Annotated in this window: 112 protein-coding genes (1 of these 112 cut by a window edge); 53 read left to right on the top strand and 59 right to left on the bottom strand. The window is 64.8% G+C overall.

Annotated elements, in window-relative coordinates:
* The 6 genes from O0879_RS08030 to fghA all read left to right on the top strand — a co-directional run.
* A protein-coding gene (locus O0879_RS08030; RefSeq protein WP_289905532.1) for a hypothetical protein crosses the window boundary here: on the top strand, nucleotides 1-205 show its 3' portion. It extends 47 nt beyond the left edge of the window; only the last 205 of its 252 coding nucleotides appear in the window; its start codon lies beyond the left edge, outside the window; it ends in the stop codon at nucleotides 203-205.
* Complete coding sequence (locus O0879_RS08035) at nucleotides 202-447, top strand: hypothetical protein (RefSeq protein ID WP_289911611.1); 246 nt, start codon at nucleotides 202-204, stop codon at nucleotides 445-447. The genes O0879_RS08030 and O0879_RS08035 overlap by 4 nt, the downstream gene beginning before the upstream one ends.
* Nucleotides 448-603: 156 nt before the next feature.
* Nucleotides 604-1,275, top strand: coding sequence for a signal peptidase I (gene lepB, locus O0879_RS08040; protein ID WP_289915813.1), 672 nt, complete (start codon nucleotides 604-606; stop codon nucleotides 1,273-1,275).
* A 48-nt stretch (nucleotides 1,276-1,323) separates the two neighbouring features.
* Nucleotides 1,324-2,187, top strand: a complete 864-nt coding sequence (locus O0879_RS08045; RefSeq protein WP_289915816.1) for an NAD-dependent protein deacetylase — start codon at nucleotides 1,324-1,326, stop codon at nucleotides 2,185-2,187.
* Entirely contained in the window at nucleotides 2,187-2,732 is a 546-nt protein-coding gene (locus O0879_RS08050) for a hypothetical protein (protein WP_289915818.1), read from the top strand. The genes O0879_RS08045 and O0879_RS08050 overlap by 1 nt, the downstream gene beginning before the upstream one ends.
* A gap of 72 nt (nucleotides 2,733-2,804) precedes the next feature.
* The gene (gene fghA, locus O0879_RS08055; RefSeq protein WP_289915819.1) at nucleotides 2,805-3,671 is read left to right on the top strand and encodes an S-formylglutathione hydrolase; all 867 of its coding nucleotides are present in this window, start codon (nucleotides 2,805-2,807) and stop codon (nucleotides 3,669-3,671) included.
* A gap of 9 nt (nucleotides 3,672-3,680) precedes the next feature.
* Here fghA and O0879_RS08060 read toward each other — a convergent pair whose 3' ends face one another.
* The 4 genes from O0879_RS08060 to O0879_RS08075 all read right to left on the bottom strand — a co-directional run bounded on the left by O0879_RS08060 (nucleotide 3,681) and on the right by O0879_RS08075 (nucleotide 8,617).
* A complete protein-coding gene (locus O0879_RS08060) occupies nucleotides 3,681-4,346 on the bottom strand; it encodes a hypothetical protein (protein WP_077402643.1) in 666 nt (221 codons plus the stop codon).
* Nucleotides 4,347-4,523: 177 nt separating this feature from the next.
* Complete coding sequence (locus O0879_RS08065) at nucleotides 4,524-6,842, bottom strand: molybdopterin cofactor-binding domain-containing protein (protein WP_289915822.1); 2,319 nt, start codon at nucleotides 6,840-6,842, stop codon at nucleotides 4,524-4,526.
* Entirely contained in the window at nucleotides 6,835-7,302 is a 468-nt protein-coding gene (locus tag O0879_RS08070) for a (2Fe-2S)-binding protein (RefSeq protein WP_034782880.1), read from the bottom strand. The genes O0879_RS08065 and O0879_RS08070 overlap by 8 nt, the downstream gene beginning before the upstream one ends.
* 16 nt (nucleotides 7,303-7,318) lie before the next feature.
* Entirely contained in the window at nucleotides 7,319-8,617 is a 1,299-nt protein-coding gene (locus tag O0879_RS08075; protein ID WP_289915823.1) for a cytochrome c, read from the bottom strand.
* A gap of 194 nt (nucleotides 8,618-8,811) precedes the next feature.
* Between O0879_RS08075 and O0879_RS08080 the strand changes: the two genes are divergently transcribed.
* From O0879_RS08080 to O0879_RS08120, 9 genes are all read left to right on the top strand, one after another.
* Nucleotides 8,812-10,464 carry a Na+/H+ antiporter gene (locus O0879_RS08080; protein WP_289905539.1) on the top strand — a complete coding sequence of 551 codons (1,653 nt, stop codon included), beginning with the start codon at nucleotides 8,812-8,814 and terminating at the stop codon, nucleotides 10,462-10,464.
* 195 nt (nucleotides 10,465-10,659) lie between these two features.
* Nucleotides 10,660-11,241: a YfiR family protein gene (locus tag O0879_RS08085; RefSeq protein ID WP_289898996.1), complete on the top strand. Its 582-nt coding sequence runs from the start codon at nucleotides 10,660-10,662 to the stop codon at nucleotides 11,239-11,241.
* Between the two features lie 8 nt (nucleotides 11,242-11,249).
* On the top strand, nucleotides 11,250-12,509 hold the full coding sequence (locus O0879_RS08090; protein WP_289915825.1) for a diguanylate cyclase: 1,260 nt from the start codon (nucleotides 11,250-11,252) through the stop codon (nucleotides 12,507-12,509).
* A gap of 16 nt (nucleotides 12,510-12,525) precedes the next feature.
* Complete coding sequence (locus O0879_RS08095) at nucleotides 12,526-13,029, top strand: OmpA family protein (protein ID WP_099664550.1); 504 nt, start codon at nucleotides 12,526-12,528, stop codon at nucleotides 13,027-13,029.
* A gap of 38 nt (nucleotides 13,030-13,067) precedes the next feature.
* Nucleotides 13,068-13,538, top strand: a complete 471-nt coding sequence (locus tag O0879_RS08100) for a gluconokinase (RefSeq protein ID WP_289916164.1) — start codon at nucleotides 13,068-13,070, stop codon at nucleotides 13,536-13,538.
* A 71-nt stretch (nucleotides 13,539-13,609) separates the two neighbouring features.
* Entirely contained in the window at nucleotides 13,610-13,927 is a 318-nt protein-coding gene (locus tag O0879_RS08105; protein WP_092712778.1) for a DUF3144 domain-containing protein, read from the top strand.
* Entirely contained in the window at nucleotides 13,927-14,847 is a 921-nt protein-coding gene (locus O0879_RS08110) for a fatty acid desaturase (RefSeq protein ID WP_289915828.1), read from the top strand. The genes O0879_RS08105 and O0879_RS08110 overlap by 1 nt, the downstream gene beginning before the upstream one ends.
* A 75-nt stretch (nucleotides 14,848-14,922) precedes the next feature.
* Entirely contained in the window at nucleotides 14,923-15,318 is a 396-nt protein-coding gene (locus O0879_RS08115) for a helix-turn-helix domain-containing protein (RefSeq protein WP_289905543.1), read from the top strand.
* Nucleotides 15,300-15,659, top strand: a complete 360-nt coding sequence (locus tag O0879_RS08120; protein ID WP_289915829.1) for a hypothetical protein — start codon at nucleotides 15,300-15,302, stop codon at nucleotides 15,657-15,659. The genes O0879_RS08115 and O0879_RS08120 overlap by 19 nt, the downstream gene beginning before the upstream one ends.
* Nucleotides 15,660-15,663: 4 nt before the next feature.
* Here the strand turns inward: O0879_RS08120 and O0879_RS08125 are convergent, their stop codons facing one another.
* From O0879_RS08125 to O0879_RS08145, 5 genes are all read right to left on the bottom strand, one after another.
* A complete protein-coding gene (locus O0879_RS08125; RefSeq protein ID WP_289915831.1) occupies nucleotides 15,664-16,203 on the bottom strand; it encodes a gamma carbonic anhydrase family protein in 540 nt (179 codons plus the stop codon).
* Between the two features lie 35 nt (nucleotides 16,204-16,238).
* On the bottom strand, nucleotides 16,239-16,970 hold the full coding sequence (locus O0879_RS08130; protein ID WP_289915832.1) for a CPBP family intramembrane glutamic endopeptidase: 732 nt from the start codon (nucleotides 16,968-16,970) through the stop codon (nucleotides 16,239-16,241).
* Nucleotides 16,971-17,069: 99 nt separating this feature from the next.
* Nucleotides 17,070-18,206, bottom strand: coding sequence for a benzoate/H(+) symporter BenE family transporter (locus O0879_RS08135; protein WP_289916166.1), 1,137 nt, complete (start codon nucleotides 18,204-18,206; stop codon nucleotides 17,070-17,072).
* Nucleotides 18,207-18,383: 177 nt separating this feature from the next.
* Nucleotides 18,384-19,853, bottom strand: coding sequence for a PLP-dependent aminotransferase family protein (locus tag O0879_RS08140; RefSeq protein ID WP_289915834.1), 1,470 nt, complete (start codon nucleotides 19,851-19,853; stop codon nucleotides 18,384-18,386).
* Entirely contained in the window at nucleotides 19,850-20,800 is a 951-nt protein-coding gene (locus O0879_RS08145) for a hypothetical protein (protein WP_289915836.1), read from the bottom strand. The genes O0879_RS08140 and O0879_RS08145 overlap by 4 nt, the downstream gene beginning before the upstream one ends.
* A gap of 149 nt (nucleotides 20,801-20,949) precedes the next feature.
* Between O0879_RS08145 and O0879_RS08150 the strand changes: the two genes are divergently transcribed.
* Nucleotides 20,950-21,405: an META domain-containing protein gene (locus O0879_RS08150; RefSeq protein WP_289915838.1), complete on the top strand. Its 456-nt coding sequence runs from the start codon at nucleotides 20,950-20,952 to the stop codon at nucleotides 21,403-21,405.
* 55 nt (nucleotides 21,406-21,460) lie between these two features.
* The gene (locus tag O0879_RS08155) at nucleotides 21,461-22,183 is read left to right on the top strand and encodes an HAD-IA family hydrolase (protein WP_289899006.1); all 723 of its coding nucleotides are present in this window, start codon (nucleotides 21,461-21,463) and stop codon (nucleotides 22,181-22,183) included.
* Here the strand turns inward: O0879_RS08155 and O0879_RS08160 are convergent.
* The 5 genes from O0879_RS08160 to ssuE are packed head-to-tail and all read right to left on the bottom strand — an operon-like array spanning nucleotide 22,128 to nucleotide 26,613.
* Nucleotides 22,128-22,967 carry an ATP-binding cassette domain-containing protein gene (locus O0879_RS08160; RefSeq protein ID WP_289915840.1) on the bottom strand — a complete coding sequence of 280 codons (840 nt, stop codon included), beginning with the start codon at nucleotides 22,965-22,967 and terminating at the stop codon, nucleotides 22,128-22,130. The two genes, O0879_RS08155 and O0879_RS08160, sit on opposite strands and share 56 nt — an antisense overlap.
* 23 nt (nucleotides 22,968-22,990) lie before the next feature.
* Nucleotides 22,991-23,791: an aliphatic sulfonate ABC transporter permease SsuC gene (ssuC, locus tag O0879_RS08165; RefSeq protein WP_289905550.1), complete on the bottom strand. Its 801-nt coding sequence runs from the start codon at nucleotides 23,789-23,791 to the stop codon at nucleotides 22,991-22,993.
* Between the two features lies 1 nt (nucleotide 23,792).
* Nucleotides 23,793-24,953: an FMNH2-dependent alkanesulfonate monooxygenase gene (ssuD, locus tag O0879_RS08170; RefSeq protein ID WP_289915843.1), complete on the bottom strand. Its 1,161-nt coding sequence runs from the start codon at nucleotides 24,951-24,953 to the stop codon at nucleotides 23,793-23,795.
* A gap of 16 nt (nucleotides 24,954-24,969) precedes the next feature.
* Entirely contained in the window at nucleotides 24,970-25,968 is a 999-nt protein-coding gene (locus O0879_RS08175; protein ID WP_289915844.1) for a sulfonate ABC transporter substrate-binding protein, read from the bottom strand.
* Nucleotides 25,969-25,992: 24 nt separating this feature from the next.
* Nucleotides 25,993-26,613 (bottom strand): NADPH-dependent FMN reductase, encoded by a 621-nt coding sequence (gene ssuE / locus O0879_RS08180; RefSeq protein WP_099664566.1) that lies wholly within the window; start codon nucleotides 26,611-26,613, stop codon nucleotides 25,993-25,995.
* Nucleotides 26,614-26,867: 254 nt separating this feature from the next.
* Here ssuE and O0879_RS08185 point away from each other — a divergent pair, with 254 nt between their 5' ends.
* The 6 genes from O0879_RS08185 to O0879_RS08210 all read left to right on the top strand — a co-directional run bounded on the left by O0879_RS08185 (nucleotide 26,868) and on the right by O0879_RS08210 (nucleotide 32,722).
* Entirely contained in the window at nucleotides 26,868-28,082 is a 1,215-nt protein-coding gene (locus tag O0879_RS08185; RefSeq protein WP_289915846.1) for an acyl-CoA dehydrogenase family protein, read from the top strand.
* A 21-nt stretch (nucleotides 28,083-28,103) separates the two neighbouring features.
* Nucleotides 28,104-28,931: a MetQ/NlpA family ABC transporter substrate-binding protein gene (locus O0879_RS08190; protein ID WP_251351163.1), complete on the top strand. Its 828-nt coding sequence runs from the start codon at nucleotides 28,104-28,106 to the stop codon at nucleotides 28,929-28,931.
* Nucleotides 28,932-28,934: 3 nt separating this feature from the next.
* Nucleotides 28,935-30,326, top strand: a complete 1,392-nt coding sequence (locus O0879_RS08195; RefSeq protein WP_289915851.1) for an LLM class flavin-dependent oxidoreductase — start codon at nucleotides 28,935-28,937, stop codon at nucleotides 30,324-30,326.
* 51 nt (nucleotides 30,327-30,377) lie between these two features.
* Nucleotides 30,378-31,187, top strand: a complete 810-nt coding sequence (locus tag O0879_RS08200; RefSeq protein WP_289915853.1) for a hypothetical protein — start codon at nucleotides 30,378-30,380, stop codon at nucleotides 31,185-31,187.
* 64 nt (nucleotides 31,188-31,251) lie between these two features.
* Nucleotides 31,252-32,157: a subclass B3 metallo-beta-lactamase gene (gene bla, locus O0879_RS08205; RefSeq protein WP_289915856.1), complete on the top strand. Its 906-nt coding sequence runs from the start codon at nucleotides 31,252-31,254 to the stop codon at nucleotides 32,155-32,157.
* Between the two features lie 85 nt (nucleotides 32,158-32,242).
* Nucleotides 32,243-32,722: an META domain-containing protein gene (locus tag O0879_RS08210; RefSeq protein WP_289915858.1), complete on the top strand. Its 480-nt coding sequence runs from the start codon at nucleotides 32,243-32,245 to the stop codon at nucleotides 32,720-32,722.
* Nucleotides 32,723-32,822: 100 nt separating this feature from the next.
* Here O0879_RS08210 and epsC read toward each other — a convergent pair whose 3' ends face one another.
* The gene (epsC, locus tag O0879_RS08215) at nucleotides 32,823-33,761 is read right to left on the bottom strand and encodes a serine O-acetyltransferase EpsC (RefSeq protein ID WP_077402556.1); all 939 of its coding nucleotides are present in this window, start codon (nucleotides 33,759-33,761) and stop codon (nucleotides 32,823-32,825) included.
* A 188-nt stretch (nucleotides 33,762-33,949) separates the two neighbouring features.
* Between epsC and O0879_RS08220 the strand changes: the two genes are divergently transcribed.
* Nucleotides 33,950-35,137 carry a multidrug effflux MFS transporter gene (locus O0879_RS08220; RefSeq protein WP_289915861.1) on the top strand — a complete coding sequence of 396 codons (1,188 nt, stop codon included), beginning with the start codon at nucleotides 33,950-33,952 and terminating at the stop codon, nucleotides 35,135-35,137.
* Nucleotides 35,138-35,264: 127 nt separating this feature from the next.
* On the opposite strand, the gene O0879_RS08225 is transcribed toward O0879_RS08220, so the two are convergent.
* Nucleotides 35,265-35,561 (bottom strand): hypothetical protein, encoded by a 297-nt coding sequence (locus O0879_RS08225; protein WP_289899018.1) that lies wholly within the window; start codon nucleotides 35,559-35,561, stop codon nucleotides 35,265-35,267.
* 80 nt (nucleotides 35,562-35,641) lie between these two features.
* The gene (locus O0879_RS08230) at nucleotides 35,642-36,082 is read right to left on the bottom strand and encodes a carboxymuconolactone decarboxylase family protein (RefSeq protein ID WP_035817618.1); all 441 of its coding nucleotides are present in this window, start codon (nucleotides 36,080-36,082) and stop codon (nucleotides 35,642-35,644) included.
* Between the two features lie 104 nt (nucleotides 36,083-36,186).
* Here O0879_RS08230 and O0879_RS08235 point away from each other — a divergent pair, with 104 nt between their 5' ends.
* Nucleotides 36,187-37,659: a PLP-dependent aminotransferase family protein gene (locus tag O0879_RS08235; RefSeq protein WP_099664577.1), complete on the top strand. Its 1,473-nt coding sequence runs from the start codon at nucleotides 36,187-36,189 to the stop codon at nucleotides 37,657-37,659.
* On the opposite strand, the gene O0879_RS08240 is transcribed toward O0879_RS08235, so the two are convergent.
* The 5 genes from O0879_RS08240 to trxC all read right to left on the bottom strand — a co-directional run bounded on the left by O0879_RS08240 (nucleotide 37,628) and on the right by trxC (nucleotide 40,408).
* On the bottom strand, nucleotides 37,628-38,218 hold the full coding sequence (locus tag O0879_RS08240) for a DUF1287 domain-containing protein (protein ID WP_289911648.1): 591 nt from the start codon (nucleotides 38,216-38,218) through the stop codon (nucleotides 37,628-37,630). The genes O0879_RS08235 and O0879_RS08240 overlap by 32 nt on opposite strands.
* A gap of 62 nt (nucleotides 38,219-38,280) precedes the next feature.
* Nucleotides 38,281-38,616 (bottom strand): DUF6616 family protein, encoded by a 336-nt coding sequence (locus O0879_RS08245; RefSeq protein WP_289911649.1) that lies wholly within the window; start codon nucleotides 38,614-38,616, stop codon nucleotides 38,281-38,283.
* A gap of 16 nt (nucleotides 38,617-38,632) precedes the next feature.
* Nucleotides 38,633-39,379, bottom strand: coding sequence for a HEAT repeat domain-containing protein (locus tag O0879_RS08250; RefSeq protein ID WP_289915863.1), 747 nt, complete (start codon nucleotides 39,377-39,379; stop codon nucleotides 38,633-38,635).
* Nucleotides 39,376-39,885 (bottom strand): MarR family transcriptional regulator, encoded by a 510-nt coding sequence (locus O0879_RS08255; RefSeq protein WP_289916168.1) that lies wholly within the window; start codon nucleotides 39,883-39,885, stop codon nucleotides 39,376-39,378. The genes O0879_RS08250 and O0879_RS08255 overlap by 4 nt, the downstream gene beginning before the upstream one ends.
* A 70-nt stretch (nucleotides 39,886-39,955) precedes the next feature.
* Nucleotides 39,956-40,408, bottom strand: coding sequence for a thioredoxin TrxC (trxC, locus tag O0879_RS08260; RefSeq protein ID WP_099379667.1), 453 nt, complete (start codon nucleotides 40,406-40,408; stop codon nucleotides 39,956-39,958).
* 159 nt (nucleotides 40,409-40,567) lie between these two features.
* Between trxC and O0879_RS08265 the strand changes: the two genes are divergently transcribed.
* Entirely contained in the window at nucleotides 40,568-41,995 is a 1,428-nt protein-coding gene (locus O0879_RS08265; RefSeq protein ID WP_289915869.1) for a coniferyl aldehyde dehydrogenase, read from the top strand.
* Here the strand turns inward: O0879_RS08265 and O0879_RS08270 are convergent, their stop codons facing one another.
* Nucleotides 41,996-42,601 carry a LysE/ArgO family amino acid transporter gene (locus O0879_RS08270; protein WP_034785705.1) on the bottom strand — a complete coding sequence of 202 codons (606 nt, stop codon included), beginning with the start codon at nucleotides 42,599-42,601 and terminating at the stop codon, nucleotides 41,996-41,998.
* A 202-nt stretch (nucleotides 42,602-42,803) separates the two neighbouring features.
* Here O0879_RS08270 and O0879_RS08275 point away from each other — a divergent pair, with 202 nt between their 5' ends.
* Both O0879_RS08275 and O0879_RS08280 read left to right on the top strand, forming a co-directional pair.
* Nucleotides 42,804-43,694: a LysR family transcriptional regulator ArgP gene (locus tag O0879_RS08275; RefSeq protein ID WP_034785706.1), complete on the top strand. Its 891-nt coding sequence runs from the start codon at nucleotides 42,804-42,806 to the stop codon at nucleotides 43,692-43,694.
* Nucleotides 43,695-43,799: 105 nt separating this feature from the next.
* The gene (locus O0879_RS08280; RefSeq protein ID WP_289915871.1) at nucleotides 43,800-44,810 is read left to right on the top strand and encodes an alpha/beta hydrolase; all 1,011 of its coding nucleotides are present in this window, start codon (nucleotides 43,800-43,802) and stop codon (nucleotides 44,808-44,810) included.
* Between the two features lie 106 nt (nucleotides 44,811-44,916).
* On the opposite strand, the gene O0879_RS08285 is transcribed toward O0879_RS08280, so the two are convergent.
* The 6 genes from O0879_RS08285 to O0879_RS08310 form a co-directional block, all read right to left on the bottom strand.
* On the bottom strand, nucleotides 44,917-45,555 hold the full coding sequence (locus O0879_RS08285) for a phasin family protein (protein ID WP_099664585.1): 639 nt from the start codon (nucleotides 45,553-45,555) through the stop codon (nucleotides 44,917-44,919).
* Between the two features lie 280 nt (nucleotides 45,556-45,835).
* Complete coding sequence (locus O0879_RS08290) at nucleotides 45,836-46,156, bottom strand: hypothetical protein (RefSeq protein WP_289911655.1); 321 nt, start codon at nucleotides 46,154-46,156, stop codon at nucleotides 45,836-45,838.
* 27 nt (nucleotides 46,157-46,183) lie between these two features.
* Nucleotides 46,184-46,555, bottom strand: coding sequence for a VOC family protein (locus O0879_RS08295; RefSeq protein ID WP_289905571.1), 372 nt, complete (start codon nucleotides 46,553-46,555; stop codon nucleotides 46,184-46,186).
* A gap of 116 nt (nucleotides 46,556-46,671) precedes the next feature.
* The gene (locus O0879_RS08300; RefSeq protein ID WP_289915873.1) at nucleotides 46,672-47,943 is read right to left on the bottom strand and encodes a YncE family protein; all 1,272 of its coding nucleotides are present in this window, start codon (nucleotides 47,941-47,943) and stop codon (nucleotides 46,672-46,674) included.
* A gap of 54 nt (nucleotides 47,944-47,997) precedes the next feature.
* Entirely contained in the window at nucleotides 47,998-48,768 is a 771-nt protein-coding gene (locus tag O0879_RS08305; protein ID WP_289915876.1) for a creatininase family protein, read from the bottom strand.
* 276 nt (nucleotides 48,769-49,044) lie between these two features.
* Nucleotides 49,045-49,509, bottom strand: a complete 465-nt coding sequence (locus O0879_RS08310; protein ID WP_289915878.1) for an SRPBCC family protein — start codon at nucleotides 49,507-49,509, stop codon at nucleotides 49,045-49,047.
* Nucleotides 49,510-49,877: 368 nt separating this feature from the next.
* Here O0879_RS08310 and O0879_RS08315 point away from each other — a divergent pair, with 368 nt between their 5' ends.
* Nucleotides 49,878-50,297 carry a hypothetical protein gene (locus tag O0879_RS08315; protein ID WP_289915880.1) on the top strand — a complete coding sequence of 140 codons (420 nt, stop codon included), beginning with the start codon at nucleotides 49,878-49,880 and terminating at the stop codon, nucleotides 50,295-50,297.
* Nucleotides 50,260-50,841 carry a lysozyme inhibitor LprI family protein gene (locus tag O0879_RS08320; RefSeq protein ID WP_289911660.1) on the top strand — a complete coding sequence of 194 codons (582 nt, stop codon included), beginning with the start codon at nucleotides 50,260-50,262 and terminating at the stop codon, nucleotides 50,839-50,841. Before O0879_RS08315 ends, O0879_RS08320 begins: the two co-directional genes overlap by 38 nt.
* A gap of 255 nt (nucleotides 50,842-51,096) precedes the next feature.
* Here O0879_RS08320 and O0879_RS08325 read toward each other — a convergent pair whose 3' ends face one another.
* The 3 genes from O0879_RS08325 to O0879_RS08335 form a co-directional block, all read right to left on the bottom strand.
* Nucleotides 51,097-52,743, bottom strand: coding sequence for a methyl-accepting chemotaxis protein (locus O0879_RS08325; protein ID WP_099664592.1), 1,647 nt, complete (start codon nucleotides 52,741-52,743; stop codon nucleotides 51,097-51,099).
* Nucleotides 52,744-52,823: 80 nt separating this feature from the next.
* Complete coding sequence (locus O0879_RS08330; RefSeq protein WP_289911661.1) at nucleotides 52,824-53,945, bottom strand: patatin-like phospholipase family protein; 1,122 nt, start codon at nucleotides 53,943-53,945, stop codon at nucleotides 52,824-52,826.
* A gap of 314 nt (nucleotides 53,946-54,259) precedes the next feature.
* Entirely contained in the window at nucleotides 54,260-55,186 is a 927-nt protein-coding gene (locus O0879_RS08335; protein ID WP_289915881.1) for a LysR family transcriptional regulator, read from the bottom strand.
* Between the two features lie 115 nt (nucleotides 55,187-55,301).
* On the opposite strand from O0879_RS08335, the gene O0879_RS08340 reads away from it, so the two are divergent.
* The 12 genes from O0879_RS08340 (at nucleotide 55,302) to O0879_RS08395 (ending at nucleotide 71,689) form a co-directional block, all read left to right on the top strand.
* The gene (locus O0879_RS08340; protein WP_289915884.1) at nucleotides 55,302-56,870 is read left to right on the top strand and encodes an MFS transporter; all 1,569 of its coding nucleotides are present in this window, start codon (nucleotides 55,302-55,304) and stop codon (nucleotides 56,868-56,870) included.
* Between the two features lie 238 nt (nucleotides 56,871-57,108).
* On the top strand, nucleotides 57,109-58,329 hold the full coding sequence (locus tag O0879_RS08345) for a carbohydrate porin (protein ID WP_099664596.1): 1,221 nt from the start codon (nucleotides 57,109-57,111) through the stop codon (nucleotides 58,327-58,329).
* A gap of 312 nt (nucleotides 58,330-58,641) precedes the next feature.
* Nucleotides 58,642-59,652, top strand: a complete 1,011-nt coding sequence (locus tag O0879_RS08350; protein ID WP_251351137.1) for a substrate-binding domain-containing protein — start codon at nucleotides 58,642-58,644, stop codon at nucleotides 59,650-59,652.
* Between the two features lie 273 nt (nucleotides 59,653-59,925).
* On the top strand, nucleotides 59,926-61,563 hold the full coding sequence (locus tag O0879_RS08355) for an alpha-amylase family glycosyl hydrolase (RefSeq protein ID WP_289915887.1): 1,638 nt from the start codon (nucleotides 59,926-59,928) through the stop codon (nucleotides 61,561-61,563).
* Nucleotides 61,564-61,784: 221 nt separating this feature from the next.
* Nucleotides 61,785-62,870, top strand: coding sequence for a sn-glycerol-3-phosphate ABC transporter ATP-binding protein UgpC (gene ugpC / locus O0879_RS08360; protein ID WP_289915889.1), 1,086 nt, complete (start codon nucleotides 61,785-61,787; stop codon nucleotides 62,868-62,870).
* Between the two features lie 108 nt (nucleotides 62,871-62,978).
* The gene (gene malE / locus O0879_RS08365) at nucleotides 62,979-64,199 is read left to right on the top strand and encodes a maltose/maltodextrin ABC transporter substrate-binding protein MalE (protein WP_077402478.1); all 1,221 of its coding nucleotides are present in this window, start codon (nucleotides 62,979-62,981) and stop codon (nucleotides 64,197-64,199) included.
* A gap of 97 nt (nucleotides 64,200-64,296) precedes the next feature.
* On the top strand, nucleotides 64,297-65,808 hold the full coding sequence (gene malF, locus O0879_RS08370) for a maltose ABC transporter permease MalF (RefSeq protein ID WP_099664600.1): 1,512 nt from the start codon (nucleotides 64,297-64,299) through the stop codon (nucleotides 65,806-65,808).
* Between the two features lie 10 nt (nucleotides 65,809-65,818).
* The gene (malG, locus tag O0879_RS08375) at nucleotides 65,819-66,709 is read left to right on the top strand and encodes a maltose ABC transporter permease MalG (RefSeq protein ID WP_289915892.1); all 891 of its coding nucleotides are present in this window, start codon (nucleotides 65,819-65,821) and stop codon (nucleotides 66,707-66,709) included.
* Between the two features lie 2 nt (nucleotides 66,710-66,711).
* Entirely contained in the window at nucleotides 66,712-68,358 is a 1,647-nt protein-coding gene (locus tag O0879_RS08380; protein ID WP_289915895.1) for an alpha-amylase family glycosyl hydrolase, read from the top strand.
* Entirely contained in the window at nucleotides 68,355-69,266 is a 912-nt protein-coding gene (locus tag O0879_RS08385) for a PfkB family carbohydrate kinase (RefSeq protein WP_289915897.1), read from the top strand. Before O0879_RS08380 ends, O0879_RS08385 begins: the two co-directional genes overlap by 4 nt.
* 94 nt (nucleotides 69,267-69,360) lie before the next feature.
* Nucleotides 69,361-70,647 carry an aminotransferase class I/II-fold pyridoxal phosphate-dependent enzyme gene (locus tag O0879_RS08390; protein WP_289915898.1) on the top strand — a complete coding sequence of 429 codons (1,287 nt, stop codon included), beginning with the start codon at nucleotides 69,361-69,363 and terminating at the stop codon, nucleotides 70,645-70,647.
* Between the two features lie 49 nt (nucleotides 70,648-70,696).
* On the top strand, nucleotides 70,697-71,689 hold the full coding sequence (locus O0879_RS08395) for a GyrI-like domain-containing protein (RefSeq protein ID WP_289915899.1): 993 nt from the start codon (nucleotides 70,697-70,699) through the stop codon (nucleotides 71,687-71,689).
* An 18-nt stretch (nucleotides 71,690-71,707) separates the two neighbouring features.
* Here O0879_RS08395 and O0879_RS08400 read toward each other — a convergent pair whose 3' ends face one another.
* Nucleotides 71,708-72,511 carry an SDR family oxidoreductase gene (locus O0879_RS08400; protein ID WP_289915901.1) on the bottom strand — a complete coding sequence of 268 codons (804 nt, stop codon included), beginning with the start codon at nucleotides 72,509-72,511 and terminating at the stop codon, nucleotides 71,708-71,710.
* A 179-nt stretch (nucleotides 72,512-72,690) separates the two neighbouring features.
* On the opposite strand from O0879_RS08400, the gene O0879_RS08405 reads away from it, so the two are divergent.
* Nucleotides 72,691-73,269: a TetR/AcrR family transcriptional regulator gene (locus O0879_RS08405; RefSeq protein ID WP_077402457.1), complete on the top strand. Its 579-nt coding sequence runs from the start codon at nucleotides 72,691-72,693 to the stop codon at nucleotides 73,267-73,269.
* Here the strand turns inward: O0879_RS08405 and O0879_RS08410 are convergent.
* From O0879_RS08410 to O0879_RS08480, 15 genes are all read right to left on the bottom strand, one after another.
* Nucleotides 73,226-74,269 carry an AAA family ATPase gene (locus O0879_RS08410; protein ID WP_289915904.1) on the bottom strand — a complete coding sequence of 348 codons (1,044 nt, stop codon included), beginning with the start codon at nucleotides 74,267-74,269 and terminating at the stop codon, nucleotides 73,226-73,228. The genes O0879_RS08405 and O0879_RS08410 overlap by 44 nt on opposite strands.
* Nucleotides 74,266-75,627: a capsule biosynthesis protein CapK gene (locus O0879_RS08415; RefSeq protein WP_289915905.1), complete on the bottom strand. Its 1,362-nt coding sequence runs from the start codon at nucleotides 75,625-75,627 to the stop codon at nucleotides 74,266-74,268. The genes O0879_RS08410 and O0879_RS08415 overlap by 4 nt, the downstream gene beginning before the upstream one ends.
* Before the next feature lie 2 nt (nucleotides 75,628-75,629).
* Nucleotides 75,630-76,223 (bottom strand): hypothetical protein, encoded by a 594-nt coding sequence (locus tag O0879_RS08420; RefSeq protein WP_289915907.1) that lies wholly within the window; start codon nucleotides 76,221-76,223, stop codon nucleotides 75,630-75,632.
* Between the two features lies 1 nt (nucleotide 76,224).
* Complete coding sequence (locus O0879_RS08425) at nucleotides 76,225-78,003, bottom strand: VWA domain-containing protein (RefSeq protein ID WP_289915909.1); 1,779 nt, start codon at nucleotides 78,001-78,003, stop codon at nucleotides 76,225-76,227.
* Entirely contained in the window at nucleotides 78,000-78,977 is a 978-nt protein-coding gene (locus O0879_RS08430) for a hypothetical protein (protein ID WP_289915910.1), read from the bottom strand. Before O0879_RS08430 ends, O0879_RS08425 begins: the two co-directional genes overlap by 4 nt.
* Nucleotides 78,978-78,986: 9 nt before the next feature.
* Complete coding sequence (locus tag O0879_RS08435) at nucleotides 78,987-79,469, bottom strand: hypothetical protein (protein ID WP_289915912.1); 483 nt, start codon at nucleotides 79,467-79,469, stop codon at nucleotides 78,987-78,989.
* The gene (locus tag O0879_RS08440) at nucleotides 79,466-81,046 is read right to left on the bottom strand and encodes an AAA family ATPase (protein ID WP_289915914.1); all 1,581 of its coding nucleotides are present in this window, start codon (nucleotides 81,044-81,046) and stop codon (nucleotides 79,466-79,468) included. The genes O0879_RS08435 and O0879_RS08440 overlap by 4 nt, the downstream gene beginning before the upstream one ends.
* Nucleotides 81,047-81,216: 170 nt before the next feature.
* The gene (locus O0879_RS08445; protein WP_289915915.1) at nucleotides 81,217-82,368 is read right to left on the bottom strand and encodes an ABC transporter permease; all 1,152 of its coding nucleotides are present in this window, start codon (nucleotides 82,366-82,368) and stop codon (nucleotides 81,217-81,219) included.
* Entirely contained in the window at nucleotides 82,365-83,546 is a 1,182-nt protein-coding gene (locus tag O0879_RS08450; RefSeq protein ID WP_289915917.1) for an ABC transporter permease, read from the bottom strand. Before O0879_RS08450 ends, O0879_RS08445 begins: the two co-directional genes overlap by 4 nt.
* A 6-nt stretch (nucleotides 83,547-83,552) precedes the next feature.
* Complete coding sequence (locus tag O0879_RS08455) at nucleotides 83,553-84,527, bottom strand: HlyD family secretion protein (protein ID WP_251351118.1); 975 nt, start codon at nucleotides 84,525-84,527, stop codon at nucleotides 83,553-83,555.
* Between the two features lie 2 nt (nucleotides 84,528-84,529).
* Nucleotides 84,530-85,954, bottom strand: coding sequence for a TolC family protein (locus O0879_RS08460; RefSeq protein ID WP_289899050.1), 1,425 nt, complete (start codon nucleotides 85,952-85,954; stop codon nucleotides 84,530-84,532).
* 177 nt (nucleotides 85,955-86,131) lie between these two features.
* Nucleotides 86,132-87,742, bottom strand: coding sequence for a bifunctional aspartate transaminase/aspartate 4-decarboxylase (locus O0879_RS08465; protein WP_099664621.1), 1,611 nt, complete (start codon nucleotides 87,740-87,742; stop codon nucleotides 86,132-86,134).
* Between the two features lie 76 nt (nucleotides 87,743-87,818).
* Nucleotides 87,819-89,507: an aspartate-alanine antiporter gene (gene aspT, locus O0879_RS08470; RefSeq protein ID WP_099664622.1), complete on the bottom strand. Its 1,689-nt coding sequence runs from the start codon at nucleotides 89,505-89,507 to the stop codon at nucleotides 87,819-87,821.
* Nucleotides 89,508-89,563: 56 nt separating this feature from the next.
* Nucleotides 89,564-91,246 carry an aspartate-alanine antiporter gene (aspT, locus tag O0879_RS08475; RefSeq protein ID WP_289915919.1) on the bottom strand — a complete coding sequence of 561 codons (1,683 nt, stop codon included), beginning with the start codon at nucleotides 91,244-91,246 and terminating at the stop codon, nucleotides 89,564-89,566.
* A 261-nt stretch (nucleotides 91,247-91,507) separates the two neighbouring features.
* Nucleotides 91,508-92,371 (bottom strand): transporter substrate-binding domain-containing protein, encoded by an 864-nt coding sequence (locus O0879_RS08480; RefSeq protein ID WP_289915920.1) that lies wholly within the window; start codon nucleotides 92,369-92,371, stop codon nucleotides 91,508-91,510.
* A 248-nt stretch (nucleotides 92,372-92,619) separates the two neighbouring features.
* Between O0879_RS08480 and O0879_RS08485 the strand changes: the two genes are divergently transcribed.
* Nucleotides 92,620-92,883, top strand: coding sequence for a heavy-metal-associated domain-containing protein (locus O0879_RS08485; RefSeq protein WP_077402408.1), 264 nt, complete (start codon nucleotides 92,620-92,622; stop codon nucleotides 92,881-92,883).
* A gap of 33 nt (nucleotides 92,884-92,916) precedes the next feature.
* Here O0879_RS08485 and O0879_RS08490 read toward each other — a convergent pair whose 3' ends face one another.
* The 3 genes from O0879_RS08490 to O0879_RS08500 are packed head-to-tail and all read right to left on the bottom strand — an operon-like array spanning nucleotide 92,917 to nucleotide 95,417.
* On the bottom strand, nucleotides 92,917-93,456 hold the full coding sequence (locus O0879_RS08490) for an SCP2 sterol-binding domain-containing protein (RefSeq protein ID WP_289899053.1): 540 nt from the start codon (nucleotides 93,454-93,456) through the stop codon (nucleotides 92,917-92,919).
* 20 nt (nucleotides 93,457-93,476) lie between these two features.
* Entirely contained in the window at nucleotides 93,477-94,373 is an 897-nt protein-coding gene (locus O0879_RS08495; protein WP_034783050.1) for a U32 family peptidase, read from the bottom strand.
* Between the two features lie 9 nt (nucleotides 94,374-94,382).
* The gene (locus O0879_RS08500) at nucleotides 94,383-95,417 is read right to left on the bottom strand and encodes a peptidase U32 family protein (RefSeq protein WP_289916171.1); all 1,035 of its coding nucleotides are present in this window, start codon (nucleotides 95,415-95,417) and stop codon (nucleotides 94,383-94,385) included.
* A gap of 164 nt (nucleotides 95,418-95,581) precedes the next feature.
* On the opposite strand from O0879_RS08500, the gene O0879_RS08505 reads away from it, so the two are divergent.
* The 7 genes from O0879_RS08505 to O0879_RS08535 all read left to right on the top strand — a co-directional run bounded on the left by O0879_RS08505 (nucleotide 95,582) and on the right by O0879_RS08535 (nucleotide 104,603).
* Nucleotides 95,582-95,992 (top strand): hypothetical protein, encoded by a 411-nt coding sequence (locus tag O0879_RS08505; RefSeq protein WP_289906700.1) that lies wholly within the window; start codon nucleotides 95,582-95,584, stop codon nucleotides 95,990-95,992.
* Nucleotides 95,993-96,115: 123 nt separating this feature from the next.
* Nucleotides 96,116-97,864, top strand: coding sequence for a ribonucleoside triphosphate reductase (locus O0879_RS08510; protein WP_289915923.1), 1,749 nt, complete (start codon nucleotides 96,116-96,118; stop codon nucleotides 97,862-97,864).
* Nucleotides 97,861-98,061, top strand: coding sequence for an anaerobic ribonucleoside-triphosphate reductase (gene nrdD, locus O0879_RS08515; RefSeq protein WP_092712624.1), 201 nt, complete (start codon nucleotides 97,861-97,863; stop codon nucleotides 98,059-98,061). The genes O0879_RS08510 and nrdD overlap by 4 nt, the downstream gene beginning before the upstream one ends.
* Nucleotides 98,051-98,758, top strand: coding sequence for an anaerobic ribonucleoside-triphosphate reductase activating protein (locus O0879_RS08520; RefSeq protein WP_289915925.1), 708 nt, complete (start codon nucleotides 98,051-98,053; stop codon nucleotides 98,756-98,758). Before nrdD ends, O0879_RS08520 begins: the two co-directional genes overlap by 11 nt.
* Before the next feature lie 148 nt (nucleotides 98,759-98,906).
* Nucleotides 98,907-102,962 (top strand): Pls/PosA family non-ribosomal peptide synthetase, encoded by a 4,056-nt coding sequence (locus tag O0879_RS08525; RefSeq protein ID WP_289915928.1) that lies wholly within the window; start codon nucleotides 98,907-98,909, stop codon nucleotides 102,960-102,962.
* A 21-nt stretch (nucleotides 102,963-102,983) separates the two neighbouring features.
* Nucleotides 102,984-103,499 carry a 4'-phosphopantetheinyl transferase superfamily protein gene (locus O0879_RS08530; RefSeq protein ID WP_289915930.1) on the top strand — a complete coding sequence of 172 codons (516 nt, stop codon included), beginning with the start codon at nucleotides 102,984-102,986 and terminating at the stop codon, nucleotides 103,497-103,499.
* Between the two features lie 198 nt (nucleotides 103,500-103,697).
* Nucleotides 103,698-104,603: a LysR family transcriptional regulator gene (locus O0879_RS08535; protein ID WP_289915933.1), complete on the top strand. Its 906-nt coding sequence runs from the start codon at nucleotides 103,698-103,700 to the stop codon at nucleotides 104,601-104,603.
* Here O0879_RS08535 and O0879_RS08540 read toward each other — a convergent pair.
* Complete coding sequence (locus tag O0879_RS08540) at nucleotides 104,600-105,277, bottom strand: phosphoribosylanthranilate isomerase (protein WP_289915935.1); 678 nt, start codon at nucleotides 105,275-105,277, stop codon at nucleotides 104,600-104,602. The genes O0879_RS08535 and O0879_RS08540 overlap by 4 nt on opposite strands.
* A 125-nt stretch (nucleotides 105,278-105,402) precedes the next feature.
* Here O0879_RS08540 and O0879_RS08545 point away from each other — a divergent pair, with 125 nt between their 5' ends.
* Both O0879_RS08545 and O0879_RS08550 read left to right on the top strand, forming a co-directional pair.
* The gene (locus O0879_RS08545) at nucleotides 105,403-105,630 is read left to right on the top strand and encodes a protein L (protein WP_099664633.1); all 228 of its coding nucleotides are present in this window, start codon (nucleotides 105,403-105,405) and stop codon (nucleotides 105,628-105,630) included.
* 62 nt (nucleotides 105,631-105,692) lie between these two features.
* Nucleotides 105,693-106,097, top strand: a complete 405-nt coding sequence (locus tag O0879_RS08550) for a hypothetical protein (RefSeq protein ID WP_289915937.1) — start codon at nucleotides 105,693-105,695, stop codon at nucleotides 106,095-106,097.
* Here the strand turns inward: O0879_RS08550 and O0879_RS08555 are convergent.
* The 7 genes from O0879_RS08555 to O0879_RS08585 form a co-directional block, all read right to left on the bottom strand.
* Nucleotides 106,094-107,122: an RNA methyltransferase gene (locus O0879_RS08555; protein ID WP_289906691.1), complete on the bottom strand. Its 1,029-nt coding sequence runs from the start codon at nucleotides 107,120-107,122 to the stop codon at nucleotides 106,094-106,096. The two genes, O0879_RS08550 and O0879_RS08555, sit on opposite strands and share 4 nt — an antisense overlap.
* A gap of 67 nt (nucleotides 107,123-107,189) precedes the next feature.
* Complete coding sequence (locus tag O0879_RS08560; protein WP_077402365.1) at nucleotides 107,190-107,531, bottom strand: zinc ribbon domain-containing protein YjdM; 342 nt, start codon at nucleotides 107,529-107,531, stop codon at nucleotides 107,190-107,192.
* A gap of 91 nt (nucleotides 107,532-107,622) precedes the next feature.
* Nucleotides 107,623-108,597 (bottom strand): CDF family Co(II)/Ni(II) efflux transporter DmeF, encoded by a 975-nt coding sequence (dmeF, locus tag O0879_RS08565; protein ID WP_289915939.1) that lies wholly within the window; start codon nucleotides 108,595-108,597, stop codon nucleotides 107,623-107,625.
* A 10-nt stretch (nucleotides 108,598-108,607) separates the two neighbouring features.
* Nucleotides 108,608-108,883, bottom strand: coding sequence for a metal/formaldehyde-sensitive transcriptional repressor (locus tag O0879_RS08570; protein ID WP_099664637.1), 276 nt, complete (start codon nucleotides 108,881-108,883; stop codon nucleotides 108,608-108,610).
* 121 nt (nucleotides 108,884-109,004) lie between these two features.
* Entirely contained in the window at nucleotides 109,005-109,841 is an 837-nt protein-coding gene (locus O0879_RS08575; protein ID WP_289915941.1) for a TlpA disulfide reductase family protein, read from the bottom strand.
* Nucleotides 109,842-109,900: 59 nt separating this feature from the next.
* Entirely contained in the window at nucleotides 109,901-110,602 is a 702-nt protein-coding gene (locus O0879_RS08580; protein WP_289911720.1) for a DUF2325 domain-containing protein, read from the bottom strand.
* Nucleotides 110,603-110,732: 130 nt separating this feature from the next.
* Complete coding sequence (locus tag O0879_RS08585; protein ID WP_289915942.1) at nucleotides 110,733-111,338, bottom strand: hypothetical protein; 606 nt, start codon at nucleotides 111,336-111,338, stop codon at nucleotides 110,733-110,735.
* Nucleotides 111,339-111,349: the final 11 nt, after the last annotated feature.

A 111,349-nucleotide genomic window follows, 5' to 3' on the forward strand; every position in this document is an offset into this window, starting at 1 on the left:
ATTGGCCGTCGTCATCTTTGCCGCCGCTATCGTGCTGGCACGCATGACGCAGTGGGCGGAAGCGCAGGAATTGCCCGTCTATCTCGTGCAGGGCATGCACCTGGTGGGCAAGGTGCTGTTTTTCCTGGACGGCTGCATCGTCATCGCCGTCAGCAGCATTCTGGCCGCCCGGCTGTTCCGCCTGCTCACCAAGGAGGATTTATGAACGACCTTCACTACCTGTTCACGCTCCGGCATCCGCGCCGCTTCTGGTGCAGCGCCATCGCCATCGCCGTGGCCTCGGCCATCCTGCTGGGTCCATGGCTCGACAGTATTCCCTGGCTGGTGGCGATTCCCTTCGTGGCTGGCGGCTTGCTGGTAGCGCTCGGCGAGCTGTGGGACGAGATGCACGGCAAGCGCCGGCGCAACGGCGACGACGATGCGCATGCGCCGTGCCGGCATCCCTGAGACAGGGTGATGCGTGCACGCAACAATACTCACGCCATCGGTCGCGCCTGCGTTGATTTAAGACTGGCTTCAGCCTTGCCGTGCATCGTGATATGGCGTCAGCAGCAATGGCGCTTCCCTTCACCCTCACGGGCACTGCCCAGCGAAAGAGCCGACATGAGCACATGGATGCGCGCCAACAAAGGTTTTTTGATGTTCCTTCTGCTGTTCGGCGTGTTCCGCACGGCCGTGGCGGACTGGAATCCCATCCCGTCGGCGTCGATGCGCCCCAACCTGCTCGAAGGCGACGTGGTCTTCGTCAACCGCCTCGCCTTCAACCTGAAAGTGCCGCTCACCGATATCGTGCTGCAGCGCCTGGGCGAACCGCAGCGGGGCGACATCGTCACCTTTTCCTCGCCGAAAGACGGCACGCGCCTGATCAAGCGCATCATCGCCCTGCCCGGCGACACGGTGGAAATGCGCGATGAGCAGCTGGTCATCAATGGCCAGCCCGCCCAGTACACGGCGCTCGACACGGCCCCGGAAACCATCGCCCACGTGGGCCAGCTGACGGCGCAGCGCATCCGCGAACGCAACCAGACCGAGCAGCACCGCATCCAGGTCTTGCCGCAAATCGCGGGCGCGGCGCGCAGCTTTGCCCCCGTGACGGTGCCAACCGACCATTTCCTCATGCTGGGCGATAACCGCGACAACAGCGCCGATTCGCGCTACTTCGGCTTCGTGCCGCGTGCGTTGCTGATCGGCAAGGCCGAGCGCATCCTCGTGTCGGCCAATATCCAGGAGCATTGGCAGCCGCGGCTGCAGCGCTTCGGCATGAAACTGGAATAAACATCCCTCCTGCAACGGCGCCATGCTTTTCGGTTAGCATGGCGCATCATGCAAAATTTTTCCTCAGCCAGCCTGTGGTCCGCCAACGACGATCTTGCCCTCGATCAGCTGGCGCAGTTCCTGCGGCGCCATCCCGACGTGCTGCTGCTGACGGGCGCCGGTATCAGCACGGCGTCCGGCATACCCGATTACCGCGACACGCAAGGTGTGCGGCGCGGCAATGCGCCCGTGCAAGGTCCCGATTTTCGCCGCCAGGAAGCCGTGCGCCGCCGCTACTGGGCGCGCAGCATGGTAGGCTGGCCAACCCTGGCGCGCGCTACGCCGAATCCCGGCCACCTGGCCATCGCGCAACTGGCCCGGCGCGGGAAAATAGGCGGCCTGGTCACGCAAAACGTGGATGGACTGCATCAGCAAGCGGGCAATACCGCCGTCACGGAGTTGCACGGCAGCATACATGGCGTGGTCTGCCTCGATTGCCGGGCTCGCCACACGCGCCGCCTGATCCAGGATCAGCTCGAACACGACAATCCGCAGCTGCTGGGCGCCACGGCCACGCCGGCGCCCGACGGCGACGCCTTGCTGGAGCCGTCGCAGCTGGCCACCTTCCACCTGCCTGTCTGTCCCCGCTGCGGCGGTACCCTGCAGCCGGACGTGGTGTTTTTCGGCGATGGCGTACCCGCCGCCTGTGCGGCCGAAGCCGAAAGCAAGATGCACACGGCCAGCGCCCTGCTGGTGGTGGGCTCGTCCGTCATGGTGTATTCCAGTTTTCGTCTGTGCCGCATGGCGGCCGAAACGGGCAAGCCCGTGGCCGCCATCAACTTGGGCAAGACGCGCGCCGACCATTTGCTGGCCTTCAAGACGGAAGCGCCGGCGCAAGATACCCTGCCGCTCCTCGCGGCCATGCTGGATTGATGCGGTCCCTGCCGCTGCCACGCGGATCGGCACGCATGCTGGCCGGTGCGGGCATCGCCGTGCTGCTGCATGTGCTGCTGTGGCAAGTACTGCGTTCAAACAAGCTGCCGGTCCCCCCTTTGCTGCCGCAGCGCAGCACGCAAATGCTGTTTTTGGCCCCCGTAGCGCGGCCCGCGCGCCCCCTGCCGCCAGCCGTCTCAAAAAGCCAGGCGCGACCCCGGCATGTCGTGGCCATCACGCCCGCGCCAGCGCCAGCAGCAATGCCCGCGCCCGCTGCCGACGCCGCCGCATTGCCGCCGCCCGCTGCGCTCGATCTTGACGCCTTGAAACACCAGGCCAGGGAAGCGGCGCGCCAGGAGGGGCCATCCCTCGCCGGGCCAGCATTGACAACCAGCAACAAGACGGCGCAAGCCATCACCAGCGCCGCGCGGCCCAGGTGCGACAACGATTACAAGCCACGGCTGGGCAATGTGGAATTCACCGGCCTGGCCAAGCTGCCCTTCCTGCTGAAAGGCGCGACGGGCGACAGCGGCTGCAAGTGGTGACGCGCCGCCGGCGCCCGCCCATGACAGCGCTCCCCCACTCTGGCTATACTGTGAGATTAACGAGGAGAATTCATGCTGGAACTGTTGAGTGAACACGCCTGTTTTGGCGGGGTACAACGCTTTTATCGCCACGACGCGCAAGCCATCGGCTTGCCCATGCGTTTCTCGGCCTTCATTCCCGATACGGCGCCAGGCAGCGTGGCCGCCACCAAACGCCCCGCCCTGTTTTACCTGGCTGGTCTGACTTGCACGGAAGAAACGTTCATGATCAAGGGCGGCGCGCAGCGCGTGGCGGCCGAGGAAGGCTTGATCCTGATCGCCCCCGACACCAGCCCCCGTGGCGCGAACATCGCGGGCGAGAGCGACTCCTGGGATTTCGGCGTGGGCGCCGGCTTTTACGTGGACGCCACCGAGGCGCCATGGAGCAGCCACTACCGCATGTACAGCTACATCCTGGAATTGCGTGCCCTGCTGGAGCAGGAACTGGCGATCGATGCGCAGCGCACGGGCATTTTCGGCCACTCGATGGGCGGCCACGGCGCGCTGGTGCTGGCCTTGCGCAACCCGGCACTGTTCCGCTCCGTTTCCGCCTTCGCCCCCATCGCCGCACCGAGCCAATGTCCGTGGGGCAAGAAAGCGTTCACGGGCTACCTGGGCAGCGACGAGGCCAGCTGGCAGCAATACGACGCCAGCGCGCTGATGCGCGGCCTGCAGGGACTGCCGATATCATTTCCCGAAGGCATCTTGATCGACCAGGGCCTGGCCGACAAGTTCCTGCCCGAGCAACTGTTCCCCGACGTCTTCGAAGCGGCATGCCGCGACGCTGGCCAGCCCCTGCAGCTGCGCCGCCATGCCGGCTACGACCACGGCTATTACTTCATCGCCAGCTTCATGGAAGAGCACCTGCGCTTCCATGCGAAGAACTTGCGCGCCGCCTAAGCTGCTGCGCTACTGCGCCGTGCTGGTATGCCCGTTGAAATGGCGCGTGTACCAGTCCGTGGCCAGCAAGGCGGCCTGATGGCGCGTGTCGGGGCCACCAGGGGCGGCGATCTGTTCCAGTTGTTTGTCGCAGCGCAAGGTGGCGAACGCCATGCGGTTCAGGCCGGCCACGTCGGGGTCGCGCCCGCCCACGATCAGCAGGGACGGCACGCGCACGTTTTCCAGCGCCGCCTTGCCAGCCATTTCCACCTGGCCATCGCACACGGCCAGCGCGGCGATTTCCGCGCTGCGCCAGGCCGCCAGCTGCATCACGACGGCCGCGCTGGTGCCATAGCCATACAGGCCGCAGGGCAAGCGCCGCGTGGACGGGTCGAGCTGCAGCCAGCCCAGGGCTTTTTCCAGCTGGCGCGCCAGCAGCACGATATCGCTGCGCACGAAATACGCGTGGCCATTGCTGCCGCCGCCAGGCTCGACGCCGCCCTGGTCGAAGCGCAGGGTGGCGATGCCCGCCCGCAAAAAATCCTGGGAAGTGGCGTGACTGGAAGCGCCCAGATAGTCACTGTCGGCGCCTGCACCGTGGGCAAACAGGACGATGCCCACCGGCCGTTCGGGCATTTCAAGCACGCCATCCATTTGAAGTTCATCGGCCGTAATGCTGACAAATTGTTCTTGCATGGTTGCCTCCGCAATCGAGCTGGGATCAAGCTAAAGCTGAAGTCAAGCTGTACGCTGATTTTACGCTGATCTCGCCGGGCCGGGGACAGCCTGGGTGCCCCGGGCGGCTAACTTCAGTGTAGCAGCCCGCGGCCATTCCTGCGCAGCCGTTCGCGCATCGTCACCGGCAAGGCAGGACTATACGGCGCCGTGCCGGTCCAGCCCCTTCAGCACGGCTTCCGGGCGGATTGGCAAATGCCGCACGCGCGACGCCACGGCGGCGAAGATGGCGTTGCCGATAGCCGGCGCCACGGCCGTCGTGGGCGGTTCGCCCATGCCCGTCGCCGTGTGCGTGCTGGCGACGAATTCGATGTCGAGCTCGGGCACGTCGGCCATGCGCAGGGGCGTGTAGGTATTCAGGTTGGTATCCTTCACTTCGCCGTTCAGGAAAGCCGTGCCTTCATGCAAGGCCATGCTCACGCCCCACAGGGCGCCCCCTTCCGCCTGCGCCAGCGCGCCATCGGGGTCGACGATGCTGCCCGCATCGATCACCATGAACAATTTTTCGACTTTCACCATGCAAGTGCTGCGGTCCACCTTGACCCGGGCGACGCACGCCGTCCAGGTGGGCATGTCGCGTTCCTGGCCGAACGTGGCGGCGATGCCCAGGCCCGTGTCGGGCGGCATGGCCTTGCCCCAGCCCGCCTTGTCCGCCACGCGCTGCAGCACGTGGGCCAGGCGCGCGGCGCCACCGACGGCGTTCGGCGCGCTGCCCGCATTGCGGCCCGACGCCTGCAGCAAGGACAGGCGGAACGCCAGCGGATCGACCTTGGCCGCCTGCGCCGCCTCATCCATGAAACTTTCCACAGCCCAATTTGTCCAGCCGGGCCCCACGGAACGCAGCCAGCCGGGACGGAAACTGCTGTTGGCCAGGTCGTTCGACACGGCCCGCACGCGCTGCGCGCCCACCGCATACCAGTGGTCGGCGCCGGCGATGGCGAACGGATCATACGGATGGCCCTGCTTATCCTTGGCCAGGAAGGCGGGGATCATCGCTTGCGTGGGCCAGCCGGCGCTGGCCTCGTGCACCATCGCCGACACCTTGCCCGCATCGTCGAACGCCATGCGCACATGCTGCACGGACGGCGAACGGGGCGAATCGAAGCGGGCATCGTCGGCCCGCGTGCAGATCATCTTGACGGGGCGCCCCACGGCTTGCGCGGCCAGGGCGGCCGGCACGCAGTAATCGCCATTCAGGCGCCGCCCGAAGCCACCACCGAGCAGATAGGTGTGCAGCATGACATTGCTCTCGGGCACCTTCAACGCTTGCGCCAGCACGGGCAGGATCAGCGATTGCCACTGGTTGCCCGCATGAATGTGCCAGACGCCGTCGATTTCCTGCGCCAGGGCATTCACGGGTTCCAGCTGGAAATGCAGCACGGTGCTGGTCGTGTAGTGGCGCTCCAGTTGCAGGCTGGCATCCTTGAACGCTTGCTCCACGCCATCATCATCGACCACGCGCGCGCCCAGGCTGGCATCGGCCAGCTGCTTGGTGGCGTAGTTGAGGATATCCTGCTCCGCCACGTGGGCCGCCGCGCCAGCCCGCCATTTCACTTGCACCAGCTCGGCCGCGCGCATGGCGGCCGCATACGTTTCGGCCACCACCATGACCCAGCCGGGTACCGTGCCGCTGGGGTCTTGCAAGGCAAACGAACGCAGGTAGCCCTTGACCTTTTTCGCGGCCGCATCGTCGATGGACACCACTTTCGAACCGTAGCGCGTGGGCGGAATCTTCGGGCGCGCATACAGCATGCCCTCGACGTGCGCATCAATGCCATACACGGCCGCGCCATTGATTTTCGCGGGAATGTCGAGCGCCTGCACGTGCTGGCCGATCAGGCTGCGCTGCTGCGGCGTTTTCAGCACGATGGCCTTCAATTGTTCCAGCGTGTACTGGCGCGCCAGCTTGCCACGGCGCACAATGTCGCCATAGCTGATCGACCTTCCCCGGCCATGCACGATGCCCAACCTGGCGTGGCAGGCGGACACGGGCACGCGCAGCAGGCGCGCGCCCTCCTCGACCAGCGCCAGGCGCCCGGCCGCGCCAGCACGGCTGAGCGGGTCGAAATTCTGCCAGACGGACCAGCTGCCGCCCGTCACCATCAAACCCCATTTCGGGTCCGTGTCCACATAATGCAGGCGTACCTTGCTCCAGTCCGCTTCCAGCTCTTCGGCAACGATGCGCGCCAGGGCCGTACCGATATGCTGGCCCATTTCCGCCTTGGCGATATTGACAGTGATCATGCCATCGCGGCCGATCTGGAACCAGATGCTGGGGTCGAACACGGGCGCGGCCGGCTTGGCGGGCGGCACGCGTGCCACCTTGCTGTCGGCCAGGGAACTGTCGGCGCGCAGGAAGGCCAAAGTAAACCCCGTGCCGGCGGCGGCGATCAGGAAACCGCGCCGGCCCAGCGAGCTGGGACGGGCGGCAGAATTTTCTTTCGGCAACTTAAACACCGGGCGCCTCCTGCATGCCGGCCGCCAGCTTGATGGCCTTGCGGATGCGCACATACGCCATGCAGCGGCACAGGTTGCCGCTCATGACGGCATCGATATTCGCATCCGTCGGTTGCGGATAATCTTTCAACAAGGTGGCCGCCTGCATGATCTGGCCCGACTGGCAATAGCCGCACTGGGGCGCCTGCGTGGCCAGCCAGGCCCGCTGCAAAGGATGCGTGCCATCGGGCGAGAGGCCTTCGATGGTGGTGATGGCGCAGCCGGCCACGGCGGCAATCGGCGTGATGCACGAACGCATGGCGCGGCCATCCACGTGCACGGTGCAGGCGCCGCACATGCCGATGCCGCAGCCAAACTTCGTGCCCTTCAAGTTGACTTCATCGCGCAGCACCCACAGCAGGGGCGTCTCGGCGTCGGTCTCGGTGCCGAAGGGCTGGCCATTGACGGTAATGTTATACATAAGAAACTTTCAAGAGTTACTTGCCGGCGCGCGTGCGCGCCACGGCCGCTTCCAGGTTCGTCCAGGCCGGCTGGTGGCTGCGGCTGCGGCGCAGATAGGCGGCCAGCTGGGCCACGTCATTGTCCGTCAGCGAGGAGGCAAAGCCGGGCATCAGCACGCCGGGCATGGCCGCATCCTTGCTGATGCCGTGCAATATCACCTGGATCAGGTTGGCGGGATCGGGCGCGCTGACGGCGCTGTTCAGGCTCAGTTCCGGGCGCAGGGCCACGGGCCGGCCATCGCTGTTCGAGTGGCACGACGCGCAGGCAGCCACGTACAGGCTGGCGCCACGGTCGTTGTCGACCAGACTGACCCTCTGCGAGCGGGCGATGCCGGCCTTCACCACGGCATCCGTATCGACCTGGCGTTGTTCAGCGCCGGCCACGCCGGCAAAATATACGGACAGCGCGCGGATATCGCTATCGGGCGAGGCGCCCATGCCTTCGTGCACGACGGCCGACATGGGTCCTGCCGCCACGCCGTGCAGGGCCGTCGCGCCCGTGCGCAGGAAGGCGTACAGCTCGTCCTGCGTCCATGGCAAGGGGGCCGTGTTGGCGCTGGTCAAGGCCGGCGCATACCAGTGGTCGATGGCCGCGCCCAGATAGGGCGAACCGGCCAGTTCGGCGCCCAGCGCATTGCGCGGCGTGTGGCAGGCGGCGCAATGGGCCAGGCCTTCGGCCAGGTAACGGCCCCGGTTCCAGTCCAGGCCTTGCGCAGGATCAAGCTGGAAAGGCGTTGGCTTGAAAAACAGCAACTTCCATCCCGCCTGTAGCGGCCGCAAGTTCAGGGGAAACGGCACGGTATTGGCGGGCGCCACCGCATACACGGGCGGGCGCGTCATGAAATACGCGTACAGGGCCGTCAAGTCCGTATCCGAGACGAGGTTGAAATGCGTGTACGGGAAGACGGGATACAAATGGGCGCCATCGCGGCCCACGCCTTCGCGCATGGCCCGCTGGAAGGCGGCCAGCGACCAGCGGCCGATGCCCGTTTGCCGGTCGGGCGTGATATTCGTCGCGTAGATCGTGCCGAACGGCGTGGCCAGGCCGTGCCCGCCCGCGTAATCGGCGCCGTCCCTGGCCGTATGGCAGGCGGCGCAATTGCCCATGCCCGCCAGGATGCGGCCCCGCTCCACCACTTGCTGGGAAAATGCCGTGGCGGCAGGCGGATCGATGGGCGCCAGCGCGGGGCGCCAGTAATACAGATACGCGGCCAGGGCCGCCACGATGAGCAATGCCAGCGACAACAGCAGGCCTGTGAAGATTTTCTTGAGCAAAACAGGAACCAGTGAAAAGTAAAGGCCAGGGTGTAAGCAAGGCGCACGGGCCGCCGGCCAACGGCGGCGGCAACAGGGCCACGGTGACAATCTTACCGCGATTGTGACTTGTTGTATGTACGCAATGACACGCAGGCAACGCCGCAGGCGGGCTGCGCCTTATAATCAGCGTTTCAGCACGCCGCCGCTCCTTCATGCATACCGTTACCATCATCCTCATCCTCGTCCTGACCGTCGTCCTGTGCGGCTTTCTCGCCCGCTCGCGCTGGGTCAAGCTGCCGCTGCCCCTGATCCAGATCGCCGGCGGCACGGGTTTGGCCTTGTTTGGCGTGCAAGTGCCGCTCGATCCCGACATTTTCTTCCTGCTCTTCATCCCGCCGCTGCTGTTTCTCGACGGCTGGCGCATCCCCAAGGGCGCCTTCTTTTCCGACGCGCGCTCGATCCTGATGCTGGCCATCGGCCTGGTGCTGTTTACCGTGCTGGGCATGGGCTTTTTCATCGACTGGCTCATCCCCAGCGTGCCGCTGGCCGTCGCCTTCGCGCTGGGCGCCATCCTCTCGCCGACGGACCCCGTGGCCGTCTCGGCGATCGCCGCCGGCAACCCCATCCCGCCGCGCCTGATGCACATCCTCGAAGGCGAATCGCTGCTGAACGACGCTTCGGGCCTGGTCTGCTTCACGTTTGCCGTAGGCGCCATGATGACGGGCGGCTTTTCCATCGGCGCCGCCTCGCTGAGTTTCCTGCAGGAAGCGGGCGGCGGCATCGTCATCGGCCTGGCCATCTCGTGGGGCGTGGGCCTGGCGAATAAATGGCTGGTGAGCAAGGTGGGCGAAGAGCCGGGCCTGCAAATCCTCATCAGCATACTGATCCCGTTCGCCGCCTACCTGGGCGCCGAGCAAATCCACGGTTCCGGCATCCTGGCCGCCGCCACGGCGGGCGTGTCCATGCATTACGCCGACCTGATCGGCCGCCCGCTGGCCGCCACGCGCACCCAGCGCAAGGCCGTGTGGGATACCGTGCAACTGGTCTTGAACGGCGTGATCTTCGTCATGCTGGGCGCGCAACTGCCCGCCACCGTGGCCGGCTTGCCGGCCGCCTCCGCCGAAATCGGCGCCGGCAGCGCCTGGAAGCTGCCCCTGTTCGTCATCGCCATCACGGTGGGGCTGACCTTCATGCGTTTCCTCTGGGTCTTCATTTCCATGAAACTGACCCTGTTCAAGCACCACAAGAAAATCGCGGGCGAACCGAAGGACGCGGCGCTGCTGGCGCGCCCCAGCCTGCGCCTGCTGCTGGTGGCGTCGTTCGCGGGCGTGCGCGGCGCGCTGACCCTGGCCGGCATCCTGACCCTGCCCCTGTTCTTGCCCGATGGCAATCGTTTCCCGGCGCGTGACCTCGTCATCTTCCTGGCCATGGGCGTGATCCTGCTGTCGCTGCTGCTGGCCAGCGTCACCCTGCCCCTGCTGACCAAGGGCCTGGTGTTCGCGCCGCCCGCGCGCCGTTCGACGGAAGAGCGCAATGCCCGCGCCGCAGCCGCCGAAGCGGCCATCGCGCGGCTGGAAAAAGTGTGCGAAGGCATCGACAAGAATGACAAGCAGCAAGTCGTCACGGAAGCGGCCAACCGCCTGATCGAAGCCTACCGGCGCCGCCTCGCGTATGGCGAAAGCAGCAACGACGAGGCGATGCGCTTGCAGGAACTGGCCAAGGCCGAGCGCGCGCTGCGCCTGGAAGCGCTGAATGCGGAGCGCGATGAACTGTTCCGCCGCCGCATTTCGGGCGAACTGGACGACACCATCCATTTGCGCCTGCTGCGCGAAATCGACTTGCTGGAAGCGACACTGGAAGAATAGCAACACTCTGGCGTGCCACGGCAGTGTTGACAAGTAATTCTCATGGTAAAGAATGCAAGTTTTCACATTCGTGTTTATAATGCAAGGTTGTATGGCGTAGCGCCGTGATTTACTTTCAACCGGGACTTCCGTAGAGTCTGTGTTGCTGAGTAACAGTATAAGTAGCCACCCGACCCGAATAAAGACACCGACGCCGTGCCCTCCTCCCCCCGCCACCGGCAGCGCTCCGCGCCGCCAGCCCTGTTCGCTGTCGTGCTGCTGGCTTCGCTGCTCGCCGGCACCGCGCTGGCGCCGTGCGCGGCGTGGGCGCAAGCGGGCGCGGCGGCCGACGCCAGGCGTCCCGCCGAGGTGGCCCAGGTCCTATTTGGCATCGTCAGCTATGTGCGCTGGCCCGTGGCGCGCCAGGAAGTGCGCGTCTGCATGGTCGGTGCGCCCCGTTACGGCGCGGCCATCGTCGACACGCCCGCCTCCAGCCTGGGCCAGCGCATCCGCGTGAAAATCCCGGCGCTGGCAAGCGCGGCCAGCGAATGCGACGTCGTCTACCTGGGCAGCCTGCCCGAGGGCGAACGCGAGCACTTGCTGGCGCAGCTCATCGGCAAGCCGATTTTATCGGTCGCCGAACCCGGCACGTCGTGCACCGTGGGCACCATGTTCTGCCTGCGCCTGAACGAGGCGCAGATCGGCTTTGACGTCAACCTCGACGCCATCGCCCGCAGCGGCCTGCGCGTGCATCCGAACGCCTTGCAAATTGCACGTCGCAAGGGACCGCCGCCATGAGCGCCCGCATGAGCACCAAGCCTGCCCGCGCGCCCCGCCCCACGCTCGACAGCGTGCTGCGGCGCGCCCACCTGAGCGTGTCGCTGATCGCCGTGCTGGCGGCCGGCCTGACCCTGACGGCCGTGGCGCTGCTGGCCCTGCGCGTGTATTCGGACCAGAACCTGCGCCTGGTGGCCCGCTCGATGAGCTACACGGTGGAAGGGGCCGTCGTCTTTGGCGATTCCCAGGCCGCCAGGGAAGCGCTGGCCTTGATCGGCGTCAATGAAGATATTGACCAGGCGCAGGTGAGCGACACGGCCGGCAAGGTGCTGGCCCGCTGGGAACGGGGGCAACATGGCACGCGCTACTACATCGAACGCGCGCTGACGGGCTGGATGCTGCCCGATTCGCTGACTTTCCCCATCACGCGCAATGACCAGGCCATCGGCAACATCACCCTGGTGCCGCACAGCCGCAGCCTGCTGCCCTTCCTGCTCAGCGGCCTGGCCTGCCTGCTCGCCTGCCTGGTGCTCAGCCTGGCCGTCGCCGTGCGCCTGTCGCGCCGCATGGAAACGGAAATCACGTCGCCCCTGCGCCACCTGGCGGAAACGGCCCACCGCGTGCGGCGCGACCGCTCGTTCGAATTGCGCGTGCCGCCAGCCAATATTGCCGAGTTGAACCAGATCAATGACGACTTCAACGCCCTGCTCGACGAACTGGAAGCATGGCAAAGCCATCTGCAAAAGGAAAACGCCTCGCTGTCGCACCGCGCCAACCACGACAGCCTGACGGGCCTGTCGAACCGCGCCTTCATGGAAGCGGAGCTGGAACACGCCATCCTCGAAGCGCGGGTCGGCAATGGCAAGGTGGCCGTGCTGTTCCTCGACAGCGACCGCTTCAAATACATCAACGACACCTTCGGCCATGCCTCGGGCGACCGGGTGCTGGTGACGATCGCCGCGCGCATCAAGCAGCAATTGCGCGAGGGCGACCTGGTGGCGCGCCTGGGCGGCGACGAATTCGCCATCCTGCTCAAGCCGCTGCGCAACAGCAGCGACGCCATGCACATCGCCGACAACATCATCGCTGCCATGGCGCAAGCCATTGAATTGCCCACTGGCAACAGTATCGTCAGCTCGCTGACCATCGGCGTGGCCGTCTTCCCCGACCACGCCATCGACGCCGTCTCGCTGGTGGGCGCGGCGGACGAAGCCATGTACCGCGCCAAGCAGGCCCAGCGCGGCACGCGCCAGGTGGCGCGCCTGCCGCAACCCCATATTCCCCCCTGAACCAAGGAGCAACACCATGCAATTTCTCTACAAACAATTACGCCGCGGCGTCCTCGGTCTGTTCATGCTGGGCCTGCTGGCCGCCTGCCAGAGTACGCCAGAAATCAAACCGCTGTTCAACGCCGAGCAAGTCGCCACATTGAAGGAGCAAGGCTTCAACCAGACCGACGAAGGCTGGGAACTGAGCTTTACCGACAAGCTGCTGTTCGAATTCGACGCCGCCAAGCTGACGGCACCGAGCCGCAACGCCATCCAGAAAATCAGCGCCGCCCTGCTGAAAGTGGGCATTACCCACATGCGCGTGGAAGGCCATACGGATAACGAAGGCACGGAAGCATACAACAACAAGCTGTCGCTGGCGCGCGCCAACGTGGTGGCCGACGCCATGAGCGCATCGGGCATTCCGCGCGACAACATCACCGTCAAGGGCCTGGGCATGAGCAAACCGGTCGCCTCGAACGCCAGCAAGACGGGCAAGGCGGAAAACCGCCGCGTCACCGTCATCGTTTCGGCGCCTTGACCTTGCACCTGGACGTGCCCGCCGTGCGCTGGGTCGTGATGGGCGTGTCCGGCTGCGGCAAGAGCGCCGTCGGCAGCCTGCTGGCCGAGGCCCTGCACGTGCCCTACGTGGAAGGCGACGACGTGCATTCGCCGCAAAACGTGGCCAAGATGGCGGCCGGCATCCCGCTCGACGATGCCGACCGGGCCGGCTGGCTGGCCGCCCTGCGCGAACGCATCGCCACGGCGCGCGCACAAGGCAGCGGCCTCGTCGTCTCTTGCTCGGCCCTGAAGCGGGCCTACCGCGACGTGCTGCGCGCAGGCGACCCGGCCCTGCGCTTTGTCCACCTGGACGGCCCGCGCGCCGTGCTGGAAAGCCGCTTGCAGCGCCCGGGCCACTTCATGCCCGCCAGCCTGCTCGACAGCCAGCTGGCCACCCTGCAACCGCTGCAGGCGGACGAGGCCGGCATCGTGCTCGATATCCGCCAGCCGCTGGCCGTGCTGCTCGAACAGATCCTGCAAACGCCCTGACTGGCGGCCATGCGGCTGGACAGCCCGCGGCCCCCTGTGTAGACTGGCGCGCACTTTCATGAGGGATTTCTATGAGCACACCAACGACAAAACCAGCACCGGGCCCGGAATTCTGGGAACGCGCCGACCAGGTCATCGCCCTGGCCAATGAGCAATGCATGCACAGCGGCGGCAATGAAGTGGCCACCTCGCTGCTGTACGCGGCCGCCCGCTTCAACGCCTTCCTCGTCGCCAGCAAGAGCAACGACGTGGCCAAGATGCAGGCAGAGAAGGAAGGCGCCGTGGCCTTCTTCACGGAACAGTACAAACGCATGCTGACCGACAACTTCAACGATTACATCACCAACTTCGACAAGTACACGCAACCGTCGTCGGCCCCCAAGGGCTGATGCCAACGGCCAGCCTGGACAGTCACCGCGTCCACGCCAGCCACGCTGGCGAAGTGCTGGACGGCGTGGTGCGCTACGCGCCGCTGCCATCGCTGTGGCTGGCGGCCATGCTGGCCGGCGCCGTGACTGGCGCCCTGTTTTTCTTTAGCTGGACGGGCGTGGCGCTGTTTATCGTCAGCACGGCCATCGTCCTGCTGTTCGGCCACTCGCTGGGCAGCCACCGCAAACTGATCCACGACAGCTTCGCATGCCCGCAATGGCTGGAATATGTACTCGTGTACCTGGGCGTGCTGGTGGGCCTGAGCGGCCCGCTGGGCCTGCTGCGCCAGCACGAGCTGCGCGACTATGCCCAGCGCCTGCCCGATTGCCACCCGTATCTGCGCCACGGCGCCGGCTTCTGGCGCGATGCCTGGTGGCAACTCCACTGCCGCCTCGACCTCGACCACCCGCCGCGCATCGCCATCGAGCCGCGCATCGCGCACGACCGTTTTTATCGTTTCCTGGAAAAAACCTGGATGCTGCAGCAATTGCCGTGGGCCATGCTGTTCTACGCCTGGGGCGGCTGGGGCTACGTCTGCTGGGGCGTCTGCGCGCGGGTCAGCGCCGGCGTGCTGGGCCACTGGCTGATCGGCTATTTCGCCCACAACCATGGGCAAATGCACTTCCATGTCGATGGCGCCGCCGTGCAAGGCCGGAATATCCGCCTGACGTCGCTGCTGACCATGGGCGAGTGCTGGCACAACAACCATCACGCGTATCCGGGTTCAGCCAGGCTGGGCCTGCTGCCGGGCGAATGGGACCCGGGCTGGTGGATGCTGCTGCTGTTGCGGCGCCTGGGCCTCGTCTCCGGCCTGCGCCTGCCGCACGACCTGGCGCCACGACCGGAACTGCGCCAACGGCTGCCCGCCGATAGTTATTGACCAATCGTTCACCAATGCATATAGTGTAAGCAGATACGGGACATCCCGCCCCGCCGCACGCATTGCATACGTACCATGGCCAGACCGCGCAACTTCGACGAAACGACCGTCATCGGCCAGGCTGCCGCCGTCTTTGGCAGCCTGGGCTACAACGCCGCATCGATCGATGACCTGGTCAAGGCGACCGGTTTGCTGCGCGGCAGCCTGTACAAGGCATTCGGCTCCAAGCGCCATCTGTTCGAGCGCGTGCTGGCGCAGGCGCTGCAGCCTGGCTGGCCGGCGCGGGAAGAAGCGGTCGATTTGCTGATCATCGCCTTGAAGGAACTGGCGCCCTCCGACGCCGCCATCACGGCGCTGTGCCGCGCCGCCGTGCAGGACACGGGCGCCGGGACGGCCCGCCTGCTGGGCGAACGCCTGTTAAGCCATCTGGATCAACCACCAAAGGAGACACCATGCCTGTCCTCGAATTGAACGACGATGCACTGACCATCCGCCTGGCCCTGTGGGAAAAGCTGGCCTCCTTTCACGGCAACCTGCGTATTCCCCTGCCGCATGTGCGGGGCGCCACCGACGATGACGGTTTCCGCGGCTCGGCCCTGGGCTTGCGCGCCCCGGGCACCAACCTGCCTGGCGTCATTTCGGCGGGCACCTACCACAAGGGTGGCGACCGCCAGTTTGTCTTCATGACGCGCGGCACGCAGCCGCTGGTCATCGAATTGCAGGGCGAAAAGTGGGCGCGCCTGGTACTCGGCGTGCCTGACGCGCGCGCCATGGCGGCGCGCATCAATGCGCTTGCCACGGCGCCAGCCTGATGCATCAGCCCGGCTCGCCGGCCAGGTAATTGTTCTTCACGCGCACATAGTGCTCGGCCGAATAGCGCAGGTAGGCGATCTCGGCCTCGGTCAGCGCGCGCACCTTGGCGGCGGGACGGCCCACGTACAAATGGCCGCTTTCCAGCACCTTGCCCGGCGACACCAGGCTGCCCGCGCCCAGCATCACGTGTTTTTCCACCACCACGTCATCCATGACGATGCTGCCCATGCCGATCAGGCATTCGTCGCCGATAGTGCAGCCATGCAAGATCACGGAATGGCCGATGGTGACGTACTTGCCGATGGTCAACGGTGAACCTTCGGGCTTGGCCGCATTCCTGTGCGACACGTGACCCATGGAAAAGTCCTGGATATTGCTGCCTTCGCCGATGACGATGCGGTTGACGTCGCCGCGCAGCACGCTGTTGCACCAGATGGAACAGTCGTCGCCGATCTGCACGTCGCCAATCACTTGCGCCGTATCATGCAGGTAGACGCGCTCGCCCAGCACGGGACGGGTATTCAGGTAAGAGCTTACAGGCATTGTCTTCTCGTTTCTTTAATATTAAACAACAGGATTCACACCCAGCCGGCGGCCAGCGCAAAAATCGCCAGCCCATGCGCGAGGGATGCGCCCAGCAAGCCGGCACGGCAATATACCAGCCCCGCCACCACGCCTTCGATCACGGTGAACACGAGGATGGGCGCGCCCACCTGCGTGACGGTGGTGGCGAGAAAGGCGTGGCACAGGCCAAACAGCAGACCCGACACCAGCGCCGCGCGCCAGGCCGGCAGCCAGGCGCGCAATTGCTGCTGCAGCAAGCCGCGAAACAGCAATTCCTCATAGCAGTTGGCTGCCAGCGCAAAGCCCAGCAGCAAGGGCAGCGCGGATGGCGCGACGGGCGCCAGGGACGGCAAGCCGGACAAGGCTTTCAAGCCCGTCGCCAGCGCAATGATCAGTATGGCGCCCGCCACGCCCAGCAACACGGACAGGGCTGGCCGCGTGCCCAGCCAGCGGATCTGGCGGCGCGCCTCGCTTTCCAGCCAGCAAGTACTCGCCACCAGGGCCAGCGACATGGCCCCCAGCGCCAGCAAGACCAGCGGCGGCGCCGTGAAACGCAAGCCGCCCGCCACCACTTGCCAATAGCCATGCGCCGTCATCGCGTCGCGCGCCAGCACGAAAAACAGGATGTGCACGAGCACGCGCAACAGCGGCACCGTCCGGGGCACGGCCAGCAGCAAGGCGGCGCAGACGAGGAAGGCGGGCGTGATCGCCAGCAGATACTGCGCCAGGGAAGTGATCTCGGGCATCGTTCAATCGTTCAATCGTTCGATAGTGCCAACGGGCACGGGCGCAGCAATTGTATGCGGCGGCCGGCAACATGGGCAAGCTGCCCGGCTATGCCGCCGTCATGCCGCCTTGCGCCAGCCATGCATCAGCGCATGCGCCGCCAGCCCGGCCGCCAGCCCCCACAGGGCGCCCCCCACGCCCAGCAGGGTCACGTTTGCGGCCGTCGCCAGGAAGGTGATCAGCGCCGTTTCGCGCATGCGCACGTCCGCCATCGCCTGCGCCAGGCTGTTGCCGATGGCGCCCAGCAAGGCCAGGCCCGCCAGCGCCGTGATGAAGGGGCGCGGCAAGACCATGAACAGGCTGGCCAGGGTGACGCCGAAGATGCCCACCAGAATGTACAGCACGCCGCACGCCAGGCCCGCCACATAGCGCTTCGACGGGTCAGCATGCGCATCCTTGCCCGTGCAGATGGCGGCCGTGATGGCGGCCACGTTGAAGGCGTGCGCGCCGAACGGCGCCATGAGCAGCGAACCGAGCCCCGTCACCGTCAAAATGGGATTGGCGCTGACCTGGTAACCGTCATTGCGCAGCACCAGCATGCCGGGCATGTATTGCCCCGTCAGGGTGATCAGGAACAGGGGCAGCGCCACGCCCAGCAGCGACGCCACGGAAAAGCGCGGCATCTCGAACACGGGCGCGGCCAGGGCCAGTGCTATGCCTTGCGTATCGATGCGCCCCTGCGCCAGCAACAGGACCAGGCCGATCAGCATGATGCCCACCACGGCAAAGCGCGCCGTGAAACGGCGCAGCACGGCGTACGACAGCAGCAATACCGCCACCAGCAGCGGATCGGCGCTGGCGCCGCCGAACGCGTTCACGCCGAATTGCAGCAGGATTCCGGCCAGCAAGCCGGCGGCGATGCCGCCCGGTATCAGGCGCACCAGGCGCTCGAAGGCGCCCGACATGCCCAGCAAGATGAAGGCGATGGCGGACACGATATAGGCGCCGATCACCTCGGCATACGGCGTATGCGGCATGACGGTGGCCAAAAAGGCCACGCCGGGCGTGGACCAGGCCGTGATGATGGGTGCGCGGTAGCGGTAGCTGAGCCAGATGCCCGTCACGCCCACGCCGATGCTCAGCGACCAGACCCAGGACGCCGTCTGCGCTGCGCTGAGCTGGGCCAGCTGGGCCGCCTGGAATACCAGCACGAAGGTGCCGCCATAGTTGACGAGGACGGAGATGAAGGCCGCCATGGCGGGGGACGCCAGGTCGCGCCAGCGCGCCCGTGCCGTGTTGTCGATCGACGCCGATGATGTGGAACTGGTCTGCATGCGTGTGCCCTTGCCTGAGGTTCAAAAGGGGCATCTTAACGGCCGCATGGACTGCTCAGGCAGGCCACTTTACGCACGCACAACAGACCACTTGAGCGTTCACCCCAGCGCGCGGGCCAGGCGGACGATGCCGCTGTCGATCTCGTGCGGCGTGAGCGCGGCAAAGCCCAGCAGCCAGCCGCCCCGCTCCGGCGGCCTCGCGTACAGCCGGCTCAGGCCCGGCAGCACGATGCCCGCCTGCGCCGCCAGGCGTATCGTTTCCAGCTCGTCCCTGCCCCCGTGCAGCAGACACGGCATCTGCAAGCCGCCCGGCGGCAGCTGCGCCGCGACCACGTGCGGCAAATGCCGCTGCACGGCCTGCGCCATCGCATCGCGGCGCACGGCGTAGACCTTGCGCATGGCGCGCACATGGGCCGCGAAATGGCCGTCGGCGATGAAACGGGCCAGTGTCAGCTGGTCCAGCTGCGGCGTATGCCCGTCGAGGATGCTGCGCGCATACGTCATCGGCTTGACCAGCGCGGGCGGCAGCACCATGTAGCCGAGGCGTAGCCCCGGATACAGCGACTTGGCAAAGGTGCCCAGGTAAATCGTGCGCTGCTGCGTGTCGAGCCCCTGCACGCAAGCCGTCGGCAAGCCCGCGTAATGAAACTGGCTGTCGTAATCGTCCTCGACGATCCAGCCCTGGCGCGCGGCGGCCCAGGCAGTCAGGGCCAGGCGGCGCTCAAGCGCCAGGGTGGCGCCCGTCGGGTATTGATGCGAGGGCGTGACGTAAATCGTGTTGGCCCCGCTGCGGTCCGCGCGCAGGTGCTCGATGGACAAGCCATGCGCATCGACAGGCACGGGCACGACCCGCAATTGCGCCATCTCGAACGCCTTGCGCGCGCCGAAATAGCCGGGGTCTTCCATCAGGATGGGGCCGTGCGCGTCGGCCAGCACTTGCGCGCACAGGTACAGGGCCTGGCGCGTGCTGCTCAGCACAAGCACCTGGTCCGCCGTGGCCCGCGCACCCCGCTCCAGGTTCACATAGTCGGCGATGGCCTGGCGCAAAGGCCCGGCCCCTTGCGGGTCGCCGTGCAGCAGCACATGGTGTTCGCCGGCGGCCTGGCGCCGCAAGCGCTCCCACACGTCGAGCGGAAAGGCCCGCGTTTCCGGCAAGCCCGTGGCGAATGCCTTCACGCTCTGCTGGTCGGCCACGCCGCCGCTGGCGAGAATCTGCGCGCCGCGCGCGCTGAGGGCCACCGGCTGCGCGGACAAGGGCGGCAACGCAGTCGCTGGCTTGCCCAGCAAGCTCGCGCCTATCGTCGGCGAGACAAAACTGCCCGATCCCGCCTGCCGCCGCACATAACCATCGAGGCGCAGCTGCGCATACGCCATTTCCACCGTCTCGCGCGACACGCCCAGCGACTGCGCCAGCGCGCGCGTGGCCGGCAGGCGCAGGCCGGGCGCCAGTACGCCGTCGAGTATCAACTGGCGCAGCGCGCGCTGCACCCGCACGCGCAAGTCGAGCGCCGCCAGTTCAGGCGCGGCGATGCGGATTTTCAGGGTGTCGAGTTCGAACTGCGGCGTCATAGGGCCTTGGCGCGGGCCGCATCCACGGCGGCCATGCTGCTGGCCAGCGAAAACCCATGCTGCTGCAGCACCGCCACCAGCTGCTCGCCGGCGCAGCCCAAACGCAGGTTTTCCGCCACCCAGTCTTGCCAGGCGGCGCCGATCTCCGGCATGGGTTCTTCTTCCAGCGTGAGACCGAGTATGCAGCTGGCCAGCAAGCCGTTGATGCGCTTCGTGTCGATCAGGTGCTGCACCACCGCATGGCCCGACTGGGGATACGGGTGCAGGGTGCAGCGGCCGAAGGCGGCCAGGCGCTGCGCGTGCATGGCGTCGAGGTTCACCGATTCGCTGGCACTGGCGCCCGCATTGGCGACGTCGGGCCGGGCCACGTCAGGCCGCGTGCCGAACACCAGGTGCAGCTGCGTATCGGCCGTCGCCCTGGCGCGGCACAGGGCGGCCAGGTCGTAGTAGCCAGACGGCGGCGGGTCTTGCGCCAGCGACTCCATCACGGGCAGCCAGCGCAGCTCGTGGTACAGGCGCGCCTGCTGCACGTCCAGAAAAGACAAGGGTCCGAAGGCAACGATCTGCCGCGCCTCGAGCAGCAAGCCATACATGACGGCTGCGTACGCGCCCATGGACTGGCCGACGGTGCTGACCTGGCCGGGCGCGATGCGGCGCACCAGCTCGCGCAGGGCTTGCGCCGTTTCATCCACATGATTGCCCAGGCCCGCGATGCGGCGGTGGTACCAGGCGTTGCCCGAATCGCGCACGAGGATCTTGTTCAGGTGCTGGCCGCTGGCCTGCTCCAGCTTGCGCAGGCGCCCGTAAAAATCGAAGGCGGGACGCGTTGTCCACGAAACAAAACCGAAAGCGATCACCAGCGGCGCGCCCGGCACGATGCGGTCGACCAGCACGTCGTCGGCACTGGTGGCGACCAGTCGATTATCCAGCGCTTGCGCTTGCAGCATCGGCCCGGCTCCCCGATCAAGGTTGAAACAGCAGAAAGCATGAGTGTAATGCCAGTACTGGCAAAATGGAAACATTCGCCGCTGCGGTACGCGGACCGGTGCGAAAAATCTGCTAGTGTGCAGGCATTTCCCCCTCACAGGAGCGCCCCATGCTGCATCGCCTCACATACCTGTCCCTCGCCGCCGCCATCGCCATGGCCGGCGGCTGCGCCGCCACGTCCGACAGCGCCAAGCCGGACACCGGCCTGACGCCCAGCTACAGCCTGACGAATACCTACTGGAAGCTGACGGAACTCGATGGCGCCCCGGTGACGATGGCGCCGCAGCAGGAGCGCGAAGTGCGCATCACCCTCACCGACGATGGCAAGGTCCATGGTTTCACGGGCTGCAACCAGGTCATGGGCGGCTACACGCTGGCCGGCACTGCCCTGCGCTTCACGCAGCTGGCCGGCACGCGCATGGCCTGCCCGCCGCCCCTGATGCAGCTGGAAAGCACCGTGCTGGCCAACTTGAACAGCGTGACGGGTTACCGTTTCGATGGCGAGTACCTGATCCTGCTCAAGGATGGCTCACCCGTGGCCAGGTTTGAATCGGTCTACCTGTGAAATAAAAATCGACTGCCGTTACAATGGCTTCCAGTCCATCATCCGGAAGGAAGCCATGTCCGCACTGCCCTCGCCGTCTTCATCCCCGACACCATCGGCCGCCGGCCGCTACCGGGCTTTTCTTTTTGACATGGACGGCACCGTCATCAATTCCATCGCCGCCGCAGAACGCATCTGGGGCACCTGGGCGCAGCGCCAGGGCCTCGACGTGGCAGCCTTCCTGCCCACCATCCACGGCGCGCGCTCGGTCGACACCATCGCCAAACTGCGCTTGCCCGGCGTCGACGCGCAGCGCGAATCGCAGGGCATCACGGACGCCGAAATCATCGATGTGGAAGGAATTATTGAAATCGCGGGCGCGTTGCGCTTTTTGCAATCGCTGCCGCCCGCGCAATGGGCCATCGTCACGTCGGCGCCGCGCGCGCTGGCCACGGCCCGCCTGAAGGCGGCCGGCATGCCGATACCCGCCATCATGGTGACGGCGGAAGACGTCAAGGCGGGCAAACCCCGGCCCGATTGCTATTTGCTGGCGGCGGAAAAACTGGGCGTGGCGCCCTCCGATTGCCTGGTGTTCGAAGATGCCTCCGTCGGCATCGAGGCGGGCGAAGCGGCTGGAGCAAAGGTCATCGTCGTCACCGCCACGCATGCGCATCCGCTGGCCACGCGCCACCCGGCCATCGACAATTATGAAGCCATCGTCGCGACGCTCGACAGCGACGGCTTCATCGTGCTGGCGCAGTTATCTGACCCTGCGGTTGCAGCACGCGCGACAAGATAGCCTGTTCCAGCGCGGCGAACGCCGCATGGCCGCGCTGGCGCGGGCGCGGCAAGTCCACCGGCACGTCCATGGTGACCTGTCCATCCTCGATCAGCAGCACCCGGTCGGCCAGGGCCACGGCTTCGGCCACGTCATGCGTCACCAGCACGGCCGTGAAACCGCGCGCCAGCCACAGCGACTCGATCAGCTGCTGCATCTCGATGCGCGTGAGGGCGTCGAGCGCGCCCAGGGGTTCGTCGAGCAGCAGCAGTTGCGGCTCGTGCACGAGCGCGCGCGCCAGCGCCACGCGCTGTTTCTGCCCGCCCGACAGCGCTGACGGCCAGTCGTCCGCCCGCTCGGCCAGGCCCACCGTCCACAGCGAGGCGGCCGCCGCGCCGACGGAACGGGGCAAGCCCAGGGCCACGTTGTCGAGCACCGTCTTCCACGGCAGCAGCCGCGATTCCTGGAACATGATGCGGATATCGGGCGCGCCCACGCCGCTGCCGATGGCGATTTGGCCTTCATCGACGCTTTCCAGGCCCGCGATCGAGCGCAGCAAGGTGCTCTTGCCGCAGCCGCTGCGTCCCACGATGGCGACAAATTCGCCCGCTTCCAGTTGCAGGTCGACGTTTTTCAGGACCGGACGTTCGCCATAGGCCTTGCTCAATTGCGTCAAGGCCAGCGGCACGCCACGGCGCGCCAGGGGAGCCTGCAGGGCGGCCTTGGCCTGCGGTGCGCTGGCCGGGTCGTACTGCACGAAGTGCGACAGGAAATCCGTTTCGATCTGGATGGGGGCGAGCAGCATGGTGTTCTTTCCTCATTTCGTCACTATCGGTAGGCGGGATTCCAGCGCAGGCAGTGGCGTTCCAGCCGGCGCGAGAACAAATCGGCCAGCTTGCCCAGCAAGGCGTACAGCAAAATCCCCACCAGCACCACGTCCGTTTGCAGGAATTCGCGGGCATTCATGGTCATGTAGCCGATGCCGGCCTGCGCCGAAATGGTTTCGGCGACGATCAGCAGCACCCACACGAGACCGAGCGAAAAACGCACGCCGACCAGGATCGACGGCATGGCGGCCGGCAGGATCACGTCGCGGTACAGGGGCCAGCCCGACAGGCCATAGCTTTTCGCCATTTCGATCAAGCCCTGGTCCGCCGAGCGGATGCCGTGGAAGGTGTTCAGGTAGACGGGAAAGAAGACGCCGACGGCCAGCAGGAACAGTTTCGCCGTCTCGTCGATGCCGAACCACAGGATCACCAGCGGGATCAGGGCCAGGGCCGGGATGTTGCGCACCATTTGCAGGGTAGTGTCGAGCAGGGTTTCCGCGTGGCGGAAGCTGCCCGTCAAGAGTCCCAGCAGCAGGCCCAGTCCCGCGCCGACGGTGAAACCGACCGTGGCGCGCCACAAGCTCGTTTTCAGGTGCAGCCACAATTCGCCCGATACGGCCAGGTGCCAGAAGGCTTTCGCCACGGCCCACGGCTCGGGCAGGATGCGGCTCGACAGCCAGCCCCACTGCGCCGCCAGTTGCCAGGCCAGCAGCAGCGCCACGGGCAAGGCCCACGGCGCCAGCGCATTGCGCCACGGCGTGCCGGGCAGACGCTTGGTGGTGAAAGTGGGGCCGGCGCCCATCTCAGGCCGCCTTTTTCTGCGGCGCGGCCGGCACGATATTGCTGGCCATGACTTCGCCGAAGGGCCCCGTCAGTGACTGCTCACCCACGGCCTTGCCCTTGCCCAGCAACGGGAACACCAGTTCGGCGAAGCGGTACGATTCTTCCAGGTGCGGATAGCCGGAGAAAATAAAGGTGTCTATGCCCAGGTCCGCATATTCCTGCATGCGCGCCACGACCGTCGGGCCATCGCCCACCAGGGCCGTACCCGCGCCGCCGCGCACCAGGCCCACGCCGGCCCACAGGTTGGGCGACACTTCGAGCTTGTCGCGCCGCCCGCCATGCAGGGCAGCCATCCGTTGCTGGCCCACGGAATCCATCTTGCCGAACGCCGCCTGCGCCTTGGCAATGATGTCGTCGTCCAGGTGGCTGATCAGTTCATCGGCCGCGCGCCAGGCCGCCTCGTTGGTTTCGCGCACGATCACGTGCAGACGGATGCCGAAGCGCACCGTGCGTCCCCGCTTGGAGGCGCGCGCGCGGATGTCCGCGATTTTCTCGGCGACCGCGGCAGGCGGCTCGCCCCACGTCAGGTACACGTCCATCTGCTCGGCCGCCAGTTCATGCGCCGGCTCCGACGAGCCGCCGAAGTACAGCGGCGGATATGGTTTCTGCACGGGCGGATACAGGGTTTTCGCGCCCTTCACCTGGATATGCTTGCCCTCGAAATCGTAGCCGGCCGCGCCGCCCTCGCCCGCCAGGGTGGCGCGCCACACCTTGATGAATTCATCGGAGATTTCATAGCGCTTGGCGTGGTCGGCAAACAGGCCGTCCGCTTCCAGTTCTCCCTGGTCGCCGCCCGTGACGACATTGATCAGCAGGCGCCCGTTCGACAGGCGGTCGAACGTGGACGCCATGCGCACGGCCAGGCCGGGCGTGGACAGGCCGGGACGGATGGCCACGAGGAATTTCAGCTTTTGCGTCACGCTGATCAAGGACGAAGCCACCACCCACGCATCTTCGCAGGAGCGGCCCGTCGGCAGCAACACGCCGTCGTAGCCGAGCGTGTCGGCGGCCACGGCCACCTGGCGCAGATAATCGGCATCGACGGGACGCGCGCCCTGTGACGTGCCCAGGTAGCGGCTGTCGCCGTGGGTAGGGATGAACCAGAAGACATTCAATGACATGGTGTGTATTCCTTGATTATTTGGTGCTGGTGGCCAGCTGGCGCGCCGGCAGCAGCGCGTCCTTGACGATGATCGGTTTCGGGATCAGCTTCAGGCTGGAAAACGCATCGGCCACCCTTTGCTGCGACGCGATGACGTCGACCGACACGGGTTTGACGCCATACGCATAGCGCGAGGCGGCCAGCGCCACGACATCCTTGCCCAGCCCCGTCTGCGCCGACAAAATCGTCGCCACTTCTTCCGGGTTGTTGCGGCCCCAGTCATCGACCTTGGCCACTTCATCGAGCACGATGCGCAGGATTTCCGGGTTTTTCTCGGCATACGTGCGCGAGGCGAGATAGAACTGGTAATTCGCCACCAAGCCCTTGCCATCGGCCAGCACGCGGGCGCCCAGCTGCTTTTCCGCGGCCGCCAGGAACGGGTCCCAGATGACCCAGGCATCCACGCTGCCCCGCTCGAAGGCGGCGCGCGCATCGGCCGGCGGCAGGAATACGGGCTGGATATCGGCGTAGGCGACGCCGGCCTTTTCCAGCGCCTTCAATAACAGGTAATGCACGTTCGAGCCCTTGTTCAGGGCGATTTTCTTGCCCTTCAAGTCGGCCAGGGTGCGCAGGCCGGAACCCTTGGGCACGACGATGGCTTCGCTGGCGGGCGACGCCGGCTCATTGCCGACGTACACCAGATTGGCGCCGGCCGCCTGGGCAAAGATCGGCGGCGCTTCGCCCACCGTACCGAAATCGATGCTGCCCACGTTCAAGCCTTCCAGCAGCACGGGACCGGCCGGGAACTCCGTCCACTTCACGCCCACGCCCTGCTCGGCCAGGCGTTTTTCCAGGGTGCCGCGCCCCTTGAGCAGGGTCAATGTGCCGTATTTCTGGTAGCCGATGCGCACCTCGCCCTTGGCTTGCGCCTGCGCCGCGACCGGCATGCCGGCCGCCATCACGCCGGCGACGGCAGAAAACAGCAAACCCAGGGTGGTACGGCGCGAGAGTCGTTGTGCGTGGCGGTGTGTCATGGCAGTTCCTTGGTCGGTGAATAATCAGGCGGCTTGATACTGGGGCGCGTAAGGCTGGTCTTGCAGCGAACGCACGGGGACAGAAATATCGGCGGGTGCGGGCGGGCGCTGTCCCTGCAGCACGAACAGGCCGGTGGAGAGTTCCTCGATGCCCGCCTGCACGCGCTCTGCAATCGGCGCATCCAGGCTCAGGCCCCGTTCTTCGTGCCACGCCAGCTGCTGCGCATTCGCGTAGATGCTGGTGAAGACTTGCTTGGCGCCCAGCGCATGCAGCACGGGGCGCAGCGCGTAGTCGAGCGCCAGGGTGTGGGCATGGCCGCCGCCCGTGGCCAGCGGCAGCACCAGCTTGCCGGCCAGGCCATCTTGCGGCAGCAGGTCGAGGAAGGCTTTCAGCAACCCTGTATACGACGCCTTGTAGATGGGCGTGGCGATCACGATGGCGTCGGCGTCGGCCACGGCGCGCACGGCGCGGGCAATCGCCGCATCGTCGTAGTCGGCCAGCAGCAAGGCGCGCGCCGGCAGGTCGCGCACATGCAGCTTGGCGTAGCTGTGGCCCTGCAGCGCCAGCTGTTCGCCGATATGCAGCAGCAGGCGGCTGGAACTCGAGGGGAGTTGCGGGCTACCGCCCAATAACAAGATGCTCATGTGATGCCCGTCCCTGTAGGTTGTCGAAAGTGGAGTTGCTCGGATGCTTGCAGCCTATCGCCATCAGCAGTCCGGCAAAACGAATGCTTTCGCGCTTCGATATGCGTTTTTCGACTATCCGGGCCTGACGCCCCGCAAGCGGAGGCGCCGGCTTCCGCGCGGCTTTTTTCGCATATCCATGCGCGGTTTTCTTCGTGTACGGCGCACGCCTGGCGGTGCAATATCGGCGTCATCGTCTTTCTGGAATGTCACTCATGTCTAGCGTTTTTCTCCATGCCGCCCGTCCCCAGCCGCCTGTGCCGGAACCCCTGCAGGACGCCATCAGCATCGCAACAAAGCTGGCCGCGCGCCTGGCCGAAACGGCCAATGCCCGCGACCAGGCCGGCGGGCACGCGGCGCAGGAACGCGAATGGCTGCGCGAGTCGGGTCTGCTGACTTTGTCGATCCCCGTGGAATTCGGCGGTCAGGGCGCGTCCTGGCCCCTCGTGTACCAGGTGATCCGCATCCTGGCGCGGGCCGACAGCGCGCTGGCGCATGTCTTCGGCTTCCACCATCTGCAGCTGGCCGGCCTGCAGCTGTATGGCAGCGCGCAGCAACAGCGCCGCCTGCTCACCTTGACCGTCGACGAGCGCCTGTTCTGGGGCAATGCCTTGAATCCCCTCGACAAACGGGTCACCGCGGCCGACAGCGACGACGGTTTTACCCTCGACGGCATCAAGAGCTTTTCTTCCGGTTCCGTGGGCTCGGACTGGCTGACCGTCTCGGCCTGGCACGCGCCCACACAGACGGCGCTGATCGCCGCCCTGCCCACGCGCCAGGATGGCGTGACCGTGCAGGCGGATTGGGACGCCTTCGGCCAACGCCAGACGGACAGCGGCAATGTGCATTTCCAGGCGGTGGCCCTGCCGCGCGAACTGGTGCTGCAGGCGCCCGCGCAGGCCGCCACGCCGCAAGCCACCGTGCGCTCGCAAATCGCCCAGCTGATCATGGCGAACCTGTACCTTGGCATCGCCGAAGGCGCATTCGAGGCGGCGCGCCGCTACACGGACGAACAGGCGAAAGCCTGGTTTGCCTCGGGCGTGGCCAAGGCAACGGACGACCCTCTGGTACAGCACCGCTATGGCCAGCTGTGGCTCTTGCTGCGCCCCGCGCAGGTGCTGGCCGACGCGGCGGCGCAGGAACTGGAAAAAGTGTTCCGCAAGGGCGCGCTGGTGACGGCGCGCGAACGGGGCTTGCTGGCCGTCGCTGTGGCCGAAGCCAAGTGCCTGGCGCACAAGGCGGGACTGGAGATCAGCAGCCAGATGTTCGAACTGACGGGCGCCCGCTCCACCTCGGCCCAATACGGCTTCGACCGCTACTGGCGCAACGTGCGCGTGCACACCTTGCACGACCCCATCGACTACAAGCTGCGCGACTTGGGACGCTTTGCCTTGAATGGCACCGTGCCCGAGCCGACGGCGTATTCCTGATTCACCCACCAAGGAGCCACCATGACCATCGCCCGCCGCAGCATCCTCCTCACCGCCCTGACCCTGGCACTGGCCAGCAGCTTCGTCCACGCCAAGGACCCGAAAGACATCACCATCGGCACCAGCGCCGGGCCGTATGCGGACCAGATCAAGCTGGGTATCAAGCCTATCCTGGAAAAGCAGGGCTACAAGGTCAAACTGGTGGAATTCAACGACTATATCCAGCCGAACTTCGCGCTGGCCGAGGGTTCGCTGGACGCCAACGTCTTCCAGCACATCGTCTACCTGAAGAAATTCGCGCTGGAACACAAACTGGCCCTGACGGACCTGATCACAATACCCACGGCGCCGATCGCCATCTACAGCAAGAAGCACAAGACCCTGGACGACGTGAAGGAAGGCACGACGGTGGGCTTGCCGAACGATCCGACCAACCAGGCGCGCGCGCTGGTGCTGCTCGACCAGCTGGGGTGGATCAAGCTGCGCGCCAGCTTCGACCCCGTGCGCGCATCGGAAAAGGATATCGCCGTCAACACGAAGAAAATCAAGCTGCTGCCGCTGGAAGCGGCACAACTGCCACGCTCGCTGGGCGACACCGATTACTCCTTCATCAACGGCAATTACGCGCTGGCGTCGGGGCTGAAGCTGACGGATGCGCTGGTGGCCGAGAAAATCTCGCCCAACTACATCAACCTGGTGGCCATCCGCACGGCCGACAAGGACAAGCAGTTCGCGAAAGACCTGGCGGCCGCCTACCGCTCACGCGAATTCCTCGACATCACGAACAAGCACTTTGCCGGCTACTCGAAACCCGATTACCAGCAAGCCTTGCAGACGGCGGCCAAATAAGCCATGGCCAAGTCGATACGCTTCAACGCCTTCCAGATGAATACCGTCGGCCACCAGTCGCCGGGGCTGTGGACGCATGCGCGCGACCGCAGCCACCGCTATACCGATCCCGAACACTGGACGGAACTGGCGCAACTGCTGGAAGCGGGCCTGTTCGACGCGGTTTTCCTCGCCGACGTGCTGGGCGTGTATGACGTGTACCGGGGCAGCCTCGATGCGGCCCTGGAACACGGCGTGCAGGTGCCGCTGAACGACCCGCTGGCGCTCGTGCCCATCATGGCGCAGGCCACCACGCACCTGGGTTTCGGCGTCACCTGCGCCCTCACCTACGAGCACCCGTACACGTTCGCGCGCCGCATTTCCACCCTCGATCACCTGACGAAAGGGCGCATCGGCTGGAATATCGTCACCGGCTATCTCGATAGCGCGGCGCGCAACCTGGGCTTGAGCCAGCAGCTGGGCCACGACGAGCGCTACGACCTGGCCGACGAATACCTGGACGTCGTCTACAAGCTGTGGGAAAAGAGCTGGGACGACGACGCCGTCGTCAACGACAAGGCGCGCGGCATCTATGCCGATCCGGCCCGCGTGCATCCGATCAACCATGCCGGGCGCCACTACCAGGTGCCCGGCATCCATTTGTGCGAGCCGTCGCCGCAGCGCACGCCGCTGCTGTACCAGGCGGGCACCTCGCCGCGCGGCACGCGCTTCGCGGCGCGCCATGCGGAAGCGACCTTCGTCAGTGGCCCCAGCAAGACGGTCGTCAAGCGTTACGCGGACGACTTGCGCGCCGCAGTGCGGCAAAGCGGGCGCGATGGCGACGCATTGCTGATCTACGCGCAGGCGCTGGTCATCACGGGCGCCACGGAAGAGGAAGCGCGCGCCAAGCATGCCGATTACCTGCGCCACGTGAATATCGAGGCGGCCCTCGTGCTGCTGTCCGGCTGGACGGGCGTCGATTTCAGCCGCTACCCGCTTGACGCCACCATCGAGTACATCGATTCTCCGGCCGGCCGCTCGGCGCTGGCTTCGTTCAGCCAGGCCGACCCGGACCGCCGCTGGACGGTGCGCGAAGCAGCCGAATACATCGGCCTGGGCGGACGCGGCCCAGTCATCGTCGGCGACGCGCGCCAGGTGGCCGACCGGCTGGAAAGCTGGCTCGATGAAACGGGCATCGACGGTTTCAATCTCGCCTTCGCCGTCGCCCACGACAGCATGGCCGACGTGGTGCAATACATCGTGCCGGAACTGCAGCGGCGCGGCCGCTACCGTACCCATTACGAGGAAGGCAGCTTGCGCCACAAGGTCTTCGGCCAGGGCCCGCGCCTGCCCGCCGATCACGCGGGCCGTCAGGTCAGCATCGCGCCAGAAGGGGTGGCGCTGGCGGTGGCCTGACGGCGCCAGTGACAAGCGTTGACTATCATGTTAGCTTGTCATGTTAAAAACATGACAAGCGACGACGTGGACCTCCTTTCTTTTCGCGGCAAGCGCTCTTCGACTTTGCTCTTCGCCATCCTGGCCGCCTGCCACGCGGCAGCGCAAGCGGACGTGCCAGTGGAAGCGCCGGCGGAAACCGGCCAATCGATCCACATCAACAGCATCCGCAACCCGGAACTGAAATCGTACCGCGTGATGGCGGCCGGCCTCGATGCCTTCGACGAATACCATGCGCTGGCGCCCCGGGCGCGCGAAGTGCGCTTCAAGCTGGTCGCGGGCAGCCGCGCGCCGGCGGACGCCATGCAGGACCTGGCCTTGCGCATCGCCGGCAACGAAACCTCGATTGCGCTGCCCCTGGCCGCCGACGGCAGTTTCACGCTGCCGCGCAGCGCGCAGGCCGACAGCGAAGACGCGGACCTGGTCACCAACAAGAAAAAGGGCAATTACCGCTGGCAGCCGTCCATTCACAGCGACGGCGTGCCGGCCGGCATGCGCCGCCTGGGCGACCTGCGCCTGCAATGCCAGGTGACGATTGCCATCGCCAAGAAAGAGATACCGTTCTGGGTACGCACCCTGGTCGGCACCCTGCTGCGCACCACCGACTGGTGCTCCGCCGAGCAGCTCAAGTTGGGCACCCGCAGCGATGTGCCTCTCGCCAGCGCCACCCTGCTCGATGGCGAGCGCCGCATCGCCCTGAAGGTGGAAAAGGAAGGCCGCTCCTTCCTGTCGCCCATCGGCGATACCCGCTATGCGGACGATACCCTGATCGAACTGGTCTACCAGCAGGATGCCGCCGGTACGCCGTCCGCCGCCCCTTAGCGTTTGCGTCCAGCCCCGTTCCATGTCAGCATATGCCACCCTGGCACCACGGATAAGGATCGCAATGCCCCCCACTCTTACGCGCGCGCTGGCACTGGCGCTGCTGGCAGGCCATGGCTCCCTGGCATCGGCGCAGGCGCCAGTCACGCCGCCGACGCCTGGCTGCGACGTCTGCGCCACCTGGAATGCGGACCAGGCGCCGTTCCGCATCTTCGGCAATACCTATTATGTGGGCGTCAAAGGCCTCAGTTCCGTGCTCGTGACGTCGCCGCAGGGCCACGTGCTGATCGACGGCGGCTTGCCGGAATCGGCGCCCAAGATCATCGCCAATATCGGCACGCTGGGTTTTCGCATCGAGGACGTCAAGCTGATCCTCAATTCGCACGGCCATATCGACCATGCGGGCGGCCTGGCCGAACTGCAGCGGCGCAGCAATGCGCTGGTGGCCGCCAGCCCGTCGGCGGCGCTGGACCTGGCGTCGGGTGAAGTGGGGCCGGACGACCCGCAATACCACGCGCTGCCCAAGTACCCGCCCGTGAAGGACATGCGCCTGGCGCGCGACGGCGGCCAGTTCAATGTCGGTCCCGTCAAACTGACGGCGCACGCCACGCCGGGCCACACGCCCGGAGGCTTGAGCTGGACGTGGCAATCGTGCGACGGCCCCCGCTGCCTGAACATGGTGTATGCGGACAGCCTCAACGCCGTCTCGCGTCCCGGCTTCAAGTTCAGCGCCAGCAGCGAGTATCCGAACGCGGTGGCGGACTTGCGCCGCAGCTTCGAGACCCTGGAAAAACTGCCTTGCGACGTGCTGATCTCCGCGCATCCGGAGGCTGCACAGTTGTGGGAGCGGCTGGAGGCGAGCGCCACGGCCGGCAGCGACGCCTTTGTCGACCCGCAAGCCTGCCGCGCCTATGTGGCGGCGGCGCGCACCGTGCTCGACTCCCGGCTGGAACAGGAAGAGCAGCAGTGAGATTGCCAATGAGCTTGTCAACCGTGCACGCTGGCGCAGCGCCGATCTGCTACGCTGGCGCCATTCATTTAAAGAAGGAACCGCCATGTTCAAACTCGCCAGCCTGATACCCCTCGCCGCCATCGTCGCCATCACCGCCGGCTGCGCGCAAACACCGGTGCGCAGCGACGCTGCCGCCGCCGCGCCAGGCGCCACCTCGCCAGCCAAGCCGGCGCCCAAGCTGACGGGCACGCAGTGGAAGCTGAAGGAATTGAAGGGCAAACAAGTGGTGCGCAAGGCGCCCGAGCAGCGCGAAGTGACCCTGCTGCTGGCTGAAGGCCGCGCCAGCGGCAACAGCGGCTGCAACCAGATGATGGGCGGCTACACCAGCGATGGCGTCAGCACCTTGAACTTTGGACAGCTGGCAGGCACCATGATGATGTGCCAGCCGCAGGACATGGACCTGGAACGCCTGCTGCTGACCACCCTGGGCGAAGTCAATGGCTACCGCTACGCCGACCAGGAATTGCTGCTGCTGAAGGATGGCGTGCCCGTGGCGCGCTATGAAGCGCTGACGGTAAAGTAAGGTCATCACAAAGCCAGGAACGCTCTCCTGGCGCGAAGAGTGGCCGAAAAACGTTCAGGGCAAGGCGCAGCGCCACCATGGACGTTTTCTCGGCCACGCTTCAATCGTTGCGCATCTGCGCCTGCGATACATTGCTTTCTGGCGGCACGCTTTGCGTCAGCCACACATTCCCCCCGATGGTCGATCCCGCGCCGATGGTGATGCGCCCCAGCACGGTCGCGCCCGCATAAATGACCACGTCGTCCTCGACGATGGGGTGACGCGGCGTGCCCTTGATCAGCGCACCGCTGGCATCGGCCGGGAAGCGCTTGGCGCCCAGGGTGACTGCCTGGTACAGGCGCACGCGCTGGCCGATGATGGCCGTCTCGCCGATCACCACGCCCGTGCCGTGGTCGATGAAGAAGGAGGCGCCGATGTGGGCGCCCGGGTGGATGTCGATGCCCGTCAGCGTGTGCGCGATGTCGGCGATCAGGCGCGCCAGGAAGGGCGCGCCGAGGGCGTGCAGCCGGTGCGCCAGGCGGTGGTACAGGATGGCGATGGTGCCCGGATAGCACAGCATGATCTCGGCCACCGAGGTGGCGGCCGGGTCGCCCGCGTAGGCGGCCTGCACGTCCGACACCAGCAGGGCGCGGATATCGGGCAGGCTGGCGGCGAAGGCGCGCGTGATGTCGCGCGCCTGCTGCGCCAGGGCCGCATCGTCGCTGGCGCCATCGCCTTCATCGCCGGCCGGCACGGAAAAGAGCAAGCCGCGCCGCACCTGTTCGCTGAGGCGGTTCAGGGTGGTGTTGAGGGTGTCGCCGACAAAATAGTCGATGCTTTCGTCCGTCAGGTTGGGCCGCCCGTAATGCGTGGGGAACAAGGCTGCCGACAGGCCGTTGACGATGGTGGTAAGGGCTTCGCGCGACGGCAGTTCGCGCACCCTGCCGTTATGGCGGATCTTGTGCTTGTCTTCGCGCGAGCTGCGCAAGGCCTGGATCACGGGCCCCAGGTTCCACTGGGCCGTGTCGTCGGCGGGCGCCGCGGGATAAATGCTGTGCATGGCGTATCACTTCCAGAAAACGGCAAACAGGCCGGGTCGCCCCAGCTTAACGGCGGCGGCAAGCGATGCAAACGAAGAATTTCAAGATTCCATATGCGAAAAACGCATATGGATGGCAAAAAGGCCGGCGCCAAACCTGATTCCGGTCACTAGCGTAAAATGACGGACTAACAAAAACACTCTTCAACATGACTAAATTATTAACATGGATTTTGGCGGGCCTGGCGATGGTCGGACCGCTTGCAATTGACACCTATCTGCCGTCTTTCCCCGCCATCGCGCATGATTTCAATGCCAGCCCCCTGCTGGTGCAGCAAACCCTGAGCTTTTTCCTGTTCACGTTCGCCTTCATGATGCTGTTTTACGGCACCCTGTCCGACTCGTTCGGCCGCCGTCCCGTCATTCTCGTCTCGCTGGTGCTGTATGTGATCGCTTCCGTGGGCGCCGCGCTGGCGCCGTCGCTGGGCTGGCTGCTGGCCTGGCGCGTGCTGCAGGGCCTGTCGGCGGGCGCCGGCTCCGTCATCGGCCGCGCCATCGTGCAAGACCGCTACTCGGGTGCCGCCGCGCAGAAAATCCTCTCGCACATCATGATGGTGTTCGCGCTGGCGCCGGCCATCGCCCCCGTGCTGGGCGGCTGGCTGCAGGTGGGCCTGGGCTGGCGCTGGATCTTCTGGTTCCTGACGGCCTTTGGCGTGCTGATGTTCGTCGTCGTCTGGCGCGCGCTGCCGGAAAGCCTGCCGAAGGAACAGCGCCACGCCTTCCACCTGGGCGACATCGCCATCAATTACTGGAAAGTGCTGTGCCACCGCCAGTTCCTGCTGCTGTCGACGGCCATCGGCGCCGCCTTTGGCGGCTTCGCCCTGTACATCGGTTCGGCCGCCTACTTCATCATCAACATCCTGCACCTGCCGGAAACGGCGTTCGCCTGGCTGTTCATTCCATTAATTAGCGGCATGGTGTTCGGTTCGGCCCTGTCGGCGAAGATCGCCCACCGCTACAGCCAGCGCCAGATGATCTGGACCGGCTTCATCCTGATGCTCATCGCCGCGCTGGTCAACATCGGCTACAACTACTTCTTTGCCGCCGAAGTGCCGTGGGCCGTGCTGCCATTGTTCTTCTACTCGTTCGCCCTGTCGATCGCCATGCCGCCGATGACCCTGATGGCCCTGAACCACTTCCCCAACAACAGCGGCCTGGCGTCGTCGATGCAGTCGTTCATCCAGATGCTGCTGTTCGCGCTGGTCTCGGGCCTGGTGGCGCCACTGCTGTTCGACAGCGCCCTGAACCTGGCGTATGGCGTGATGGCGGGGTTGCTGGTGAGTTTGCTGTGCTGGGTGTTTGCGCAGGGCAAGAAAGCGGAAGTGATCAAGCAGTAACTTTTACAGCGGATTTTTCAGGACGGAAGCACCTGAAAAACGTTCAGGACAAGGCGCCGTGCCGCAGGCAGTACGCCAGTACGGCAAGGCGCGGCAACGCAGTCATGGACGTTTTCTCAGGCGCTCCTCAAGGCCAGGGGGCGGGCGTCACATCCACATACTGCGCGCCGCCCTGCTCCGGTTCCGCTTCATTTTGCTGCGCCGGCTGGTTCAGGGAACCGGCCGGCGAACGCAAGCTCAAGATTTCCTTGCGCGCCTCGACGAAGTCGGCGGAACTGAGCGGGTGTTCCTGGTCGGGCCAATGGCTGACGGCCCATTCCTGCAAGGTTTCAAAGCGCCGCCACAGTTCCGCGATGAATTCGCGGCGCGCCTCTTCCAGCTGTTCCGGTGTCTTTTCAATTGCTTCGCTGATATTGACTTCCATGGCCGTTCCCTCGCTGACAAGTTGTCTTGCCAGACTACGCAGGGACCAGCCAGGCGTCTGTTCGCGAACGAACACAGGATTTATTCGGGCATCTTGCGGAAACCCACGGCCAGGCGGTTCCAGGTATTGATGGAGCCGATGGCCAGGGTCACGTTGACCATTTCCGCCGGCGTCAATTGTTCCGCCAGCGCCGCATACACGTCATCGGGCGCCTGGCTTTGCGGCAGCAGGGTCAGCGCTTCCGTCCAGGCCAGCACGGCCCGCTCGCGCGGCGTGAAGAACGGCGTTTCGCGCCAGACGGACACGGCATACAGGCGGCGCTCCGTTTCGCCCGCCTTGCGCGCGTCGCTCGTGTGCATGTCCACGCAAAAGGCGCAGCCATTGATTTGCGAGGCGCGCAGGCGGATCAGCTCGAGCAGCGAGTGTTCCACGCCCAGCCTGGCGATTGCCGCTTCCAGCGCGTACATGGCCTTGACGGCGTCCGGCGAAGCTTGTGTAAAATCGAGTCGTTGCTGTGTCATGATGCATTCCTTGAGGGAGTAGAGATGCACCATTGTAGTAGCCCAGGAACAGCACGCGGCAGGCCAATCCCCCCGAAAAACAGCAGACCACCAGCAGATACTCCATGGAATTACACATCCTGATCGACGGCACGCGCGACCTGGGCGGCCAGCTGTACCGCCAGCTCAGCGAGGCCATCCGCTCGGGCCGGCTGACGGACGGGCAGCAATTGCCGCCCTCGCGCCTGCTGGCCAGCCAGCTGGGCCTGTCGCGCAAGACGGTGTCCGACGTGTATGACAAGCTCGGTTATGAAAAGCTGCTGGTCGGCAAAGTGGGCGTGGGCAGCTTCGTGCAGACGCCGCACGCGTCGCCGCAGCGCCGCCACGCCAGCACGCCGCTGGCCAGCGCGCAGCGCATCGCCCGCTGGGAAGCGACGCCCACGCCCCTGCGCCGCGCCAGCCAGGAAGAGCCGGCGCGCTACGCCTTCATCGGCGGGCGCGCCACGCCCGCGCACTTCCCGCAGGATGAATGGCGCGCCTGCATGCTGCACGCGCTGCGCCAGGGTGGCCAGGCGCGCGGCCGCTATGGCCCGGTCGCCGGCTTGCCGGCCTTGCGCGCGGCGATCGCCGGCCATGCCGCTTTCAGCCGCGGCATCCATTGCACCGAGGAACAAGTGCTCGTCACCAGCGGCGCGCAGCAAGCCCTGCACCTGCTGGCGCTGACCTTGCTGGAAGCAGGCGACACGGTTGCCGTGGAAGAACCCGGCTACCCGGTGGCGCGCGCCGTGTTCGCCAGCCAGGGCGCCCGCGTGGTGGGCATCGACGTGGACGAGGATGGCCTCATCGTCGGACAAATCCCGGACGGCACGCGGCTGATCTATGTCACGCCCGCGCATCAATTTCCGCTGGGCATGCCGATGAGCATGGCGCGCCGCCATGCCTTGCTGGAACGGGCGCAGCAGCTGGGCGCCATCATCATCGAGGACGACTACGACAGCGCATTCCGTTACGAAGGCCGGCCCGAAGATTCCCTGCAAAGCATGGACCGCTACGGCGTCGTCGCGCACGTGGGCAGCTTTTCCAAGATCATGCTGCCAGAATTGCGGCTCGGCTATGTTGTGCTGCCGCAAGCTATCGTGGCCGCCGTGGAAACGGTGAAATACCTGAGCGATTGCCACACGGCCAGCCTGGGCCAGCATGCGCTGGCCAAGTTCATCGGCGACGGCCATTTGCTGCGCCATATCCGCCGCTGCCACGATATCTATGCGGGGCGGCGCGAGCGGCTGCAGCACTGGTTCAACGGCCCGCTGTCACCGTGGTTCCGCCTGGTGCCCGCCAGCGCCGGCTTCCACGTGGCGGCCCTAGCCCAGGCGCCGCTCGACATCGCCGAATTGCTGCGCCGCGCGCGCCTGGCCGATATCAGCCTGTATGCGCTATCGGGCTTTTATCACGGCGAGGCACGCCACGCAGGCCTGTTCCTCGGCTATGGCGCCATCGACAAGCTCGATATCGACACGGCGCTGGCCCAGGTGCTGGCGATCCTGCAAGAAATCGCTCCCCTGCCCCTCAGCGCGGTTGCCAACGATAGTGTCCCGTGATGGGATAGCTGAATAGGATATTTTCCTCGCGCGCGCCCTCGCCGATGTTGTGGATGATGAGCGGCACGCCGCCCCACGACTGCTTGTCGCTGACGATGCCGATGTGCGTGAGGTTGCGCGGCAGGCGCCAGGTGACGATGTCGCCCGCGCGGTAAGCGTTCGCTTCCTTGCTTGGCGGCAAGCTGGTGCCATGGCGGGCAAAGTAGGTGCCCAGGTTCGGCACGCGGCGGTGGTCGATATTGCGGTCCGGCCCCTTCATCTGCCAGCGCCCCTGCTGCTGGTACACCTGCCACGCCTTGCGCATGTCTTCGTGCACCAGCACCTGCAAATCCTGCCCCAGCTGGCGGTAGGCGCGCACCACTACGTCCGTGCACACGCCCCGTTCCATCGGCACGTCGCCGCCCGGATAGGCAAGGCGTTCATAGCGCGGGTCATACTGCAGGGTCACGCCCACCTGCTTGCGGGCGGCGGCGACGAGGGCTTGCGGGGTGGCAGGGATGGCCGACGCCAGCATGGGCGCCAGGGCAAGCATCAGGATGGAGAGCAGTTTGATTGGCATCAACGTCAATGGTCGGATGGAAATGCCAACTTTACCGCAGCAGCAAGGAAAACGGCGGACGGCTAGACGCCCGCCAGTTGCGCCAGATGGGCAGGAAAATCCACGGCCGGTCCTGCCGCATTGACGGTGTCGAAGTAATCGTGCCAGCCCGTGGCGGCGATGCCGGCCAGCAAGGCGTCCAGTGCCGCCTCGTCCGGGAAGCGCCAGACGGCATAAAATTGCTGGGCCGCCCCATGCAGCTTGCCGCCATCGATGGCGCCCATGGCCAGCGCTTCCGCGCCCGTGCCGGACAAGGCCACCATGCCGGCGCCCACCGTGCCGAAATACGCCTGGCGCGCGGCGGCGTCGAGGGCCAGCCAGGCGGGTTTCGGGCTGTACAGTTCTAACAGGTAATGCATGTTTTCCTCCAAAAAGTTAAGCAAGCGAGCGTTGGGCGCGCTTGCAGATGCGTTGGGTGGCGGCATTGGCACTTTCCTGCAACCATTGCGCACACAGGCTGCGCACCCAATCCGGCTGGCTCTTGGCCGCATCGTTGAGCCAGTTGGCCACGGAATCCTGCACGTAGAAGGCCGGATCGGCGCGCAAGGCGTGCAACACGGGCAAGGCCAGCTGCGGCTGTTCTTTCAACCGGGCAATATGCGCGCACCACACGCCGCGCGGGCGCAGCGCTTCGCAAGCGAAACGGCGTACTCTTTCCGACGGGTCAGCCGTCCACGGCGCCAGCAAGGCAATGGCCTCGTCAAGGCTCTCCGCCAGATGGGGCCGCAGCGCCAGCCAGGCCCATTCGCGCACGCCGAAGTGCCCATCGTCGGCCAGCGGCCGCATGGCCGCCAGCCATTGCGGCAAGGTCAAGCCGGTTTGGGCGGCGATGGCAAAGCAGACCCAGCCCCGTACCGTGTCGGAAGCATGGGCTTGCAGCAGCGCCAGGTCGGCGTTGGCTTCCAGCAGCAATTGCGCCGCCAGCGCCATGCGTTTGGTGATGCCGGCTGCGGCCTGCGCGCGCAGTTGATCCAGGCGGGCGGCGCCGATAGCGGGCACGGCCGCAGCCAGCAGCACGCTGAAATCGATGGCTAGCCCTTCCGTCAAGGTGGCGCTGGCCACGTTCCCGCCGTTCAGCAGGGCCAGGCGCGCGGGAGCGATGTCGGCGATGCCGCGGCTCATGCGGTACCTCTATCCGTCTTGCGCCAGGCTTTTTCCAGCAGCGCACTCAGCAACTGCATTTCTTCCGGCGTGAACTCGGCAAACAGGCTGGCGATCCATTGCGCGTGTTCATCGACCAGGGTCGCGGCGGCCATGCCTCCCTTGGCGCTCAGGCGCACCAGCAGCTTGCGCCGGTCGACCTGGTCCGCGTGGCGCGCCAGGAAACCATCGCGCTCCAGGCCGTCGAGCAAGCCCGTGATGGTGCCGCGCGTCACGCCGGCCCGCTCGGCCAGCTCGTGCGGCGACAGTCCGCCTGGCACGTCGCGCAGCAGGGACAACAGCACAAATTTTCCTTCCGACAAGCCATGCCGGCCCAGGCGCGCGGCGCAATCGCCATCGATGGCGGAGGCCAGGCCCAGCACTTCAAAGCACAGGCGCAAGCGCGCCCCGGACTGCGCCATGTCGAGACCGCTGGCGCGACGCTGCACGTCGCCCAGCAGGGCCGTGTATTTCTGTTCGAGTTTTATCATATGGCGCAATATAATATGGCACCATATTAAAAGTCAAATGAAAAACCTCAATGGTTTTCCCATGCGCCTAGAAACGCGCCTTGTCCCTCGCCCAGGCGATGATGGCTTGCGCATCGATGGCGCCCGGCTGGCGCGCCACTTCCACGCCCTTGCGAAACAGGGCCAGCGTGGGAATGCTGCGGATATTGAAACGGCTGCCCAGGTCCGGCGACGCTTCCGTATTCACCTTCACGACGCGAAATGCGGGTTCCAGGGTCTTGGCGGCTTGCACATAGAATGGCGCCATGCTGCGGCACGGACCGCACCACGGCGCCCAGAAGTCGACCAGCACGGGAATGTCGCTGCGTTCGATATGCTTGAGGAAGCGGGCGCTGGCCAGATCCACGGGCTGGCCCGTAAACAAATCCTTCTGGCACTTGCCGCACGTGGGCTGTTCGATCAGGCGCGCCGCCGGCAAGCGGTTGACGGCGTCGCAATGGGGGCACACGATGTGCAGGGAGTCTGGCGTGGTCGAGGTCATGGCATTCCTGGAAAGAGTAGCGTACAGTTGCCGGACATTTTACGGCGTATCGTGCAGCGCCGTCGGCACGCTGGCGGCACTTGTCCGCAGAGTCCACTATAGTGTGCTGAAACGTGTGATGAAACGGCGCGCACATTGCCGGGCCGGCCAAGGAAAACAATGCCTGATGTCGCAGAAAACATGCAATTGAGCACCGAACTGACTGCCGCCCTGCGCTTGCAGCGCGCCGCCTGCCTGGCCCACCCCGTGCCGACTCTGGCCGAGCGCAAACGCGACCTGCACACCTTGCAGCGCTTCATCCGCGACCATAAAGACGCGCTGTGCGCGGCAATCAGCGCCGACTACGGCAACCGTTCCCGTCACGAAACCTTGCTGGCGGAAATCTTCCCCGCCATCGATGGCATAGCCCATGTAATAAAACACTTGAAAAAATGGATGCGGCCACAGCGCCGCGGCGTGGACTGGCGCAGCTTTCCTGGCGCCCGCAACCGCGTGATGCCTCAGCCGCTGGGCGTGGTGGGCGTCATCGTGCCGTGGAATTTTCCCGTGAACCTGAGCCTGGTGCCCTTGACCTATATCTTCGCCGCCGGCAACCGCGCCATGGTCAAGATGAGCGAAAACTCGCGCCACCTGGCGCGGCTGCTGATCGACACCATGCCTGCCTACTTTCCACCAGAAAAGCTGCAGTTCTTTGACGAAACGGGCGGCGTGGGCATGGCTTTTTCACAACTGCCGTTCGACCACCTGCTGTTTACGGGTTCCGGCCAGACGGGCCGCACCGTCATGGCGGCCGCCGCGCGCAATCTGTGCCCCGTCACGCTGGAGCTGGGCGGCAAGGCGCCGGCCATCGTCTGCGCCGATTTCGACGTGCGCACGGCAGCCGAGCGCATCCTGTTCGTCAAGTGCCTGAACGCGGGACAAATCTGCACCAGCGTCGACCACGCCTGGCTGCCCGAGACCAGCATTCCTGCCTTCGTCGAGCACGCACGCGCCATCGTGCCCACGCGCTACCCGCGGCTGGACACGCCCGACTACACCTCCATCATCGACGAGGCCGCCTTTGATCGCCTGCTGCAGGCGCTCGACGAAGCGCGCGCGCGGGGCGCGCAAGTGATTTCGCTGTTGCCGGGGCCCGCCTACGACCGCGCCACGCGCAAGATCGCGCCGCACATCGTGCTCGGCGCCCCTGAGGACAGCCTGCTGCTGACGCGGGAAATCTTCGGCCCCATCCTGCCGCTGCGCGGCTATGCCAGGCTGGACACCGTGATCGACAGCATCAATGCGGGACCACGGCCGCTGGCCATCTATCCGTTCAGCAACAAAGCAGACACGGTGCAGCTGCTGATCGACCGCGTGATGTCGGGCGGCGTCTCCGTCAACGACGCCCTGTACCACGTGGGCCAGCACGACCTGCCGTTCGGCGGCGTGGGCGAGTCCGGCATGGGCCACTACCACGGCGTCGAAGGCTTTCACACCTTCAGCAAGCTGCGGCCCGTGTTTTACCAGGCCCGCTACAGTGCATTGAAACTGCTGTGGCCGCCGTATGGCAAGCTGGCCAGCCGCATGCTGGCCTTCCTGACCCGCTGATTACAGGAACAGCGAGGCGGCGATGGCCCACATGACGAGGGCGATGATGCCGTCGAGCACGCGCCAGGCCATGGGCTTGGCAAACACGGGCGCCAGGTAGCGGGCGCCAAAGCCCAGCAGGAAGAACCACAGGGCCGAAGCCATGATGGCGCCGCCGGCGAAGTAGAAACGTCCCACGCCTTCATGCTGGCCGCCGATCGAGCCGAGCAGGATGACCGTATCGAGGAAGGCGTGCGGGTTCAGCAGGCTGAACGCCAGCGCCGCGCCAATCACGGCCCAGTAGCCTTCCGGCGACTTGGCAGCCGACACCGTCAAGGCCGTTGGGCGCCAGGCGGACTTGGCGGCACGCAAGCCATATGCGATCAGGAAGGTGGCGCCGCCGGCCTTGGCCCACAGCAGGAAATTGGGGTTGTCTGCAATGAAAGTGCCCATGCCGGCCACGCCGGCCGTGATCAAGATCGCATCGCACACCAGGCAGACCAGGATGCAGGTGAGCACGTAATGGCGCTTCAAGCCCTGTTTCAGCAAGAAGGCGTTTTGCGTGCCGATGGCAACGATCAGGCTCGCTCCGAGCCCCATGCCTTTCAAGAAGATTGCGCTGTCCATATCGATTCCTTTATTGCTTTCCATCACGCGCACGGCCGCCCACGCTCTGCCGGCAACGGCAAAGTCATCAAAGGTAGGTGGAGGGTGTAGCGGTACCAGCAGGACCGCGCGGGAGAGTGGAGTTGTTACCCTATTTCAACAGTGTAAAGAAAAAGTAAATATAAGTATAATGAATGATTCTAACCATATATAAGAGAAACTTATGCGCGTCGTCGATTACCGTGGATTGGCCGCCCTCGACGCCGTGATCGGCCTGGGCAGCTTTGAAAAGGCCGCGCAGGCGCTGGCGATCAGCCAGCCGGCCGTGTCGCAGCGCATCCGCACCCTGGAAAACCTGGAAGGCACTTTATTGATCATCCGCAGCCACCCGCCCCTGCCCACGGAAGCGGGCCAGCGCCTGATCGCCCATTACCGGCAAGTCAAGCTGCTCGAAGCGGCGCTCGACGCCCAGCCCGGCCCCACCACGCATTTGCCGGAACTGGCCATCGCCGTCAACGCCGACAGCGCCGCCACCTGGATCCCGGAAGCGCTGGGACCGCTGCTGTCGCCGCCGTCCTGCCTGCTCGATATCCGCCTCGACGACCAGGACCACACCCTGAGCCAGTTGCGCGAAGGGCGCGTGTTTGCCTGCGTCACCAGCGCCAACGACCTGGTGGCGGGCACCACGGCCACGCCGCTGGGCGGCATGCGCTACCTGTGCGTGGCCTCGCCCGCGTTCGCGCAGCAATGGTTTCCCCATGGTTTTACGGTGGAAGCCGTCAGCCAGGCGCCCGCCATCACGTTCGGCAGCAAGGATGCCCTGCACGAGCGCTACCTGCAACACCGCCTCGGCTACACGGGCCGCTATCCGCACCACGTGCTCGGTTCGGCGCGCGACTTCGTGCGCTTCATCGAAGCGGGCTATGCTTACGGCATGGTGCCCCTGCTGCAGGCGGAAACGGCGCTGGCCGCCGGCAGGCTGGTTGACGTGGCGGCCGGGCAGGCGCTCGACGTGCCCCTGACCTGGCATGCCTGGGATATCCAGACCCCGCTCACGCGCACCCTGTCGGACGCCGTCATCGCCACCGCGCGCAAATGGCTGTTGCAGGATTGATTGACGCATGCCACATTTATCTATGCTATACAGCAACTTCCCCGTGTGCGCCCTGCCCTGCCTGGCCTACACTGCAAGCATCACCCCTCACCATCAGGAGCTGGCATGACGATCCTGCGCACCACCCTGCTCGGTTTGCTGGCGGCCATCCCGCTGGCTGCCGGCCTTGCCGCCTGCTCACCCTTGATGGCCATCAATGCCTTCTCGTCCGGCAGCGCTTCGCACGTGACGCGCGGCCTCGCTTACGGCCCCCTGCCACGGCAAAAGCTCGATGTCTACGCCCCCAAAATCCGCACGGGACCCGTGCCCGTGGTGGTGTTCTTTTATGGCGGCAACTGGACGACGGGCGAGCGCGCCGACTATGCCTTCGTTGGCCATGCGCTGGCGGCGCGCGGCTATCTGGCCGTGATCGCCGACTACCGGCTGTATCCGGACGTGCACTATCCCGAAATCCTGCAGGATGCGGCCCGCGCCGTGGCCTGGGCCGCGATGGAATCGAGCCGCCACGGCGGCGACCCGACGCGCCTGTTCGTCATGGGCCATAGCGCCGGCGCCTACAATGCGGCGATGGTGGCGCTCGACGCCAGCCTGCTGGCGCGCCATGGCATGCACCCGCACGACTTGCGGGGCTGGATAGGCCTGGCCGGCCCCTATGATTTCTTGCCGATCGAAAACACCACCACCTGGCCCGTCTTCTTTTACCCGGACACACCCGCCGCTTCGCAGCCCATCCACCACGTGACGGCCGAAGCCCCGCCTGCCCTGCTGATCGCCCCCCTGCCCGGACAGGATAAACTGGTCGATCCGCGACGCAACACGGGCGGTCTGGCCAAGGCCTTGCGGACGCTTGCCAGGCCCGTGACGGAAACGTATTTCGACCACGTGGGCCACGCCACCCTGGTCGCCACGCTGGCCGCACCCTTGCGCAGGCTGGCGCCCACCCTGGACGCCGTCAGCGCCTTCATCGACGCCAACAGCGGGAGCGGTGACGCGGTCTTGTCCGCCGTCTCGCCGAAGACAGCCGTGCCGGCAAGCATCACCGTGCCCACCCGCTCACCTGGCGCGGCCACGCCGGCCTCTGAACTGCACGCATACGACAAAACGCCCGCCCCGTGAAGGGCGGGCGCTCTGTCCAAACCAGGAGGCACGATGCTGCGTGCCGGCTGGCCGCAGCTCAAGGCTCGGCCCTCGCGAAGCGGCTCAGCCGCAAGCAGCCTCGTGCTTACTCTTTACGGCTGGCGCTGCTGCTCTTGCTTTGTGCGGAACCCGCTTGCGATACGCTGCCGCTGGCCGAGCCTTCGCTGCCGGCCGACTGCTGGCTGCCCTGGTGGCTGCCGCTTTGCAGGCTTTGGCCGTCACGGCTTTGCGCGCCCCGTTGCTGGTCGCGGCTGGCGCCGTTTTGCTGATAGGCCTGGAAAGGTTCAGCGATGCGCTGCATGGCTTCCTGCTGCTTGCGCACGTTTTTCTCCGTTTCTTCCGACGCCGTGCGGGCCACTTCTTCGGCCAGCGCCTTGGCAGTACGGCTCGTTTCATTCACATGACGCTCTGCCACGTTGGCCAGTTCGACCTGCGTATCGGCTGCCAGGCGCGACACCTGTTGCTGGTACTTGCGCAGTTGCTCGGCGGCTGGCTGGCCCGCCGCGGCAGCCACCTGGAACACATCTTCAGCGCGCTCGACCGTCAGCAGGTTCTGGCTGGTGACTGCGGTTTCTTCCAGCAAGCCTTGCGCCAGTTGCATGTTCAGGTCGCTGAAGTGCTGCACCGACTGGAACAGCGACTTCGACAGTCCATTGAAAAAAGCCAGTTGCGCTTCCAGGTGGTTTTTGGCGGCGGGGGTAACACTACGGGAATATGGATACATGGAGTTCCTCATTAGATAGCGGTTGGGTGGACATAAACAGATGGCGACACCACCGGCTGTCGAACGGTGAGGCAGACGGCCGGGCTACGCCACGAAACGCGAAAAAACATATCCGATTGGTGGGACGATGCTTTGCAACGCGAGTCCCAAGGCTACGTGAGCACCGCAGTTGAGGGATGATCTGGATCAAAGGTGCGCTAGGCTGCGCAGAAAGTTTTGGCTGGACGGCTTGCTCTTGGCAAACGTCAGTGACGTGATGGGAAATCTGTGCCAGGCAGGTTCAGCCCGGCACGACGGGCTTGTAGCCACGGCTGCGCAGCGACGCTTCCAGCCAGCGGTTGCCATACCAGCCGCGCGCCAGCAGGTAACTGAGCTCCGCGGCGGCCATCAGCAGCATCATCGGGCCGATGCGCAGTTCCGTGGCCAGGTGGCTGCCAAACCACAGGCAGGCATCCATGGCCAGCATGAGCAGCAACAGCCACCAGCGGCGCTTGGCGACGGCCCAGAGCGAGCCCAGCAAAAGGGCCGGCCAGGAAAAGCCCGCTTTCACATAGGCATAGCGGCCGGCATCGTCGGCAAACAGGGTGGCGCTGTGCTTCATGCTGCTCTCTTCAGGTAATGACCGGCGTCAAGGTTCGGGACGGTGGCAGACGGCTTCGACATTGTGACCGTCCGGGCCCAGCACGAAAGCGCCGTAGTAATTCGGGTGATAGATTTCGCGGATTCCGGGGGCGCCGTTATCCTTGCCGCCCGCTGCCAGTGCGGCCTGGTAAAAAGCATCCACCTGGGCGCGGTTGTCCGCCGCGAAGGCGAGATGCATGCCGGCATGCGGCGCGCCGCCCACGCCGAACCAGAAATCGGGCTTGCCATCCTTGCCCAGGCCGACCCAGCCCTGCACTTCCATCACCACCGACACGCCCAGGGGCGCCAGGGCGGCCGAAAAGAAGGCCTTGCTGGCCTGTGCATCGCTGACATTCAAACCGATGTGATCAAGAATCATGCTGGTGCTCCCTGAAGGTAGTGGAATGGGGAATACAGTATGCGCCAACATTGCTTTTTAGGCAAGCATAACTGCAGACCCGGCACTGCGGTTCCAGGGAGCGCCACGCGCCTCGCCTAGCGCAGGTTGCCCGTATGGCCCAGCGAATAGCGGCCCGGCTGCGGCCACACGGTCAGGCCGTGCGGCTCCTGGCCGACTTTCACTTTGGAAACGTCGCCACTGTTCGTATCGATGCGGTACACCACGTCGTCGAAACGGCCGGACAGCCACAGATATTTACCATCGGCACTCACATTGCCCATGTCGGGGCTGCCGCCGCCGGGGATCGGCCAGTTCGACACGACTTTTTCCGTGGCGAAGTCGATCACGCTGACGCTGCCCTTGCCCTTCGGCTTGCCATGGATGCGGTGCGTGCCGCGGTTGGCCACGTACAATTTCTTGCCGTCGCGGCTGGGGTACAGGCCGTGCGCGCCCACGCCCGTCTGGATGAAGCCGATTTCCTTCAGGGTGGCGCCATCGACGATGTGCACGCCGTCGGCGTCCATGTCGGCGATGAAGAATTTCTTGCCGTCCGGCGAGATGCGTATGTCTTGCGGCATGCCCTTCTTGACGCTGCAGATTTCATTCGCCGGGCCGCCCACGGGGCCGGACTCGGCAAAGCGCTTGGCCGGCATCTGCAATTTCAGATAGCCGTCGACCTTGCGGCCCACCAGGTCGATCTTCGCAATGGTGCCGTCGAATTCGCAGGTGAACATGGCGTAGCGGCCGTCATTGGAAAAATCGGCATGGTTGATGCCGCCGCACTGGGGCGTGTCGATCGAGTACTGCACGGCCATGGTCTTCGGATCGCGGAAATCGAGGCGGTGGCGCGCTTCGGCCACGACGATGGCCGACTTGCCGTCCGGCGTGTAATACATATTGTAGGGATCATCGACGGGCACTTCCTTGCCCGGCTTGCCCGTCAGGGGGTCGATCGGCGTCAAACTGCCCTTGTCCGTGCGCTCGGCATTGTTCGCCACCCACAGGGTGCGCAAGTCCCACGACGGCACGACGTGCTGCGGGCCGCTGCCGACCTTGAACTTGTCCACCACTTTCAGGCTGTCCTGGTCGATCACATACACGTCGTTCGAGCGCAGGTTGGGCACGTAGACCCGGCGCAAGTGATCCTTGACGACGGGACTCATATTGCTGCTGGCGATGCTGCCATACACGTTTTTCGGGTCCACCAGCGGCGGCATGCCCGGCAGCGGCGAATAGATTGCGGCCGGTGCTGCAGCGGCCGGGGCCGGCGTACTGGCGCCGATGACCTGGCTGGCCACGCCCAGGCCGGCCAGTGCGGCAGCCAGGGCGGACAAGGTGACGATGGTGCGTCGTTGAGATTTTTTCATGTGATTTCGCGTCGTTTCGTTGCAAAAGCCGGAAGTTCAGCACTTCCAGCGGAATTATTTAGGTCGTTGCAGCAGTTGCCTGATGGCGGCCACCGAGGTGCCCACCTGCAGCTTGATACCGATCTGACCCAGTTCAGCCGTGGCGCGGGTCGCGTCGCCGCGCACGCCGTCCGCCACGCCAGGCTTGGGTCCGTGGGCCATGGCCTCGCTGCGCACGAGCGACGGGTCCGTCGCCAGCATCAGCGCCGCGTCCGCCAAGCCGGCATGCAGGCCGATCTCGGCGCTGCTGTGGCCGCGCTTCTGCAGTTCGGCAATATAGGCCGATTGCGTGATGTCATAGTAATCGAGCAATGCGTAAGCGCGCGCTTCCTTGCCGGCGGAAGCCTTGCCCCAAGCGCGGTTGAGCTTATTCGCCACGTTCTGCTCGTTCTTTTGATAGCCGCCATGGTCGCCGATAAAAATGATGTCGCGGAAACCATGCTGGCGCAGGCTGGCGGCCGCCCCTTCCAGCACGGCTTCGAAGGCGGCTGGCGGTATCGAGATCGTGCCGGCAAAGCGCATGTGGCCGGCCGGCGGAGCAATACTGCCTTCCGGCACGTAGGAAACGACGGGCGCGACGATGGTATTGCCCAGCTTTTGCGCAATCTGCCGCGCCAGCAGCCCGGCGCGCACATTGTGCTTGCCCAGCGCAATATACGGCCCGCTCTGCTCGACGCCGCCAATCGGCACCAGCACGGTGGTGGCGCCATGGTCGATACGGCTGCGCAACTCCGTGCTGGTCAGTTCTTCCAGCATGACGCTGCCGCTGGCTGGCGTAGCCGCCATGACGGGCGCCGTGAGCAGCAGGCATGAAAACGTCAGGACGAACAGGGAAACGAGGGGCTTGCGTGAAAGGCGGAGCGTGGATGGCGCGCAAGGCGCCGTTCGCTGGGGGAACTGCAGAGTCATAAGCCAACATCTTTCCGAGGTCAAAGCGTGGTGCCGTGCCCGGCCTTGCCAGGCAAGCTGGCTGCCACGCAAGAATTGTATTCCATCATGACGGGAACGGCACGTTAATTTGCTGCAGTGCTTTGCAAGGAATTGACGAGGGGAAACTATCTATCAGGCTGTAGTCGCGTCCGCCCTGCCCGCCTCGCCATCATGGAGCGTTTCGTTGCGCTTCTCGGCATAGGCCTTCAACGAAAGCATCGTCCTGGGAAGCCCGTCCCTGACTTGCCTGGCAACGCCTGGTCCGAACAGAAAGGCAAGCGCTCCCGTAAACCACACGCGGTGAACGACTTCCGACCCGCCATTGACGGCGGCAACCGTGTGTTCGAAGTGGATGCGGAACAGGGGGATGTGGCCCTCGACGGTGAACGAGCGGCCGGCAGTGCGCTCCGTGACCAGCAGCGGAATGCCCATGCCCTTGCTGGGAACAATCCTGCCATGCGTCCCCACCGCGAACGGCCCATTGAGCCGGGCTTGCTTTGTATCCGGATCCCACAGGTGCCATCGGTCGACCTCGCTCCAAATCTGGTCGACGACCGTGGGCGGGACTGCAATGTGGATGCTTTCTTTGATTTGCATCAATTGGGAATCTCCCTATCATTGTGTAAAAGTAACTGGGTCTGCTATCCGGCGCCGCGCAGTGTCTGCATATTTGCCTGCGGCATAGCATTCATCACGCAATATCGCCATGCCATTGCGCCAATTCAAAGATACTCCGCCAGCAGAAACAAATGCCGCAGCTTTTTCTTTGCCTCGACAAAAAAGATATCTGCTGGAATTGCAGGATACACTGTTTTTTTATCATGCCAATAGAATTAGATTCTGGTTATACTGGTCGCAGATAAAGCCGGGCCATGATGACAGCCTTGTTTGGCGCCAGGATCAAGGGATGCACCGGATTCGACCGCGCTGCTCGCCATAACCACGAGCATATGAAACTTTGAGAAATGATGAACACAGCACATTGGCGGGTTCAAGAACTACAGCATCACTCAGCGGATATCGCCTGGCTGAATACCGAGGATGCCCGCCGCGCCTATGAGATAGCAGGCCTTCACGACTCGAAGACGCATCTCGGCCTGAACGCTAACACCGTTGACGCGATCGAGCGGTTCGCATCCGGAGAGGATGCGGCCATCGCAAGCAAATGGTTACGTGCCCGTGTGCCGGGAAACCAGCAAGTCGTGGTGGTATTTGGAGAAGACGAATGTTTCTTGTGCAGCAGTGTGTTCCTGGTCGAGAATTGGTCGGATATTTTTGTCCCTTCACGTGACGACGCGATGGTTTATTCGAACGACACGCCGCTTATCCTTTTTTACTGCCACGAGAATGAATTCGAAGTGGGACAGCGCATTATCTTTGATTAACAACCGGGTCAGGCCAGGAGCGGACCTCAATACGATCAATTATCAGAAGGAGCGAGTGCTCGTGGGAATTGCTGTTTTAAGCCGGTTGTCCATGTTGGGCCTTATTTTTTTGTGCCTTTCGCTGTCGTCCTTGACCAATGCCTCCGAACAACAAAGCGATATGGCATCGATAAAGCAGGAGCATTGCGAAGAAAGTAATAATCTTGAAAATACTTTCTGCATGAGTCGAGAGCTTAAAGAATCCGACACGCGTTTGAACGTCATCTACAAGACATTGATGTACGCGCTTGCCAAGCCACAAGGGCTGCAAAGCGCGCAACGTGCATGGCTTGTTTTCCGCGACGCGGAGTGCAAGTTCCAGAACAAGGCAATGCATGGCGGAAGTGCTTACCATTTTTCGATGGACTTATGTTTGATGCAACTGACTGAGCAGCGCATATCGGCATTAGAAACCGTTAGGCCCTGTAATGGATGCGTAGAATTCAAGGATGCGTTTTATAAAACGGGATTCAACTTGCCAGAGCGCAAACGCACTCCTGCTTAGGGCAAGTTATGACACGGGGCCAAACTTGATGGCTTACTCCCGTCTTAACGCGCTTCGATTGCGATGTCCGCTTTGGACTGCGGACTCACGCGCGTACAAGGCAAGCAGGCTCTCTGGACAGCGCGAAAGGGGGCGATGCCTCCCCGGCAACGTTACCGACACCTGCAACAGCTACTCCAAATCAACATTCCCCCATGGAACAGCACCGTCACCAAAGAAAAACCCCGGCGTACCGGGGCAATTCAATTACTAAACTTAAGCGCGGGCGCTGCGGCCTGGCAACGCCAGGCGCCGGCTGGCTGAGGCAGACGCCGGGGCCGGCAAGCCGCCTGCCACTTTCAACGGTTTTGCCTGGGCGTCGCCACGCAGGCGGAACACGGCCACCACGTCGACCAGTTCGACGGCGCGGTCTTGCAGCGAGGATGCGGCGGCCGCCGCTTCTTCCACCAGGGCCGCGTTCTGCTGGGTGACCTGGTCCATTTGCGAAATGGCCTGGTTCACCTGCTCGATGCCGGCGCTCTGCTCGTGGCTGGCGTTGGCGATATCGCCCATGATGTCCGTCACGCGGCGGATGCTGGCGACGATTTCTTCCATCGTCGCGCCCGCCTGGTCAACCAGCGCGCTGCCCGTGTTGACCTTGTCGACGGAATCTTCGATCAAGCCCTTGATTTCCTTGGCGGCAGCCGCCGAGCGCTGCGCCAGGTTGCGCACTTCCGTGGCCACCACGGCGAAGCCGCGGCCCTGCTCGCCCGCGCGGGCCGCTTCGACGGCCGCATTCAACGCCAAAATGTTGGTTTGGAAGGCAATGCCGTCGATCACGCCGATAATGTCGGCGATCTTCTTCGCCGATTCGTTGATCGAACCCATCGTGCCCACCACTTGCGCCACCACGGCGCCGCCCTTGCGGGCCACGTCCGAAGCGGACACGGCCAGCGAATTCGCCTGGCGCGCATTGTCCGTATTCTGACGCACGGCCGAGGTCAGCTCTTCCAGGCTGGACGCAGTTTCTTCCAGGGAAGACGCCTGCTGCTCCGTGCGCACGGACAAGTCGGCGTTGCCGGCGGAAATCTGCGCGGCCGCCACGCTGACCGTATCGGCCGAGGTACGCACGGTGGCGATCACGCCGACGATGCGCTCGAGGAATTTGTTGAAGGCGGTGGCCGTGCGGCCCACTTCATCCATGCGCTCGACGGGCATGGCGGCGGACAGGTCCAGCGAAGCGCTGACACGCTCCAGCGTGTGTTCGATATCGCCCAGGCCGCCGCTGATGGTGCGGTAGATATGCCAGGCCAGCGCGCCCGTCAGCAGCACGGCCACGCCCAGCACGGCCAGCATGGTGTTGAACGCCGTATCGTAGGCTGCCAGGCTTTCCGCCTTGACATCGTCGACCAGCTTGTTGTTGTAGGCGATATGGTCATCCATGCTTTTCTTGGCGGCAGCGGCAGTGATGGCCAGCGGCGTGCCGGCCAGCAAGGTGGCGCGCACGCCATCCATGTCGCCCGCGTAGGCGGCGGCAAAGAATGGCACCAGTGCGCGGCGGTAGGCTTCCATCGCGGCCTGGTCGGCATCGAGCATCTTGCTGTCCGTCGCATCGTACAGGCGCTCTGCGCGGTAGGTAGTGATGACCTTGTCGAAATTCGTGTTGGCATCGGCCACGGCCTTGTCCAGCGCCGTCTTGTCGGCCAAATTCGAGAACACGGACAGGCGGTAGCCGGCCAGACGCGAATCGGCCAGGAAACCCTTGGCCGCATTCAAGCCCTGGATGCTGGGGATGATGCGGTTTTGCACCGTGTCAAAACGCTCCTGGGCGCGCTGCAGCTGGATGGCGCCGCCGGCGCCCAGCAATAGCAGGGCCAGCAAGGCGATGGTGAGAGTCAGAATTAATTGCTTGGTGATATTCATGGTGTTTCACAGTAAAAAGAGTGGCCTGGCAAGGCCAGGCAGGATAAATAGCTGCCGATCAGGTGGCCGGGGATCGGTGGCTAGGCCGCCAGCGGGGCAGCGTCAGGCGTGCGGCGCAGCAAGTCGCCATGCTGGCGGCAAAACGCCAGGCCCGCCTTGTGGCCCACGTCGAACAGCAGTTGCATGTTCGAACTGGACCAGTCCAGGGTATCGGGCCAGTGCTGTTCCGGGATGCCGCCCATCAGGTCGAGCTTGAGCAAACGCCGCTTGGGCTGGCCCGTGCGCGCGTCCGTGTTGTGCTCGAGTTCGAACAGGCGCAGCTCGCTCTTGGAAATCTTCACCAGCGGCGTGATGATGGAGCGCACCCAGGCGTCGTACAGGTTGCGCGGTTTGCGCAGCAAGCGCTCGTCACCGAGGATATCGAGGATGACCAGGGTGTCGGCGTCATGGTGCTCGCCCTTGCCTTCGATAAACGGGTCGAAATTGAGCGTATCGAGCGCCGCGCCTTCGATGTAATCGTCGCCCGCGATGGTCGTGGGCGCATACAGGAAGGGGAACGACAAAGCGGCGCGCACGTGGATGGGTTCGATTTCGTGCTTGCCCCAGATTTGCATGCGGTGTTCGCTGAGGTTGTAGGCATTGATGTAGAAATCGGGGCGTATGCGGGCCACGCCCGAGAAATCCACGGCCTTTTCCAGGAAGGGCAAGTGCGCGCACAGGCCCAGGCTTTTCGCCGACAGGTCCGACGGCGACAGCGACGACACCATCAGCTTGCCCCAGTCCGACCAGGCCGTGGGCACGCCCGCAAACGTTTGCTGGAACGCCTGAAAAAAAGGATTGTTGGCCGGCGGCTGGAAGGCGTCGCGGAAAGTGCTCGCGTGCATGCCCGGCTTCTGGAACACCTTGTAGTTGATCGGGATCATCTTGTAGATGCTGTCGGCCACGCCCGTGTCGGCCCAGCTTTGCAAGGCCTGGCGCGGCGTTGCCTCGTGCGGCGTCGTGTAAAGCAAGCCCATCAACACACCGGCGCCCGAGGCGGAAATGACGTCGAACTCGATGCCTTCGTCGAGGAAAGCGGCCAGGGCGCCGGCGATCAAGGTGGAATTTGGTGCGCCGCCACCAAGCAGCAGACCCGTTTTACGGGCCGGTTTCGCTGGCGCGGCTGGCGCCAGATCCGGCGGTGTCGTAGTGACTGTCTTCATGCACACTCCCTGAACGGAACGGGGTTACCATCCCTTAATTGTTGGTTACTACACGCTTATGGCGCCTAATCCTGCACATGTTCCCGCAAGCGACCAGCCGATGCAATGTTGCAGAAACAGATATGAAATTAACATAAATAAATTCCTTATGGCAATTTCCATAACGAATGACCGGTATTCAGGAAGGGTATAAGTTGATGCCGTGCGGCATTGCCTGATGCGGTGCAGCAAATATAAATTCAGCGCTGTTAGGAATAATCTCTTTTGGGGTAGGAATATTCCCCAACCAGCCGCCGGTGCGGCGGCCAGGGGCATCACGGGAAGGATGCAGGGTCGGCAGGGGGCGCGGAAAAATGCAGGTGGGTACACAAATGGTCAACAAAGACGCGAATTTTGGGCGACAGGTGGCGGCTCGATGGCCACAGCACCCAGAACTTGCTCGAGTGCAGCAGGTAGCCGGCCAGCACGGCTTGCAATTCGCCGCGCGCGATGGCGTCGTGCACGATAAAGTCAGGCAGGTAAGCGAGGCCCACGCCCTGCGTGGCGGCGCCGATCAAGGCTTCGATATTGTTACAGGTCAAGGCCGTCGGCAAGCGCAACTCGCCGCCGCTGTCGCCCCCGGCGCGCTGCAGCGCCCATTCCTGCAGTTTTCCCGTGGTGGGGAATTTATAGCGCACGCAAGCGTGCCCTTCCAGCGCGCGCGGCGTGGCCGGCACGCCGTGGCGGGCGAAATACGCGGGCGAGCCGACGATGGCGAAGGCAAACGGCCCCAACTCGCGCGCCATCAGCCGCGAATCCGTCAAGGTGCCGCTGCGCACGGCCACGTCGACGCCTTCGGCTACCACGTCGACGAGGCGGTCGTTGAAATCGAGGTCGAGCTCGATTTCCGGATACCGGCGCGTAAAGTCGGCCAACAGGGGCAGGATGATGCGGTAGCCGATCACGGGCAGGCTGACCTTGAGCTTGCCGCGCGGCGCCTCGGCCAGGTGCGACAGTTCCGCCTCGGCATCACCGAGGTCGGCCAGGATGCGCTGGCAGCGCTCGTAAAACAGCGCCCCCTCGTTGCTCAGGCTGATGCGCCGCGTGCTGCGGTTGAGCAGGCGCACACCCAGCTTTTCTTCCAGCCGCGCCACGCTCTTGCCCACGGCCGAGGCCGAAACCCCGAGCAGCCGCCCGGCCGCCACATAGCTGGACGTTTCCGCCGCGCGCACGAAGGCGGCAATGCCGTTCAGATTATCCATATCATCTCGCCATGTTGATTAGGGAATATTTGTCCGTTATGAGTGGATTTTCAGCCACTTTTTCATTGATTACGTCCATATTATCATCGGATTCCCTCTTTCTGGAATCATTCCCATGGATACGAATCACCGTATGAAGCCGGCCTCTCCGGCCCGGCGCGCCTTCGTGCTGGCGGCCGTCTGCCTGGCCGCGCTATGCATGCCGCTCAGTTTTACGGGGCCGGCCATCGCCATTCCCGCCATCGCCGCCGACCTGCACGGCTCGCCGCTGGCGCTGGCGTGGATCACGAATGCCTTCATGCTCAGCTTTGGCGGCTGCCTGATGGTGGCCGGCGCGCTGGCCGACCGCTATGGCCGCAAGCGCGTGTTCTTGCTGGGCATGGGCGTGTTTTCCGCCGCCGCGCTGGCGCTGTCGGCCGCGCCCGGCATCCTGTGGCTCGACGTGCTGCGCGCCGTGCAGGGCTTGGGCTGCGCCATGGCCCTGTCGAGCGGACTGGCGGCCCTGGCGCAGGAATTCGACGGCCCCGCCCGCGCGCGCGCCTTCAGCCTGATCGGCACGGCCTTCGGCGTGGGCCTGGCCTTCGGTCCCTTCCTGGCCGGCACCTTGATCACGCACACGGGCTGGCGCGCCATTTTTGTCGCCACGGCCGCGGCCGGCCTGACCGCCCTGCTGGCCGCCGCGCGCGCCATGCGCGAATCGCGCGACCCGCAAGCGCAGGGCGTCGACTGGCCCGGCGCCCTGACGTTTACCGGTGCGCTGTCCCTGTTTACGTATGGCTTGCTGCAGGCACCCGACAGTGGATGGAGCAGCGCCGCCAGCCTGGGGCTGCTCGGTGGCGCGGCCTTGCTGCTGGCCCTCTTCATCCGCGTGGAACGGCGCGCGGCGCGGCCCATGCTGAATTTATCCCTGTTCCGCCTGCCCGCCTTTGCCGGCGTGCAACTGCTGGCGGCCGCGCCCGCGTTTTCCTTCGTCGTGCTGCTGGTGCTGCTGCCGGCCCGCTTCATCGGCATCGAAGGCTACAGCGCGCTGGAGGCGGGACGCATGATGATCGCCCTGTCGGCGCCCATGCTGGTGCTGCCGATCCTGGCCGGCATGGCGGCGCAGCGCCTTGCCGCCGCGCACATCTGCGCCAGCGGCCTGCTGCTGGCGGCGGGTGGCTTGCTGTGGCTCTCCACCTGCGCGCCGGGCCAGTCGCCCGCCACCTTGCTGGGGCCGCTACTGCTGATCGGCTGCGGCATCAGCCTGCCCTGGGGCTTGATGGATGGCCTGGCCATCAGCGTCGTGCCCGTCGAACGGGCCGGCATGGCGGCCGGCATCTTCAATACGACGCGCGTGGCGGGCGAAGGCCTGGCGCTGGCCATCGTCAGCGCGCTGCTGGGCACCTTCACCCTGGCGGCGCTGGGCGGCGCCGGCCTTGCCGGCATCGGTGCGGAGCAGGCGGCGCTGGTGGCGCCCTTCCTGGCGCTGGGCGAGCTGCGCCATGCGGGCGAGTTGTTGCCCCAGGCCGGCGCCGCCGAACTGGCGCAAGCCTATGGCGCCGCCTTCCGCCACTTGCTGTATGTTCTGGCCAGCATCACCACGGCGTCGGCCCTGCTGATCCTCGCCTTCCTGCGCCATCCGGCGAATGCAGCCGACGCCGCGCGGGACGCGGCCGCCCTGCCCGCTTGCAAGGCGCCAAACTAAGCGGCCCGGCTTTCCCGCGGCAGCCATCCCCCTCCCCGCCATACCCGGCGGCGCCCACGCGCCGCCGCCCGCCTTTGATGCTTCTCCGCAACACCTCAAAAGTTTTCAAAGATAAAACTAGTTTACTCATCAAAGCGCTTTGAACTATACTCAAAGCGCTTTGAGACATAACTAAAGCGCTTTGGATGTGCGAAGTTATGCGCACCGATCCCACACCTATAAAAACACTGGAGACGCAATGAACAAACACTTCTTGAAAACTTTGCCTGCCGCCGTGGCGTTGGCCTTGAGCGCTTCGGCCGCCCAGGCCGCCCTGCCGATCGATTTCGGCGGCTACATCCGCTCGGGCTTCGGCACCAGCAGCGAAGGCGGCAAGGAAGCGTGTTTCGGCCTGGCCGGCGCCTCGTCCAAGTATCGTCTGGGCAATGAGTGCGAAACCTACGGCGAGCTGAAATTCGGCGGCGAAGCCTTCAAGGCAGCCAACGGCACCACCTTCCGCATCAATACCCTGGTGGCGTTCTCCGTCAACCAGAACCAGGACTGGGAGCAATCTGACCCGTCGTGGCGCGAAATGAACGTCGTCGCCGACAAGATCGGCACGGGCGCCTTCGCCGAAGCGCGCGCCTGGGTCGGCAAGCGCTACTACGACCGCCAGGACGTGCACATCACCGATTACTACTTCTGGAATAACAGCGGCCCTGGCGCCGGCCTGGAAAACATCGACCTGGGCGCCGCCAAGCTGGCCTACGCCGTCGTGCGCACGGCCGATGACGGCGACAGCAAGCGCATGGGCCTGTCCCACGACTTGCGTTTCTCCGGCATCAAGGTCAACCCGGATGGCGAACTGACCCTGGGCCTGCAATTCAACCAGAAACGCAATGCGCAAGGCGCGGCCCCCATCGCCAGCGGCCACTTGCTGACCATCATGCATACGCAAGGCAATCTGTTGGGCGGCTTCAACAAGGTGGCATTGCAGTACGGCAAGGGCAGCGCCGCCAACACGGGCGGCTTCAGCCTGGGCGCCAACAAGGATGACAAGGTCGTGCGCCTGACGGAACAGATCATGATCCAGCCCAAAGGCGCCTGGTCGGGCATGGGCACCTTCGTCTACGAAGACAAGGAATCGGCAGGCGTGAGCAGCAAGTGGACGTCGATCGGCGCGCGTCCCGTCTACCACTTCACGGACAACTACAGCCTGGCCGTGGAACTGGGCCATGACATCGTCAAGCCGGAAGGCGGCGAAAGCCGCAACCTGACCAAGCTGACCTTCGCGCCGCAACTGTCGGCCGGCAACAGCTTCTGGTCCCGTCCCGTGCTGCGCGCTTTCTACACCTACGCCAAATGGAACAAGGCAGCCCAGTCGGCCGCCGCCGCGGAATCGGCGCTGTCGTCGACGGGCGTGTTCGGTGGCAAGACCAACGGCAGCTCCGTCGGTTTCCAAGTGGAAAGCTGGTGGTAATCGCAGGCCGCTAGTACGTTGGCAAGCGTCCCCGGACGCTTGCCGGTGGCAGCAACACCGCCCGCTTATCCAGGGGCAAGCAGTACCCGGACCCACCATTTCGCCGCTGCACGCGATGGCCGGCAGCTTCAATGTAGTGATTCAGCAGTATCCTCTTTTAGCGCGGGCGCCCCTGGGTTTGCCCGCGTATTTTTTTGGGCGCCGCCGCCGCTTGTCATGACCCTGATCAATCCGGCATTTATCAGATAAACTACCCGTCATCGCACGGCACCGCTCCCGACCCACCCTGGATAGACCCCAACCGCAGCATCCATGAACCTCAAAAATCTCGCCAAAACGCTAGGAATATCCGAAACCACCGTCAGCCGCGCCTTGAATGGCTATCCGGAAGTGAGCGAACGCACGCGCGAGCGGGTGCTGGCCGCCGCGCAGGCGGCCGGCTACCGCCCCAATCCCATGGCGCGCAGCCTGGCCGTGGGACGCACGAATATCGTCGGCATCATCTACCCGCTGATGCCGAACGACCTGGCCGACCCCATGTTCATCGACATCGTGGGCGGCATGTCGGAAGCGCTGGAAGCGCAGCAGATGGACATGATGATCGCGCCCGCCTCGGCCACCAACGAATTCCACACCTATGAACGCATGGTCAAGGGCCGCCGCATCGATGGCCTCGTTGTCGGCCGCACGAAGCCGTTCGACGAGCGCATCGCCTACCTGGCGCAGCAGGGCATGCCGTTTGTCGCGCATGGCCGCACCCAGCTGAACCAGCCGCACGCGTGGTTCGACTACGACAACGAGGCGGGCATGCGCCTGGCCGTCGAGCGCCTGGCGCAGCTGGGCCACCAGCGCATCGGCCTGATCAGCGCCACGCCGGACCTGAACTTCGTGCGCCAGCGCGTCGAGAGTTTCCAGCACGCCATGCAGGCGGGCGGCCTCGCCGTCGACCCCGACAACCTGGTCGACAACGCGCACGACCGCCGCGCCGGCTACCAGGCCATGCAGCGCCTGCTGGCCCGCTCGCCGCGCCCCACGGCCGTCATCGTCGACAACCACATGTCGGGCGTGGGCGCCGTGCGCGCCCTGCTCGACGCGGGCATCGCCATCGGCCGCGACATGTCGCTGATCGTCTGGGGCGTGATGGAAGATTCCCTGGCCGGCCACAACGTCACCACCGTCGTCCAGCCCGACCCGCGCGGCGCCGGCGCGAAGATGATCCACATGCTGCTGGCCCTGATGGATGGCACGCCCGTCACCGACCTGCAGGAACTGTGGCCGTGCGAACTGTTGCCGGGCGAGTCGGCCGGCCCCGTGCCGCACTAAGTAATTCACAATAATTTCCTGAGGATTACTTAGACGTTTTCCGCTGCCCCCATGCCGCCGGCCGCCTGGCCGGCGCGGCTGTCTCGCCTTCCTGAATCACCCTCATAAAAAAATCGTATGTCTGGCGCGTGTATCGCTTTACTTTTCAAAGCGCTTTGAACTATACTCATTTCATACCCAAAGCGCTTTGAATTTTAAAATAAGACGTTCGCCTACCAACCAGCAGCGCCGCCCTGATAGCCAAGGCTACAGGCAACTTTTAAGAAATCATTCATGCCGACCATCCAGAACAATCTCGCCCATCTGCCCGCCGACTGGTGGCGCAGCGCCGTCATCTACCAGGTTTATCCACGCAGCTTCCTCGACAGCAATGGCGACGGCATCGGCGACTTGCCTGGCATTACTTCCAAGCTCGATTACATCGCCGCCCTGGGCGCCGACATCGTGTGGATTTCCCCCTTCTTCACGTCGCCGATGAAGGACTTCGGCTACGACGTGGCCGACTTCTGCGACGTCGACCCCATGTTTGGCACCCTGGCCGATTTCGACCGCCTGGTGGCGCGCGCCCATGAACTGGGCTTGAAAGTGATGATCGACCAGGTGCTGTCGCACTCGTCCGACAACCACCCGTGGTTCGTGGAAAGCCGCTCCAGCCGCGACAATGCCAAGGCCGACTGGTATGTGTGGGCCGACCAGAAACCGGATGGCACGGCGCCGAATAACTGGCTGTCCGTGTTCGGCGGTTCCGCCTGGCAATGGGAGCCGCGCCGCGGCCAGTATTACCTGCACGATTTCCTCGCCAGCCAGCCCGACCTGAACTTCCATAACCCGGCCGTGCAGCAGGCGCAGCTGGACAACCTGCGTTTCTGGCTGGAACGCGGCGTCGATGGCTTCCGCTTCGATTCCTGCAACTTCCCGTATCACGACCAATTGCTGCGCGACAATCCCCCCGCCGCCCAGCGCGATGCGAGCAGCGTGTCCGCCATCAACCCGTACGGCATGCAGGCGCACGTGTACGACAAGACGCAGCCGGAAAACATCGCTTATTTGCAGCGCGTGCGCGCCATACTTGACGAATATCAAGCCATTTCCATCGGCGAAGTGGGCGACGACAATGCGCTGGCCACCATGGCTGCCTATACGGGCGCCGACAAGCTGCACATGGCCTACAGTTTCAATTTGCTGACGGCGGAGTTTTCGGCCGCGCACATCCGCACACAGGTCGAAGAGTTCGAGGCGCAAGTGGCCGACGGCTGGGCGTCCTGGTCCGTGGGCAACCACGACAGCGTGCGCGTCATGACGCGCTGGGGCGGCGAAAACCCGTCGCCATCGCTGGCCAAGGTGGTGCTGGCCGTGCAGGCGGCGCTGAAAGGCACGCCGTGCCTGTACCAGGGCGACGAGCTGGCCCTGACGGAAGCGGATATTCCTTTCGAGGCGCTGCAAGACCCGTACGGCATCCCGTTCTGGCCCCAGTTCAAGGGCCGCGACGGCTGCCGCACGCCGATGCCATGGGTGGCCGATGCGCCGCACGGCGGTTTCAGCACGGCAAAACCCTGGCTGCCCGTGCCGCCCGAGCATTTGGCGCGCGCCGTCGACGTGGAAGAGCGCGATAGCGCCTCGCCGCTGCAGTTTGCGCAGAATATCCTCGCCTGGCGCCGCACCCTGCCGCAATTGTTGCGCGGCGACATAGTCTTCTTCGATGCGCCGGAACCCGTGCTGGCCCTGCGCCGCGACTTGCCAGGCCAAGCGCCCGTGCTGGCCGCCTTCAACCTGGGCACGCAAGCCGTCACGTTTGCCTGGCCTGACGCGGCGCCGGCGGCCGACCTGGCCGGTCATGGCTTGCCGGGAAACAAAGATGGCCAACAGATCAGCTTGCCTGCGCATGGTGGCTGGTTCGGCACCTTGGCGTAAATCGCAGGCTTTGGCGGCCATGCCGCCAATTACAATAACGAGCCCCGCGCATCAGCGGGGACGAACAACAGAGTATCAGTGCTTGGCAAAATCGTAGCGAGCGGATGAAAGTTGTGGCTGAGAAGCGCATCTGTGCGAATGCACAGTGAGCATCGCCAGCCGCAAGTTCGACGCGCAGTAGATTTGGCCAGGCACATTCAGTGAGATTGAGGACGACAGACATGGCTGGACTGAAGTTAACAGGCCTGAAGAAGGCATATGGCGACGTGCAAACCCTGCACGGCATCGACCTGGAGATCGCCGACGGCGAATTCATGGTCTTCGTGGGCCCGTCGGGTTGCGGCAAATCCACCTTGCTGCGCAGCATCTGCGGCCTGGAAGAAATCAGCGGCGGCGACTTGTATATTGGCAAGACCCGCATGAACGACGTGCCGCCCGCCAAGCGCGGCATCGCCATGGTATTCCAGAGCTACGCCCTGTACCCGCACATGAGCGTGGCGCAAAACATGGCCTTCGGCCTGAAACTGGCCGGCATGAACAAGGTGCAGATCGCCGACGCCGTGCAGCGCGCCGCGCAAATCCTGCGCATCGAACCTTTGCTGGAACGCAAACCAAAAGACTTGTCGGGCGGCCAGCGCCAGCGCGTGGCCATCGGCCGCGCCATCGTGCGCAAGCCCGACGTCTTCCTGTTCGACGAACCGCTGTCCAACCTGGACGCCTCGCTGCGCGTGCAGATGCGCATCGAACTGGCGAATCTGCACCGCGAATTGCGCTCGACCATGATTTACGTCACGCATGACCAGGTCGAGGCGATGACCCTGGCCGACCGCATCGTCGTGCTCAACGCGGGCCGCATCGAGCAAGTGGGCGCCCCGCTGGAGCTGTACCACCACCCCGCCAACCTGTTCGTGGCCGGCTTCCTCGGTTCGCCCCGCATGAATTTCCTCAAAGGCAAGATCCACAGCTATGCGGACGGCGTGGCCACCATCGCCACCAACGCGGGCGGCATGCTGCAAGCCGTGTTGACGCAGCCATTGGCCAGCGGCACCCCCGTCACCGTCGGCGCGCGCCCCGAGCACGTGCAGGCGTGCGCACCTGGCTCCACCGCCGCCCTCACGGCCACCGTGCAAGCGGTGGAAAAACTGGGCGACGTCAGCTATCTGTATGTGCAGGTACCGGGCGGCGACGAGCCGCTGGTGGTGCGCGCCGATGCGGAAACGGACTGGGCCATTGGCCAATCCGTGGCGCTGCAGGTGGCGCCCGCCCGCGTCCACGTGTTCGACGAGCATGGCCAGACGCGTACCTGATTCCGGATTTAAGGGCCAGGCGCTACAGGCGCCGCCTGGCCTGGTTGCATCGTTTCAGCCTTGATATTCAACATAAACTTAGCATAAAAAAAGATACTGGAGATTGACATGTCCTTCACGCACCCGAAACGCAGCTTCATCAAAACCACCCTGATCGCCGCCGCCCTGGCCGGCATCGGCAACCTGGCCGCCGTCAGCATGGCGAACGCGGCCGAAGCAGGCACCCTCTTGATCTGGATCAACGGCGACAAAGGCTACAAGGGCCTGGCCAAGGTCGGCGAGGAATTCACCAAGAAGACGGGCATCAAGGTCGTCGTCGAGCACCCGGAAGATGCGCCGAACAAATTCCAGCAAGCGGCCGCCGCCGGCAAGGGCCCGGACATCTGGATCTGGCCGCATGACCGCATCGGCACCTGGATCGACGCCGGCTTGCTGCAACCATTGACGCCAAGCAAGGAAGCGCGCGCCGCCATCCTGCCGCTGGCGTGGAACGCCTTCACCGTGGGCGGCAAGACCTGGGGCTACCCGATCTCCATCGAAGCCGTCGCCCTCGTCTACAACAAGGACCTGGTGCCGACCCCGCCAAAAACCTTCGAAGAAATCGCCGCGCTGGACAAGAAATTGTCCGCGCAAGGCAAGAAAGCCATCCTTTGGGATTACACGAATACCTATTTCACGTGGCCTTTGCTGGGCGCGGGCGGCGGCTTCCCGTTTGAAGTCAAGTCCGACGGCCGCTACGATGCGGCGAAAACGGGCGTGAACAATGCCGGTTCGCAGGCCGGCGTGAATGCGCTGATGACCCTGATCAACAGCGGCGCCATGCCGAAGGGCGCCGGCTATGCCGAGATGGAAGCCGGTTTCAACCAGGGCAAGATCGCCATGATGATCAACGGCCCATGGTCGTGGGACAATGCGCGCAAGTCGAAGATCAATTTCGGCGTGGCAACGATCCCTACCGTCGCAGGCAAGACGGCCACCCCGTTCGTGGGCGTGCTGGGCGCGATGATTTCGAAAGCCAGCCCGAACAAGGACCTGGCCACGGAATTCCTGGAAAACCAGATGCTGCAGATCAATGGCCTGAAAACCATCAACGCCGACGTCCCGCTGGGCACGCCAGCCAACAAGGTGCTGTTCGCGGAATTGAAAGCCAATCCGAACATCCAGGCGACGATGGAAAGCGCGCAAGCGGGCCGTCCGATGCCGAACAACCCGGAAATGGGCCGCTTCTGGTCGTCGATGCAATCGGCGCTGGAAAACATCACGCAAGGCCGCCAGACGACCAAGGATGGCCTGGATGCGGCGGCGAAGCGGATTACGACGGCGAATTAAGCATATCGTACTGCCTGGCGCAGGCCGGATCACGGGCCTTCGGGCCTGATCCGACCTGCGCCATCTCGTATCACTCCATCTTCACAGGTATCCCATCGTGCGCAAGTTTATCGGCCCTACGGTATTGACCATCAGCATGGCGCTGGGTCTGTATCTGCTCTTCATGTTGTACATTTCCGGCCAGACCATGCTGGCCGCCGTTTTCCTCGGCTTGCTGACCCTGACGACGTTTGTCTTCACGTCGCCGCGCGCCTATGCCTACCGCTATCTGTTTCCCGGCATTACGGCGGTCATCGTCTTCGTGCTGCTGCCGATGGTGTACACGGTGTCGATCGGCTTTACCAATTTCAGTTCGCGCAACCTGCTCACCTATGAGCGCGCCACGCAATACCTGCTGGACGAGACGCAGCGCGTGGAAAGCGCCGGCTATGCCATGACCGTGCATGCCGACAACAAGGAATACCGCTTGCGCCTGGAAAGCCCGGACACAGGCGAAGTGCTGCTGACGCAGCCGCTGGCCCTCAAGCGCGCCGTGCCCCTGAACGTGGAAGTGACGCCGCTCGACCCCGTGCAGGCGCCCGTGCTGGCCCCGCCGCTGCCCATCAAGGACATCATCGCCTTGCAAAAGGATCTGAAGTTGCTCACATTGATCTTGCCGAACAGGATCGAGCTGCGCATGGTGGGCTTGCGCGAATTCGGCCCCGTCGCGCATGTCTACAAGCAGTTGCCGGACAAAACGCTCAAGAAAATCGCCACGGGCGAACTCGTGACACCGAACTTCAAGACGGGTTTTTATGAAATGCCGGACGGCACGAAGCTGGAACCGGGCTTCAAGGTCAACGTCGGTTTCGCCAATTTCGTGAAGATCTTCTCCGACGAAGCGTTCCGCGGTCCCTTCCTGCGCATTTTCGTGTGGACCATCGTTTTCGCCCTGATCAGCGTGGCCACCACGACGGGCCTGGGCATGGTGCTGGCCGTGCTCTTGAACTGGGATGCGCTGCGCTTCCGCGGCCTGTACCGTACCCTGCTGTTCCTGCCGTACGCCGTACCGGGCTTCATTTCCATCCTGGTCTTCAAAGGTTTGTTTAACAATAACTTCGGCGAAATCAACCTCGTGCTCGACGCCTTGTTCGGCATCAAGCCCGCCTGGTTCTCCGACACCACCCTGGCCAAGGCCATGATTTTGATCGTCAACACCTGGCTCGGCTACCCCTACATGATGGTGGTGTGCATGGGCTTGATCAAGGCGATCCCGTCGGACCTGTACGAAGCGTCGGCCCTGGCCGGCGCGGGACCGCTGACGAATTTCTTCAAAATAACGTTGCCCCTGATCATCAAACCGCTGACGCCGCTGATGGTGGCCAGCCTGGGTTTCAATTTCAATAATTTCGTGCTGATCAGCTTGTTGACGGGCGGACGTCCCGATTTCCTCGACACGACGTTACCGGCCGGCACGACGGACTTGCTCGTGTCCTACACCTACCGCATCGCGTTCGAGGATTCCGGCCAGAACTTTGGCCTGGCCGCCGCCATCTCGACGCTGATCTTCTTCCTCGTGGCCGCGATTTCGCTGGTCAACATGCGCCTGACGCGCATGAACAAAGCATAAAGGACCGACCATGGCTATCGTTGTCGACCGTTCCAACCGCTGGCGCATCCTGGCGGCCCACGTCGCCGTGATCGCGCTGATCGCGCTGGTGATGTTTCCCTTCCTGATGATCTTGTCGATCTCATTGCGCCCTGGCAATTTCGCCTCGGGCAGTTTGATACCGCCCGAGATCAGCTTCGAACACTGGCGCCTGGCGCTGGGCATGTCTTACCAGGCGCCCAACGGCACCCTGGTCGAGCCGGACTTCCCCGTACTGCTGTGGCTTTGGAATTCCATCAAGGTGGCCAGCATGAGCGCCACCGTCACCGTGCTGCTGTCGACCACCTGCGCGTACGCGTTCGCGCGCATGCAGTTCCGCTTCAAGTCGCAAACCCTGTCCGCGCTGATGCTGCTGCAGATGTTCCCCGCCGTGCTGGCCCTGGTAGCCATCTACGCCATCTTCGATGTGCTGGGCAGCTACGTGTCGTGGCTGGGCATCGACCACCACGGCAGCCTGGTGCTGGCCTACACGGGCGGCATCGCCCTGCATATCTGGACCATCAAGGGCTACTATCAAACCATCCCCATCGAAATCGAGGAAGCGGCCAAGGTCGACGGCGCCACGCAATGGCAGGCGTTTGTCTACGTGCTGCTGCCGATGACGGTGCCCATCCTGATGGTGGTGTTCCTGTTGTCGTTCATCGGCGCCATCATCGAATACCCGATCGCTTCCGTGCTGCTGCATGAACAGAACAACCTGACCCTGGCCGTCGGCTCGAAACTGTTCCTGTACGAACAAAAATACTTGTGGGGCGACTTCGCCGCGGCCGCCATTTTGTCCGGCTTGCCCATCACGGCCGTGTTCCTGCTGGCGCAAAAATGGATGATCTCCGGCCTGACGGCTGGCGGCGTGAAAGGCTGACCATGCGACGCTCCCTGACTGCGCTGGCCGCCCTGTTACTCAGCGCTTCGGCGCAGGCAGGGAGCTTCAGCTTCGCTGACAACCCCATCGTCTACTTCGCCGTGACGGACCGTTTCGCCAACGGCAATCCCGGCAACGACCACAGTTATGGCCGCGCCGCCGACCCGCAAGGCGGCGACGTCGGCACCTTTCACGGCGGCGACATCGCCGGCCTCACGCAGCAGCTCAAAGCTGGCTACTTCAAGGAACTGGGCGTCAACGCCCTGTGGATCACGGCGCCGTACGAGCAGATCCACGGCTGGGTGGTGGGCGGCAAGCAGCAATTCCAGCATTACGCCTACCACGGCTACTGGGCGCTCGACTACACCACCATGGACGCCAACATGGGCACGCGCGAGGAATTGCGCGAGATGATCGATATAGCCCACGCGCAAGGCATCCGCGTGCTGTTCGACGTGGTGCTGAACCACCCGGGTTACGCGGACTTGCGCACCCTGTCCGAATATAAAGTGCCCGTGCTGTGGCCGGGCCACGAAAAAGCCACCCTGCGCGACTATCATAGCTACATCGACTACAACAACTTTGATTTCGCACAATGGTGGGGGCCGGACTGGGTACGCGCCGGCTTGCCCGGCTATCCCGACGGCGGCAAGGACGATTTCACCATGCAGTTGGCGTATCTGCCCGACTTCCGCACGGAAAGCGCCAAGGTCGTGGGCTTGCCGCCCATCCTGCAGCGTAAAAGCGATACGCGCGCCGTGGCCCTGCCCGATGCGACTGTCCGCACTTACCTTGTCCACTGGCTGGCCGACTGGGTGCGCGAATTCGGCGTCGACGGTTTCAGGGCCGACACCGTCAAGCACGTGGAGCCGGCCAGCTGGCTGGCCCTGCGCGCGGCAGCCACCGATGCCCTCAAGGATTGGAAAACCCGCCACCCGCAGCAAAAAATCGACGACGCACCGTTCTGGATGACGGGCGAAGCGTGGGGCCATGGCCCCGAGCGCAGCAGCTGGCATGACGCGGGCTTCGACTCGATGATCAATTTCGACTTCCAGAATCGCGCGAGCGGCGACTGGAAAAGCATCGATGGCGTGTACCGCCAGTACGCGACTTTGCTGGGCAAGCGCATCGGCAATGCACCCCGCTACGACATCCTGTCGTATATCTCGTCGCACGACACCAGCCTGTTCCCGCGCGACCGGCTGAAACATGGCTTGTCCGCCCTGCTGCTGGCGCCGGGTGGCGTGCAGCTGTTCTATGGCGATGAAAGCGCGCGCCAGCCTGGCGCGGCGCCCATCGGCGACGAACAGCAGGCCACCCGCTCCGACATGAACTGGAGCTCGATGGATGCGGCCACCCTGGCGCATGCGCGCAAGCTGGGCCAGTTCCGCCTGCGCCACCCTGTGCTGGCGCGCGGCGAACACCGCTTCATCGACGACAAGCCGTACGCGTTCGCCCGCGTGATGGATGGCGACGCCGTCATCGCCGTGCCCGAAGCGCAAGGCGCGCTCGAACTGCAGGTGCACGGCGTCTTCGCCGATGGCGCCCTGCTGCGCGACGCCTACACCAATCACACTTACACCGTCAGCAATGGCGCCGTCGCCGTGAATGCGGCCGGCACCGTCCTGTTAGAAAAGGCAGCACCATGAGTAGCTATGACATTTTAGTGGTCGGCGGCGCCGGCATCGACACTATCGTGCGCGTCCCCGACCTGCAATTGCCCGTCGCCGATTCGCTGCACGTGCCGCCCATCCGCGACTACGTGGCGCACACGGGCAATGGCGTGGCGCTCGGTTGCCACGCGCTGGGACTGCGCTGCAAGTTCATCGACTTCATCGGCGACGATGCGCAAGGCGCGGCCATCCTGCAGCGCTATAAGGATGCCAGACTCGATTTCTCGCACATCGTCGAACCGTCGGGCACGCGGCGCAGCGTCAACCTGGTCGACCCGCAAGGGCGCAGGATGTCGCTGTACGACGGCCGCCACCCGGAAGACGTGCGCATGCCCGCCGCCTTCTATCTGCCCTACCTGGGCCCGGCGCGCCACGCGCACTTTTCCATCATGGGCTGGGTGGCCGCGCTGTTTGACGATGCGCAAACGTGCGGCACCACCGTGTCGACCGATTTGCACGACTGGGATGGCGTCAATCCGCACCACAAGGTCTTTGCGCTGCGCGCCGACCTGGTCTTCCTCAGCACGGCGGCGCTGGGCGAGCGCACGGAGTCCGTCATGCGCGCGATTGTCGCGGAAGGCCGCGCGCAGGCCGTGATCGCCATGGCGGGCGCGCACGGCGCCTACCTGCTGGAACGGGGCAGCGAGACCGTGCGCCATACTCCGGCGGCAGGTCTGAACTTGCCCGTGGTGGACACGAATGGCGCAGGCGACTCGTTCGTGGCCGCCTTCCTGCACGCCTGGCTGGGCGGCGCGGGCCTGGACGAAGCCATGCGCCGCGGCGCCATCGGCGGCGCGTTTGCCTGCGCCCAGCATGGCACGCATGAACGGTTTATCGGCAAGGCAGAGCTGAATGACTTATATCAAGACGGCACTAGCTTATGACTTAAAATTCTATCAAGCGTGATAACTTGGTAACGGGCGCATGGCACAATGGCTGCGGATTTCACCATTGCAGACCATTCGAACCGGAGACCACATGAGAATCGAAACCCTGGCCGTGCACGCCGGCTACACCCCCGACCCGACCACCAAGGCCGCCGCCGTCCCCATCTACCAGACGGTGGCCTACGCCTTCGACAATGCGCAGCATGGCGCCGACCTGTTCGACCTGAAAGTCGCCGGGAATATCTACACGCGCATCATGAACCCCACGCAGGACGTGCTGGAAAAGCGGGTCGCGGCGCTGGAAGGCGGCGTGGCGGCATTGGCCGTGGCGTCGGGCATGGCGGCCATCACCTACGCGATCCAGACCATCGCCGAAGCGGGCGACAATTTCATCTCCGCCAGCCAGCTGTATGGCGGCACCTACAACCTGTTTGCCCACACCCTCCCGCAAATCGGCATCGAAGTGCGCTTCGCCGACGCGCGCCAGCCCGAGACCTTCGCCGCGCTGATCGATGCGCGCACCAAGGCCATCTTCTGCGAATCGATCGGAAACCCGCTGGGCAACGTGACGGATGTGGCGAAGCTGGCCGAAATCGCGCATGCGCACGGCATCCCGCTGATCGTCGATAACACGGTGCCCAGCCCCTACCTGTTCCGCCCCATCGAGCATGGCGCCGACATCATCGTCCATTCGCTGACCAAATACCTGGGCGGCCACGGCACCACCGTGGGCGGTGCCATCGTCGACAGCGGCAAATTCCCATGGGCCGAACACAAGGAGCGCTTCAAGCGCCTGAACGAACCGGACGTGTCGTATCACGGCGTCGTCTACACGGAAGCGTTCGGCCCCGCCGCCTTCATCGGCCGCGCGCGCGTCGTCCCGCTGCGCAATATGGGCGCGGCCATTTCGCCACTCTCCGCCTTCCAGCTGATCCAGGGCATCGAGACCCTGGCCCTGCGCATGGACCGCATCTGCGACAACACGCTGGCCCTGGCCAGGCACTTGAAACAGCATCCGAAAGTCGCGTGGGTCAACTACGCCGGCCTGGAAGACCACCCGGACCACGCGCTGGTGAAAAAATACATGCACGGCCGCGCCTCGGGCATCCTGTCCTTCGGCCTGAAGCTGGCCGCAGGCGAAGATCCGCGCGCGGCAGGCGCCCGCGTGCTCGACGCCCTGCAGCTGTTCACGCGCCTGGTCAACATCGGCGACGCCAAGTCGCTGGCCACCCACCCGGCCTCCACCACGCACCGCCAGCTCAATCCGGAAGAACTGGCCAAGGCGGGCGTGTCCGAAGACATGCTGCGCCTGTCCGTGGGCATCGAGCATATCGACGACTTGCGCGAAGACCTGGAGCAGGCATTGAACGCGGCGTAAGCCTCTTTTCCACGCCGCCCGGAGGGGACTTCATGCCATAATCGGCGGCATGTCTTCCCCTCCTACTCCCCCTGAGCAGCCGACATCCGGCCATTTCCGCGCCGAATACGCGCGGCGCATGAATGCCGTGCTTGACCATATCGACCGCCACCTGGACACGCCGCTGGAGCTGGCGCAGCTGGCCGACGTCGCGCATTTTTCACGCTTCCACTTTCACCGCGTGTTCGCCGCCTGGATGGGCGAGACGCTGGGCGACTATGCGCGCCGCCGGCGCCTGGAAACGGCCGCCCTGCGGCTGGCCTGCCGCCCCGGCGAAGCGATACTGGACATCGCGCTGGCGACGGGCTTCGGCTCCGGCGAAGCGTTCGCGCGCGCCTTCAAGCTGAAATTCGGCTGCACGCCGACGGCCTGGCGCGCCGGCGTCGCCGCAAAAAACGCTGCCATGCTCGCAGCCATGCGCCTGCGCCGGCAAGATAGCAATCCGGATCAGGCCATGCGCAATCCCGGTCAGGAAAACGGGCCGAACTTCCAGCACCATGGGCACTCCAATCCACTTCATAGAGAGAGTCCCATGCAAGTCACCATCCTCGACCTGCCGCCCGCCACCGTGGCGTGCCAGCGCCATATCGGCCCCTACGGCCCCGCCATCGGCGCCTTCTGGCGCGACACTGTCGCGCCATGGATGCAATCGCACGGCCTGGACGACGCGACGTGCTACGGCATCGGCCATGACGATCCCAGCATCACGCCGCCAGACAAATGCCGCTACGACGCCTGCGTCGCCGTGCCCGATGCATTCCAGTCGGGCGGCCGGGCCAGCATCACCACCCTGCCGGGCGGGCGCTATGCGGTGGCGCAATTCAAGGGGCCGTCCAGCGCCATTGCCGAAACGTGGACGCACATGACGCGCGAATGGCTGCCGGCCAGCGGCCTGCAGTGGGATGAGCGCCCGTGCTTCGAGCGCTTTTCCGCGGCCACGGCGCTGGACCCGGCCACCGGCGAATTCTCTTGCGACATCTGCATCCCCGTGCGGCCGCTGTAGCTTACTCTCTCGCGTGTATCAGCCCGCGATACCATAGCGCGATGCCGGCTTGCCGCGCATCGCGCCTGCGAACAGGGCCAGGCGGGCAGAGTCAAACTGCTCCCACAAGGCCTGGTCTTCGACGGAAGGCAAGGTCACCAGTTCGCCCTGGTCCAGGCCCGCCAGCGCCGCATCGACACAGTCTTCGGCGCGCATGATGGTGGCCTGGTCCAGCTGCGCCAGCGGCACGCCGCTCAATTCCCAGATTTCCGTCGCCGTCGATGCGGGCAGCACCAGCTGCACCACAATGCCCGTGCCGGCCAGCTCCTGCTGCAAGCCGCGCGTGAAATTCATCACATAGCCCTTGGTGGCGCTATAGATCGTGCTGACGGGCAAGATGTGGAAGGACAGCACGGAGCCGATATTGATGATGGTGCCGCTGTTGCGCTGCTTGAACTGCGGCAGCACGGCATAGCTCAGCTCCGCCACGGCCGTCACGTTGACCTTGTCCATGGTGGCGATGCCCGCTTTCGGCGTATCGACGACGGGCGCCAGGGTCGAGGCGCCCGCATTATTGACCAGCATGGTGATGGCCGGATTGCTGGCCAGTTCATCGGCCACGCGCTGCAGGTCGGCCGGTGCGGACAAGTCCGCCGCCATGGCGCGCACGGACACGCCATACTTTTCCGCCAGCGACCTGGCCAGCACATCCAGGCGTTCAACCCGGCGCGCCACCAGGATCAGATCGAAGCCTCGGCTGGCCAGGCGGTCCGCATATACGGCGCCCAGGCCCGACGACGCGCCAGTGACGAGGGCCGTGCCCGGTGTATTGACTGTACTCATGATGGTTCCTTTGCAATTGATAAATTCGAATGAATGGCTTTCAGCAGGACGCATCAAACATGATAGCCATCATGCTTTGGCGCGACACTAAACATGACGATCATCATGCTTAGTGTCGCAAGCATGACGTACGTAATGTATGATGTCAACAGAAATTATTTAATGATCGGGAGAACACCATGCGATACCCAGCGGCCGAAACGGCAGAAAAACACCAGCGCATCCTGCAGGAAGCGGCGCGGCTGTTCCGTGAACAGGGCTTTGACGGCGTCAGCGTGGGACAGATCATGAAGGCGACAGGACTCACGCATGGCCCCTTCTACAACCACTTTGCCTCGAAGGAAGCGCTGATGGCGGAAAGCACGCTGCACGGCTCGGAGCACTCGCGCGCGGCGCTCGATGCAGCAACCATCAGTCCGGAAGCCATGCGCCAGTACGTGCGCGATTACGTGAGCGCGGCCCACCGCGATGCGCCGGGCAACGGGTGCTTGCTGGCGGCGCTGGCCGGCGACGCGCGCAAGCAGCCGGCAGTGCTGCCCGCCTTCACCTTCCACCTGAAATCCATCATCGGCAAGCTGACCACGCATTTTCCGTGGCAGAAAAAACGCAACCCCCGGCAGGAAGCCATCGTCATGCTGTCGGCCATGGTGGGCGCCGTGGCGCTGGCGCGCGCCGTCGACGATGCCGCGTTTTCGGACGAGATACTGGCGGCGGTCAGCACGGCATTCGCGCCGCCAGCACTTGCGCCACCTGCCTGACCCTCTCGTCCACCGAACCTGACACATCGACAAAGGCGATCCCCCGCCGCGCCAGCTCCGCCTGGTACCACGCATGCTGGCGCGCGCGGAAATCCTCGTCGCGGCGCGTGCCGTCCTGGATGAAGGGAAAGTCGGGTGCGCACAGCAGCACCAGGTCGTAGCCGTGCTCGGCCAGTTGCGCCAGCTCCGGCTCGGCCTTGCCGAACATCTCGACGCAGTAGAAATACGTCGTCATGGGCGAGGTGTCGCAAAACAGCCAGCGCCGCGCGGCCAATAGCGCGTGCGCTTCGCGGCGCAGCTGTTCCCGGCCGATTTTCAGCAAATCGTCATAGTTCAATATACCATCCTGGCTTTCCCACAGTTCGCGGCCATATTCGGCCACCCAGGCCGTCTCGAAATGCGCCGCCAGCGCCTGCGCCAAGGTGGTCTTGCCGCTCGATTCGCCACCGAGCACGCACACGCGCGTGACAAGATCGGCGCGCACAATCGGCGACAGGAAGGCGCTGTGCGCATGCGGGTCTTGCCGCACCCTGGTGCCGGACACGGGCACCGCAGTTCTCGCCTGGTCCACGCTCACGTGCGCCACCGGCCGGCCGGCATAATGCCGTTCCAGCACCTGGGCAAAGCCGGGGCCATAGTCTTCGCTGGTGAACACGGCATCGACGGGCAGCGCCAGCACCGTCCAGCACAGCCAGCCCATGAAGTGGCGATGCAGCTCGCCATCGTCGTCGTTGTGCGGCAGATGGCGGGCAGGCACGCCGCGCGCGGTGCACAGGGCCGCCAGGCGCGCATCGTCCAGCACCACGATGTGCGCTTGCGGGAATTGCGCCCGCAGCCACCGTTCCCGGCGCGCCGGCTCATAGCCGGGAAATTCGGGCCTGGTGTAGCTGACCACCAGCAGTTCTTCGCAGGCGTCTTGCGCACGCTTGATCAACAGTTCGTGGCCCTGGTGCAGTGGGCAAAATTTGCCGACCACGAGGCCGCGTTTATAAAGGTTCATGCCACTGCTTCCTGCAAATCCGAGGTGTATTGAATGATCTTGTCTTCCGCCAGCAGGGTCTCGACCGTGATAACGCCGAAAAAAGGCGCGAGCAAGGCGCGCGCCCAGTCAGCCTGCGGCATGGCGCTCGGCGCCAGGCGCAGCGCAATGGCGCCGTCGCCATGCTGGTGCACGCCGAACAAGGCGATGGCCAGCGGTTTCAAAGCGTGCGTGATGTCGATATTATTGATCCACTCGCCCGTCATCGTCCTGTAGCGCAGGGGGCTGCGGCCGGCCAGCCCCACCAGCACGGGGCCGTGCGGGCCATGCGCCAGCGAGGCGTAATCGCCCGTGCGGTAGCGCACGAGCGGCAGGCAGAAATTGAAGCCGCCCGTCACCGTGATTTCGCCGCGCCCCCCATCGGCCACGGGCTGGCCGCAGCTATCGATGATTTCCACGTACAGCCGGTGCTGCAGCAGCACGTGACCGCCCGCCCGTTCGTCATAGACGGCCACTGGTCCCACTTCATTGAGCGAATAGATGTCGAGCACGGGACAAGCGAAACGCGCTTCCAGGCGCGCGCGCATGCCCGGCAACAGCATCATCGACACGGACATCAGCGCGGCCGGCTTGTGCGCCATGGGCAAGGTCAGGAGTTCGGCAAACGAGATGGGGTCGCCCGCGATCAGCTCGGGCGCCATGGCGTCCAGGTAGCGCGCGCGGTCGTCCGGGTGGTGCCAATCGTCCGGGTGCAGGTTGATCTTCGCCAGGCCGGACTCGTTCATCGTCGGCGTGACGGAGACATAGGTGAAGCAGCGGCGCTGGTGCCCCAGCAGCATCACGCCCACCTGCCCCGCGCCATGGCGCAGGGTCACGCCGAAGTGGCGCAGCGCGCGCTTGTGGTAGGCCAGATAGCGCCCCGCCACCAGCGGGTGCGAAGCGATCAGCAGCGGGTGGCCCGTGGTGCCCGTCGTCTGGAAGTTGATCATGCGTGCCAGATCCGCATCGTCGGGCACGAAAGCGGCGATGTCGTGCGCCAGCTCGGCGCGGCTGATGGGCGCCACGTCCGCCAGGCGCGCGGGCGGCGAGCCGCAGGCGCGGTAATGCGGCACCGTGGCGTAGGCCGTCCTGAGAAAATCCACCAGCCAGGGCGGCGGCGCATCCGCGCTCCAGCCGATATCCGCCTGCATGACTTCCTGCTCGTAGGCGCGCAAGGCCGCCACTTCCGCCGCCTGCAGCTTGTTGCCGCTGCGGTTGCGGTAGCGGGGCGCCGCCGGATGGCTGCGCAGTTTGTCCAGCATCCGCGCGCCCGCCGGCGTCAGGGTGGGACAGTAGTCGCGGTCCGCTTCCCAGGCGCCAGCCGGCAGATTGACGTCCACGCTCATTCGCGCGACCACTTGTCGGCCGATTCCTCGGCCGCCTTCTTCGCCAGCGCCTCGCGGATTTCCCGCGCGCGCTGCTCGGCCAGGCGGCTCGCTTCAAGCAGGCGGCGGCGCTCCGTGCCGCTGATGGCGGACAATCTGTCCGTGGCCTGCGCCACGCTTTCGTCGCGGGGCCGGAACCCCAGGCGCGCCAGCACGATGCGCGCCAGTTCCTCGCGTCGCTCGGGGTCTTGCGTGAACTGGTGGGCCGGCGTGGCGGCGGCCAGTTCACGCGCCGCCTCGCCCAGTACCTGCAGCAAGGCTGGCTGCGGCAACTGCTGCGCCACGAACCACTCGTCGGCCAGCAGCCAGCACAGGATCATGGCCAGCGCCAGCCGGTTGCGGTCCGCCTTCACTTGCGCGCCGATGAACCCCTGCAAGGACGCGGCCGGCGCGCGCGCGCCATGCAGCAGCAAAACGTCGTTGACCAGCGCGGCCACCGCCACGGCCTGCGCATTGGCGACGCCGGCGATACGGGGCTCGGCGAGGAATTCGACGGGCGTGTCGGCCAGGCGGTGGGTTAATCTTTCGAGGTGGGGTCCGGGAATCTGCATGTCATGATTGTATATAGTGGCGCCGGCTGAACGCCCGCGCAAAGTCCAGCAAGTCCTCGTAGCGCTCCACGGCGTGGATATCCCAGCCCTGCTCGCGGCGCGCGCGTTTCAAATCGTCATAGGTCTGCTGCAGCCACTGGTGGCTGGCCGCGCCATCCCAGTCGCGCGCCAGGTTCAGGGCCATGGTGCCGCCCGCGCCGCCCTGCGACAGCGCTTTCGCCGAGATATCCCAGCCGCTGTTGCCCAGTTCATCCTTGTCGAACATGGTGGTGATGCCATCGTCGGAAATCATCAGGATGTGCGCGGGCCGTTCGCGTTTGGCCGCATAGGTCTGGCGCAGGCGGTGGATGGGGAAACAGGTGCCGCCGCCAAAAAATTCCGTCAGCACGCCGAGGATCATGTCTTCATCGCGCACGAAACCTGGCGTTAGCATCACTTCGTTCTTGCCGCTCCACAGAGTCACCTGCACTTTCGCGCCGGCGCGCAGGGCGGACAAGGCGATGACGGCGCCGGCCAGTGTCAGGAACGAAGTGTGCGCCTGCGGGTTCGGCATGGAGCCGGAACTGTCCACGTACATGTCCAGGTCGACGGGCACGGCGTCGGTGGCGCGCGCCGGTTCGCGGCCATACACGCGGCGCACGGTGGTCACGCCCGGCACGGGGCGCGGCGACTGCATCACGGACTGCAGCCAGTCGATGTCTTCCAGGGGATCGCCGATTTCCCAAGGCTCCAGACCTTCCATCTGCGGCTCCTGCGACTCGGGCGCCGGGCGGCTGGGAAATGCCACCAGGTGCGGCAAAGCCCGCTCGCGGTAGTAGCGGATGGCGATTTCATGGTCGCTCAGGTCCACGCCCGAGGCCTTCAGAATGTCGCCCAACTCAAACGGTTCGCGCAGCTGGCCGCCGCCGTTCCCGGGCGGCGCCTCGGCTTGCGGTTCCTCGCCATCGAGGCCCGAGATGCGCTTGTCGTGCACGGGATGGATGGCGCCGTCCTCTTCGTCATCCTCGATCTGCTGCGCGCCATACGTCTGGCAGCCGCGTGCCGCGTCGCGCGTGTCCTGCAGGTAGCGGCTGGGGTCAATGTCACCGAGGGCATCCGTATCTTCCACCAGGTAGGGCAGCAGCAAGGTGGCGAAGCGGCCCGCCGCCAGCATCCAGTCGTTCGCATACACGCGAATGAGGCGCGCACCCAGCCAGGCGTCCGTGTCCAGGCGCTCGTCAGCGTGGCCGCCGCCCAGCTCGCCCTTTTCCAGCTGCCACAGGTTTTCATAGATACGCATGTACAGTGTCCATACGCCGCCGCTGCCCTTGCCATCAGCTTGCACCGTGCGCCCCTGCTGCAGCTTGCGGTAGATGTCTGCCATGCGCAGATTCGCCTGGCGCTGCAGGCGGTCGTTGATGAACAGGTCCGTGTACAGGTTGGCCACCATGGGCGCGTGCTGCTCCAAGGTCGGCAAGGCGCGGCGCATGCGCGCCAGCAGGCGGAACTGGTCGCTGGCGCTGCCCGGTGCGAGGATGTGGTGGCCGATTTCATGGGCGAGGATTTCCAGCGCATAGTCGTCCAGTCCCAGTTCCGTCACCAGCGGCAAGTCCACCACCACGCTCTGGTCCAGCAAGCGGATCATGGCGAAGCTGCCGGACAAGCCCTGCTTGCCGGCTTCGACGCGGCTGGCGCACAGGCTGGGGTCGCGCAGGCGCGTAAACTTGCTCCACACGGCCAGGGCCTCGGGCCAGGCGGCGCGCCAGCGGTCGATCAGGACGGTGTCGGCATCGTTCTTCATGCGAGCGGCAGCAGGCGGATGGCGTGCGTCCACGGTGACGTGATGGCCAGCGTATGCGCATTCGCGGCCAGCGCGATGTCACCGGCCGGCAGGTCGAGCGCGATACTGCGCGCGCCGACGTGAACGGTGGCTCCATCGAGGCGCACGGACGCCGGCACGCCGGTTTGCGCCAACTCAAACTCCTGCGCCGTGGCGCTGTGCAGCACGGCGCCATAGGCGTCGGCCACCAGCAAATAATGGCGCTCGGCGCTGCGCACAGCGAAGCCAAAGCCGTCCGGCGTGGCGCGCACTTGCGGCGGCGCGCCGAAATCGCCACCCAGGCCACTGAAGCTGCCGAACTCCCTGCCTTCGGCATTGCCGCGCCACGGATTAGCCATGAGCTGCGCATGCACCTGCGGCCATTGCGCGCCCGGTTCGCCAAAGGCGGCCAGCGCCAGCGCATGCGGCAAGGTATCGGCGGCGGCCAGCGCGCCCTGGCGGAAATGCGCGACGCCGGCGCGCCAGGCCAGCACCTGTCCCACGGCGCGCAGCTGTGCGACGCTGCCGACTTGCGGCGCCACGGCAGCCATCCCGGCCTGCCATTGCGCGGGCCGCGCGCCCGCCACGGAGGAAATGTGGATGGCGGCGTTGCTCAGCATGCCCAGCACGTCGACGGGGGCCGTCGCCAGCAGCGGCGCAAACGATGGCGCCAGCTCGCGCCAGACGGTATTGAGGAAGGGATTTTTCGCGGCCGGACCGGCCAGGCCATGGCCCACCAGCTCCAGGGCCATGTCGTAGGCGGCCAAAGTGACGCCGCCCACGCGCTCGGGCGCGGCGGCGGCCACGGCCACCACCAGCGGATCAACGCCATCGTGCAAGAAGGCGCCGAAGGCGGCCATGTCGAGCGCGGGAAAGCGCCGGCGCGCTTCCGCTGCGCGGCCGTTGAACTGGGCGCGGCCGCTGGCAAGGATAGTTGCGAAGGCAGGAGAAATCATTGTTCCTCCTCAATCGCTGTGCGAAAAATGCAGCAGATAGCGCTCATCCCCTGATTCAAACGCGATCTCGTCCCAGTGGATCGCATACCAGACACCCGGCGGCGTCATCTTCACGATATGCATAGTGAATCCGGCCAGCGACATGTCCAGCGCGTCGAGAAAGGCGTTGACGAGGCAGGCGCGGAAACGGTCCGGCGGCGCCGTCCGCATGTGATCCGACGAAAAGAACCAGCGCTGGCACACCTGCTCCAGGTGCGCGCGCCCGCACGGCGCCACCGTGATCTGCCACAAGGGCGCCGGCAGCGCGCGCGCCGGGGTGCTTACATTCAGGGTGTAATCTTCCACCCGCAAGCCCAGCGCCGTGAGCAGGTCCGGCGCGTCGGGCAGCCGTTGCAGCTCATAGCTTGCGCACAGGTCGCTGGCCTCGCTGTTCAACATGGCCAGGGCGTCGAGAAACCCGCGGCAATGGTCGATATTCAGTGCGTCATTCATTGCGAACGCAGCCAGCTGCGGTAATTCGTATAGCGCTGGTGCAGATATTTGAGCTTCAACAAATCGTCATACAGGGGCCCGTACAGTTTTCTCCCTTTGGTACGTTCGCCGATCAGCTTTTCGATGCGGTTCAGGCGCGCCAGGGTTTCGCGCTCGCTCACGCCATCGAGGCCCAGGTCGAATTCGGCCGACAGCACGCCCACAGGGTCGTCGCGGTCCAGGTCCAGGCGGTTGAATTCATCGTTCGACAAATCGAACAGGCGGCGCAGCCAGCCCAGCCTGTCGCTGCGATAGGCGGCGTTTTCCGGCAGCGCGAAAAATGGCGCATCCGGGTCCGGCTGCAGCTTGTTATGCAGGACGAACGGCAGCACCTGGCGCAAGTCTTCCAGCTCCACCTCGCCATTGCCGCGGAAATAAGCCATGGCCTTGGCATAGATCAAGAGCGCCATCAGGGTGCGCACGGAAATGCCATTCAAGGTCTGGCAGCCTAGGTCCTTCAGGCGATCGCGCCCATTGTCCGCCGCCTGCGCGGCGCCCCGGTCGGCACCGGCCAGGCGGGCCGTATCCTTGGTCATGTATTCGAACTGGCCGCCCGCCGTCTCGAACAGCTCGAACTGGCTGGCGAAGAATTCCAGGCGGCGCCGCACGGCTTCGGGCACGGCCACCTGGCGGATGGATTCGCCAATTTGATCGACCTCTGCTTCCGTAAAGATGATATCGGGCGGCACCAGTTCTTCTGGCCGCACGTTTTCCTCCACGCGCAGCAGCAGTTCATTCAGGAAGCGGGGGTTGAAGGCCAGCGCCTGCACCGTCACATCGACCCGATCGCGCAGCGCTTCGATCACCTGGTAGGTGCCGCCGCCCTGGTCATCGTTGGCCGTCAGATACCAGGCCGCTTCCGGACATTCGTAAATATGGTTCAGCACTTCCGCGTAATTGTCGCCCATGACGGTGAGCAGCGCGCTTTGCGTGCGCGTGGGGATGCGGTTGTACTCATCGACGATCTTCACGCGCATGCCCAGCCAGGCGCGCCAGGCGATGCGAATGTCGTCCATGCTTTGCGCGTTCACCAGGTCCGCCGGCAGCGGATTGCCCAGCAAGTCGGCCACCGTCATCTGCGGGTGGCCATGCTGCATGGCCCGTTTGACTTCCTTGACGGTGGAACCGGCCAGCACGCCCATCAACAGGGCGCTGGCCGTCTTGCCACGCCCCGGCCCGCCAACGAACAGACATTTGCGGCGCGTGGCGAACGTCAGCAGGGGCAGCAAAATGAAGCTGGAATAGCTTTGCGCCGACGGCAAATTCAGGGTGCGGCGGCTGTCGCCCACAGCATACGTCTGCGACGGGCCATCGTTGTATTCGATATCGTAATGGGGGCTGATGATGGCGTGGTTGACGATCCAGAAATACGCCTGGCGCAGCTTTTCATCGAACGGCCGCGCTTGCGCCTCGCCTTCCGCTCCCAGCGCGATGGGCCCCTGGTACAGGTCCGCCACGTCGAACTGCCGCGCGGCGGGCGCCGCCTTGGGTTTGGTGGGGGCCTGGGACAGGCGCTGGAACAGATTAAAAGCTGACATGATTGGCTAACGCCTGTCAAAACCTACTGCGCGTCGGTATTTACGGCCTGCGATGCTCACTGTACATTCGCACAGTTGCGCTTCTCGGCCGCAACTCCCTTCCGCTCGCTACGGTTTTTGTCAGGCGTTGTTATTTAATGTGGAAACGAAATTATTGCATATCGGCCCAGTTACGCCTTGTTCAAATCGACAACAGTCTCCTCCATCCCGCGCCAGCGCCACCAGCCCAGCGCCACGCAAGCGACCAGCAAGGCCAGCAAGCCCGCCACTTCATGGCGGATTTCATACAGCGAGGCACCCATTTGATTAAGCGCAACAAAGCCCTGGATGCCGGCCGTGGATGGCAGCAGCCAGCGCAGCCATTGCAGCACGACGGGCATGGACGACACGGGCCAGGTCAGGCCCGCGAGGAACAGCACGGGCATCGAGGTGGCGATCATCAGCTGCGTGCCCCGCTCGCGCGTGCGGAACAGCATGCCCAGCAACATGCCGAACGCTGCCTCACACAGCGAGAACAGCACCAGCAGCAAGAGCATGCCGCCAAAGTTGCCGCCACGGGGGTAATCCTGGAACCAGAAGACGAAACCGAAGAAATAGCAGCAGTTCAAAAACGCCACGCAGGCAAACGCCAGCAGCATGCCCATATACCCGCCCGCCGTGCGCCTGCCCGCCACGGGGAAGGCCTTGCGCTGGTACCATGTACCGAACAGCATGGTCATGCCGATCAGCAAAGTCTGCTGCACAATGAGAGTAGCCACTCCCGGCACGACATAGGCGCCATAGCCTTCCTTGACGTTAAACAGGGGCACGGCGTCGAAGGCGATGGGCGAGCGCTGCTGGCTGGCCTGGATGGTGGACGGCGTGCCCGCGCCCAAACGCTTGAGCTCAATACCGGCCGACACCGTGCCCACCACTTCGGCCAGCCCGTTCAGGGCCACCTTGTTCAGCATCAAATACAAGCCATTGCCCGCCACTTGCGCGTGGGCGGCGCGGCCGGCCAGCACGTCCGTCTGCAAACCATGGGGAATGATCAATACGCCCATGATCTGGTCGCGCCATAATAAATCCTGCGCGACGGGCAAGTCCGGCGTGACGGCGACCACGTGCAGCGATGGGTGGGCCATGGCGAAGCGCGTCAGCTGGCGCGACATGGCGCTGCGGTCCTGGTCGACGACGGCCACGGGCACGCGCTGGACGATTTCCGTCGAATACGGCAGCGGATAGAAGAAGGAATAGATCATGCCGCCGATGAACAGCAAGGTCAGCGCGCCCTTGTCCGTCAGCATGGCGCGCCAGGTGGCGACAAAGGCTGGCCACATCATGTGCGTCCCCAGGCGGCAGGCGCATTCGCGCGGCGCGACAACAGGAACACGCCCACGGCGCCGCAGCCGATGGCGATGCCGGCCAGTATCAGCATTTCCTGCACGCCATAGCGCCATGGCGCGCCGGCCAGCCAGTATTTCGTTTGCAGCTGCAGATAATGCGTAAGCGGCAAGGCTTCCGCCCAGGCGCGGGCTGGCGCCGGCATGGCCATCAAGGGAAAAGCCTGGCCCGCAAACGCAAAGGCCGGCGCCGTGATGAAGGCCGCGCCCGACAGCGCGAGGCGCAGGGACAGGGTGGCGGCGATCAGCAAGGTGGCCATGCCGCAATACGCGAGCACCAGCAACAGCATGCTCAGCAGCAATGCCGGCAAGCTGCCCGCCACGGCCCAATCCCGCGCCAGGCTGAAGAACAGCAAGTACAGCAGCGCCAGCGCGCAGTAGGCGACGAGGGGAAACAGCAGCTTGGCAAGCACGGCGCGCAGCCAGCTGCCGTGGGCCGAGGCCAGCCATTGTGGCACCGTGCCGTCGCGCAACTCGCGTCCGATACTCGTGACGACGGCGACGACGATGAAAATCTGCAGCATGGCCGGCATCAGCGCCAACGTTAAAAATGCTTCATAGCTGATGTTTTCGTTATACAAACTGTTCAAGGTCGTGCGTATCGGTTCGAACTGAGCCGCCGCCTGCACGCCCGACATACCCTTTTTCACCCGCGCCGTCATCTCGATGCCGGCCGACAAGGTCGTGCTGACCGTGCGCACGTCGCGCAGCAAGGCGCCCGCGTGCGAGGAAAACTGCGCGTTGTACAGCCATTGCACGGTGGCTTGCCGGCCGCCCAGCAGTTTCTGCTCGAAATCGTTCGGGATCAGCAGATAGCCGAACGCCGTGCGTTCGCGCAAGCGATGCAGGGCTTCATCGCTGGACGCCACTTTCGCCGCCACATCGATGCCGGGCGAAGCGTCGAGCCAGCGCGTGAGCTGGCGCGACAGGGTGGAATTGTCGTTATCGATGACGACGATGGGCAAGTCGCGCGCGATGCCGGCGGAAAACACCAGCCACAGCATGCCGCACAGCACGACAGGAATCCAGCTGAGCATGCCGAAGTCCCAGAAGTCGCCGCGCAGCCGCCGCCACTCGCGTGCCAGCGCCGCCGGCTGCTCTTTGTCAATCTCGCTCATCGGCTATCAGAGCGGCGGGAACACAACCGACATGCCCGGACGCAAGCCTTCGACCTTGATGGCGGGACGCAAACGGATTTCAAACGTGCGCAAATCCGTGCCGCCCGGACGGGCCGCGCGCCACGTGGCGAAGTCCGGCAGCACGGCAACCGAGCTGACCTTGAAGCTCAGTTGCTGTTTCAAGGCCGGCACGTTCGCCGTGTGCGTGCTGCCCATGGAAAACGCCGCCATTTCATCTTCGCGCACTTGCAGCACGGCCCAGGCGTCATCGAGGTTCACCAGGGTAATCACGGGGAAACCTTGCGGCGCCAGTTCGCCAGGCTGGATCTGGATCTTGCTGACCTGACCCGCCACCGGCGCGGCGATCTTCGTCTCGGCCAGCGCGATCTGCGCTTCCGTCAGTACGGCGCCCACCTGGCGCGCCTGGGCGGCGGCGGCCGTCTTGTCTTCGGGACGGGCGCCCTTTTGCGCCATATCAAACTGGGCGCGGGCCGCTTGGGCCAGCTGGTCGGCGGCGCGCCATTGCGCTTGCGCCTCATCACGTTTCTGCTGGGCAATCACGCCTTGTTCGAACATATTGTTGACGCGGGTATACGTGGTCTTGGCGATGGTGGCCCCCGTTTGCGCCCGCTCCCAGTTCGCTTTCGCAGCCGCAATTTCTTCCGGACGCGCTCCCGCTTGCGCCTTGTGCGCCACGGCTTCGGCCGCTTGCGTGGCGGCCGTCGCTTGCGCGATCTTCGCATCCACTTCCGGACTCGTCAGCTGGAACAGCAGCTCACCTTTCGGCACCGTCTGGCCCAGCTTGACGTACAGCTCGCCCACCCGGCCCGGCACTTTCGACGACACATTGACTTCCTGCGCATCCATCTGTCCCTGCAATGGCAAGCGCTGCGGCTGGAAGGCCTGGTACAAGCCCCAGCCCACGAAGGCCAGGACAATGACGGCGGCGACTATGGCCAAGGGTTTTTTGGAGGTGCTCATTATTATTTGTCCACAGGTAATTGGATATCGGCCGCGGCGGCCAGGCTGCCCAGGCGCTGCGTCTCGCCCGTCGCTTCCAGCAATTGCGCCAGCCCCATCACATAGTTATAGGCCGTCTGCGCGCGCTGGGTTTCCACCTTTGCCAGGTTCAGGCGCGCGTCGACCACCTCCAGCGACGTCACTTGCCCTTGCTGGAAAGCCACGGTTTGCAGGCGGATATTTTCGCGCGCCAGCTCCACCGACGAAGCCGTGGACAGATACTGGATACGGGCGTTTTCCAGCGCGCGCCAATTCTTTTCGATCAGGGTGGGAATGTCGCGCTCGGCCTGGCGCGCCACCACTTCCACCCGCTCCTGGTCCAGCTTGGCGGCGGCGATCATCTTGCCCGTATTGATGCGATGCACGAGGGGTACGGACACGACCAGGCCGACGGCCCAGTTCGAGCGCACGAGCTTTTCATTGCCGCGGTTCAAATTGTAGTTACCGATGGCAAACACGGTAGGTGCGTATTCCTTGCCATGCAGCTTCAAGGCTTGCTCGGCCTGCACGCGCTTGCTGTCGATCTTTTTCCAGTTCGCATTTTCGCGCATGCCCGTGCTGATGAACGATTGCAAGGTGCCGACCGGCAAGCTGTTGACGAACAGCGGCGTGCTGGGGCGCACTTGCGTATTGACGGCGAGCAAACGATCGAGCGCCACCTGGGCGATTTCCTCGTCGCTGCGCGCCTGCGCTTCGTCGCTGCGGGCACTGTCCAGGGCCACGTCGGCGCGCAAGCGTTCCGCGCGCGAAATCAGGCCGCCCTTTTCCAGCTTGGCCGCGTCGCGCTGGTGCTGCGTCACGCCGGCCGTCACTTCGGCCCGCACGGCCACCACTCTTTTTGCCAGCAGCAACTGGAAATAGCGCTGCGCCACCAGGGTGGCCAGTTGCTCTTCCGCTTCCGTGCGCTCCGCCTGCGCGGCCAGGGTCAGGCTCGATGCGAGCCCCTTGACGGCGTCCAGGCGCCCGCCCGTGTAGATGGGCCACATGCCCAGCAAGCCGAACGAGGTCAGATCCGTCACCACTTCGCGGTTGAGGGAATTGGGAATGTGCGGCGTGGGCAAGCCGGGAATGGGCGGCAGCACGGATTCGATGCCGCCCACCACGCCGGACAAGCCGCTCGTGTCGATGCTCAAATCCGTCGACAAACGGCCGCGAAACGCCGTCAAGTCCACGGAAGGACCATCGATATTCGACAGCGCCTCCGCCTTGAGGGTTTTGGCGCGCACGTCGAGCGCGGCGCCCTGCACGGCGCCCGAAGCCTGGGCCGCCTGCTGCAGCGCTTCGTTGAATGTCAGCGGCGCGCCGGCCGGCAACTGCGCCAGGGCGGGCATGGCCGCGCCCAGCGCGCCCGCCAGCAATAATGATAAGTGTCCTTGCAATCTGCCCATGTAGCGTCCAGTCAATGAATGAGGGGAAAGCACGGGGTTGCCATGTTTATACTTTCACAATAGCAATTATATCTACGGATGTCTATTCCAGCCTGCACTATTGCTTACTGCGGCGGATACACAAAAACGGGCGCCTCTTGCGGGGCGCCCGTTGAGCTCAAGCAGCTACCCGGCGAATTACTTCTTCGCCTTCTTGCCGCCCTTCTCTTTTTCCTTTTCAAATACGGCAAAGAACTCGGACGCCATGTTGCGGATGGCGCGGCCGATGTTGGCGTAGTCGTATTCGTTCAGGTTGGCCAGCGACACGCGGCCGGACGGGTGCGTGGTGCCGAAGCCGCGGCCCGGCAACAGGATGACGCCCGTTTCCTCGGCCAGGCGGAACAGCGCTTCGTTCGGCTTGAGCTTTTTCAGCAGCCACTGCGAAAACTCCACGCCATGCATCTGCGCGGCCAGCGATTCCATGTCCAGCAGGTGGTAGTAGCGCACGGAATTGGCGTCGTGCACCATCGGCAAGCCCAGTTCGCGGTACAGCGCTTCCTTGCGGCGCAGCACGATACGTTTCATCGACTGCTTGTACTTTTGCTCTTCATCCATCAGCGAGAACAGGGAGAACAAGGTCATCTGCGCCTGCACGGGCGTGGACAGGCCGGCCGTATGGTTCAGCGCCACCGTGCGGCTGTCGGCTACCAGGCGGTCGATGAATTTCAGCTCGCGCGGCTCCGTCGTGATGGAGTGATAGCGCGCATCGAGCTGCTTCTTGATGGTTTCCGGCAACTTGGCAATCTTGTCGTCGAGTACATTTTTCTCATGCGTGGCCACCACGCCCATGCGCCAGCCCGTCGCGCCGAAGTATTTCGAGAATGAATACACGAGGATGGTGTTGTACGGGCACATGGCGAACAGCGAGACGAAGTTGTCGGCAAAGGTGCCGTACACGTCATCGGTCAGGATGATCAGGTCCGGGCGCTTCTTGATGATCTTGGCAATGTATTCCAGGGTGTCATCGTCGATCTTGACGGATGGCGGATTGCTGGGGTTGACGAGGAAGAAGGCCTTGACTTTCGGGTCCAGCAGCTTGTCCAGCTCTTTCTTTGTGAATTGCCAATTGTTCGATTGCGGCGCATCAATATGCACGGTGTTCAGCTTGTAATCATTGAGCTGGGGGATCTCGATGTACGGCGTGAAGATCGGCATGCCCAAGGCAATCGTGTCGCCTTCCTGGATGATGTGGTTCGATTTCAGGCTGGCGAACAGATACGTCATGGCCGCCGTGCCGCCTTCGACGGCGTACATGTCGAAGTTGCCGACGAACGGATGGTCGCCGATCATTTCGCGGTGAATATACTGGCCGACGATTTTCTCGGACAGGCGCAGCATGCGGTCAGGCACGGGATAGTTGCAGCCGAGAATGGCTTCGCACATCTCGTAAATGAAGTCGCCCGCGTCCAGGCCCAGCTGGTCGCGCACATACGACATGGCTGCCTCGATGAAATGCACGCCGGGGTTGCCTTCATGCTTGCGCACGAAGATTTCGAAGCGCGCCTCGATGCCGTCGCGCGTGGGGAAGCCGCCCACGTCATCCATGTACACATAGGAACGTTCCGCTTCCGTCATGGCGAACTGGCCGAACTGGAAGAAGCCGTGGCGCGGCGTGGTGGCCAGGAAATTCGGGTTGCCGCGGCCCGCATTGAGCATCAGACGGTTGCTTTGCTTGGCCGTCTGGATCAGCGCATCCTTCAATTCGAAGGGGCTCAACAGCGCGAGTTTGCTTGGGTTACTGAAATCCATTTCAACGACTCCTTATCAACTGACAATATGGGAAAAGCCCCGCACAGGCGGCTTAGGTCCTGCAAATACGCCCGACTCAGACAAAGGCCACAATCAGCGGCCCCAGCAAGGTCAGGAAAACGTTGGCCAGGGCATACGTAATGGCAAACGGTACGGTGGGAATCGAGTTTTGCGCCGCGTTCAGCACTTCGCCGAACGCGGGATTGGCGCTGCGCGAGCCGGACAAGGCGCCCGCGAAGATGGCGACGTTGTCATAACGCAAGATGTAGCGGCCGATCAGCATGGTCAAGATCATCGGCAGGATGGTCACCACCACGCCCACGCCAAACAGGGTCAGACCGTGTTCGCGCACGGTTTGCACGGCTTGCAGGCCGGACGTGAGGCCGACGACGGCAACGAAGCCGGCCAGGCCCAGGTCTTTCAGGATTTGCACGGCGCCGCTGGGCATGTAGCCAAACGTCTGGCGCTTCGCGCGGAACCAGCCGAATACCAGGCCCGACAGCAGCACGCCGCCGCCGCTGCCCAAGGTCAGCGGAATCGAGCCGATGCGCGCCACCAGCAAGCCCACGAGCAGCCCGACGACGAGGCCAGCGCCCATGTAGACGAAGTCCGTCTTGGCGCTCGGCACGATCATGTAGCCCACTTCGGCCGCCACGCGCTTGACGTCCTGCTCGGCGCCGTAGATGGTCACCACGTCGCCCGTCTGCACGACGGTTTCCGCCTGCATGGGCAGAATCTTGCCCATGCGGCTCAGTTGCACGACAAAGATGCCGTGGCGCACGCCCGGCGCCGTGGCGCTGCGGATTTCGCCCACCGTCTTGTTGTGGTAAGCCTTGTTGGTCAGCACCATGTCGCGGCGCTGCATCACCAGTTCCATGCCTTCGACGGCCAGCAATTCCTTGCCCAGCTGGGAAGACACGCTGAGCATGGCTTCGCGCCGGCCCACCAGCAGCACGATATCGTCGGCCGCCAGCACCAGGTCCGGGCTGACGTCGATGATCTGGCCATTGCGTTTCACACGCTCGATGGTGATGGCCGTGCTTGGATGGGCGCTTTCGATGTCCGCCACGGAGCGTCCAGCGCCCGGACCCACGTCGTAGATGCGGCCGATGAGGTCGGGCGCAGCCGGCGTCTGGCCCGGCCCCAGCACTTGCACGCCCGCCTGCAGCGCCGTTTCCGCCTTGATCGCATCTTCACGGATGGTGCGTCCCATGAGTTTCGGCAAGATATTGACGCAGACGATGATGGCGCCAAACGAGCCGAACACATACGTCACGGCATAGCCGACGGCCACGTTGCCCTGCAGGCGCGCCACTTCGTCGGCAGCCAGGCCCAGCTTGGTGATCGCGTCGCCGGCCGTGCCGATGATGGCCGACTGCGTCAAGCCGCCCGCCGCCACGCCGGCCGCCAGGCCCTTGTCCAAGCCAAAGACCTTGGCCAGGATGACCACCGTTAGCAGCGCCGTCACGGCCAGCACGACGGCCAGGATGATTTCGCGCACCGACTGGCGGCCCAGGGAATTGAAGAATTGCGGCCCGCTTTCATAGCCGACGGCGTAAATGAACAGCGCGAACAGCACCGATTTCACGCCGGGATCGATGGCGACGCCCACCTGGCTGACGAGCACCGCCACCAGGAGTGAACCGGCGACCCCGCCCAGCTGAAACGAGCCGAACTTGATCTTGCCGATGTAGTAACCCACTGCCAGGGAGAGAAACAAGGCAATTTCAGGCGACTTCTTGAATAACTCATGCAACCATTCCATGCGGACCGCCTTTCGTGTTGAAGGAATTCTTTACTGCGTTTGCCCTTGCTGGCTGCTCATGCGTGCACCGACCCTGCCAGGGCCACGATCAGCGGCCCCAGCAGGGGCAGCACCACGTTCGAGATGGCATAGGTAATCGTATAGCCCAGCAAGGGCGTGGAATTGCCGGCCGCATTCTGCACGGCCGACAGAGCCGGCGTGCTGCACTGCTGGCCGGCGATGGCGCCCAGCAGCACGGGCGCTTCCAGCTTGAGGAAAAAGTGTCCCACCAGCAGCGACAGCGAGGCGGGGATGACGGCGATCAATACCCCCATCAGCGGCAAGGACAGGCCGTACTGGCGGATCAAATCGATCGCCTGCGGCCCCGACGCCAGGCCCACGCAGGCGATGAAGGTGGCCAGGCCGATATCCTTCATCATGTCGAGCGCGCTGGAGGGGATGCCCTGCATGCCCGGCTTGCGCGCCTGGTACCAGCCGAACACGAGGCCCGTCAGCAAGGCGCCGCCGCCCGTGCCCAGCGAAAACGGGATGCCGCCCAGCTTGGCGGAAAAGCCGCCGATATACACGCCCAGCACGATGCCGATGCTGGCGTAGACGATATTGCTGCGGTCGCCCGTGGGCACGCGCTTGCCGATGGCGGCCAGCGCCGTGTTCAGCTCGCGCCCTTCCGTCGTGCCGTACAGGCGCAGCACGTCGTCGCGCTGCAGGGCCAGATCCGGCAAGGGCGGCATGCTGTGCTCGCCACGAACGACGGCCGCCACGTGCACGCCGGAGGGCAAGGCCAGCTGGCGCAAGGGCTGGCCCACCAGCGCGGCTTGCTGCAGCACCACTTCGACGGCGGAGACGGCCATGTTCAAGCCCGTCGTATCGGCAAATTCCTCGCCCAGGATGGCTTCGGCCGCCACCAGCGCGGGACGGTGGCCGATCACCAGCACTTCGTCGTTATTGCGCAAGCGCAATGCCGGCTCCAAGGGCAAGACCTTGCCATGCCGGCGCACGCGCGTGATGCTGGCGCGGCCCGCAAAGATATGCTGCAAGGCGTCGAGGCGGCGTCCCGCGCCGCGGCTGATGCGGTAGGCGCGCCCCACCATCTCCGGCGTGGCCTGCACGCCATCGCCGTCGGTCTGCGCGCCGCCCATCTTTTCCCACAACTTATCGGCTTCTTCGCGCAAATTGACACGCAGCAACAGAGGAAAAATCTGGCTGGTGACGATGACGATGGCGATCAAGCCGAAAATGTACGTGATGGAATACGCGGTGACGACGTTGGCCTGCAGCTCGGCGATGCGGGCGGCCGGCAGCGCCAGCTTCGAGATGGCGTCCGTAGCCGTGCCGACGACGGCCGACTCCGTCGCCGCGCCCGCCATCATGCCGGCCGCCGTGCCCTGGTCCAGGCCAAGGAAGCGCGTGGCCAGCAGCACCAGCGCCAGCACCACCACCACTTCGATCAGGCACAGCAGGCCCAGGCGCAAGCCCTTGGCATTCAGGTTGGCAAAGAACTGGGGACCGCCCGCATAGCCGAGGGCAAAGATGAACAGCATGAAGAAGACATTCTTGACGCTGGCGTCCAGGGTGATGCCCAGCTGGCCGATCAGCAGCGCGGCGACCAGGGTGCCGCACACGCCGCCCAGCTGGATGGGGCCGAAGCGTATCTGCCCTACCGCGTAACCGAGCGCCAGCGCCAGGAACAGGGCCAGTTCCGGCACCTGGTGCAATACGGACGTGATCGAATCGAGCATGGACGAACCTTCGAAAAGATAACGGATGGTGACAAGGGGACAGCGCGTTCGGCGGCTGGCGGCAGCTGGCTGTGGAACGGGCGCACGGCTCCCGCACGACACCTGCGGCAAGCGCTTGTGCTGGGAAAAAGTTGCAACGTGGAATTATGTTCGGCGAAAATTTAATAAGTGTCAACAGGTGTTCTGTTGAACTCGCTTTGCGCTTCATCAAACATCGGGCGCACGATTGAAGCCACTGTTTGACATTGATCAATAAGATTATTAGTAATGTTTGGGACGATACCAAAGTGCCTTGCGCGCCAGCGGCGTCTCCTCGGGCAAGTCGGGATTGGCCAGCTCCAGCACGTGGCGCCGGGAAAGCTGCAAGCCATCCGCGAGGCGGCCGAAATGGCGTTGGAACAGCTGCGCGAAACTGCCATCGGCGAGCATGCTTTCCAATCCCCTTGCAATGTGGCGTGCCAATTCCGGCCTGTGCCGGCCGACAAAGAAGTACAGCGCGGCCGGGTAGCGGATGACCAGGTAGGCGTCGAGCGCCAGCGGCAGGTGCGCATGGCTGGCCAGTTCGCTTTGCGCCTCGATCACGGAACGGGGAAAGTAATCGATGCGCCCTGCCGCCAGTTGCTGGAACAGGCCTTCGTAGGTACTCGAGGTATCGAGGCGCAAGCCATTCGCCTGCAGGATGGCGGAGTCGGGCCAGTCGCGCATCTGGCCGGCCGACAGCCGGGCCAGGGCGGCGATGCTGCGCACGCCGCGCAGCAGTTGCGGCTGGCGGGCCTGGATCAGGGCCACGCGCCAGCCGATCAGGCCGCGGTCGATGGGGATGCGCACCGGCAACAATTGCGTTTCGCGCGCGCGGCTCGTCATGGCCCAGACGACGTCGACACCGCCCGACGCAGTGGCAATTTCCTGCATCGCGCGCGTCTGCACCATGCGCAGTTCGGAGCGGCGCAAGGCATAGGCCTGGCCCGAACGGGCCAGCGCCTGTTGCAGCAAGGCCGTCACATAGCCTTGCTGCGGATCATCGAGCGCCTGGTGGCGCGGATACACGAGCGGCAGCGGCGGCGCGCCGGCGGCCGCGCCCAATGGCCACAGGGCGGCAAGCTTGAGCAGGGGGCGGCGCTGCATGGCCCCTCCTTTCCAGCGCTGTCATAGCGTTCTTATCAGAATGACAGTATCGCGCAGCAGGACACGCTTGTCGACTGGAATACGGCAACTGTGTACAAAACAACAGCACTTTCAAGGTGACCCGCAGGGCTGGGGATTAATCCAGATCAATAAAACCGCAAATACAAAATAAATCTTGCGTGCTGCTCTGGACGGCATGCGCATGGCTCGCCTACGCTGTTTTTTTATCTGAAAAACAAGAGGAACCCATGCAGACAGCACGCTTGAATATTATCGGAATGGATCATGAAGGCTGCGCCGACAGGCTGACGGGCGCGCTCGAGGCCGTCACGGGCGTGGCCACCGTGTGCGTCTCGCTGGCGCGCCACGGCGCCACGGTGCAGTTCGACGAGCGGCTGGCCACGCAGGAACGCCTGCTGGCCGCCGTCAATGACGCCGGCTTCATGGGCGAGGCGACGGATGAAGAACAGCTGGCCTCGTGCAGCGGCGCCTGCGGCCACTGCCGCCACTGAACGCCATTGAGCGCCCGCCCTCCCTTTTTTCGCTCAGCCTTCGCGCGCGCCCCGGTCGCGCAGATGCGCCAACACGCGGCGCGGCCCCAGCGCCTGCAGGTCGAATGGCGGCAACTCGATGGCATCGAGCGTATTCTTGAACAGCAAGCCCAGTTCCGTGTCGCCTTCCAGGCTCAAACGGCGGCTGAAGAACAGCGTGTCCGGATCTTCCTGGCGCCGCGCCAGCAGCATCAAATCATGCACGCTGGCGGCGATGCACAGGTCCGGCACGTCCGCATAGCGCTCCGCCACGAACACCGTGCCCTGCCACTCGAAGTCGAAGGCGATGCCCGCGTCCAGCAGCCGCAAGCGCAAGCTGCGCCCTTCCAGGCTGCGCCGCACGTCGTCGGGCAATTGCGGCGCCAGCAGGCGGTTCAAGCCCTGCACGAACAGCCACGAAGCGGGATACGGGGGCAGTTTGGACAGCAATTCGGCCAGCGGTTCCGGCAGCCGGTACGACACTGCGGGCTTGCTCATGCCGGGACGGGCGGGGACCGGCGCCGGGACGGGCAATCTTTCCAGTTGATCTTGCATGGTGCTTCCTTTCGAGGCGTTCAATGGGCTGCGTGCTGTTCCATGCCGGGCTGGCCGTGCCAATAGCCGTCGCAGGCGCCGGCCGGCTGGCAGGCCGCCAGCTGGGCCTGGGCGCCGATGCCGCTGACCTGGCCGCGGCGGGCGCGGTCGAAGATGGCGATGACTTGTTCCGTATGCATGGCCTGGGGGCTGATGCGCGCCACCGCCACGCCCATGTCGCGCATGGCGTCGAGTTCGCGCACCAGGTTGTAGACCAGCGCCGACTGCGTCTGCGTGCCATTCAGTACGAGGAAGGGTACTTCGTCGCGCGTGCGCAGCAGCAGGCCATCCGGCTCTTCCAGGCAGCTGTAGCCGCAATCGTCCTTCGGCAGGTTGCGGTTGCGCGCCGTGAAGCAGCGCGCGGAAAACGCCAGCGGCATGCGGCCGTAGGCAAAGACTTCCGTCTCCAGTCCTTCCGGTTTCTGGCGCTGCATCTCGGCCAGCGCCGTCTGCCCCATTTCCAGCGGCATCACCCAGCGCCGCGCGCCCAGGCGCGCCAGCAATTGCAGGCTGGGGCCATTGAACAGGTTCAAATGGGGACCGGCGACGAAGGACGTGCCCTTTTCCATGCAGTGCACGGCGCCCATGTCGTTGGCCTCGACGCCGTAGCGGCCATTGCCCGTGATGCGGCGCAGGGTCGCCAGTTCGGCTCCCGCCTCGATCAGCGCCTGCGTCGACAGCACCACTTCCTTGCCGGCGGCGGCCAGCATGTCCGCGATATCGAGCCAGTCGGCCAGACGCACCTCATGCCGGCGCGAGCAGACGGTTTCACCCAGGTAGACGATATCGACGGCGGTGCCGGCGATCTGCTGGTAAAACTCGAAGACGGTGGCGCGCGGCCAGTAGTACAGCAAAGGGCCCAGTGAAAGCTTCAGCATGTTCATCCTCTATTTCCAAGATCTGTGGTAAGCGCCTAATGTGTGCTGCTGGCCTTCGGCCAGCTTGTCCATGGCCGCCATCCAGCCCGGCTTGACGGCGTAGCGCGCATTGCCTTCGCGGCAGGCGTCGATCGCTTCGCGCCACACACGCGTGACCTGTGCCACGTACGCGGGGCTGCGCTGGCGCCCTTCGATCTTCACGGCGCGCACGCCCATGGCGATCAGTTGCGGCAGCAGCGCCAAGGTGTTCAGGCTGGCCGGTTCCTCGATGGCGTAATACTCTTCGTCGTTGACTTCGAAACGCCCCTTGCACAGGGTGGGATAGCTGGCGTTTTCGCCGGGCGCATAGCGGTCGATCAGCACACCGTTCAGGCGCGATTCGAGCCCGTTCGGCGTTTCCAGCCAGCGCACGGATTTCGCCGGCGAGCACACGCCGTGGGTGTTCGGCGCCTCGCCCGTCGCATACGACGACAGTGCGCAGCGCCCTTCGACCATCACGCACAGGCTGCCGAAGCCGAACACCTCGATCTCGACTTCCGTCTTGGCGATCAGTTGCTCCACCTGCGCCATCGACAGCACGCGCGGCAGCACGGCGCGGGCGATGCCAAAGTGTTCATGGTAAAAATTGATGGCTTCGTAGTTGGTGGCCGAACCTTGCACGGACAGGTGCAGGCGCAGCTGCGGCTGGTGCTGGGCCGCATACGCCATCAGGCCCGGATCGGCCACGATCATGGCGTCGATGCCGGCATCGGCGGCGCGGTCGATGGCGCTGCGCCACACGGCCCAGTTGTGCGGCTGCGGATAGGTGTTCAGCGCCAGCAGCACCTTGCGTCCATATTGGTGGGCGTAGCGCACGCCCTCGGCGATGGCCTTCTCGTCGAAATTGAGGCCGGCGAAATTGCGCGCATTGGTGGCATCGCGAAAACCCAGATAAACGGTGTCGGCGCCATTGTCGATGGCCGCTTTCAAGGCTGGCAGGCTGCCGGCGGGGCAGACCAGTTCCAGCGGTCCGGCCACGCGGGTGGCGGTGGTTGATTCAAGCATCATGGTGTTCACAGTCCTGTATCGGCTCAGGGTGCAGACTATATCCCCGCCCAGGCTGCCCAGTCCTTGACGCAGGTGAAGGAATGCATGCATGGCTGGTGCGCGTTCAACTTGCTTGACCTGGCTGTAAAATGCCCCCTTTTCTCCCTCTTCGATTGCCCGCCATGCCCCGCAAACCGCTGCTGATCTTTCTGCTCACCCTGTTCCTCACCGTGCTGCAGGTGCAGTGGGCCGCGCCCACGGAAGGCTACGACGCCGAGGCGCTCTCCGTGCTGTCGCCCGAAGTACTGGGCGCGTATCCGGGCGTGCTGCTGCTGTTCCTGCAAGCCGTCTTCGCGCGCCGCGCCATGCCCGTGACGCGCCAGGCCGCCATCTGCACGGGACTGCTGGCCGTCTACTGGCTGCTGGCGAACTACGTCACGTTCGACGCGCGCGTGGCCAGCTGGAGCACCTTCTCGGCGCGGGAAATCTGGGCGCACGTGCTGCCCGCCTCCATCCTCAGCATCGCCGTCTGCGGCGCCGCCTACTTCGCCGCGAGCGCCTTCATCCTGCGCCAGGGCCGCCTGAAAAAGTAAACGGGGGCGCTTTTTTCACCTGCATCAAGGATTCGTCATGCCACTGCACGCGCCCTTTGACGCCACTATATTTAGTGTTTAATCTCCATAAAAACACCGCATGTTGTGTTTATTGGAGGTTTCATGACGACGAATGCAGTTTCCCCCACACGCGGCCAGGTCGATGTCGCCGCGTCCATCAATGAATACCTGGACCGGCGCGACTGGCGTGTCAACGCCAACGCCAACCAGGGTTACTCGCTGGGCGGCCTGATACTCAATGTGTCGGGCAAGGTCATCGCCAACTACTGGCTGGACCAGGTCTATCCGCCGGAAGTGGGCGCGGCGCACCGCGAAGCGGCGCTGCACATCCACGACCTCGACATGCTGGCCGGCTATTGCGCCGGCTGGTCGCTGCGCACCCTGCTGCACGAAGGCTTGAATGGCGTGCCGGGCAAGATCGAGTCCGGTCCGCCGAAACACATGTCGAGCGCCATCGGCCAGATCGTCAATTTTCTCGGCACGCTGCAAAACGAGTGGGCCGGCGCGCAGGCGTTCAGCTCCTTCGACACCTATATGGCGCCCTACATCCGCAAGGACAGCCTGCGCTACGAAGACGTGCGCCAGTACATGCAGGAACTGATCTTCAACCTCAACGTTCCCTCGCGCTGGGGCACACAGACGCCGTTCACCAACCTCACCTTCGACTGGGTTTGCCCGGACGACCTGCGCGAGCAGATTCCCGTCATCGCCGGCCAGGAGATGGACTTCAGCTATGGCGAGCTGCAGGCCGAGATGGACATGATCAACCGCGCCTACATCGAGATCATGATGGCGGGCGACGCCAAGGGCCGGGTCTTCACCTTCCCCATTCCCACCTATAACATCACCGAGGATTTCGACTGGCATAGCGAGAATGCCGAACGTCTGTTCGAAATGACGGCCCGCTACGGCCTGCCCTACTTCCAGAATTTCATCAATTCGGAACTCAAGCCGAACATGATCCGTTCCATGTGCTGCCGATTGCAACTGGACTTGCGCGAACTGCTGAAACGGGGCAATGGCCTGTTCGGTTCCGCCGAGCAGACGGGTTCCCTGGGCGTGGTGACGATCAATTGCGCGCGCCTGGGCCACCTGTGGCGCGGCGACGAGCCAGCCCTGATGGCCGACCTGGACCGCCTGCTGGAGCTGGGCAAGACCAGCCTGGAAATCAAGCGCCGCACCATCGAGGAATTGATGCAGCAAGGCCTGTTCCCCTACACGAAACGCTATCTGGGCACCCTGCGCAACCACTTTTCCACCCTGGGCGTGAACGGCATCAACGAGATGATCCGCAATTTCAGCGGCGACGCCTGGGACATCACGACGCCAGAAGGCCACGCGCTGGCCGTACGCCTGCTCGACCACGTGCGCGCCCGCATGGTGGCCTTCCAGGAAGAGACGGGCCATATGTACAACCTGGAAGCGACGCCGGCCGAAGGCACGACGTACCGTTTCGCCCGCGAAGACCGCAAGCGCTTTCCCGCCATCCTGCAGGCGGGCACCGCCGACAACCCGTACTACACGAACTCGTCGCAGCTGCCCGTGGGCCACACGGACGACCCGTTCGAGGCGCTGGAATTACAGGATGTGCTGCAGCGCAAATACACGGGCGGCACGGTGCTGCACCTGTACATGACGGAAGCACTGTCCGACGCGAACGCCTGCCGCGAACTGGTGAAACGCGCGCTGAGCCGCTTTTCGCTGCCCTACATCACCGTCACGCCCACGTTTTCCATCTGCCCGCGCCACGGCTACCTGGCCGGCAAGCATGAATTCTGCCCCACCTGCGATGCGGAACTGATCGCCCGCAAACAATCCGATCTTGCTCACCCACTCAAGGAAACGCCATGAATGCACGTCCCGACTTCACTCCCGCCATCACCCTGCTCGATACGGAACGCCAGCGCTGCGAAATCTGGACCCGCGTGATGGGCTACCACCGCCCCGTCGCCTCGTTCAACATCGGCAAGCAGGGCGAATTCCACGAGCGCCAGTATTTTACGGAAGCGAGCGCCCGGGTTGGCCAGCCCGCCTGCCATGGCGGCTGAATTGAAGGTGGGCGGCCTGACGCCCTTTTCCGCCACCGACTATCCCGGCAAGCTGGCGGCGGTGGTGTTCGTGCAGGGCTGTCCCTGGCGTTGCGGCTATTGCCACAATCCGCACCTGCAGGCGCGCACGCCGGAAGGCGCCATGCCGTGGCAAGACGTCCTGACCTGGCTGCGCCGCAGAACGGGCCTGGTCGACGCCGTCGTCTTCAGCGGCGGCGAAGCGTGCATGGATCCGGCGCTGGGGCGGGCCATGCAAGACGTCAGGGAACTGGGTTTCGGCATCGGCCTGCACACGGCCTGCATCTATCCGCAGCGCCTGCAGGAAGTGCTGCCCCTGGTCGACTGGGTGGGTTTCGACATCAAGGCGCCGTTTGCCGACTATCGACATGTGACCCGCGTGGCCGGCAGCGGCGACCCGGCGCGCGCCTGCCTGGACGCCATCCTCGCCAGCGGCGTCGCCTACGAATGCCGCACCACCACCCATCCGGACCTGCTGCCAGACGAGCAGCTGCTGGCCCTGGCCGCCACCCTGGCCGCCAAAGGCGTCGATAACTACGTGCTGCAGCAATTCCGCGCCGAAGGCTGCGCGGATGCGGCACTGTCCGGGCGCCCCCTGCACGGCTATCCGGCGGCGCACACGGTGGCGCAAATCGGCGCCATGTTTCCCCGTTTTACATTCCGTAATCATGGCAGTTGAGCCAACAGGCAGATTATTTCGGAAAGCCCCGCAAAATTCCCCGTTCTGCAACGCTGAAATGTCTTGCGTGCTGTAATGTATCAACTGTGCTGCGCACCACGCGCAGCCCGTCAGATTCCTCACACCGCATTACAGATAAGCGTCATCCATGAACGATTTCACCGCAGCCAGCCCAGGCACCCCTTCCACCCATGCCGACATCCTGTACGGCCCGCCGCGACCGGATTTGCTGCGCGAGGAAGTGCTGGCCGACCTGCTGGAAGCGACGGCCCGCCGCTGCCCGCAGCAAATCGCCCTGATCGATGGCGCGCGCCGCATCACGTATGCGCAACTCGATGCGCAGGCAGGATTGGCCGCGTCGCGCCTGGTGGCTGCCGGCGTCAAGCCCGGCGACATCGTGGGCCTGTGGCTGCCGCGCGGCGCCCATTTGCTGCTGATGCAGGCAGCCATCGCCAAGGCGGGTGCCGCCTGGCTGCCCGTCGATGAAGACACGCCCGTCGAGCGCCTGCAAGTGTGCCTCGATGACGCCAATGGCGCGGGCGTCGTCAGCTGCGCGCAATTCGCGCCACGCCTGCTTGATGCGGGCATCCAGCGCCCCGTGTGGACAGCGGAAAGCCTGCTGGCGCCCGCTACGCCGGGCGAAGCGCTGCCCGCGCGCGGCGCCGTGCTGCCCGAACACCCGGCGTACGTGATCTACACGTCCGGCTCCACGGGCAAGCCGAAGGGTATCCTGATCAATCAACGCAGCATCTGCCACTTCCTGCGCAGCGAAAACGCCGTGCTGGAAGTGACGCAAGACGACATCGTCTACCAGGGCTTTTCCGTCGCCTTCGACATGTCGTTCGAGGAAATCTGGATCGCCTACCTGGTGGGCGCCACCCTGTGGCTGGGCCCCAAGGATATCTCGGGCGACCCGGAAGCCTTGCCGCGCGCCCTGGCAGAGAACAAGGTCACCGTTCTGCACGCCGTGCCGACCCTGCTGGCCCTGTTCGCCGAAGAAGTACCGAGCCTGCGCTTGATCAATCTGGGCGGCGAGATGTGCCCGGAGTCGCTGGTCGAACGCTGGTCGCGCCCGGGCCGCGCCATGTTCAACACCTATGGGCCCACGGAAGCCACCGTCTCGTGCAGCCTGGCGCGACTGCGGCCCGGCGAACCGGTCACCATCGGCACGCCGCTGCCCAACTATGGCTTGCTGGTGCTGCAGGTGGCCGAAGCGGGAGAAAACCGTCCCCTGGCCCTGCTGCCAAGGGGCGAGACGGGAGAATTGTGCATCATCGGCCCCGGCCTGGCCGAGGGTTACCTGGGCCGGCCCGACCTGACGGTGGAAAAATTCCTGCCCAATCCCTGGGCGACCAGCGACGATGACGCGCGCCTGTACCGCACAGGCGACCTGGCGCGCATCGATGCGGACGGCCAGGTGCTGTGCCTGGGCCGCGCCGACGACCAGGTGAAAATTCGCGGCTTCCGCGTGGAGCTGGGCGAAATCGAAGCCGTGCTGGCGCAGCAGGCGGGCGTGGGCACGGTGGCAGTATTGCTGCGCAAGGACGACGGCATCGACCAGCTGGTGGCGTATATCGTCGGCAGCGACGAGGCGCCCGAGGATGCCCTGGCGGCAAAAACACTGCGCGCTGCCCTGAACCTGCATTTGCCGCCGTATATGGTGCCTGGCCGTTTTGAATTGCTGCCGCTGATGCCGCGCCTCACTTCCGGCAAGATCGACCGGAAAGCATTAAAGGCCATGCCATTGTCCGCGCCGCTCCCAGGCGAGGCGGGCGAATCGGACGTGCCGGAAACGCCGGCCGAAGCGGCCCTGTTCGCGGCGCTGGCCAAGCTGTTTCCCGGCCAGGCGATCTTGCGCCGGCTCGACTTCTTCAGCGACCTCGGTGGCCATTCCTTCCTGGCTGCGCGCCTCGCATCCGCCCTGCGCGCCGATCCGGCCTACGCCCACATGACGGTGCGCGACATTTACCAGAACCGGCAGATCGGCAAGATCGCCGCCGTGCTGGGTGAAGCGCCCGCGCTGGCCACGCCGGAAGCGGATTGGACGCCGCCATCGACCTGGAAACGCTGGCTGTGCGGTGCCGCGCAAGCAGCGGCCGTGCCTGGCCTCGTCACCCTGCGCATGGCGCAGTGGATGGCGCCGTTCTTCACCTATCACTTCTTCACGGGCGACACGGGAGACACCGTGCCGCGCGCCATCGCCGCCTCGATCGGCGTGTTCCTGCTGGCGACCCTGGCCGAATTTGCCATTGCGATTGCCGGCAAGTGGCTGATCGCCGGGCGCTTGAAGCCGGGCAACTATCCGCTGTGGGGCGTCACCTACTACCGCTGGTGGCTGGCAGACCGCCTGGTCGAATCGGCGCCCGCCTACCTGCTCAGCGGCTCGTCCCTGAACAGTTGGTGGCTGCGCGCGCTGGGCGCCAAGGTGGGCAAGGAAGTCGTCATCGGCTCGATGACCCTGCGCGCGCCCGACCTGCTGGCCATCGGCGACAACGTCAGCGTGGGCAATGCCGTCAACTTTGAAAACGCCAGGGTCGAGCGGGGCCGCCTGTTGCTGGGCCAGATCCGCATCGGCGACGATGCCTGCATCAGCTCTTACGCTATCCTGGAAGGCAATACCAGCGTGGGCGCGTTTGGCCACCTGGAGGGACAATCGGCGCTGGCCGATGGCGCGGCGGTGCCGGCCGGCAGGGTCTGGACTGGCTCGCCCGCGCGCGATATCGGCCCGTTTGACGTGGCCAGCCAGCCGCCGCGCCCCGCCGTCTCGCGCCTGCGCCTGACGGGCGAAACCCTGTTCTTCTGCTTTGGCATGGTCCTCATCGCCGTGCTGTTCTTCATGCCCGTCTTCCCCAGCTTCGTGCTGATCGACTGGTTCGACGAGCGCGAAATGATGCCGTGGCTGCAGGGCCGCGACGTGACGACCCAGCTGGCCCGCTACTTCCTGCTGGCCTTCCCCGCCAGCGCCGTGCTGATCGTGCTGACGGCACTGCTGTCGGCCGCCATCCGCTGGGGCGCGCTGCCCCGCCTGAAGCCGGGCAGTTCGCCCGTGCACAGCAATATCTATTGCGCCAAGTGGCTGGTTAGCCATATCCAGGAATCGAGCTTGAACGTGCTGCACGGTATTTACGCCACCGTCTACGCGCCGTACTGGTACCGCCTGCTGGGCGCCAAGGTCGGCAAGGGCGCCGAGATTTCCACGGCGCTGGGCGTGGTGCCCGACATGCTGACCCTGGGCGACGACACCTTCATCGCCGACGCCGTCATGCTGGGCGACGAACAGATCGACGGCGGCTGGATGACCATGCGCCCCACCGTCATCTCGCACCGCAGCTTCGTCGGCAACGGCAGTTATATCCCGGATGGCACCGTGCTGCCCGAACACGTGCTGATCGGCGTGCACACGCATGCGCCGCGCAATGTGCAGATGCACAGCGGCGACACGTGGCTGGGCTCCCCGCCCATGCACCTGCCCGCGCGGGAACAGGTCAGCGGCTTTGCCGAGCACCTGACGTTCAAGCCATCGCTGTTGCGCCGCCTGGGCCGCAGCCTGATCGAAGCGTTCCGCATCGTCGCGCCGCACGCGGTGGTGATCGCCGTCGGCTATACCCTGGTGCTGGACGTGATGCCGATCGCGGGCGCCGGGCGCTGGGGCGAGGTGGTGGGCGACCTGGCCATCGCCGGCCTGGCCTACGGCATCGGCAATTTCCTGGTGGTGGTGCTGTTCAAATGGCTGCTGCTGGGACGCTACCGCAAGCACGCGGCGCCCATGTGGACGCCATTCGTGTGGATTTCCGAAGGCGTGACGAATCTGTACGAAGGCATCGCCGTGCCCAACTTCATGCGCTACCTGCGCGGCACGCCGTGGCTGCCTCTCGCCTTCCGCCTGTTCGGCTGCAAGATCGGCCGCGGCGTCTACATGGACACGACCGACATCACGGAATTCGACTGCGTGCACATCGGCGACTACAGCGAATTGAACGCCCTCACCTGCCCGCAAACGCATCTGTTCGAAGACCGCGTGATGAAGATCGACCACGTGGAAATCGGCCAGCGCGTCTACATGGGCCCGCGCAGCTCCGTGCTGTACAGCGCCAAGGTGGGCGACAACGCGCGCCTGGGCCCCTTGACCCTGGTGATGAAGGGCGAGCACATCCCCGCCGGCAGCAACTGGGCGGGCTGCCCGGCCGCGCCGCTGCGCAGCTGATCGCAGTCGATGAATCGTACGGTGCTCTTCTCAAGAGACGGCGTGCTGGTGATCGGCATCGCCGCCGTGCTGCCGCGCGCAGAGGCCCGCTTGCGCATCCGCGCCGCTGTGCGCGAGGCGCTAGCACAGTGGCTGAAGCTGGACATCGAGGCGATTTTGGTGGAGTCGACGCCTGGCCAGGCCCCGCGCCTGCTGCTGGCCGGCCGCCCAGCGGGTTTGTCACTGACCCATGACGAGGGCATCTCGCTGGCCGCCGTCCATCTGCACGGCCCAGTCGGCCTTGACGTGATGCGGGTGCAGGCTATTGCCGACTGGTGCAATCTGGCGCGCGATTACCTGGGGCCGCAGGTGACACAGGAGCTGGCTTCATTGCCCGATGCTCAACGCCCCTTGGCCCTGGCGCAAGCGTGGACGGCGCGCGAGGCGGCGCTCAAGTGCGCGGGCTTGCCGCTGGCGGAATGGGACGGGGCCGCGCCAGCTTGCCGCCTGCAGGCTTTGAGCGTGGCGGCTCCGTATGTGGCGACCCTGGCATACTAGTCTTCCTTGCCCTCGGCCGCCCCGCCGATCTGGACGAAAATCAGTTTTACGATAATACTGACGAGCAGTCCCAGCACCCCGATCAATTCCAGCATGGCCATTCCTTTGCAGTGACAGCAGACCAGGCCACTGTAACGCGAACCCCGGGGCCAGGCTAATATCAAATCAGGCAGTCTCCGATCTCGAAAAGGCATACGATTGATTTCCATCAGACAGTTCCGCTATTTTGTCGAAGTCGTCGATGCGGGCAGCTACTCGCGCGCGGCGGAAAAATTATATATCGCGCAATCGGCCCTGAGCCGGCAGATCAAGGAGCTGGAGGGCGAGGTGCAGGCGCTGCTGCTGACGCGCGACGCGCGCCATATCGAACTGACGCCTGCGGGACAGGTCTTTTATGAACGGGCCAAACGCATCCTCGAAGATATCGACGAAACCGTGCGCCAGACCCGCCATGTGGGGCAAGGGGCGCAAGGCATCATCCGCCTGCTGCATTCGAGTTCCGTCACCCTCACGCCCGCCATCGGCGCCGTACTGAACCGCCTGCTGGCGCAGTTCCCCGGAGTTTCGCTCGATATCTCCAAGGGATCGTCGGAAAACCAGGCGGCGGACATCGAGGAAGGCCGCGCCGACCTGGGCCTCGTGCGCCTGCCCACCCTGCGCAAGCATGCCAACATCGTCGTGCGCGAACTGTACGCGGAAAAGCTGGTGGTGGCCGTGTCAGCGATGTCGCCATTGGCCGCGCTGGAACGCACGACGATCGCCGCCCTGCGCGACGAGGCCTTCGTCTCGATCCCGCACAAGGACCGGGGAGGCCTCAGCTACCTGGTGGCGAGCCTGTGCCTGGCGCAGGGATTCTTCCCAAAGGCGGCCCGCGCCCTGTCGCGCAAGACTTCACAGCTGAACCTGATCGAAGCGAACATGGGCATCGCCATCGTCCCGGACAGCATGCGCCTGGTGGCGCCGCCCGGCGTGCGTTTTATTCCCTTGCCGGACGAAGAATCGCATTCCGTCGTGGGATTGATCTCGCCGCGCGCCGCCAGCGGCATGGTGGCCGCATTTACGGAAGCATTCGTGCACGAGATGGCCAAGCCGCCGGCCGATTAGCCTTCCGCATACAGCGCCGCATCCGCGTCGCGCACGGCCGCCATCAGCAAGGCCAGCTTCATGACATCGAGCTTGCCGTCCGTGCGTACGCGCGAGCACAGGTCGATGCCGTAGGGGCGTACCTGGCGCAGCGCGTCGGCTACGTTGGTGGCGTCCAGCCCGCCGGCCAGGAAGACGGGACGGGGGCTGGCGCGCACGAAGCGCGCGCTGATGCTCCAGTCATGCGTGCGGCCCGTGCCACCCAGTTCAGGCACGGCAGCGCCGGGACGGCCCGAGTCGAGCAGGAAAGCGTGCACGTGGGGCGCATAGGCGGGGATCAGCGCCAAAGCCTCGGGGCCCTCCACGTGGATCACTTGCACGCGCCGCACGTGCGGCAGCAAGCGCGCCAGCTGCGCCACTTCGCCGGGGTCGATATGGCCGACGATCTGCACGGTGGACGGCTGCGTGGCGCGCACGTGTTCAGCGATGGCTGGCGCCGTCGTCTCGGACGTCAGCAGGAACGTGGCCACGGGCGGCGGCGTCCAGGCGGCGATTTGCGCGATGCGCGCATCGGGAATCGGGCCAGGGCCGGACGGCATGGCCGCCACCAGGCCCAGCGCGTCGGCGCCGGCGGCAATGCCCAGTTGCGCTTCGTCGATGGAAGCGATACAGCAAATCTTGATGCGGGTTCTCATGGCCTGGCGTGTTCAATCCGGATGATCAACATTACAACACAGGGCGGCGCGCACGCCAAGACACGCGGTCAAGGCCGCGCGCGATTGTGTGCCAGAATGGGGCCTGCCCACTTCCCGAGGAATCCATGGCCGACTACAAGAACCCCAGCTACGTGGCCCGCTCCATGCACCCGCGTTTCGATGAACTGACGTCACCGGGCGACGCCGTGCCGTATTCGGGCATCTACCGCTGCGACGGCTGCGCGCACGAAATCGTCTCGACGGAAGGCCACGTCATGCCGCCGCAAAACCACCACCAGCACAACAGCGAGCAGGGGCCGATCCGCTGGCGCCTGATCGTCAGCCCGCGCTGATTGACAGGCGCCAGGTGGCGGACGATACTTGATTTATCCGGGATCGCCATTGGAAGCCGCGTATGCGCATCGTCGACTTTGAAATCCGCAAGGAGTGTCCGCCGCAGTTGTGCGACTGCGAACGCGAACGCCTGCTCGACGATCCGCAGGCGGACCTTGCCATCCTGCGCCTGAACCTGACGGAAGAAAAGCGCCTGCTCGCGCATATCGAGGGCATCACCACCCATGCGCAGTTGCGGAAGCTGCAGCAGCGCTTGCGCGACAACCTGGGCGTGGAATTGCAGATTACACCGGGCAGCGGCGAAGTGCGCACCGTGCGCGGTTTCCAGATCCGCCTGCTGGAGCAGCCAGGCCTGTGCCGCAAGACACGCGCCGCCATTCCGGCCGCCGTGCGCCGCTGCCTGGCCGCGCATCCTGAAATCGCCTTTGCGATATTGAATGAAAACGACTTGCTGGGTGGTGTCTAGACGCCGGCGCGGATGGGGATGACCCTGCCCTTCGCTTCGCGCGCCCGCAACTGTCCGCAGCCGCCTTCCACGTCCTGCCCGGCCGAATCGCGCAATTTGGTCAGCACGCCGCGCGCGTGCAAGGCGGCGGCGATCGCGCGGGCCTTTTCCCAGCTGGGGCGCTTGAACGGCAAGTCGGCTATGGTGTTATACGGGATCATGTTCAGCACCGCATATTTCCCCTGCAAGAGCGCGACGATGCCATCCATCTCGTCCTCGCCATCGTTGACGCCTTCCATCAGGGTCCACTGGTACTGCACCGGGTAGCCAGTCAGGCGCGCATACGATTCGCCGAAGTCCACCAGTTCCTGCGGGGTGAGCCTGGGCGCGCGCGGCAGCAGCTGTTCGCGCAGCTCTCGCTTCGTCGTGTGCAGGGACAGGGCCAGCGCCGGCTTGACGCGACCTTGCGGCAAGCGCTCGAAGGCGCGCGGGTCGCCCACGGTGGAAAACACGAGGTTCTTGTGGCCGATATTGCCCTCGGTGCCCAGCAGCTCGATCGCTTCCATCACGTTGTTCAGGTTATGCGCCGGTTCGCCCATGCCCATGAAGACGACTTTTTTCACGGGGCGCAAGGTGCGCGCCAGTACCACTTGGGCGACAATTTCTCCACTGGTCACTTGCCGGATCAAGCCGTCGCGGCCCGTCATGCAGAACTGGCAGCCGACGGCGCAACCGACCTGGCTGGACACGCACAAGCCATCGCGCGGCAGCAGCACGCTTTCCACCGTCTGGCCATCGTGCAGCCCCACCAGCAGGCGCGCGGAACCGTCGGCGCCCGGGTGCGTGCTGAGCAATTTCAGCATGCCCTGCAATTCCAGGTCGAGCGCGGGCAAGGCCTCGCGCACGGGCAGCGGCAAAAAATCCTCGGCACGGCGCCGGCCCTGGTCGTGCGGCTGCGCCTGTATCCAGTCGCGCAGCACGCGCTGTTCGTGCAGGGGCTTGGCGCCCAGGGCGCGCAGGCGCTGGCGGAGATGATCGATTTGCATGGATTCTGAATAAAAAACGGCGCGCCGGCAGGAATGCGAGGCGCGCCGCGAATGGCAAGGAAAAGGCTTAGACCTTTTTCACGAACTCGGTTTTCAGGCTCATGGAACCGAAGCCGTCGATCTTGCAGTCGATATCGTGGTCGCTGTCGACCAGGCGGATGTTCTTGACCTTGGTGCCCATCTTGACGACACCGCCGCCGCCCTTCAATTTCAAGTCCTTGATGACGCTGACCGTGTCGCCGTCCTGCAGGATATTGCCGGCCGAATCACGGTACACCTTGGCGCCCTCTTCCGCCGCTTCTGCAGCAGTGGCCGACCATTCATGCGCGCATTCAGGGCAGATCAACTGGCTGCCGTCTTCATACGTGAATTCGGATTGGCATTGCGGGCATGGTGGTAATGTGCTCATTTTCTTCTCTGTCTGGTGAACAGCGCGTGCTGTAAAAGCCGACATTATACTGCCTACGCCCCGCATCAGCTTGCTTTTTTCGCCATCATTATCAATGGCGGCGAATAATCTCGATGGTGCTGTGGACAATTTCTTCGTGGATGCCGATGCGCGCGCGCAGTTCGGCCGCCGTCAGGCTGGCGTCGCGGCTGACGACGGACAGGGCGCATGAATACAGCTGCTTGCCGACCCGCCACACGTGCAGGTCGACGACGCGCGGCGTGTCGCCTGCGCTTTCCACTTCCACGGCTTCGCGGATTTCATCCACCACGGGATGGTCCATCTCGCGGTCCAGCAAGACCTTGCCCGTCTCCTGCATCAGCCTTTTCGCCCACAGGGCCACCAGCACGGCGCCCGCGATGCCCATCACGGGATCGAGCCAGCGCCAGCCGTAAGCCCACGCGCCGGCCAGCGCAAGGATGGCCAGCACGGACGTGGCGGCGTCGGCCAGCACGTGGACGTACGCGGCCTTCATGTTCAAGTCTTCGCCGTGGCCATGGTGCTCATGGTGACCGTGATGGTCATGATGATCATGATGCTCGTGGTCGTGGCCATGGTCGTGGTGCCCGCCGAGGATCAGCGCGCACACGAGGTTGACAGCCAGGCCGAAAGCCGCCACCGCCATCGCCTGCGGATAGTGTATGGGTTGCGGCGAGAACAGGCGCTCGACGGAAGCGGCCACCATCAGCACGGCCACGCCCAGCAGCAGGATGGCGCTCGTGTAGCCGGCCAGCACTTCGATCTTCCACGTGCCGAAGGCAAAGCGCGGGTCGCGCGCATAGCGGCGCGCGGCCGCATACGCAAACGCGGCCAGGCCGATGGCCAGCGCGTGCGAACTCATATGCCAGCCGTCGGCCAGCAGGGCCATGGAGTTGTACCACCAGCCGGCGACGATTTCCAGCACCATGGTGGCCAGGGTGATCCACATGACGATGCGCGCGCGGCGTTCCGCCTTGTCGCTGGCTGCGCCAAACACGTGTTCATGCTGCCAGGCGGACAGGTCTTCCTTGATGGATGGCGTTTGCATGACGTGCTCCTTATTTGAGGTAGGTGCGCAAGATGCCCGCGATGTCGTCGGCGCCCCTGGCCCGCTCGTCGCCGGAGATATCGGGACTGGCCACGTGCTCGCGCAGGTGTTCTTCGATGACTTCGGCCATCAGGCCATTCACGGCGCCGCGCACGGCCGCGATCAGCTGCAGCACTTCGCCGCAGTCGCGCCCCTCTTCCAGGCCCCGCTCCAGGCCTTCCACCTGTCCCTTGATGCGTTTGATCCTGTTTAGCAGCTTGGTCTTGTTGTGCGCCGTGTGTCCCATGGTTCTACTCCGATAAATACTATAGGGGGGTATACTATCAGAAAGCGCGCCGCATGCGGCAAGGCGTTAAAAAAGCCGCGCATCCTCGCGGATGGGCGGCTCATTCAGGCTGGAACAGGCGCTATGGCGCCGGCGCGATCTTGCGCAGCTTGCTGGCCAGCGAAGCGTCGGACAATTCGCCCAGGTGCGTATCGACCAGGCGCCCCTGCGCGTCATAGAACAGGGTGGTGGGCAGGGCCGATGAACCGGCCGCCTTGCCCAGCGCCGCCTCGCTGTCGAGCAGCACATTGCGCAGGGTCACGCCGCTCCTGTCCAGGAAAGCGCTGGCCGCAGCCGCATTCTCGCGCTGGTTCGCATACACGAAGATGATATCGGCGCGCGCCTGCTGCGCGGCGGCCAGCACGGGCATCTCGCGCCGGCACGGCGGGCACCAGCTGGCCCACAGATTGACCACCAGCGGCTTGCCGCCGGCCAGCGCCGCCAGGGTCACCGGCGCGCCATCGAGCGCCTGCAGCGCCACGGCCGGCAAGGCCGCCGGCTTGTCGTAGGCCAGCGAGATCCCTGCGCTCAGCACGCCCCAGACCAGCGCGCCCGACGCCACGCTGATGGCGAGAGGCCGGCGCATGGCCGCCATGGCGGGACGCCGGCAGCGCCACGCGGCGATGGCCACGCCAGCGGCGATGCCGGCCGGCGCCATGAAGCCGCCATCGCGGATGTTGAGGATGGACCAGGGCGCCGCCAAGGGGGAGCTGAAATACTGTTCGTGCCAGCGCAAGACGAATGCCAGCCGCGCCGCCAGCAGGCCGGCGATCAGCATGTCGGAAACGAGGGGGCCGGCGGCCGGCAGTTGGCGATAGCGCCGTACCGCCCACGCCGCGCCGTAGGCGACGCACAGGGAAACGATCAGCAGGACCAGGCCCGTAGGCAGGGCCAGGGGGCCGATTTGCAGGGACAGCATGGGCGCTCTTTATAACGTCGAATGGACGGCCATTCTGCCCGATGCGGATTAAGCGGGCGTTAAGAAGCGGCCAGCGCTTCCTTGCGCACGAAATGCATGGCTTGCGGCTGGTCCACCAGCACGCACTGCTTGCCCGTGCGCTTGCAGTGGTCGTGCACGCGCCAGTAGGCGTCGTGGCTGACGCAGCCCGTCTGGCAAATCACCAGGTCGGCAGCCACCAGGCCCGCTTCCAGCGCCGCCGCATCGTCGGCGCCATCGTCGCCGCCGGCATGGTGCAGGAAGCGCCCGCCGGCCTGCTCGATGGCTTGCTGCGCCACGTTGGCGCCACCCGCGTCCTGGCCAAGCTCCAGGCTTGAATAGTTGCTCACATATAGCACGGCTTTTTCGCGCACATCGGCCTGCAAGGCGGGCACGGGTACGACGGAAGGCGTGGGCAGCCACTGCAGGCGCAGCAATTCGCGCATCAGGTCCTGCACCCGTTCACCGAGCCACTCGACCCGGCGGGCCAGCCGGGCACGCGTCGGCAAACCCGGCACGCTGGCCGCCAGTTCGGCCAGTTCATCGCGCGCCAGCGCCAGCCGGGTATCGCGGATCACGACCTGCGCCCGCGCGCGCATCAATTCCGACTCCAGCTGCGCGATGCGGGCCGCCTGCGCAGCCAGTTGCGCACTGCAGCGCGCCTGCGCGCGGCCATATTCCCCCATCAGCACGCGATGCTCGTGCGCGATCATGTCTTCGTTGCCATACACACTGCCCATCATGCCCTCCTTCACCGACCGTGGCGCCATGGCGCCAGCCCATCGCACCCCCATGGATTCGAATTATAAATGAGAATCATTATTATTTGTCTATGCGCGTGCGCGCAGTAGGGGTATGCGGCGGCCGCCAGCGTCACGCAGCCGGCGGGCAAGACAGCAGGCGCTGCCAGACGTCGTCCTGCACCTGCCGCACATGCCGCAAGCCGTCGGGGCCACGATAGATCCCCAGCGTGTTCGGCCACGCCACATCGATGAACAACAGCCGCGCCGGATCGATCAGCAGGGACTGGCCCACATAATTGCCCTTGATCTCGCCCTTGTTCACGATCAGCAGGCGCGCGCCACCAGCCAGCGCCCGCTCTTCCAGCGCCACGCCGCTGCGCTCGGCCACATCGCGCAGCCAGCGTTCGCGCCAGCGCGCCTGCTCCCCGAACTGCCCCGTTGGCGGCCGGTCCAGCTTGACGACGGCTGCCACGGGACCGTCAATGCCCGCCTGCAGCGAAAAGCCCATGCGTTCCTGCAGTTCGACCGTGTAGGCCTCGCCCTTGACGTCGATCTGGTAGCGCCCCGTCCCGTCCTGTACCCGCAGCTCGGCCTGGTGATAGGCGGGTTGGACGCAACTGGCGTACAGATGGACGAGCACATCGAGAAACGGTGGTTCGACGGGGGATGCCGTCACCATGAGGGGCGACAGGCTGGCACACAGCACGGCGGCAGCCGCGCATTTCATTGTATTCATTCTTGCTCCGG

This window comes from Janthinobacterium sp. SUN120, assembly GCF_030397735.1.
In the GTDB taxonomy this organism is placed as follows: Bacteria; Pseudomonadota; Gammaproteobacteria; order Burkholderiales; family Burkholderiaceae_D; genus Janthinobacterium; species Janthinobacterium kumbetense.

Excerpts from the sequence above, each read along its gene's own strand:
- O0879_RS08060 (WP_077402643.1), bottom strand. The coding sequence starts at position 4,346 with ATGCAAGAACAATTTGTCAGCATTACGGCCGATGAACTTCAAATGGAT.
- O0879_RS08145 (WP_289915836.1), bottom strand. The coding sequence starts at position 20,800 with ATGCTGCAAGCGCAAGCGCTGGATAATCGACTGGTCGCCACCAGTGCC.
- O0879_RS08275 (WP_034785706.1), top strand. The coding sequence starts at position 42,804 with ATGCGCGTCGTCGATTACCGTGGATTGGCCGCCCTCGACGCCGTGATC.
- O0879_RS08310 (WP_289915878.1), bottom strand. The coding sequence starts at position 49,509 with ATGCAAATCAAAGAAAGCATCCACATTGCAGTCCCGCCCACGGTCGTC.
- O0879_RS08090 (WP_289915825.1), top strand. The coding sequence starts at position 11,250 with ATGAGCACCAAGCCTGCCCGCGCGCCCCGCCCCACGCTCGACAGCGTG.
- O0879_RS08110 (WP_289915828.1), top strand. The coding sequence starts at position 13,927 with ATGCCAACGGCCAGCCTGGACAGTCACCGCGTCCACGCCAGCCACGCT.
- O0879_RS08300 (WP_289915873.1), bottom strand. The coding sequence starts at position 47,943 with ATGAAAAAATCTCAACGACGCACCATCGTCACCTTGTCCGCCCTGGCT.
- O0879_RS08105 (WP_092712778.1), top strand. The coding sequence starts at position 13,610 with ATGAGCACACCAACGACAAAACCAGCACCGGGCCCGGAATTCTGGGAA.
- O0879_RS08390 (WP_289915898.1), top strand. The coding sequence starts at position 69,361 with ATGAGAATCGAAACCCTGGCCGTGCACGCCGGCTACACCCCCGACCCG.
- O0879_RS08095 (WP_099664550.1), top strand. The coding sequence starts at position 12,526 with ATGCAATTTCTCTACAAACAATTACGCCGCGGCGTCCTCGGTCTGTTC.
- O0879_RS08400 (WP_289915901.1), bottom strand. The coding sequence starts at position 72,511 with ATGAGTACAGTCAATACACCGGGCACGGCCCTCGTCACTGGCGCGTCG.
- O0879_RS08150 (WP_289915838.1), top strand. The coding sequence starts at position 20,950 with ATGCTGCATCGCCTCACATACCTGTCCCTCGCCGCCGCCATCGCCATG.
- O0879_RS08350 (WP_251351137.1), top strand. The coding sequence starts at position 58,642 with ATGAACCTCAAAAATCTCGCCAAAACGCTAGGAATATCCGAAACCACC.
- O0879_RS08380 (WP_289915895.1), top strand. The coding sequence starts at position 66,712 with ATGCGACGCTCCCTGACTGCGCTGGCCGCCCTGTTACTCAGCGCTTCG.
- O0879_RS08580 (WP_289911720.1), bottom strand. The coding sequence starts at position 110,602 with ATGATGGGCAGTGTGTATGGCAACGAAGACATGATCGCGCACGAGCAT.
- O0879_RS08525 (WP_289915928.1), top strand. The coding sequence starts at position 98,907 with ATGAACGATTTCACCGCAGCCAGCCCAGGCACCCCTTCCACCCATGCC.
- O0879_RS08480 (WP_289915920.1), bottom strand. The coding sequence starts at position 92,371 with ATGCAGCGCCGCCCCCTGCTCAAGCTTGCCGCCCTGTGGCCATTGGGC.
- O0879_RS08200 (WP_289915853.1), top strand. The coding sequence starts at position 30,378 with ATGACAAGCGACGACGTGGACCTCCTTTCTTTTCGCGGCAAGCGCTCT.
- O0879_RS08465 (WP_099664621.1), bottom strand. The coding sequence starts at position 87,742 with ATGGATTTCAGTAACCCAAGCAAACTCGCGCTGTTGAGCCCCTTCGAA.
- ssuD (WP_289915843.1), bottom strand. The coding sequence starts at position 24,953 with ATGTCATTGAATGTCTTCTGGTTCATCCCTACCCACGGCGACAGCCGC.
- ssuC (WP_289905550.1), bottom strand. The coding sequence starts at position 23,791 with ATGGGCGCCGGCCCCACTTTCACCACCAAGCGTCTGCCCGGCACGCCG.
- O0879_RS08425 (WP_289915909.1), bottom strand. The coding sequence starts at position 78,003 with ATGAAGAACGATGCCGACACCGTCCTGATCGACCGCTGGCGCGCCGCC.
- O0879_RS08335 (WP_289915881.1), bottom strand. The coding sequence starts at position 55,186 with ATGGATAATCTGAACGGCATTGCCGCCTTCGTGCGCGCGGCGGAAACG.
- O0879_RS08570 (WP_099664637.1), bottom strand. The coding sequence starts at position 108,883 with ATGGGACACACGGCGCACAACAAGACCAAGCTGCTAAACAGGATCAAA.
- O0879_RS08540 (WP_289915935.1), bottom strand. The coding sequence starts at position 105,277 with ATGAGAACCCGCATCAAGATTTGCTGTATCGCTTCCATCGACGAAGCG.
- O0879_RS08550 (WP_289915937.1), top strand. The coding sequence starts at position 105,693 with ATGCGCATCGTCGACTTTGAAATCCGCAAGGAGTGTCCGCCGCAGTTG.
- O0879_RS08240 (WP_289911648.1), bottom strand. The coding sequence starts at position 38,218 with ATGCCAATCAAACTGCTCTCCATCCTGATGCTTGCCCTGGCGCCCATG.
- O0879_RS08555 (WP_289906691.1), bottom strand. The coding sequence starts at position 107,122 with ATGCAAATCGATCATCTCCGCCAGCGCCTGCGCGCCCTGGGCGCCAAG.
- O0879_RS08460 (WP_289899050.1), bottom strand. The coding sequence starts at position 85,954 with ATGGGCAGATTGCAAGGACACTTATCATTATTGCTGGCGGGCGCGCTG.
- O0879_RS08320 (WP_289911660.1), top strand. The coding sequence starts at position 50,260 with ATGAATTCGAAGTGGGACAGCGCATTATCTTTGATTAACAACCGGGTC.
- O0879_RS08035 (WP_289911611.1), top strand. The coding sequence starts at position 202 with ATGAACGACCTTCACTACCTGTTCACGCTCCGGCATCCGCGCCGCTTC.
- O0879_RS08290 (WP_289911655.1), bottom strand. The coding sequence starts at position 46,156 with ATGAAGCACAGCGCCACCCTGTTTGCCGACGATGCCGGCCGCTATGCC.
- O0879_RS08235 (WP_099664577.1), top strand. The coding sequence starts at position 36,187 with ATGGAATTACACATCCTGATCGACGGCACGCGCGACCTGGGCGGCCAG.
- O0879_RS08115 (WP_289905543.1), top strand. The coding sequence starts at position 14,923 with ATGGCCAGACCGCGCAACTTCGACGAAACGACCGTCATCGGCCAGGCT.
- O0879_RS08385 (WP_289915897.1), top strand. The coding sequence starts at position 68,355 with ATGAGTAGCTATGACATTTTAGTGGTCGGCGGCGCCGGCATCGACACT.
- O0879_RS08445 (WP_289915915.1), bottom strand. The coding sequence starts at position 82,368 with ATGATGTGGCCAGCCTTTGTCGCCACCTGGCGCGCCATGCTGACGGAC.
- O0879_RS08345 (WP_099664596.1), top strand. The coding sequence starts at position 57,109 with ATGAACAAACACTTCTTGAAAACTTTGCCTGCCGCCGTGGCGTTGGCC.
- O0879_RS08295 (WP_289905571.1), bottom strand. The coding sequence starts at position 46,555 with ATGATTCTTGATCACATCGGTTTGAATGTCAGCGATGCACAGGCCAGC.
- aspT (WP_099664622.1), bottom strand. The coding sequence starts at position 89,507 with ATGGAATGGTTGCATGAGTTATTCAAGAAGTCGCCTGAAATTGCCTTG.
- O0879_RS08195 (WP_289915851.1), top strand. The coding sequence starts at position 28,935 with ATGGCCAAGTCGATACGCTTCAACGCCTTCCAGATGAATACCGTCGGC.
- O0879_RS08500 (WP_289916171.1), bottom strand. The coding sequence starts at position 95,417 with ATGCTTGAATCAACCACCGCCACCCGCGTGGCCGGACCGCTGGAACTG.
- O0879_RS08120 (WP_289915829.1), top strand. The coding sequence starts at position 15,300 with ATGCCTGTCCTCGAATTGAACGACGATGCACTGACCATCCGCCTGGCC.
- O0879_RS08585 (WP_289915942.1), bottom strand. The coding sequence starts at position 111,338 with ATGAATACAATGAAATGCGCGGCTGCCGCCGTGCTGTGTGCCAGCCTG.
- O0879_RS08330 (WP_289911661.1), bottom strand. The coding sequence starts at position 53,945 with ATGAAGACAGTCACTACGACACCGCCGGATCTGGCGCCAGCCGCGCCA.
- O0879_RS08280 (WP_289915871.1), top strand. The coding sequence starts at position 43,800 with ATGACGATCCTGCGCACCACCCTGCTCGGTTTGCTGGCGGCCATCCCG.
- O0879_RS08325 (WP_099664592.1), bottom strand. The coding sequence starts at position 52,743 with ATGAATATCACCAAGCAATTAATTCTGACTCTCACCATCGCCTTGCTG.
- O0879_RS08410 (WP_289915904.1), bottom strand. The coding sequence starts at position 74,269 with ATGAACCTTTATAAACGCGGCCTCGTGGTCGGCAAATTTTGCCCACTG.
- malG (WP_289915892.1), top strand. The coding sequence starts at position 65,819 with ATGGCTATCGTTGTCGACCGTTCCAACCGCTGGCGCATCCTGGCGGCC.
- O0879_RS08070 (WP_034782880.1), bottom strand. The coding sequence starts at position 7,302 with ATGTATAACATTACCGTCAATGGCCAGCCCTTCGGCACCGAGACCGAC.
- O0879_RS08510 (WP_289915923.1), top strand. The coding sequence starts at position 96,116 with ATGACGACGAATGCAGTTTCCCCCACACGCGGCCAGGTCGATGTCGCC.
- O0879_RS08220 (WP_289915861.1), top strand. The coding sequence starts at position 33,950 with ATGACTAAATTATTAACATGGATTTTGGCGGGCCTGGCGATGGTCGGA.
- O0879_RS08405 (WP_077402457.1), top strand. The coding sequence starts at position 72,691 with ATGCGATACCCAGCGGCCGAAACGGCAGAAAAACACCAGCGCATCCTG.
- O0879_RS08435 (WP_289915912.1), bottom strand. The coding sequence starts at position 79,469 with ATGAATGACGCACTGAATATCGACCATTGCCGCGGGTTTCTCGACGCC.
- O0879_RS08340 (WP_289915884.1), top strand. The coding sequence starts at position 55,302 with ATGGATACGAATCACCGTATGAAGCCGGCCTCTCCGGCCCGGCGCGCC.
- O0879_RS08560 (WP_077402365.1), bottom strand. The coding sequence starts at position 107,531 with ATGAGCACATTACCACCATGCCCGCAATGCCAATCCGAATTCACGTAT.
- O0879_RS08265 (WP_289915869.1), top strand. The coding sequence starts at position 40,568 with ATGCCTGATGTCGCAGAAAACATGCAATTGAGCACCGAACTGACTGCC.
- O0879_RS08250 (WP_289915863.1), bottom strand. The coding sequence starts at position 39,379 with ATGAGCCGCGGCATCGCCGACATCGCTCCCGCGCGCCTGGCCCTGCTG.
- O0879_RS08440 (WP_289915914.1), bottom strand. The coding sequence starts at position 81,046 with ATGTCAGCTTTTAATCTGTTCCAGCGCCTGTCCCAGGCCCCCACCAAA.
- O0879_RS08210 (WP_289915858.1), top strand. The coding sequence starts at position 32,243 with ATGTTCAAACTCGCCAGCCTGATACCCCTCGCCGCCATCGTCGCCATC.
- O0879_RS08485 (WP_077402408.1), top strand. The coding sequence starts at position 92,620 with ATGCAGACAGCACGCTTGAATATTATCGGAATGGATCATGAAGGCTGC.
- O0879_RS08495 (WP_034783050.1), bottom strand. The coding sequence starts at position 94,373 with ATGCTGAAGCTTTCACTGGGCCCTTTGCTGTACTACTGGCCGCGCGCC.
- O0879_RS08135 (WP_289916166.1), bottom strand. The coding sequence starts at position 18,206 with ATGGCGGCCTTCATCTCCGTCCTCGTCAACTATGGCGGCACCTTCGTG.
- O0879_RS08230 (WP_035817618.1), bottom strand. The coding sequence starts at position 36,082 with ATGACACAGCAACGACTCGATTTTACACAAGCTTCGCCGGACGCCGTC.
- O0879_RS08285 (WP_099664585.1), bottom strand. The coding sequence starts at position 45,555 with ATGTATCCATATTCCCGTAGTGTTACCCCCGCCGCCAAAAACCACCTG.
- O0879_RS08100 (WP_289916164.1), top strand. The coding sequence starts at position 13,068 with ATGGGCGTGTCCGGCTGCGGCAAGAGCGCCGTCGGCAGCCTGCTGGCC.
- O0879_RS08080 (WP_289905539.1), top strand. The coding sequence starts at position 8,812 with ATGCATACCGTTACCATCATCCTCATCCTCGTCCTGACCGTCGTCCTG.
- trxC (WP_099379667.1), bottom strand. The coding sequence starts at position 40,408 with ATGACCTCGACCACGCCAGACTCCCTGCACATCGTGTGCCCCCATTGC.
- ugpC (WP_289915889.1), top strand. The coding sequence starts at position 61,785 with ATGGCTGGACTGAAGTTAACAGGCCTGAAGAAGGCATATGGCGACGTG.
- O0879_RS08175 (WP_289915844.1), bottom strand. The coding sequence starts at position 25,968 with ATGACACACCGCCACGCACAACGACTCTCGCGCCGTACCACCCTGGGT.
- O0879_RS08545 (WP_099664633.1), top strand. The coding sequence starts at position 105,403 with ATGGCCGACTACAAGAACCCCAGCTACGTGGCCCGCTCCATGCACCCG.
- O0879_RS08245 (WP_289911649.1), bottom strand. The coding sequence starts at position 38,616 with ATGCATTACCTGTTAGAACTGTACAGCCCGAAACCCGCCTGGCTGGCC.
- O0879_RS08520 (WP_289915925.1), top strand. The coding sequence starts at position 98,051 with ATGGCGGCTGAATTGAAGGTGGGCGGCCTGACGCCCTTTTCCGCCACC.
- lepB (WP_289915813.1), top strand. The coding sequence starts at position 604 with ATGAGCACATGGATGCGCGCCAACAAAGGTTTTTTGATGTTCCTTCTG.
- O0879_RS08505 (WP_289906700.1), top strand. The coding sequence starts at position 95,582 with ATGCCCCGCAAACCGCTGCTGATCTTTCTGCTCACCCTGTTCCTCACC.
- O0879_RS08420 (WP_289915907.1), bottom strand. The coding sequence starts at position 76,223 with ATGCAGATTCCCGGACCCCACCTCGAAAGATTAACCCACCGCCTGGCC.
- bla (WP_289915856.1), top strand. The coding sequence starts at position 31,252 with ATGCCCCCCACTCTTACGCGCGCGCTGGCACTGGCGCTGCTGGCAGGC.
- O0879_RS08430 (WP_289915910.1), bottom strand. The coding sequence starts at position 78,977 with ATGATTTCTCCTGCCTTCGCAACTATCCTTGCCAGCGGCCGCGCCCAG.
- dmeF (WP_289915939.1), bottom strand. The coding sequence starts at position 108,597 with ATGCAAACGCCATCCATCAAGGAAGACCTGTCCGCCTGGCAGCATGAA.
- O0879_RS08315 (WP_289915880.1), top strand. The coding sequence starts at position 49,878 with ATGATGAACACAGCACATTGGCGGGTTCAAGAACTACAGCATCACTCA.
- fghA (WP_289915819.1), top strand. The coding sequence starts at position 2,805 with ATGCTGGAACTGTTGAGTGAACACGCCTGTTTTGGCGGGGTACAACGC.
- O0879_RS08490 (WP_289899053.1), bottom strand. The coding sequence starts at position 93,456 with ATGCAAGATCAACTGGAAAGATTGCCCGTCCCGGCGCCGGTCCCCGCC.
- O0879_RS08190 (WP_251351163.1), top strand. The coding sequence starts at position 28,104 with ATGACCATCGCCCGCCGCAGCATCCTCCTCACCGCCCTGACCCTGGCA.
- O0879_RS08395 (WP_289915899.1), top strand. The coding sequence starts at position 70,697 with ATGTCTTCCCCTCCTACTCCCCCTGAGCAGCCGACATCCGGCCATTTC.
- O0879_RS08575 (WP_289915941.1), bottom strand. The coding sequence starts at position 109,841 with ATGCTGTCCCTGCAAATCGGCCCCCTGGCCCTGCCTACGGGCCTGGTC.
- O0879_RS08225 (WP_289899018.1), bottom strand. The coding sequence starts at position 35,561 with ATGGAAGTCAATATCAGCGAAGCAATTGAAAAGACACCGGAACAGCTG.
- O0879_RS08160 (WP_289915840.1), bottom strand. The coding sequence starts at position 22,967 with ATGCTGCTCGCCCCCATCCAGATCGAAACGGATTTCCTGTCGCACTTC.
- O0879_RS08270 (WP_034785705.1), bottom strand. The coding sequence starts at position 42,601 with ATGGACAGCGCAATCTTCTTGAAAGGCATGGGGCTCGGAGCGAGCCTG.
- ssuE (WP_099664566.1), bottom strand. The coding sequence starts at position 26,613 with ATGAGCATCTTGTTATTGGGCGGTAGCCCGCAACTCCCCTCGAGTTCC.
- O0879_RS08455 (WP_251351118.1), bottom strand. The coding sequence starts at position 84,527 with ATGAGCACCTCCAAAAAACCCTTGGCCATAGTCGCCGCCGTCATTGTC.
- O0879_RS08155 (WP_289899006.1), top strand. The coding sequence starts at position 21,461 with ATGTCCGCACTGCCCTCGCCGTCTTCATCCCCGACACCATCGGCCGCC.
- malE (WP_077402478.1), top strand. The coding sequence starts at position 62,979 with ATGTCCTTCACGCACCCGAAACGCAGCTTCATCAAAACCACCCTGATC.
- O0879_RS08140 (WP_289915834.1), bottom strand. The coding sequence starts at position 19,853 with ATGACGCCGCAGTTCGAACTCGACACCCTGAAAATCCGCATCGCCGCG.
- O0879_RS08185 (WP_289915846.1), top strand. The coding sequence starts at position 26,868 with ATGTCTAGCGTTTTTCTCCATGCCGCCCGTCCCCAGCCGCCTGTGCCG.
- O0879_RS08125 (WP_289915831.1), bottom strand. The coding sequence starts at position 16,203 with ATGCCTGTAAGCTCTTACCTGAATACCCGTCCCGTGCTGGGCGAGCGC.
- nrdD (WP_092712624.1), top strand. The coding sequence starts at position 97,861 with ATGAATGCACGTCCCGACTTCACTCCCGCCATCACCCTGCTCGATACG.
- O0879_RS08450 (WP_289915917.1), bottom strand. The coding sequence starts at position 83,546 with ATGAGCGAGATTGACAAAGAGCAGCCGGCGGCGCTGGCACGCGAGTGG.
- aspT (WP_289915919.1), bottom strand. The coding sequence starts at position 91,246 with ATGCTCGATTCGATCACGTCCGTATTGCACCAGGTGCCGGAACTGGCC.
- epsC (WP_077402556.1), bottom strand. The coding sequence starts at position 33,761 with ATGCACAGCATTTATCCCGCGGCGCCCGCCGACGACACGGCCCAGTGG.
- O0879_RS08130 (WP_289915832.1), bottom strand. The coding sequence starts at position 16,970 with ATGCCCGAGATCACTTCCCTGGCGCAGTATCTGCTGGCGATCACGCCC.
- O0879_RS08355 (WP_289915887.1), top strand. The coding sequence starts at position 59,926 with ATGCCGACCATCCAGAACAATCTCGCCCATCTGCCCGCCGACTGGTGG.
- O0879_RS08050 (WP_289915818.1), top strand. The coding sequence starts at position 2,187 with ATGCGGTCCCTGCCGCTGCCACGCGGATCGGCACGCATGCTGGCCGGT.
- O0879_RS08305 (WP_289915876.1), bottom strand. The coding sequence starts at position 48,768 with ATGGCGGCTACGCCAGCCAGCGGCAGCGTCATGCTGGAAGAACTGACC.
- O0879_RS08045 (WP_289915816.1), top strand. The coding sequence starts at position 1,324 with ATGCAAAATTTTTCCTCAGCCAGCCTGTGGTCCGCCAACGACGATCTT.